Raw genomic sequence first — 113,467 nt, 5'->3', positions numbered from 1 at the left:
TGCCGCAGCTCATCAACGTGCTGTTGGGCGAGATGAGCCTGGTGGGGCCGCGCCCCCACGCCCTGGGATCGACGGCTGAGGAACAGCTATTCTGGCAGGTCGACCGGCAATATTGGCACCGCCATGCGCTGAAGCCGGGGATCACCGGCCTGGCGCAGATCCGCGGCTTTCGGGGCGCGACGGAAACGCGCCGCGACATATTGAACCGGGTGGAGGCGGACCTGGAATATCTGCATGGCTGGAGCCTGATGCGCGACATAGCGATCCTGTTGGGCACGCTCAACGTGCTGGTCCACAAGAACGCTTATTAGGGTTCAGCGTCCATCTTCCTGCTGGGGAGAGGACTGAATTGGGATGGCGAATCGGGCGAGCGCCCAACACGCAAAAGGACGAAAAAGGTTCCGGGAGAAAAATAAAATTTGCGACGAACCGTTGCTCAAAACGCTTCATCGCAAAAAAATCTGATCCAGATTAGAAATGTGGCGCTGAAACATCGTCATATGCGACGAATGGATGTCAGTACGTCGCCCTTCCCAACTATTTGTTAACCGCAAAATCGGATATTAACGTCATCACCAATCGGGCGGCGGGAATATCGACGTGGCGGAAGAATTTGCAGCAGTTGCGACGGCACCCTCATTGATCGAAACGGCGGAGGTGCGCCGTGATTTTCCTGTACGCGTAGAGGGCAAGACCTTTGCCGATCGCGCCGAAAGCGGCGTGCAGGTTCTGTCGCGTTGGGCCGGCATCCTGGCCTTTGTCGGCACTGTGGCCGCCATTGCCTGGCTGATCTTCTGACCGGACTCGCAAAGCCCAATCTTTCTCTCAGATTAACAGCGACAGGGTGCGCCGGGACTGGTCCCGCCGCGCCCTCCTTGCGATGAACCGAGCCGTTGTTTTGACGCGACAAGCTGCTTTCCGGGCAGTGGTTTTACGTAGAAATACTTCTAGCATGCCCTGATTGCTGCAATGCAATAAGGGTCGATTGATTTTGAACGAATATAATAATCCGCGATTGCGGGGCTGTATTTTTGCGCCTTTCGATCGACAGACTTCCCGGTCCCGCACCTGCTTCGCTGCGGCGCTGAGTGGTGCCGTAATGCTGGTGGCCATGCCCACAGTCTTGCGCGCGCAGGATAATGACGGATCGACTGATCCGAAGCGCGTCAATAATGCAACGGAACAGAGGCGCATCAGCGATTACGGCCTTCACCTGACGGCCGGTCTCGATCTACTTTATGACGACAATGTCTATCGTGTGGACGACCGCGTCGAAAACCCGACCGATGACCTGATCGTCACGCCATCCCTGGAGGCGACCTACGGCATGCCGGTGGGCCGGCACGACATATTGCTGCGCGGCAAGATCGGCTATGACCGTTTCGTTTCCGAAGGGCAGCGAAGCAAGCTGCGCCTCGACACGGAAGCGAAGGCCAATGTCCGCTTCGGCGCGACCTGCCTGATCACCCCGCGCGCCGCCTATCGCCAGCAGCGCGCCGATTATGGCGACATCAATTCGGCGACCGAAAATCTCCAGAAATTCGCCACCATCGGCGCGGATTTCACCTGCGAACGGCCGGGGCTGTTCCCGGTGGCGAGCTACGAGCATGACACCACGCGCAACGCCGACCAGTTCGACTATGCCGACCAGACCAGCGACTTGTTCATGGGCGGGATCGGCTATGCCATGCCCAGCCTGGGCACGCTGACCGCTTATTATGAGCGGGTGAACAGCAAGCGCGACACGCTGGGCATAGAGAACCGCATCAACAGCTATGGCCTGCGGTTCCAGCGCGCGGTGACGCCGATCACGCAGATCGACGCGGATGTCCGCTGGCTGGACGTCAGCAGCGACAGCGCGGCGGTCGGCGGCTATGACGGGCTGGGCTGGAAGGTCAGCCTGTCGACGCAGGCCATTCCGCGCCTGAAGCTGACCGCGACGACGGAGCGCGCCATCATCAACGACAGCCTGATCGCGAGCGGCTTCGCCATCGACACCAGCTACCGCATACAGGGTGAATTTTCGATCTCGGAACTCACCTCCGCGGGCCTTTATGCGGAATGGGACCGCAGAAAGTTCCGGCAGGATGCGGCGCTTCGTCCCTATTCGATCACGGCCGACCGCAATCGTCGGTTCGGCGGCCTGCTCAAAAGGAAACTTTCGGATCGTTTCGATCTTACGCTGGATGCCCAGCATTACACCCGCAGAACAGATACCAGCATATCGAACTATAGCGGCACGCAAGTAACGCTGGGCGCTGCCCTACATTTCTAGATCCTCAATATATTGGGAGCATGAGCTGTGAAAGCCGATACTCTCCTGAAATCCATCTCGACCCTGCTCATCATTGCAGGTCCGATGACTGCGACTGCCCAGACCGCCGCCGGAAACGCGGCGGCGACCGCAACCGCCGCTCCCGTCGCGCAGACGGCGAGCGCGGGCTATCAGCTCGGTCCCAATGACGAGCTGAAAATCTCCGTCTTCGGTCAGCCGGACCTGTCGACCACGACGCGCATCAAGGAGGACGGTACCGTCCTGCTCGCGCTGGTCGGCCCGGTTTCCGCCAAGGGCAAGACGACCACTCAACTCGCGCAGGACATCGCCGCGGGATACGCCAGCGGCGGTTATCTCACCAAGCCGTCCGTCAGCGTGGAGGTCAGCAACTATGTCAGCCGGTTCGTCACCGTGCTCGGCAATGTGCCGGAAGCGGGCAATTATCCGCTCGACCGGGATTATACGGTCGCGTCGATGCTCGCCAAGGCGGGCGGTTCGACCAAGGACGGCGCCAATGCCGTCATCCTGACGCCCGCCGACGGCAGCGGGCCGGTGCGCATTTCGCTGGCCGACATGGGCGCAGGCGCGATGCGGCCGTTGAAGGCAGGCGACACGCTGTTCGTGCCGCCGGCGGAGAAAGTCTATGTCTACGGCCAGGTCCAGCAGCCCGGCGCCTTTTCCTATGTGCCGGGGCAAAGCTTCCGGCAGGCATTGGCGTTGGCGGGCGGGCCGACCCTGGCGGGTTCCACGAAAAGGATAAAAGTCCGGCGGGAGGGGAAGGAAATACAGGCGAAGCTGGACGATCCAGTGAAGCCTGAAGACGTCCTCATCATCCGGGAGAAGCTGTTTTGACGACCCTCGATCAAGGCTTCGCGCAACCACGATCCGGCCAGAAATCCGGTATTTTCGATCGCTTCCTGTCCCTCGCCCGAAACGGGGAGAGGCGCAATGAGCGCACCATTCCCGACGACGTGCCGCTGCACCTCGACGTGCCGGCCTTGCCCGGCTTCCGCCATGAGGCGCCCGAAGCGCAGCCGGAGGAACCGTCGCACCGCCCGCTATCGATGAGCGCAATGGCCGCGCCGATCAAGCCGATCAGCCTGCGCCGCGACAGCATCTATGCGGCGTTCAACACCGCCATGCCGGTGACGGACCGCCACGGCCTGGCCGGGCGCAACAGCGAACTGGAAAAGCTGGTCGAGGCGATCGTCGTGCAGCGCAAGCATGCCGTGATCTTCGGCACGCGGGGATCGGGCAAGACATCGCTCGCCCGCGTGTTCGGCGACCTGGCGGACGAGGCGGGATGCGTCGCGCTCTATGCCTCCGCCAATGGGGAGGCGGATTTCGACTCCCTCTTCCGCCCCTTCCTGACGGAACTGCCGATGAGCAGCGCCGGACAGGAACGGGCGCGCAAGATGATGGGCGAGCCGCTGGACGTGTCGCGCCTCTCCGCCCTGCTGGTGGAGGAGGTGCGGGAACGGTCCATCCTGATCATCGACGAATATGACCGGGTGCAGTCCGAAACGGCCAAGCAGGATGTCGCGACGCTGCTGAAGCTGCTGACCGACATCCACTCGCCGGTCCAGGTCGTGCTGGTTGGCATTGCCAGCGACATAGACGGGCTGATCGCCGCCCACCCCTCGCTGCGCCGCCATCTGGTGCCGCAGCGGGTCGCGCCGATCCCCAAGCCGGAACTGGAGCGGCTGCTGCTGTCCTGCGCGGGCAATGCGCGGCTTTCCATCGACGAGGATGCGCTGGACGCGCTGGCGAGCGCGGCCATGGGTTCGCCCTATCATGCCCGGCTGTTCGGCATGTCGGCCGCCCTGGTGACGGAAGCGGCCGCGCGCGACCGGATGCTGCTTTCCGATGTCGAGCAGGGACTGATTTCCGCGCTGGAGGACTGGGAGGAGATGAGCGGCCAGACCCATGCGCTGTTCCGCCGCATCCTCTGGGAAGCCGGTTCGTCGCGCCGGATGATCGCTCTTGCCGCCGTGGTGGCCTCCCAAATGTCCGCCATCAGCTATGAGCGGCTGGTGAAGCTCGGCCATGAGGTGCTGGGCGGCGGGTCCATCAACGAAAGCCAGGCGCGCGACGCCATGGTGCGGCTGCAACCCGCCCTGGTGGCGACGCCCAATGGCGAACTGTGGATGTTCGAGGATACGCTGGCGCCGCAATTTCTGCTGCTGATGGCGAAGCAGCCGGTGCAGAGCGCACCGCCTGTGCAATCGCCCGCGGAGGAGATGCGCGCGCTGCTCAAGGGAGTGGACGGGCTATGACCATGAACCCGATGGATTTGCTGGCCGCGCTTCAGGCGCGCTGGCGCACGGCGGCGATGATCGGGGGCATATTGTTCCTGCTCGTCGCGATCACCGCTTTTCTGCAGCCGCGGCAATATATGGGCACGGCGTCGCTGCTGCTCGACCTTTCGCAGACCGATCCGACCGACACCAATACGGCGCAGGGGCCCAAGCCCGACACGGATTCCATCCTGGGCACGCAGACGGACATCATCCGCAGCGGCAAGGTGATGAACGCCGTGGCAAGGGAAGCGGGCTTCGTCAATGCGATGCCGACGGACATGCCCGCCGATGCACGGGTGCAGGCGGCAGCCGCCACGGTCGCGAAGAACATGACCATCACCACCGGCCGGCAGAGCAACGTGCTCCAGATCCAGTATCTGGACGCCGATCCGCAGGTCGCCGCAAAGGTCGCCAACCTGATCGCCCGGATCTACATGCGCGAACAGGTGGAACTGCGCGCCTCCCCGGCGCGCGGATCGGCCAAATGGTTCGACGAGCAGACGGAGGAAGTGCGCCGTCGCTATGAGATCGCGCAAAAGAAGCTGTCGGACTTCCAGCGGGCGCACGACATCATCGGCATCAACCGCATGGACCTTGAGGCGGAGAAGCTGAAGAACCTGTCCTATCAGCTTACCCAGGCGCAGGCGGAAGCGGCGGCCGCACGGTCCAAGGCCGGTGCGGGCAGCGTTTCCGACATCGAAGGATCGCTGATCGTCCAGAATTTGCAGGAACAGGTGGCGGCGCAGTCCGCCAGGGTATCCGAACTGCAAAAGACCCTGGGCCCCAATCATCCGACCATGGCGGCGGCGGCCGCCCAACTGTCCGAACTCCAGTCCAAGCTGGCGGCGGCGCGCGCCAGCCAGGCCGGCGCGGTCAGCGCCAACAGCGTGGCGGCCAGCCGGCGGGAGGGCGACCTCAAGTCCAACATGGCGGGGCAGGAGGATCGCATGATCCGCATGTCGGACGTTCAGGATCAGCTCATGGTCCTCCAGCGCGACGTGGATGCCGCGCGGCAGACCTATGACACGGTGCGGCAGCGCTTCAACGAGGCGGTGCTGAAGAGCCAGATATCCCAACCCAATGCCAGTCCGCTGGATGAGGCCACCGTGCCCCTGCTGCCTGCCAAGCCCAATATCATGCTGTGGCTGATCGGCGGGATCGCGCTTGGCCTGGTCGGCGGCGTGGCTGCCGTCATCCTGATGGAGATCGTCCATCCCCGCGTTCGTTCCGCGGCCGGCGTCGCCCGCGCCACCGAGGTCGATGTCATCACCGAACTGGTGCCGGTCCCTGCGCGCCAGGCCAAGTTCTTCAAGCAACAGGAGGCCGCATGAGACTGCGTTCCACGGCGGGCGCCCCGCATCAACTGGCCTCGGGCGGCAGGGCAGGCGGCGGCGCCGCGCTGCGTCCCCGCGCCCGCGACAGCCATAATTTCGCCCGACTGGCGGTGGAGCACGGTTTCCTGGCCGAAGCCGATGTGCACAAGGTCGAGGCGCATGCCCGATCCCAAGGGCTGGCGCTGCATGACGCGGCGGTTGACCTAGGGCTGCTGAACCCGGAGGATGCGGGCATGCTCGCGGCCTTGCAGGGCGGCTTCGCCCTGCTGCCGGAGGGCGACCAGCGGGTCGATCCGCTGGTGGTCGCGGCCTTCGACCCCGCCAATGCCTATGCCGCCAAGGTGCGGACGATCCGCGCCAAGATGCGCGCCGCGGCCAAGGAGGGCGATCCCGCCGCCCTGCGGCTGGCGGTGCTGGCCATAGAGGCAGGCGACGAGGCTGCGATCATGGCGGCGAACCTTGCCGTCGTGCTGGCCCAGATGGACGGGCAGACGATGTTGATCGACGTCGACATGGGCCGGCCTTCGCTCGACCGGCTGTTCCGCATCGCGAACAAGGCAGGACTGGCAGAGCAATTAATGGGCAGCGCCGCGCTGCTGCCCGCGGCCAGGACGGCGGTGGAGGGCCTGTGGCTGATGACCGCCGGTCGCGCATCCGGCAGCGCGGCGAGCCTCGTGACGCGCGGCCCGCTGGCGGAAACGGCCAATGGCTGGGGCCTGCGCGACACGTCGATGCTGTTCTACCTTGCGGAGCGGAAGGGCGACCAGACGCCCTATGGCAGCATATTGGCGGGCTTCGACGCCGTCGTGATCGTCGCGCGGCGCGGCGATACCGCCATTGCCGACATGCGCCGGGTCATCGACGATCTGGACCGGCATGGCGTACCGATCGCCGGGACGGTGATTGCATGAGCGCCGAACAAGCGCTGGCGCGTCCCCAGCCCCTTCCTTCCCCCGGCATCGGTCCGGGCATAGGGAATGAAGCCCCGGTCGCGCATGTCGGCGGCCTGCCCGTATCCACCCTGTCGCTGGATGCGCTGATCGCGAAGATGCTGGTGGAAGCGCCCCTGCGCCGTAGCCTGGAGCAGCAGCCGTCGCTGGTGTTCGACGCCAACGGCCAGGGCCTGTCGATGAACGCCACCGATCCGGACTTCCGCGCCAATCTGGCGCAGGCGGACCTGATCCATGCCGACGGACAGATCATCGTCGCGGCCTCCCGCTGGTTCGGCGGACCGCAGATCGCGGACCGTTCCAGCACGACGGACATGTTCATCGACAGCCTGAAACCGGCGGCGGATGCCCAGGTCAGCTATTATCTGCTCGGCGGAGAGGAGAAGGTGAACGCCGCCTGCGCGAAGGAGATCCTCGCGCTGGCGCCGGGTCTTCAGCTCGCCGGACGGCGCAACGGCTTCTGGAAGCCGGAGGAGGAGGATGCGGTGATCGACGCGATCAACGCGGCAGCGCCCGACGTCCTTTGGGTCGGCACCGGCAAGCCCCGCGAACAGGCCTTTTGCGTGCGCAATCGCGACCGGATCAAGGCGGGCTGGATCGTTACCTGCGGGGGCCTGTTCAACTATATCACCGGCGACTATCCGCGCGCCCCGCTCTGGATGCAGAAGTCCGGTTTCGAATGGCTGCACCGCATGGCGACGCGGCCCAAGGAACTGGCCTGGCGCTACATCACCACCAATCCGCACGCGCTTTGGCTGATCTGGAAACATCGCCATGGCTGAGGCCCAGGTGGCTGAAAATCTTCCGACGGGCCGCGTCCGGCGCCTTGGCAGCCTGTTCGGCCGCTTTGGGCTGGCGAGCCTGTCGTCGGCGATCGTCTCGGTCAGTCATCTGCTGGTCCAGCTCTTTTCCATCCATCATCTGGAAACGGCGGCCATCGGCACGCTGGCATTCCTGCTGGTGATCATCCAGTTCGGCTATGGCCTGTCCAATGCGCTGGTGTCGACGCCCTATACCATCGCGGTGAACCAGGGAGACGATGCCGATGCCCGGAGCTTCGACTTCTTCTTCCCGGTCAACCTGATGCTGGCGGCCAGCCAGGGACTGATCTGCGCCGCCATCGCCTGGGCAACCGCCTCTCCCGCCGCCGCCCTGCTGTTCGGTATGGCGGGCATGCTGTCGCTGATCCGCTGGTTCGGGCGCTCCAATGCCTATGCGCATCATGCTCCGGTAAGGGCTGCACGATCGGACCTCGCCTATGCAGGGACGATCCTCGCCGGACTGCTAATCGCGATGCGGACCGGCGCGGACATGCCCGCCATCGGCGGCATGCTGGTGGCGGCCAGCCTCGTCGGACTGCTCCCCTTCGGCCTCGCCTATCTGCGGCGGCATCTCGCCATGGCGCCCGCTTGCGCGCTGGGCGCCTATCGCCCGGTGTGGAAGGAGCAGTCGGCCTGGACGCTGGTCGGCGTGCTGTCGACGGAGGCGACCTCCAATTCGCACAGCTATATCGTGACGCTGCTCGCCGGGCCGACCGCCTTCGCGCCGATCGCCGTGGGGATGCTGTTCTTCCGCCCGGTCAATGTCTGCATCACCGCCCTCACACAGTTGGAGCGGCCCCGCATGACCCGGGCCGTGGCGCGCGGCGATCATGACGCGGCGATCAGGTCGGAACGGGTCTTCATGGCCGCGCTGGTCATGCTGTGGCTGGCGACCTGCGCCGTGGCGGCGATTGCCCTCTATGCCTTTCCAGGCCTGATCCTGAAGCCCACGCTGGACCACCGGCTGGTGATGATCGCGGTGGGCCTGTGCGCCCTCCTCTCCCTCGTCCAGTGCGTGCAGACGCCGATGAGCGTGATGACCCAGGCGCGCAAGGCCTTCCGCCCGCTCGCCGCGCAGAGCATGCGCAGCTGCGGCGTCGGGCTGGTCGCCGTGACGCTGCTGGTGCTGGGCACCGCGCCCGTCTTCTCCATCGGCGGGGTCGTGCTGTCGCAGCTCGTCATGATGCTCGGCATCTGGCAACTCGACCGCAAATGGCGGCGCGACCGGCGGGGAGCCGCCTGACCATGGCGACAAGCTGGCATCGCGGCGGTGTCGCCGTCATCCCCGCACAGACGGGCGGCGGCCAGAGCATGCGCATGATCTGGATCACCCAGATCTTCTATTTCGTCTTCCTGATGATGGTCTTCATCGGCCAGCAACCCTTCGCCTCCCGCACGCAGGACGAGCTGGTGGCGATGGCGCAGGAAAATGACGGGTCGGACCTGTTCAAGCAGATGCTGTTCATCGGCTTCGCCCTGCTGCTGACCGGCGTGCAGATCATCCGCAAGCATCCGCTGCAATATAGATTCACCTTCTGGCCGCTGGCGATCATGCTGGTCTGGTTCTTCATTTCCTGCACCTGGGGCGTGGACCCGTTCGTGTCCTTCAAGCGGGCGATGCAGCAGCTCATCGTGATCTACATCACCTTCTGCGCGCTCTCCCTGATGGGGCCGCAGCGGCTGTTCGACGCGCTGCGCGCGGCGCTGATCGTCTCGCTGATCATCTGCTGGGTGTCGCTGCCGCTGACACCCGCCGCCGTCCATCCGCCGACCGAAAGCGACAAGGCGCTGATCGGCGCATGGCGCGGTTTCTTCTTCCACAAGAATATCGCCGGGGCCGTCATGGCGCTGACCTTCATCGTCTGCGGCAATGCATGGATCGACCGGCGCAAATGGTATTATGCGCTGTTCGCGGTCATGGCCTTCGTCTTCGTGATCGGAACCAAGAGCAAGACCTCACTCGCGCTGTGCGTCGGCATGCTGGCGATCAGCAACATCTATCGGGCGCTGAGCGACAACACGCAGAAACGCGCGATATTGCTGCTGATGCTGGGGTTCGGCATGGTCGGCTTCCTGGCGCTCTACATCGCTTACCAGCCCACCATCGAGCGGCTGTTCGCCGATCCGACCAGCTTCACCGGCCGCGTGTCGATCTGGCAGGTGGTGTTCGACTATCTGGCCGATCATCCCTATCTGGGCGCGGGCTTCGGCGGCTTCTGGCAGGTCGGCGTGAACAGCCCGGCGCATGACTATCTCAACCAGCAATTCCAGATGCTGACCGCCCATTCGCATGACGGCTATCTGGAAATCCTGGTGACGACCGGGCCGCTGGGCCTCGCCATGCTGCTGGTCAGCTTTCTTGCCTTGCCCGCCTACTGGTTCCTGACCGGCTCGACCAGGGAGAACCAGGCGCTGATGGTGCCGGCCTTCGCGATCTGGGTCTTCGTCATGTACCAGAATCTGCTGGAAACCAGCTTCTTCGACAAGGATCGCCAGGTCTGGGTGATCTTCCTCGCGGCCATCGCGGCCGCGCACGCCACCTTCAAGGCCAAGCCGCGCCCGCAATGGACCCGGCGCTATCACCTCCGGCAGGAGAGCGTCCATGGCTAATATCATCGTCTGCATCGCCACCTGCAACCGTCCGCAGGGATTGCGGCGGACCCTGGAATCCCTTGCTGCGCAGCAAACGCGGCACAATCTGGAAGTGCTGGTGGCCGACAATGACGCCGCCCGGCAGGAAGGGCTGGCCGTGGTCGAGCAGCTTGCCTCCAAGGGCTATCGCTGGCCGATCGAAGCCGTGCTGGTGGCGGAGCGCGGCATTCCGCTGGTGCGCAACGCGCTCGTCGCCGCCGCGCTGGCGCGGCCCGGCGCGACCCATGTCGCCATGCTGGACGATGACGAGGCCGCCTCCCCCGGCTGGATCGACGCCATGGCCGATACGGCGCAACGCTGGGACGCGGATGTGGTCGGCGGCGCCGTGCTGCGGGAAATGGACAGCGCCGTCGCCCCCTGGGCTGCCCGCCATCCCCTGCTCGCCCCCAAGCGGCGCGGGCAGTCCGGCCCGGTCGCGCTGGTGGACAGCACAGCCAATGTGCTGATCGCCGCCACGGCCCTGCGCGCCATGGGGGAGCGCCCCTTCGACGAGCGCATGGCGCTGACCGGCGGGTCGGACAAGCAGCTTTTCACCCGCATGCAGCGTGCCGGTTTCCGCTTCGCCTGGTCGGAGGAGGCGGTCGTGACCGAACTCATCCCCGCCAGCCGCGTCACCGCCAGATGGCTGCTGATGCGCGGCTATCGCGTCGGCATGACCGACATGATGGTGGAGCGGTTCCACAAGGGCAGGCTGCGCGCCTCCCTGGGGGAGGCGCCGCGCATCGCCGCGGGCTTCCTCGTCGGATCGCTGGGCGCGGTCGCCACGCTCGACCGGGGGAAACGGGTCGAGCGGCTGGGCAAGCTGTATCGCGCGGCCGGCAAGATCGCCGGCCTCGCCGGATTCCACTATGAAGAATATCGAAAGGTGCATGGCGCATGAGCGATGCCGCGCTGGGCAAGCAACCCTTTTTCTCCGTCGTCATCCCGCTCTACAACCGGGCGGAAATCGTCGGGGACACCATCCGGTCCGTGCTGGCGCAGGACTGGCGGGATTTCGAGATCGTCGTGATCGACGACGGGTCGCGGGACAATCCCGGCCCGGTCATCGACGCGATAGGCGATCCTCGCGTCCGTTATATCCGACAGGACAATGCCGGCGGCGGCGCGGCGCGCAATGCCGGGATCATGGCGTCGGACGGGCGCTATATCGCCTTTCTGGACTCCGACGACCTGTTCCTGCCCGGCAAGCTTTCCATCATGGCGAAGGCGCTGGCGGGAGACGACGGGCGAACGGTGCTCTATTCCCGGATGAAGGTGGACCGGGGCGTCGACCGCTACTGGATCAGGCCCGACCGGGGCATTCGCGAGGGCGAGGATGTCGGGGAATATCTGTTCTGCGCCAACCAGTTCATGCAGACCAGCACCATGGTCGTGCCGACCGGCATGGCGCAGCATGTGCTGTTCGACCCGGCGCTGAAGAAGGGGCAGGATCTGGACTTCTGCGTCCGGCTCCAGGGCGCAGGCGCGCGGTTCCGGATGATCGACCAGCCGCTGACCATATGGCTCGACGCGACCGAGGCCGGGCGGACTTCCTATGTTAAGGGGTATGAGACCTCGCTCGACTGGCTGGACCGCTGCGGCCACATGCTCACCAACCGGGCGCGGCGGGGCTATCGCGCGACCGTGCTCGCCTATCACATGGCGCCGATCAGGCCGGTGGCGGCGATCAAGGATCTGGCGGTCGGCATGGTGGCGGGCGGCGTTCCTCCCCGCGTGATCGCCCGGCAGGTTCTGCGGTCCTACCTGCCCAAGCCGCTCTACCGTTCGCTGGTCAACGGCTTCGTCCTGCGCTTCGGTAAGGCCGAGCCCGCGACAAGTGGAGCCGGTTCGTGATGACCGCCTGGCAACCTCCATCCAGCCTGAAGGCGGCGGTCGCCGCGCCGCTGTTTTCCGTGGTGATCCCGACCTATCAGCGGCGCGACGCGGCGGTCGCCGCCGTCATGTCCGCCCTGGAACAGACCGTCGCGATCATCGAGGTGATCGTGGTGGTGGACGGGTCGACCGACGGGACGGAGGTTGCCCTGGGCGCGATCAACGATCCGCGCCTCAAGGTCATCGTGCAGGAAAATCGCGGCGCGGCGGCGGCGCGCAACAAGGGCATAGACCATGCCCGCGGACGCTATATCGCCTTTCTCGACTGCGACGACCGTTTCCTGCCCCATCACCTCGCCGACCTGCTGCCGCTGTTGCAGGAGAGCGAGGACGTCGTCGCCTATGGCCAGGTGCTGGCCGACCGGGGCGCGGGACGCAATTTCCTGAAGCCGCCGCGCGCCATCGCTCATGGCGAGACCATGGACCGCTATCTGATGTGCGACCGCGGCTTCATCCAGACCAGCAGCATGGCGCTCAGCCGTACGCTGGCGGGGAAGGTCCGCTACCGCGAGGATGTGAGGTTCGGCGACGATACCGATTTCGCCCTGCGCCTGTCGCTGGCCGGCGCGCGCTTCCTGATGACGGAGCGGCCCGGCACCATATGGGCGGACCGGGATGCCGACGACCGGCTTTCCCAGGTGCGCGGCAGCATCGGCAGCCTGACCTGGTTGCGGGACCTGCGCCCCCATATCAGCCCGCGCGCCTTTTCCGCCTATATGGGCTGGCACGCCGCGAAAAGCATCTGGCCGACCAGCAGGCGGCGGGCGATGCGCTATTATCTGGGCGCGGTCTGCCGGGGGGCGTTCGGGCCGCGGCTGGCGGCGACGGTGCTGTTGCAGATCGTGATGCCCGATCCGGTCTATCGCCGCATTTCCGACCGCTGGATCGACCTGTCCCACATGTTCGCCGGCAAGGGGCAGAGGCTGTGAGACGGCGCGAATTCCTGGCGGGCGCGGCGGCGCTTTCCGCATGCTCCCCCATCCAGCCGAGCGCCGCGCAGGTCGGCGGCACGGCGGGCCTTGCGGCCCATGCCCGCAAGTCGGGCCGCTATTTCGGCGCCGCGATCAAGTCGCGCCAGTTGCGCGAAGACCCCGATTTCACGGCCGCCGTCGCCCGCGAATGCGACATGGTCGTCCAGGAATATGAACTGAAGCGCGGCACGACGGAGCCGAAGCCCGGTCGATATGATTTCAGCGGCGCGGACCAGATCATCGCCTTCGCTCAGCGGCACGGCATGCGCGCAAGGGGCCATGCGCTGGTATGGTATGCCGCGCAGCCGCCCTGGCTGGAGCCGGCGCTGAAGGCCGCCGGCCGTGCCGAACGCGAAACGCTGATGACCAGCTATATCGACACCGCCATCCGCCGTTACGCGGGCAAAATCCGCGAATGGGACGTCGTCAACGAAGCCATCGAGCCGAATGACGGCCGCGCCGACGGCATGCGCGCCAAGAGCATGTGGATGGACGCGCTGGGAGAGGATTATGTCGACATCGCCTTCCACCGCGCGCGGGAGGTCGACCCCAGCCCCATGCGGTTCCTGACCGATTTCGGGATAGAGCACGACTCCCCCCGCTGCGAGCGTCGCCGCACCGCCATGCTGAAGCTGCTCGACCGGCTGATGGCGCGCAACGTGCCGGTGGACGCCATCGGCATACAGGGGCATTTGAAGCCCTATAGGGAGGGCTTCAACCAGGCCCGGTTCGCGCGCTTTCTGGATCAGCTCAGCGGCTATGGGTTGGCCCTTTCCATCACGGAATTCGACGTCGCGGACCGGGGCGGGCCGCCCAATCCGGAAAAGCGGGACAAGGAGATCGCCTCCGTCGCCAAGGCCTTTCTGGACGTGGCGCTGGACAATCCGGCCATGCGGTCGGTGCTCTGCTGGGGGCTGTCGGACCGCTATAGCTGGCTCTCCAATTTCAAGGATTACAAGTGGCCCGACGGCCAGTTGTCGCGCGGCCTGCCGCTTGACGGCGGGATGCGCCGCAAGCCGTTGTGGGACGCCATAGCCGCCGCCTTCGACGCGGCCCCCGCCATGAGGAGCGCAGGCGCATGAGAATTTCCTCGCTGACCGGCCTTCGCGGCGTGGCGGCGGTGTCGGTGCTGCTGTACCACATCCCGCACAACCCGGCGTTCGAGGCGTTTCGCCTGCCGCTTTTCTCCCGCGCCTATCTGGCGGTCGACCTGTTCTTCATCCTGAGCGGCTTCGTCATCTCCTTCGGCTATCACGACCGGGTGGTGAACCATCTGGGGCAGGCGAGCTATGTCGACTTCCTCGTCAACCGCATGGCGCGGGTATGGCCGCTGCACCTGATCGTGACGCTGGTGTTCATGGCGCGCATCGTCCTCAACATCTCCGGCAGCCAGGCGATTGCGCTCGACGCGCCGAACATCCTCACCAACCTGCTGATGGTGCAGAGCTGGGGTTGGGGAACGGAGCCGATCGCGGGCAATAGCTGGTCCGTCAGCACGGAGGTCGCGGCCTATCTCATCTATCCCTTGATCGCCATCATCGCCTTTTCGCGATGGGCATGGGCGCAGGCCTTGCTGTGCGTCGGCATTTTGGGCCTGGTGGCGCTGTCCGGCCGGGGTTCCAGCGGACCGCTGGACGTCAATGACAGCGACAGCGTGCTGACGCTGCTGCGCTGCCTCGCCGGTTTCTCGCTGGGCGTTCTCAGCTATCGCTGCGCAGAAAAGGCGTGGTGCCGCCGGCTGATCGACCGGACGGGCGCATTCGTAATGATCTGCGGGCTCATCGCGCTCGCGCTGCTGCTACCGGGAAAGGTCGACCTGCTGGTGGTCTGCCTGATGCCGGCGCTGGTGCTGAGCTGCTATTATAACGGCGCGGCGGCGCGGGCGGTGATGGCCAATCCGGTCAGCTTCCATCTGGGCCTCATCAGCTATTCCATCTATCTCTGGCATCCGCTGGTGCGGGACGTGTTCGCCCGCGGCATGGGCGTGGCGCACAGGCATGGCGTCAACGGCTTCGACGGGTTGATCGTCCTCGCCATGCTGGCGGCGACCTGGCTGCTCTGCTGGGCAAGCTATGCGCTGGTGGAGGTGCGCGGGCATCGACTCATAAAATGGCTCCAGCGCGGCGGACGCAGCCGCAAGCCGGTGGTGGAGGCCGCCGTCTGATGCCCGCGGTCTGGATCGCCATTCCCACCTTCCGCCGGCCCGATCAGCTCCGTCACCTGCTGGAGACGCTGCCGAGCGTGACCGGCCGCCATGACGTGATGGTGCTGGTGGCCGACAACGATCCCGTCAGGCAGGAGGGGGCAGCCGTGGTCCGCGCCATGCTGGCGGAGGGTTATGGCCTGCCCGTGACGCTGCTGCCGGTGGCCCAGCCGGGGCTTTGCGCGGTCCGCAATGCCATCGCCGCCGCAGCGCTGGACGATCCGGCGATGCGTTTCGTGGCGATGATCGACGATGACGAATGGCCCCAGCCCGGCTGGCTCGACGCGCTGCTGATCTGCCAGGCGCAGGTGGGCGCGGACGTGGTCGCCGGCCCGGTGGATAGCCGCTTCGTGGGGCAGCCGCCGCGATGGGCGCGCGAAACGCTGGTCTTCCGCGCCGAGGAACGGCCATGGGGCGCGACCGGCATGCTGTGGGCGAGCAACAATCTGCTGGTCAGCCGACGCGCCTTTGCCATGATCGGAGAGCCCTTCTTCGATCCGCGCTTCAACCGCAGCGGCGGGGAGGATCTGGACTTCCTGGCCCGGCTGCATGATGCGGGTGCCCGCTTCGGCTGGTCGCCCGATGCGCGGGTCGGCGAATGGGTTTCGGCTGAGCGAGCGCGCCTTTCATGGGTGCTGAAACGCATGTGGCGCATCGGCTGCACCGAGACCATGGCGCGGCGCAAGGCCCTGCCCGGCCGCATCGGCGCCGCGAAGCTGCTGGTCCGGTCTGTCGCCATATTGGGATTGCGGACGGCCGGCCTGGCGGCCCTGCTGCTGCCCGGCGCGCGTCGGGTGGACATCGCCGGGCAGTGGGTCAAGAGCTGGGGGCGCCTCTATGCCCTGGCGGGGGGCGCCCAGGATCATTATGGCGCGCTGTAGATTTTGAAGCTCTTGATGACCATGTCGCCCGACCCGTCGTCATAGGCGCCGTTGGTCTTCACCGCGACGTCCATGATCGGATAGAAGCGGAAGCCCCGGAAGGGGTTGACCGACTGATAGGTTTCCACGCCATCCACGAACCAGGTGATGTAATCCCGCTGGATGTCGACGGCGAAGCGGTGAAAGCCCTGGGAATAGCCGCTGAGGCCATAGGCCTGCTGCGTCTGGATCGTGACTCCCCGCTGATCGTAGCGGGTGCTGTTGGCGCCGATATGCAGGGTATGGGCGACATGACGGTCGAAATCCCAATAGCTCTGATAGCCGAACCCCTCGTAAATATCGATTTCGGGCGGCCAGCCGCTGGTCGACACCAGCCAGAAGGCGGGCCATGACCCGCGGCGGCTGGGCATTTTCGCTTCCCATTCATATTGGCCATAACCGATCTGCGTCGCCAGGAAATTGCGGCCGTCCAGCACCGACGAACCGTAATACCAGCTCTGGCCGTCATAGCTGATCGGCGTCTTCAGCTTCTGCGTATGCAGGACTAGCCCGTTCGCGCCCCAATAGACCGGCCCTTCGATGCCGGGGAAAATGCTGGAATCGAGGTAGAGCCCGGTTTCCCCATTGGCGACCTGCGTCCGCCCATGGGCCAGCGAAGTCGCCCAGCGGTCCCAACCGCCGTCGGGTGACCGCCTATGGGTGTCCTTGCGCAGTTCGAACTGAAGCGTGCCGGTCGCCGCGAAGCTGCGCGGGGCGCGGAACGTGCCCGTCGCCCTGGCCGTCGCCATGGCCGTGCTGCTGGCCGTGATCGTCGCGGTCGATTGCCCCTGGAGGCCACCCCAGGGCGCCTCCCGCAGCTTGACCTGGAACTGCTGCCCTTCCGTGGCGCCGATGATCGGCACCGCGACAGTCTGCACCAGCGGATCGCCGGGGCGGAAGATCACCACCGTGTCGACCGTCTGGTAATTATAGCCCGACAGCGCGCGATAGATGCCCGATCCGTTGACCGTGATGATCCGCGCGATCACCGTATTGGGCGTCGGCCGGTCCAGCGTCACGGGCACATGGGCCACGCTGCTGCCCGGACGAAAGCTGGCATTGCCCAGCGACAGAGTCGCCTTTGCCGGCAGCTTCGTCCCATTGGCGAAGTCGAAGTCGGAAAAATCGGATACTGTGCTCGTCGTCGCGGAACCGCTGGTCGTCGACGACGTTATCGTGGTCGAAGTCGTGGCGGAAACAAGCTGCGACCCGGTCGTCGTTGCGGTCGACATCGTGCTCGATGTCGACAGGCTGGTCATGATCGTTGCGGCTCCCGCCGCGAAAATACAAAGCATTCCGGCTCCAAAAATGGAGCCAGTCATTTTGACAGACATGGTTTGCGACCCCCGAAGTTATCCCCTGTAGGGTCTTCCAAGAAGGTTAACAAAAGGCTGGGGTCAACGACGACTCGTCGTATCCTTTGGGAATTTGCGACGAGTTGTGGCAAGGCGCGCCGGAACTGGCTCGACCCGGCCATGTTTTCAGAATCGATATGATCGCGAAGGGGACCGCGCCGGAAATGAAAGGGCGCCCCCGACCAAGGCCGGGAGCGCCCTGCTCAATCCCATCCCGCACGCGAGATGGGATTTGTGTCGCGGCCTACTCCGCCGCCTGCACCAGTTCCTCGATCTCCGGCGCGGCGCCGCGGCCCACGCTGACATAGACGAAGCCGGCAACCTCCGCATCGGCCGGGCGATAGATGTTGCGCAGGTCGACCAGGCCATCGCCGCTCATGATCCCCTTGAGGCGCGGCAGATCGAGCGCCCGCAGCGCGTCCCATTCCGTGACGATGACGACCGCGGCGGCTCCTTGCGCCGCGACATAGGGATTGTCGCAGAATTCCACGCCGCTCATCATGGCGCGGGCGGCGTCCATCCCCTCCGGATCATAGGCCCGCACCTGCGCGCCGCCGTCCTGCAGGGCCTGGATGATGGCGATCGACGGCGCGTCGCGCATGTCGTCGGTATTGGGCTTGAAGGTCAGGCCCAGCACGGCGATCGTCTTGCCGCGCACCGACCCGTTGCAGACCGCGACCACCTTTCGCGCCATGGCCCGCTTGCGGCTTTCGTTGATGGCCACGGTGGTTTCGATGAGGCGGATCGGCGCGCCAGCATCCTCCGCCGTCTTGACCAGCGCCAGCGTGTCCTTCGGGAAGCAGGAGCCGCCATAGCCCGGCCCGGCATGAAGGAATTTCGAACCGATGCGATTATCCAGGCCGATGCCGCGCGCCACCTGCTGGACGTCGGCGCCGACATTCTCGCACAGGTCGGCCATCTCGTTGATATAGGTGATCTTCATCGCCAGGAAGGCGTTGGCGGCATATTTGATCAGTTCGCTGGTCCGGCGGCCCGTGAACTGGATCGGCGCCTGGTTGAGATAGAGGGGACGATAAACCTCCTCCATCACCGGGCGGGCGCGTTCGTCCTCTATGCCGACCACGATGCGGTCGGGCCGCTTGAAATCCTGGATGGCCGCGCCTTCGCGCAGGAATTCGGGGTTGGAGGCGACGGCGAACTGCGCGTCGGGATTGGTTTCGCGGATGATGCGGTCGACCTCGTCTCCCGTGCCGACCGGGACGGTGGACTTGGTGACGATGACGGTGAAGCCGCTGAGGTTGGACGCGATCTCCTGCGCGGCGGCATAGACATAGCTAAGGTCGGCATGACCGTCGCCCCGCCGCGCGGGCGTGCCGACGGCGATGAACACCACATCGGCCTGGCTGACCGATCCGGCCAGGTCGGTGGTGAATGTCAGGCGCCCCGCCTTCACGTTGCGGGCGATCAGGTCGGCAAGGCCGGGCTCGTAGATCGGCACGCCGCCGCCCTGCAACAACTCGATCTTGCGCGCATCCTTGTCCACGCAGATGACATCATGGCCGAAATCCGCGAGACACGCGCCGGATACCAGGCCGACATAGCCAGAGCCGGTCATAACGATCCGCATCACTATTCTCCTTCTTCAAACGGCTTTCGACCGACAGCCAACCGATCATGAAAGGACGCGCGAATCCATTCCGGGAAACCCCGGATGCACGGACCCTCATCCCTCATCATGGGTTGGGCGCCGGGCGAGCGAGCCCGATGCCCCTTGGCCGGAACCAGCCGGCGATTGACGCAGCGCAGCATACCGCCCTGCGCGGCATGGATGCAACGCAGCCCGCCGCTCTACGGACACATATGGGCGCGGATCAGGCGCTTAGAGCATCGTGCGGCTGAAGTTTTGCGAAAGCTCCGGCACTTCACCGGGCCGTCCGACCAGGGGACCGATGTCCGTTCCCACCGACGCAATCGATGGGACCGTCTCAGATCCCTCCAGCCATCACCGGCCAGCCGCCCCGTTCCAGTCCGGCGCTCAGATCCGCAACGCAGCGATCCAGCGCCTCCGCATCGACCGAGCGGATCACGAAATTCGCGCCGGTCTTCCCCTCGCGAAAGAAGGGATAGCTGCCGATCTGGCACCCGTCATGCGCCCGCTCCGTCGCGCCGAGCAGGTCCGCAATCTCGCTTTCCGCCACCCAGCAACCGATGGTGGCTGACAGCACCGGGAGGCCGCCTTCCAGCTTTCCCGTCAGGCTGTCCAGCATTCCCGCGGTGATATGCGGCACGCCGGCCATGATGAAGACATTGCCGTGCCGCAGGCCAGGAGCGCCCGACATGCGGTTTTCGATCAGGCTCGATCCCGCAGGCGCGCGGGCCATGCGCAGCCGCGCCTCGGTCAAGCCGCCCCGCGTCTCGTAATAGGCGAGGAGCATGGCCCGCGCTTCTGGGTGGATTTCCACGGCAACGCCCAGCGCCGCGGCAATGGCGTCCACGGTGATGTCGTCATGCGTCGGCCCGATGCCGCCGGTGGTGAACAGATAGTCGTTCCGCGCCCGAAGGGCGTTCACCGCTTCTGCGATGGCGTCGCTGTCGTCCGCGACCACCCGGACTTCGCGCAGGCGGATGCCCTGCACGTTCAGCCATGTCGCAATCTGCGACACATTCCTGTCCTGCGTCCTGCCCGAAAGAATCTCGTCGCCGATCACGATCAGCGCTGCGGTCCATATGCGGGTCGGGTCGGCCATGGGCTGGCCATAGCCTCTGCCGCGCCCCCTGCCTAGCCGCCCCCTCGCATTATGCGGCATCCCCGCCTATAATCACGTCCATGACCGAATATATGACGATGACGGCGGACGCGCCGATTTCCCGCTCGACCGCGATCAAGCTCTATGACGCGGCCGGTTTCGAAGGCATGCGCAAGGCCGGGCGGCTGGCGGCGGAGATACTGGACGCCCTGGTTCCCCATGTGGTTCCGGGCGTCACCACCGGCGAGTTGGACGACATCGTCCGCCGCATGACGCTGGACGGCGGCGGCGTGCCCGCGACCCTGGGCTATCGCGGCTATACGCATAGCTGCTGCATCTCGCTCAACAATGTCATCTGCCACGGCATTCCCGGCGATCAGAAGCTCAAGGAAGGCGACATATTGAATATCGACGTGACGCCGCTGGTCGACGGCTGGCACGGCGACAGCAGCCGCATGTATATTTGCGGCGAAGCCCCGATCAAGGCGCGCCGCCTGGTCGAGGTCACCTATGAATGCCTGATGCTGGGCATAGAGCAGGCGAAGCCCGGCAACACGCTGGGCGACATCGGCCATGCCATTCAGCGGCACGCGGAAAAGCACCGCTATGGCGTCGTGCGCGATTTCTGCGGCCATGGCCTGGGCCGCGTGTTCCACGACAGCCCGGAAGTGGTCCATGTCGGCCGCCCCGGCACGGGACCGGAACTCAAGCCAGGCATGTTCTTCACCATCGAACCGATGATCAATATCGGCAAGCCCGGCGTGAAGATGCTGGAGGACGGCTGGACGGCGGTCACCCGCGACCGCACCTTGTCCGCGCAGTTCGAACACAGCATCGGCATTACCGAAACAGGCTGCGAAATCTTCACCAAAAGCCCCGCTGGCCTTGACGCGCCGCCCTATCAGCGCTGATCATCGCGGCCATGCCTAAAAAATGGGCATCGCCTCATAATACTGCCCGGAATCCGGGCAATATGGACAAAAGTTGCTGCATCGCGGAAAGCAGTTCCTGGCGATTCGCTATTTGGCACGGTAATTGATTAGGAAGAGGGGCGACGCGTGCCTTCGGGGGGCATGGTGATCGTCACTCGAGAAGGACGAAAGGCGGGATCATACCCGCCATCTGGCGCGCGTTTGAGTTGGGATAATTAGAGATGAAGAAGATCGAAGCGATCATCAAGCCGTTCAAGCTCGACGAAGTGAAGGAAGCGCTTCACGAAGTCGGCGTGTCGGGCATCACCGTCACGGAGGCCAAGGGTTTCGGCCGCCAGAAGGGCCATACCGAACTTTATCGCGGCGCCGAATATGTGGTCGACTTCCTGCCCAAGGTGAAGCTGGAGGTCGTGGTCGACGATTCGCTCGCGGAACGGGTGGTGGAGGCGATCTCTGCCGCCGCGCAGACCGGCCGCATCGGCGACGGCAAGATCTTCATTTCCAACATCGAAGGCGCGGTGCGCATCCGCACGGGCGAGCGCGACAGCGACGCCATCTGATTTTCCACCGACTTCTCGCCGGCTTGCAGGGGATCATTTCCAAAAGTCTTGGCGGCTGACCACATCAACCTACCCCTTCGGGGGGGTATCATGAAAGAAGGGCAAGGTTCACATGGCTAACACGCCTAAAGACATCCTGAAGATGATCGAGGAAAAGGAGATCGAATGGGTCGATGTCCGCTTCACCGATCCCAAGGGCAAGTGGCAGCACCTGACCATGGTGTCTTCGGTGCTGGGCGAGGATGAACTGACCCAGGGCCTGATGTTCGACGGTTCGTCCATCGAAGGTTGGAAGGCGATCAACGAATCGGACATGATCCTGAAGCCGGACCTCGATGCCGTCTATGTCGATCCGTTCAGCGCCACGCCCATGCTGATCATCTTCTGCGACATCGTCGAACCCGACACGGGCGAACTCTACAGCCGCGACCCGCGTTCGACCGCGAAGCGCGCGGAGGCCTTCGTCAAGTCGGCCGGTTTCGGCGACACCGTCTATGTCGGCCCGGAAGCCGAATTCTTCATGTTCGACGATGTCCGTTTCAATTCGGACTATAACGAGTCCTTCTTCAAGATCGACGATGTCGAGCTGCCGACCAACACCGGCAAGGAATATGAGGGCGGCAACCTGGCCCACCGTCCTCGCGCCAAGGGCGGCTATTTCCCCGTCGCGCCGGTCGATCCCTGCACCGACATCCGCGCCGAGATGGTTTCGACCATGCTCGAAATGGGCCTGCCCTGCGACAAGCACCACCATGAGGTGGCCGCCGCGCAGCACGAACTGGGCCTGACCTTCGGCACGCTGGTGCAGACCGCCGACCGCATGCAGATCTACAAATATGTCGTGCAGATGGTCGCCCAGGCCTATGGCAAGACCGCGACCTTCATGCCCAAGCCGATCGCGCAGGACAATGGTTCGGGCATGCACACCCACATGTCGATCTGGGAAGGCGGCAAGCCGCTGTTCGCGGGCGAAGGTTATGCGGGTCTCAGCGAAACCTGCCTCTACTTCATCGGCGGCGTCATCAAGCACGCCAAGGCCCTCAACGCCTTCACCAACCCGACCACCAACAGCTACAAGCGCCTGGTGCCGGGCTTCGAAGCCCCGGTCCTGCTGGCCTATTCGGCCCGCAACCGCTCGGCCTCCTGCCGCATTCCCTATGGCGCGGGCGCCAAGGCGAAGCGCGTGGAATTCCGCTTCCCCGACGCGATGGCCAACCCCTATCTGTGCTATTCGGCGCTGCTGATGGCCGGCCTCGACGGCATCGAGAACAAGATCCATCCGGGCGCCGCGATGGACAAGAACCTCTATGACCTGCCGCCGGAGGAACTGAGCCAGGTGCCGACCGTCTGCGGTTCGCTGCGTGAAGCGCTGAACTCGCTGGCCGCCGACCACGACTTCCTGCTGAAGGGCGACGTGTTCACGAAGGACCAGATCGAGGCCTATCTCGAACTCAAGTGGCCCGAAGTGTACCGCTGGGAAATGGCTCCCTCCCCGGTCGAATTCGACATGTACTACAGCGCCTGATCCGTTCGGGACTGTTGGGAAAGGGGCTCGGTCGCACTGGCGACCGGGCTCTTTTCATTTCGGGCGATAGAGATGACGGGAACGCCACCTGAACGCGGAAGCCGGATATCCAGTCCTAATCCTCCCCATTGCCCGCCTCCCGCAAAGCTCCGACAATCGTCCCATGTCGATCATCGAGTCGCTCGGCCTGTCCCATCCCATCGTCCAGGCGCCCATGGCCGGCGTCTCCACGCCCGCCATGGCGGCAGCCGTCTCCAATGCCGGGGCGCTCGGCTCCATTGCCGTAGGCGCGACCGATGCGACAGGCGCCCGCGCCATGATGGAAGCCGTCCGCGCCCGGACCGACCGCCCCTTCAACGTCAATCTCTTCACTCATGCGCCGGCCCGTGGCGACCCCGCCAGGGAAGCGGCCTGGCTGGCCACGCTGACGCCGCTGTTCCAGGCCTATGACGCCCGCCCCCCAGCCGCCCTTCACGAAATCTACCGCAGCTTCGTCGAGGACGACGCGATGCTTGCCGTCCTGGTCGAACTCGCGCCGCCGGTCGTCAGCTTCCACTTCGGACTGCCCGATCCAACCCGCATCGCGGCACTCAAGCAAGCCGGATGCCTTCTCCTCGCCACCGCCACCAATCCTGCCGAAGCGCGGGCCGCGCGGGAGGCAGGCGTCGACGCCATAGTCGCGCAAGGCCATGAGGCAGGGGGCCATAGAGGCGCCTTCGATCCCGAGGCGCCTGACGACCAGCTCGGCACCTTCGCCCTCACCCGCCTGCTCGTCGCCCAATGCGGACTGCCTGTGATCGCGGCGGGCGGCATCATGGATGGGCAAGGCGTTCGCGCCGCTCTTGCGCTCGGCGCGGTCGCAGCGCAGCTCGGCACCGCCTTCATCGCCTGCACGGAAAGCAGCGCCGACGAAGCCTATCGCGCCGCCCTCGCGGGCCCCGGCGCCCATCATACCGTGATGACGCGCGCCATTTCAGGCCGCCCGGCCCGCTGCCTTGCCAATCGCTTCACCGCCTGGGACGCCGAAGCCGCGTTGCTGCCGCCCGCCTATCCGATCGCCTATGATGCCGGCAAAGCGCTCAACGCCGCGGCGAAGGCCAAGGGCGAAGGCGGCTTCGGCGCGCAATGGGCCGGCCAGGGCGCGCCGCTGGCTCGCGCCATGCCCGCCGCCGACCTTATCCGCCTTCTGGCGAGGGAAATGCGGGAAAGCGCTTAACGCGCCTCCGGAATGGACGCCCCGAACAGCAATATCGGCTCGCCGGCAGGCGATAGCGCGATCTCGCCGCCGACGCTCGTCACCAGGGTGCGCACCATCCACGCCGCCGACGTTCGCGAAGCCAGCCCCTCCGGCGGCAAAGTCCCCGCCAGCGCGGCCCGCAGGTCAGGGTCGAGCACCAGCTTCGGCCCTTCCGCCCGCACGACGATCTCCGTCACGCCTGGCCGCTTCTCCGCCCCGATGTCAAGCTGACCGCCCCGCACCAGCGCATCGCCCGCGATCAGCGCCAGGTTCAGCAGCACCTTGACCGGCAGTTTTTCCAGCATGTCGTCCTCGACCAGCCAGCCAATCTTCACCCGGCCCGAAGCCGCGAACATGCCCTCTATCGCCACCCGCGCCTCATGGGTCGGCACGGCATCGCCGAAGCCGCCCGCCGAACCGAAGGCCAGGCGAAAGAATTTCAGCTTGTTCGCGGACGTCTTGGCGCTGTCCGCCAGCAGGTCAAGGCAGCGTTGCCGCATTTCCGGGTCCGTCTCGTCCGCCATCAGCTCAAGCCCGTTGTTGAGCGCGCCGACCGGACTGAGAAGGTCATGGCACAGGCGCGAGCAGAGCAGGCTGGCAAAATCGATGCTGTCGATCGGATTGGTCATGAAGGTTCGCTGCCGCCGCAAAAATGAACAGGAAGGAATGAACGGCTAATGCGCTGCCCCGCCGCGCGATGCAACCCTCCCTCACATGATGTCGAGCAAAGCCTCGACAAATTGCACCCGTCCGTCCTGCCCCGGCTCGGCCACCCACAGGCGGGCCGCCTCTCCCCCGACGATCAGCCATAGGCCGCCGTCGGGCGCTGCCCAGGCCGCGTCGGTTTCGGACGGCACGGCCAGGCCACCGGGGTGCGAATGATAATGACCGACGATCCGCGCCCCGCCCGCCCGCGCATCGCGATGGGCCGCGATCAGCACCGCGGGGTCCAGTTCGAAATGGCGTGCCGGATCGGGCGCGACATTGGCGGCGGGCCGAACCGCTTCGATCCGTCCCGCCTCCCCCAGAAGCAAGCCGCAGACCTCATGCCGGTCGGCCGCCGCTTCGGACATGATTTGTTCCAGCAGACCCCTTGAAATCGAAACCCTCATTCCTACCTTCCTACCCAATGGTTTCGGGGGTTTCCATCATTGAAGCGACAATCGGCGAGGCGCAGGACGGCATGCGCCTCGACAAGGCGCTTGCCGAGCTGGTTCCCGACCTGTCGCGCGAACGGCTGAAGGCGCTGATCGCGGAAGGCCAGGTGACAGGCCGCCCCGCCCATGCCGGCCGATCCCCCAATCCCTCCATGAAGGTCGCCGCAGGGCAGGCCTTCGCCATCGTCCTGCCCCCGCCGATGGAGGCGGAGGCCGTGGCGCAGGACATCCCCCTGGCCATCGTCCATGAGGACGCGGACCTGATCGTCATCGACAAGCCCGCGGGCCTGGTCGTCCACCCGGCGGCGGGCAATCTGGACGGGACGCTGGTCAATGCGCTGCTCCATCATTGCCAGGGCCGACTCTCCGGAATCGGCGGCGTGGCGCGCCCCGGCATCGTTCATCGCATCGACAAGGATACTTCTGGCCTGCTGGTCGTCGCAAAGTCCGACCGCGCGCATGAAGGGCTGGCGCAGCAGTTCAAGGCGCATTCGATCGACCGGCTCTATGCCGCCATCGTCTATGGCGTGCCGCAACCGGCGGCCGGCACGGTCGACAGTTGGATCGGCCGATCCGACGCCGATCGAAAGAAGATGGCGGTTCATCGGGAAGGGCGGGGCAAACATGCCGTGACGCATTACCGGACAATGGAAAGGCTGCGCGGCGCGGCCATGGTGGAATGCAGGCTGGAAACCGGGCGGACGCATCAGGTCCGCGTCCATATGGCGCATCTGGGACACCCCTTGATCGGAGACCCGGTTTACGGTAGAGAGAGAAAAGGTTTCAAATCGATACTGGAAACGCTGGGTTTCAACAGGCAGGCATTGCATGCGAAGAGGCTGGGGTTCATACATCCGGTAACGGGTGAGGCGCTCAGCTTCGACAGCAAACTCCCTGCCGATATGCAGGAACTGTTAAGCGAGCTTCACGTATAGTTTTGGACAAGTTTGCGACGGCGCCTTGGACGCCTCTTCTGGGTCCCGCCGCGCATGAAAGGGAAAGGTGACGACATGGCTGACAAGAGCAATGTCCCCGCGGTTCCGGCGCTGGGCGGTGAAGCCAGCCTCAACCGCTATCTGTCGGAAATCCGCAAATTTCCGATTTTGACGCCCGAGCAGGAATATATGCTCGCGAAGCGCTATGCCGAACATCAGGATTCGGAAGCTGCGGCGCAGCTCGTGACCTCGCACCTGCGACTGGTCGCGAAGATCGCCATGGGCTATCGCGGCTATGGCCTGCCGGTCAGCGAGCTGATCAGCGAAGGCAATATCGGGCTGATGCAGGGCGTCAAGAAGTTCGAGCCGGATCGCGGCTTCCGTCTGGCGACCTATGCGATGTGGTGGATTCGCGCCTCTATCCAGGAATTCATCCTGCGGTCCTGGAGCCTTGTGAAGATGGGCACCACCGCCGCGCAGAAAAAGCTGTTCTTCAACCTGCGCCGGATGAAGAACAATATCGAAGCCTTCGAGGATGGCGACCTGCACCCCGACGACGTCAAGAAGATCGCCACCGATCTGGGCGTCACGGAGGAGGACGTGATCTCCATGAACCGCCGCATGGCGATGGGCGGCGACACGTCGCTCAACGTGCCGATGCGCGAGGATGGCGAGGGCCAGTGGCAGGATTGGCTGGCCGATAGCGATCCATTGCAGGACGAACGCGTCGCCGACCGGCAGGAAAGCGAACTGCGCCACGACATGCTGGTGGAGGCGATGGACGACCTCAACGATCGCGAGAAGCATATCCTGGCGGAACGCCGCCTGGCAGAAGAACCCAAGACGCTGGAGGAACTCTCGCAGGTCTATGGCGTCAGCCGCGAACGCGTCCGTCAGATCGAGGTCCGCGCCTTCGAGAAGCTGCAAAAGGCGATGATGCGGATTGCGGGCGACAGGCTGGGCAAGATTTCCCGCCTCGCCGCCGTCTGATCGGATTTGCGGAACGCAAAGGAGCCCCGGAGTAAAATCCGGGGCTTTTTTGTATCCGCTCGCCCTTTCCCACTCGTCATTCCAGCGGAGGCCCGAATGACGAAGCATAGGCTCCCATCTTGAACCGCCGCGCAACCGCGCTACCACGGAATGATGAACGCCAAGTCCGCCGCCCCTCGCCGCCGCTCCCGATGGATCGGGATATTTCTCAAAATCGTCGGCGGCTTCGTCGCCCTGTCGCTGCTGATGGTGGTGATCTATCGCTTCGTGCCGCCGCCGGTGACGTGGACGATGCTGCTGGACCCCAACGGCATAACCAAGGATTGGATGAGCCTGGACAGGATGGACCCGGACATGGCGCGCGCCGCCATCGCGGCGGAGGATAGCCGCTTTTGCAGCCATCACGGCTTCGACGCGGTCGCCATCGCCCAGGCGATGCGCCACAATGCCAGCGGCGGCCGCATCCGGGGCGGATCGACCATCAGCCAGCAAACAGCGAAAAATGTTTTCCTGTTCCAGGGCGGCGGCTTTGTCCGCAAGGGGCTGGAGGCCTGGTTCACGCTGCTGATCGAAGCGATCTGGGGCAAGCGGCGGATCATGGAGGTTTATCTCAACGTCGCGGAAACCGGCATCGGCACCTATGGCGCGCAGGCCGGCGCGATCCGCTATTTCCGCCATGGCGCCCAGCGCCTGACCCGCGCCGAAGCCGCCCGTCTGGCCGCCGTTCTGCCCCTGCCCAAGAAACGCGCGGCGATCGATCCGCACGGCTTCACCCGCCGCTACGGCAACAGCATCGCCACCCGCATCGGCATAGTCCAGCGCGACGGGCTGGACAGCTGCCTGAAATGAGAAAGGGCACGGATTTCTCCGCGCCCTTTCCTTCTCCGCTACCAGAATGGCTGCTTAAAAAGCGAACACCACCGAACCGATGAACGTCCGCGGGGAGCCGATCTGCACGAAAGGCAGGTTGCTGGCCGCAGCGAAGCCGGCGTCAAGGCGTCCGTCAAAGCCGCCATAATAGAGCTTGTCGAACACATTGCTGACATTCAACTGCAGATAGGTCTTGTCGCCCATTCCCAGTGGAGCAAGGCTAAGACGCGCATCCAGATCGACCAGCGTATAGGCCGGCGCCTTGGCATCCATAACCTGCGCGCCGCCGCTGACCGCCACGCCGCCGATGATGGTGCCGCCCAAGGTGAACGGACGGTTGAGGTCGTTGACATAACGCGGCCCGGTGCGCTTCACCTGCACGCCCAGTTCCACCGGCCCCAGGGTCGCCTGCGCGCGACCGCCGATAGTATAGACGGGTGCGCCTGATTCCCGCTTACCGCTGGTCTGTGCATAAATCGGGTCGCCAACTGCAGCGCAGCCCGCAACGCCCCCCGAAACATTGCCGGACGTGCATTCGCCATACAGCACGTCATCCTTGATCTTCGACTTCAGGTAGGAGCCGAAAGCATAGAGGACCAGTTCCGGGATTGGACGGTAAGACAGGCTGCCGTCGATGCCATATTTGTCGACGCGGCCCAGATTACGGTACAATGTGCGATCCGTTTCCGGATCATAGGCGGACGCCAGCCGGTTCTGATAGATGGTGTACCAGAGCGATAGCTGCGCTTGAACCTTGCTGCTGCGATAGCGCACGCCCAGGTCGAAATTGTCCGTGGTTTCGGGCGACGGCTTGGCCGATGCCGTATCGGGCGCAAAGAAGAAGCTGTTGTACAGATTGTCGGTGCCTGGAACCTGCAAGCCCTTCGAATAATTGCCGAAAAGGCCAATTGCATCGGTCACGTCATAGGTCAGGCCGATGTTGGGCAGGATCTTGTCATATTTGAACACCCGCCGCTGCGGTCCCTGGATGGTCGGATTGAGCGCCGCATATTGCGCCGCGCCCGCGCTGTTCGTGCCGAAACATTCCACGAAGCCCGTAGCGCTCGACGTCGCGCAGTAATTATTGAGGTCGCGTTTGAAGAAAGGCGCGCGCACGCCGGCCGTTACGGTCAGCGCGTCGAACTTGCCGCGATATTCTCCGGCGATCTGATGCAGGATCGCCTTTGAGAAACGATCACGCTTCTGCAGGACCGAACCCGTCGCATCCCTGAGCGGATTGCCCTCCTGAGGAAAGGCATGGAGCGGTTGGCCATCATTGCGCAGGAACTCAATCTCGCCGGTCTGGCGATGCCGCGCATAATCAAGGCTGTAGGCGACACGGATCGACTGATCCTCTGAGAAATTATAGCGCAGGGAGGCGATCAGGCCGTAGCGGCGCGTATTGGTTTCGCTGGGCGCGAGCACGCGGATCGAGTCCAGCAGATCGCCATCCCCGTTGACGTCATAACCGAAATAAGGGCTGCCCCCCAGATAGCCGACTGCATTGGTGACGCCGCTGCCTGGATTTATGTCGCGAAATCCCTCGCGCGCGGTAGCCGTGCCGCCGCCATTGGCACGCACATATTGGAAACTGGGATCGACGGTCAGGATCAGATCATCGGCCAGCGTGAAGCGCGAATTGATGCGGATATTTCCGGTCTTCGAGGGATTGACGCGCTCGTCGAAGGTCGAACCGCAACTGGTCGCGGCATCGGCAACACCCGTAATCGCGGGCATCTGCGTCGTGCAATAAGGTATCACATAATCGCGCTCGTCGCGATTGTTCGGGAACCGGCTGGGCACGGCCCCCGCGCCGTCGTTGCGGAATGTCACCGAACCGAAACGGTTGTTATAGGCTTCGTTATAATGCGCCGCGATGGAGATGAAATCGCCATTATCGCCAATGGGTTGATAGATTTTGGCATTATATTGCTGCTTGCTGATTTCACCGCGATTATTGAAGATGGTATCGTTCGTTGCCTTGCTGGCGGCGAAGAAAGCCTTGGTGCCCCAGGGCGTGAATACGCCGGTATCGACCGACCCGAACATGCGGAAGAAGGAGAAATCGCCAGCGGAGCCCACGATCTTCGCGCTGAAATCATCGGTGGGATTGCGGGTGCGGTAATTGACCGTCGAGCCGGTTGCCGCAGCAGTGGGGCTGTCGACATCGGTCGTGCCGAGATTGACGTTAACTTGCTCGATCAGTTCGGAATCGAGTTGCTGGCTGGAATAGATCGAATAGCCGCCGGAATCGTTCAACGGAACGCCGTCGAAGGTCTGCGAAATTCGAGTGTTGTCGAAGCCGCGAATATACATGGTGCCGCCAGCCGAGCCGAAGGGATCGTTGTTCTGGAAACTGACGCCCGGCAGCAGGTTGATGATGTCGTTGACGGATTGCCCCGGAATCTGCCGTTCGATGATTTCCTGGTTCAGAACGCCGCGAGCCTTGCTGGTTTCGGGCAATTCAACGCCCGCCAGCCCTTTGGGCGTGGTTGCGCCGGTCACGATGATTTCATTTTCAAAGTCAATCGAGCCGGTCGACTGGGCGAAAGCTGCGGCCGGTGCGGCCACGGCAATGAGCGCGGCGCTGCACATCAGAAACTGTTTCATTGATTTGGTCCCTTTGAAAGTTTGGCGCGTCGCGCCTGCTCTATTTTGCTCTGTGGAGCTGACGCCGCCTGTGGCGGCCGATGGCGACGGGCCTGTGATGCTCTGATTGCAATTTTACTACAATATAACAGCATTCACGTGACGACCGCTCATGCAGCATAGAGATGATGCAAAGGGGGCGCTGCCAAGAGCCTATAATCTATTGATTTATATGTATTTTATGTCGACTTGCCCGCACTGTTAGACAGTGGTGCAATTTTGCAACGCAGCAAGAATTTTTACCGAAGCGCTCTTAAGACACGAAAAAGGCCAGCGAAATTCGCTGGCCCTTTCCCGATTCATGCTGTTGCGGCGCGTTACATCAGGCCGCGTCTTCGGCTCTCTTGTCCTTTTCACTGAACACGCGAATCGGCTCCTTGCTGCCGGCGACCACATCCTTGTCGACCACCACTTCGCCCACACCCTCCATCGAAGGCAGGTCGAACATGGTGTCGAGCAGGATCGCCTCCAGGATCGACCGCAGCCCGCGCGCGCCGGTCTTGCGCTCGATCGCCTTCTTGGCAATCGCAGTGAGCGCATCGTCGGTGAAGCTGAGTTCGACATTCTCCATGTCGAACAGCTTGGCATATTGCTTCACCAGCGCATTTTTCGGCTCGACCAGGATCTTCACCAGCGCGGCCACGTCCAGATCCTCCAGCGTCGCGATCACCGGCAGGCGACCGACAAACTCGGGGATCAGGCCGAATTTCAGCAGATCCTCCGGCTCGCTCTGACGCAGCAATTCGCCCGTCTTGCGCTCCTCGGGCGCGGCGACATGGGCGCCGAAGCCGATGGACTTCGCCTCCAGCCGGTCGCCGATGATCTTTTCCAGTCCCGCAAAGGCGCCGCCGCAGATGAACAGGATGTTGGTCGTGTCGACCTGGAGGAATTCCTGCTGCGGATGCTTGCGCCCGCCCTGCGGCGGAACCGAGGCGGTGGTCCCTTCCATCAGCTTCAGCAGCGCCTGCTGAACGCCCTCGCCCGACACGTCGCGCGTGATCGAGGGGTTCTCGGCCTTGCGGCTGATCTTGTCGATCTCGTCGATATAGACGATGCCGCGCTGCGCCTTCTCGACATTATAGTCGGACGCCTGGAGCAGCTTGAGGATGATGTTCTCCACATCCTCGCCCACATACCCCGCCTCGGTCAGCGTGGTCGCGTCAGCCATGGTGAAGGGCACGTCGAACGTCTTGGCCAGCGTCTGCGCCAGCAGCGTCTTGCCGCAGCCGGTGGGGCCGACCAGCAGGATATTCGACTTGGCCAGTTCCACCTCGCCCGGCTTGGTGCCGTGGTTGAGGCGCTTGTAATGGTTGTGGACCGCCACCGACAGGACGCGCTTCGCCCGGTTCTGGCCGATCACATAATCGTCCAGCACATCGCAGATTTCCTGCGGGGTCGGCACGCCGCCATCCTTCTTGCCGACGAGACCGCCCTTGGTCTCCTCCCGGATGATGTCGTTGCACAGTTCCACGCATTCGTCGCAGATGAACACGGTCGGCCCCGCGATCAGCTTACGCACCTCATGCTGCGACTTGCCGCAGAAGGAGCAGTAAAGCGTGCTTTTAGAATCGGAGCCCGTAAGCTTAGTCATTCGCCAATCTCTCTTCCCTCTTTAGAGGCGAACAGCCGCCAATGCCGAGGGATATTCTGGTCCTGGGATCATCCTAGACCGCGACGCGCCCGTTTCACAAGGGGAGAAAAGGGCGCGCGCGGTAAACATAGGTTTTAGCCCTCAGGGGTTTCCGCCATGGCCGGCCGACGGTCGAACACTTCGTCGACCAGGCCGAACGCCTTGGCTTCCTCCGCCTCCAGGAAGGTGTCGCGGTCCATGGCGCGCTCCACTTCCTCCAGCGAGCGCCCGGTATATTGGACGTAGAGGTTGTTGAGGCGGCTGCGGATGCGCAGGATTTCCTTGGCCTGGATCTCGATGTCCGACGCCATGCCCTGCGCGCCGCCCGACGGCTGGTGCACCATGATGCGGGCGTTGCTGAGCGCGATGCGCTTGCCCGGCTCGCCCGCCGCGAGCAGGAAGCTGCCCATGGAGGCGGCCTGGCCGATGCAGACGGTGCCGACCTGCGGGCGGATATATTTCATCGTGTCGTGGATCGCCATGCCCGACGTCACCACTCCGCCGGGCGAGTTGATGTACATCCAGATGTCCTTCTTCGGATTTTCCGATTCAAGGAACAGCAGCTGGGCGACGATCAGGGAGGCCATATGATCCTCCACCTGGCCGGTCACGAAGATGATCCGCTCCCGCAGCAGGCGCGAATAGATGTCAAAGCTGCGCTCGCCCCGGTTCGACTGTTCGATGACGATGGGGACCAGAGCGGCCATGGGATCGGACATGATATCGGTCATTTTGCTCTTTCAGGGTGTGTTGCTTTTGCCCGTTCTCTACATCGGCACAAAAAGCGGACTGTTCAAGGGGTCGCGTGAAACGCGGTCGGTTTGCCCGGCCGAACGAAGCGCGATCAGTCGCGCCGGGCGAAGTCGGAAGGCGCCTTGAAGGCGAGATAGGCAAGCCGGCGAACCTCCCGCCGCCCGCGCACCACGGTATCCAGTATAAGGCCGCACATGCCCGAAAGCGTGGCGAGGATCATGAGGCCGGTCACCAATATGGCGGTCGGGAAGCGCGGCACAAGCCCCGTCTTCATATAGGTGACGATCAGCGGCGCCGCCAGCACGAGCCCCGTCGCCGCAAGCAGCGCCGCGATGATCCCGAAGAACAGGATCGGCCGCTCGATGCGATAGAGCGTGAGGATCGTGCGCAGGATGCGCCAGCCGTCGCGATAGGTGCTGAGCTTGCTCACCGACCCTTCGGGCCGCGCACCATAGGCGGTGACGACCTCCGCCACCGGCATGGCGAGTTCCAGAGCGTGGACGCTGATCTCCGTCTCGATCTCGAAACCGGCGGACAGGACGGGGAAGCTCTTGACGAACCGTCGGGAAAAGACGCGGTAACCCGACAGAATATCGGTGAAGCTGCGTCCGAAAAGCTGCTTCAACAGGCCGGTGAGCGCCCAGTTGCCGAAGCGATGGCCGCGCCGATAGGCCTCCTCGATCTCGCTGCGCCTTGCGCCCACGACCATGTCGAGATTGTCCTCCAGCATCGCCGCGACCATCTTCGGCGCGGCGGCGGCTTCATAGGTCGCGTCCCCATCGGCCATGATGTAGATGTCCGCATCCACATCCGCGAACATGCGGCGAACGACATGGCCTTTTCCCTGCTGCGCGACCCGGCGGACAATCGCCCCCGCGCCCGCCGCCAGTTCGCGGCTGGCGTCGCTGCTGTTGTTGTCGAACACGTAGATTTCGGCCGACGGCAATGCGCGGCGGAAATCCTCCACCGTCCGCACGATCGCTTCCGCCTCGTTATAGCAAGGCAGGATGACCGCGATCCGCGGGCTTGCAATCCCCTCCCCGCTTTCCACCGCCGGAAATTCCTTCATCGACCCCAAAACCTTTTCCACCCCTTGCGTCGTCCCGGAAAACTGCCGCGCTCCATCGAAGGCAGGAGCGCAGCTCAGACGGGTGAACCAGGCCCACGCCTTCGCAGGAGCACCTCGCGACTTGCCCAATCGCCGCTGGAATGACGAGACGACATCATTTTGTCTGCCACGCCGAGCCCGAAATGAAAAGCGCCCGGGCTTCCTCGCGAAGCCGGGCGCTTGTCCATTCTGGCCGAGATGGCCTTATTCGGCCTTGGCGGCAGCCTTCTTGGCCGGAGCCTTCTTCGCCTTGGGCTTATCCTCGGCAACCGCTTCCTCAGCCACGGCCTCGTCCTTCTTGGCGGCCTTCTTCGCCGGCGCCTTCTTGGCGGGGGCTTCGGCCTCGCCGGCAGCAGCCGCTTCCTCAGCGTCGGCGGCCTTCTTCTTCGAAGCAGCCCTCTTCGCCTTGGGCTTCTCGCCATGATCATGATCATGGTCATGATCGCAGTCCGGACCGTGGACATGCGGCTTCAGGTCGCCATCCTCGGCCTCGATCGCCGCTTCCAGTTCCTCGCGGCTGACGGCGCGGTCGGTGATTTCCGCCTTTTCGAACAGGAAGTCGACGACCTTGTCCTCATAAAGCGGGGCGCGAAGCTGCGCGGCGGCCATCGGATCCTGACGCACATATTGCACGAAACGCTCGCGATCCTGCGGGCTGTACTGCTGGGCCGCCTGCATGATCAGGCGGTTCATTTCCTGGTCGCTGACGACCACGCCATGGGCCTGGCCGATTTCCGAAAGCAGCAGGCCCAGGCGGACCCGGCGCACGGCGATGGCGCGATAATCTTCCTTCTCCGCCTCCATCTCCTTGAGGGCCGCTTCGGGATCTTCCTCATGGCTGGCTTCATGCTGAAGCTGCGCCCAGATCTGGTTGAACTCGGCCTCCACCATGCTCGGCGGCACGTCGAAATCATGCGCGGCCGCCAGTTGGTCGAGCAGCTTGCGCTTCATATAGGTGCGGGTCAGGCCATTATGTTCCTGCTCGATCTGGCCCTTCAGCAGTTCCTTGAGCTGGTCCAGGCCTTCCAGGCCCAGCGACTTGGCGAAATCATCGTCCAGCTTGGGCTTGTCGGCGTCCAGGATCGCCTTGACGGTGATGTCGAAGGTCGCCTCCTTGCCCGCCAGGTGCGCCGCGCTATAATCTTCCGGGAAGGTGACGGTGATGGTCTTCTCGTCCCCCTTCTTGACGCCGGTCAACTGCTCCTCGAAGCCGGGGATGAACTGGCCCGAACCGATCTTCAGCTTCACGTCCTCGGCCGAACCGCCCTCGAACGCCTCGCCGTCGATCTTGCCCACGAAATCGATGGTCAGCGTGTCGCCGTCCTTCGCCTTGTGGCTTGCGGCATGCTCCTCAAGGGCGCCCTGCTGCGTCGCGATGCGGCCCGCGGCTTCATCCACCTGCGCGTCGGCGACCTCGACGGTCAGGCGCTCCAGCTTCAGCCCTTCGATGCTGGGCGCCGCGATCTCCGGCAGAACTTCCAGTTCGACCTTCACTTCGGCGTCCTTGCCGAATTCGAAGCCCTCGTCCAGTTCGACGGAGGGCTGCATGGCGGGACGCAGCTTGTTGTCGGCGATCAGCTTCTGGATGCCGTCCTGGATCGAGTTGTTGAGCGCATCGCGCTGCAACGATTCGCCGTGCATCTTCTTGACGAGGTTGGCCGGCACCTTGCCGGGGCGGAAGCCGGGCATGCGCACCTGCGGCGCGATGGCGGCGACTTCCTTTTCCACGCGGGCGTCGATGTCCTTCGACGTGATGGTCACGGTATAGGCGCGCTTCAGGCCCTCGTTCAACGTCTCGACAGTCTGCATCTCTTCTCTCAAACGCTTTCTTAAAGCTGAATTTCGTTGGCGCCTGGCGCAGTTCCACGGTCTGGCGCACTGGTGCGGGCGAAGGGACTCGAACCCCCACATCTTGCGATACCAGAACCTAAATCTGGCGCGTCTACCAATTTCGCCACGCCCGCATCGGTCGCCGGTCGGCGCGGCATAGAGAAAAGCGGCCCATGAAGCAAGGGCCAGAGGTCCGGCCTGTGGATAACCAGTGGATAAGTCCGGACGGAACCGATCCGCCTGCCCGCGCTTACCCCTTATGCACCCCACCTTATCCAGGAGAGACAGCGATGGCCACCCAACCCGACCCCGCACCAGACGGCGTGCCGCCCCCTGACAGGATCGACCCGCAATCGCCGCCCGAAACCCCCGCCCCCCTCCCGCCCGATGAGGCTCCCGCCGGGCAGCCGCCCGAAATCGTGCCGGATGCGCCCGACTTCGACCAGCCCGACCGCGCCCCGCCCGAACTTCCCCCCGCCTGATCGACATTTTGGCCACAGCAAGACGGGTTTTCCACAGAAACCCGCAATAATGCCCGCGCAAGCGCTGGACAGGCCCCTGCATCCATGATTGAACTATGACAAACAGATGAAATCGGGAGAGGCGCGGCTGACAGCAAGGGGGTCATCGTGCACGGGGTTCGCGCTAAGCTGGAATGGTTCAAGACAGTGATCCTGCCGCAGGAAGCTGCCCTAAGAGGGCGCCTGCGGAGAATCCTGCCTGCCAATCAGGAACTGGAAGACATGGTCGCGGAGGTACTTGCCCGCGCCTATGCTACTGAAAATTGGGAAAATGTAACGACGGGCCGCGCCTATCTGTTCACGATAGCGCGCAATCTGGTGATCGACACCGCCCGCCGGAACAAGGTGGTGAGTTTCGAAACCATCGCCGACCTGGAACTGTTGCAGGGCGAAAATAACGTGGAAGCGCAGCTCCACGCCCGCGAGGCGCTGCGCCAGGTGGAAACGATCGTCGATTCGCTTCCGACACAATGCCGCCGGGTCTTCATTCTCCGCCGCATCCACGAAAAATCGATGCTGGAAATAGCGGAGGAAATGTCCCTGTCCGTTTCTACAGTTGAAAAACATCTGGCCAAAGCGATCGCAATAGTTATGCGGGCCTGGGCAGAACGTGAGGAAACGGATTTCGAACGTGCAGGCGTCGGGACCAGATTCGGGCTACGAAAGCAGGGGCAAGATCGAGGCGGAAGCCGCGCGCCTGCTGGCAAGGCTTAACAGCGGCCCTCGCACCGAGGTCGAAGCCGAGATCTGCCATTGGGTCGAAGCCGACCCCCGCCATGCCGTAGCGTTCGCCCGGGCCGAAGCCGCCTGGGAAGCGGCCGAGCGACTGAAAAGCGCCGCCGCCGAAGTCAACCTGCCCCCGCTGGAAACCATCGTCAGCGAGGAGCAGCAGCGCCGCCTGTCGCGCAACATCATGATCGCCGCCGCCGTTGCGGTGATGCTGTTCATCGTCGCCGCCATCGTCACCGTCCGCACCTTCAGCGGCGTGGACCATTATGAGACGGAGATAGGGCAGATCAGCGACATCGCGCTGGACGACGGCTCCACTTTGCATCTCAACAGCGACAGCGCCGCGGAAGTCCGCTTCACCGATCACGGCCGCAAGGTCCGCATCCTGAAGGGCGAAGCCTCTTTCGACGTCGCTCATGACCGTTCCCGCCCCTTCGACGTGGAGGCCCGGTCCGCCGTCATCCGCGCCGTGGGCACCGCCTTCAACGTGCGACTGCGCCCTTCGCTGGTCGAACTGACGGTTACGCAAGGCACCGTTACCGTCCATTCCGGCAACAAGCTGGCCCAACAGATCAGCGCGGGCAGCGGCGCCGTCATCCAGCCGCGCAGCGTGTCGCTCACCCATCTCGACTCGCGCCTGATCGGCCAGCGCACCGCCTGGCGCGAGCAGATGGTGGAACTGGACGGCGAAACCATCGAACAGGCCGCCAGCGAGTTCAACCGCTACCGCGCCGCGCCGATTCTGATCGGGGACACGCGGGTTTCCTCGCTCCGCATCGGCGGCCGCTTCCGCATCACCGACAGCAAGGAATTCCTTTCCGCGCTGCGATTGAGCCTGCCGATCCGCGTGGTCGACGGACAGGACGGCTCGGTCATGCTGCTCTATCAGGATGAGCAGGAACCGGCGGGCGAATAAGATCGGGGGCTACGCGGCCCGTTCCGAACTTATGCCAGCAATTCCCTGACCAGTTCGGGCACCAGGACGCTCGCGGCTCCCATCCGGCTTTCCTCGAAATAGAAGCTCCCGGCCGACGGTTCCAGGTTCAACTCCAGCGTCCGGGCGCCGACATGGCGCGCCGTCTGCACGAAACCCGCCGCCGGATAGACCGCCCCGGACGTCCCCACCGAAACGAACAGGTCGGCCCGCCGTAACGCCTGGTCAATGGCCTCCATTTCATAGGGCATCTCGCCGAAGAACACGATGTCGGGCCGCAAAAGCGCCCTTCCGCAGCCATCGCAGACCGATCCGGGCGGCAGGGCCTCCGTCCAGGGCTTCGCCTTCCCGCATCCCGCGCAGAGCGCCGAGCGCAACTCCCCGTGCATATGGATGAGCCGTTTCGCCCCTGCCCGCTCGTGGAGATCGTCCACATTCTGCGTGACGATCAGCAATTCCCCCGGCCATTGCGCGTCCAGCGCCGCCAGCGCTTCATGCGCGGCGTTCGGCCTCACCTCCGCCAGTTTCGCCCGCCGCTCGTCATAGAAGCGGTGCACCAGCGCCGCGTCGCGCACCAAGGCCTCTGGCGTGCACACATCCTCCACCCGATGCCCTTCCCACAGCCCGTCCGGCCCGCGAAAGGTCGCCAGCCCGCTTTCGGCGGAAATCCCGGCGCCGGTCAGGATCACGATATTGCGAATGTCGTCCATTTATCTTTCCCGTCCCGTTGCGCGATAAGAGGGCCGCCCAAGTCCCTATGCCACCCATTTCCCATTGCAAGAACCGATAGCAAAAGGATGACAAGAGCCATCCATTCTGGCATCCGCCACGCGACTTTTTAAGGAATGACTGTGATGACCAGCATCGGGATTTTCGGAGCGGCCGGCCGCATGGGACGCGCCATCGCGCAGATCGTGCAGGAAGCGGGCCTGAAAATCGCCGGAGGCACCGACCGCGACGGCGAAGGCGAAATCGCCCCCGGTGTCCCGATCACCGCCGATCCCCTGGCGCTGGCGCAGCGGAGCGACGTGCTGATCGACTTTTCCGTGCCCGGCGCGCTGTCGACCCATCTGGACGCCTGCATCGCCGCGAAGAAGCCGGTCCTTATCGGCACCACCGGGCTGGAACCCGCGCATCATGCGCTGATCGATGAAGCGGCGAAGCGCATTCCGCTGCTCCAGACCGGCAACACCTCGCTCGGCGTCAATCTGCTGGCGGCGCTGGTGGAACAGGCGGCAACCCGCCTTGGCGACGACTGGGACATAGAGATCGTCGAAATGCACCACCGCCACAAGGTCGACGCCCCGTCCGGCACCGCGCTGCTGCTGGGCGAAGCCGCCGCGCAGGGACGCGGCATCGCCCTGGCCGACCATAGCGAGCGCGGCCGGGACGGCATCACCGGCGCGCGCGCCAGGGGAGCCATCGGTTTCGCCGCCCTGCGCGGCGGTTCCGTGGCGGGCGATCATCAGGTCATCTTCGCCGCCGATGGCGAGCGGATAGAGATCGGCCATCGCGCCGAAAGCCGCATCATCTTCGCTCGCGGCGCGGTGAAGGGCGCGCAATGGCTGATCGGCCAACCCGTCGGCCGCTATGACATGAAGGGCGTCCTGGGCCTCTGACCGTGAACAAGGACCGGATATTCGACTTTTTCAGCCGCCTTGCGGAGGCCAATCCGGCCCCTCGCACGGAACTGGAATATGACAATGACTATCAGCTTCTGGTGGCGGTGGTCCTGTCGGCGCAGGCCACGGACGTCGGCGTCAACAAGGCGACCCGCGCCCTGTTTCGGGAGGTCCGCACACCGCAACAGATGGTCGACCTGGGGGAAGAGGGCCTGAAAGCCCATATCAAGACGATCGGCCTGTTCAACGCCAAGGCCAAGAACGTCATCGCCCTGTCGGAAATATTGGTCCGCGATTTCGGCGGAGAAGTGCCGCAGGACCGCGACATCCTCACCACCCTGCCCGGCGTCGGGCGCAAGACCGCCAATGTCGTCATGAACACCGCCTTCGGGCAGGAGACGTTCGCGGTCGACACCCATATCTTCCGCGTCGGCAACCGCACCGGCCTGGCGCCCGGAAAGACTCCGCTGGCGGTCGAACTGAAGCTGGAAAAGCGCGTCCCCGGCCCCTTCCGCCGCGATGCGCACCACTGGCTGATCCTGCACGGCCGCTATGTCTGCAAGGCGCGCAAGCCCGAATGCTGGCGCTGCATCGTCGCCGACCTCTGCCGCTTCAAGCCCAAGACGCCCGCGCCCGGCGCCAAGCCCTGATTATTGTGCGGTTCAGGCGCCGTGCGGTAAAAGGAGCGGCAGGACGGATGATGCGTTCCCGCGACGTCATCCAGACAGTCAACAGGAGAGACGTCATGTCTGCCCCCCTTATCCGCAAACTCGCGCTGGCGGCCGCGCTCGCCTGCGCTGCCGCCCCTGCCGTCGCCAAGAAAGCGCCGGACAATCTGGTCCCTGCCGGAAAGCCGGTCGATTGCATTCAGTTGAGCGCGATCCGCTCCACCGACGTCCGCGACGACCGGACCATCGACTTCATCATGAACGGCAACAAGGTGTATCGGAACAGGCTGCCCATGAGCTGCCCCAGCCTGGGTTTCGAAAAGCGCTTCCTCTACAGGACCAGCCTGTCCCAGCTCTGTTCTGTGGACATCATCACCGTGCTCTATCAGACTGGCGGCTTGCAGCGCGGGCCGAGTTGCGGGCTGGGGAAATTCCAGCCGATGCAGAAAATGGCGAAATAACTTTGGCCTGAGACGATTTTGATGCTGGCGCGAGCGATTGGCCTTTGCTAAGCGGCCCTTCGCACTAGCGACACGCACCCATAGCTCAGCTGGATAGAGCGTTGCCCTCCGAAGGCAAAGGCCAGAGGTTCGAATCCTCTTGGGTGCGCCATTTCCCCGATGGATCTCACGGAAATCTTCTTTCCAGGCCAAGCAGATAGCGCTTGGCCTTCAGACCGCCAGCAAAGCCGGTCAGCGCGCCATCGGCGCCGACCACCCTGTGGCAGGGCGCAATGATGGAAATCGGGTTTCGTCCATTGGCGGCTCCCACGGCGCGGCAGGCGGACGGCTTGCCGATCTGGCGGGCGATGTCGGCATAGCTGCAGGTCTCCCCGAAGGGGATGGTCAGCAGGGCAGCCCAGACGCTTTTCTGGAAATCCGTGCCGCTGAAATGGAGCGGCAGGTCGAACGCTTCCCGCTGTCCGGAGAAATATTCGCCGAGTTGCCGCCCGGCTTCCTCCAGCACCGGATGATCGCCCCGCTCGATCCGCGGCCCCAGGCGCACCCGCCGGGGATCGTCATCCTGCCACAGCACCGCCGCCAACCCCGCCTCGCCCGCCACCAGCGTCAATTCGCCGACAGGGGAATCCATCGTCCGATATGCGTAGGTCATGCCTGTCCTTCCCACCCTTGGGCGGGCCGCGCTGAGGTCCCGCGCTCCAGGATTTTGTTGTCGCATCCTTTTAAGCGGATGCTCCAGAAAGGCACCATGGACCATGCCGGCATGGCTGCCTTCCCGCCGCTTGCGGCCAAAAAGTTATTTCAGGCCGCCACCCATAGCGCGATAAAGTTCAACCATGTTCGCGGCGCGGCTCAGCCTTGTCGCCAGCAGGCTCCGCTCCGCATTGTAGAGCGTCCGCTGCGCGTCCAGCGTGGTCAGGAAAGGGTCGACGCCGGCGCGGAAGCGCGCTTCGGACAGGCGATAGCTCACCCGCGCCGCATCCCGCAGCGATGCCTGCGCCTCTAGTTGCTGCGTCATCGTGCCGCGCCGGGCAAGCGCGTCGGCGACTTCGCGAAAGCCCGTCTGCACGCTTTTCTCATAGGTCGCGACCATCGCGTCATAGGTCGCCCGCGCATAGCGCAGATTGCCCCTGTTGCGGCCGAAGTCGAAGATCGGCAGGCTGGCGGAAGGCGCCACGGACCAGGTGTCGCTGCCCGACTTGAACAGATTGGATAGCCCGAGGCTCAATGTTCCGAACGCGGCGGTCAGCGAGATGTTCGGGAGGAAAGCTGCCCGCGCAGCGCCGATATTGGCGTTGGCGGCCAGCAACTGATGCTCCGCCGCCATGATGTCCGGACGGCGCAGCAAGGCCGTGGAAGGCAGGTCGGCCGGAAGGCTGGAGAGCGTGACGTCGCCTTCCGGCATCGCCGCCGGCAAGTCCTCCGCCGCCACGGTCGCGCCGGCCAGCAGGTTCAGCGCATTCTGGTCCTGCGCCACCAATGTCGTCGCCTCGGCAATGTCCGACCGCGCCTGGTCATGGCTGGTCTGCGCCTGCCGCACTTCCAGTTCCGACGCGATCCCCTTGGCGAAGCGCGCCCTGGTGAGGTCAAGCGTCTGTCCGAAGGCCTTTTCCAGATCCCGCGCTATCCTCAACCGCTCCTGATCCGCCGCCATCGTCAGCCAGGCATTGGCGACCTCCGCGATCAGCGCCGTCTGCGCCGCGTTGCGGTTCTCGACCGATGCGAAATATTGCTCCTGCGCCGCCCTGCTCAGGTTGCGCAACCGCCCGAACAGGTCGATTTCCCAGGCGGACACCCCGACCGACGCCGAATAGATGTCCGTCCGGCCCGTCCCGACCTGAGAGAAGGGCGTATCCTGATAGGTGGCGCTGCCGTTGGCGCTCAGCGCCGGGAAAATATCCGCCCGCCGCACCCGATATTGAGCCCGCGCCTGCTCCACATTGGCCAGCGCCACGCGCAGGTCGCGATTATGCGCGAGCGACGTTTCGATCACCCGCGCCAACCGGGGATCGACGAAGAAATCCCTCCAGCCCGTGTCCGCCGGGACGATCGCCTGCCCCTGCCCAGCCGGATAGGCGGGTCCCTGCGGGCTCGCCCCCGCCACCGGCAGGGCGGGCCGCACATATCGGGGCGCCATGTCGCAGGCCGCGAGCGTCAGCGCCAGGGCAGCGGCGGAGAACGGCTTGATCTTGTTCATCGTCCTCATGCCTCCTGCGGACCCGGCAAGGCGCTGCCCTGATGCCCGCTTCCCTTGCCATGATGTTCGCGGAACAGGCGCTTCACGACGGTGAAGAAGACCGGCACGAAGAAGATGGCGAGCACCGTCGCGGACAGCATGCCGCCGACCACAGCCCAGCCGATGGCGTTCTGGCCACCCGCCCCTGCACCCTTCGCCAGCGCCAGCGGCAGAACGCCGAAGACGAAGGCGAAGCTGGTCATCAGGATCGGCCGCAGGCGCAGCTTGCCCGCCTCCAGCGCCGCCCGCGCGGGCGGCAGGCCTTCGCGCATCTTCTCCTCGGCGAATTCGACGATCAGGATGGCGTTCTTGGCCGACACGCCGATGGTCGTGATCAGCCCGACCTGAAGGTAGATGTCGTTGTTCAGCCCGACCAGCATCGCCGCCAGCACCGCGCCGAACACGCCCAGCGGCACCACCAGCATGACCGCGATCGGCACCGACCAGCTTTCATACAGCGCGGCCAGGCAAAGGAACACGATCAGCATGGACAGCGCATAGAGCGCCGGCGCCTGCCCGCCGGAGGTCTGCTCCTCATAGGAAATGCCGTTCCATTCATAGCCGACGCCCGCCGGCAGCTTGGCCGCGATTTCCTCCATCGCCTTCATCGCCTCGCCGGTCGAAACCCCTGGCGCGGGCGCGCCCATGATCTGCATCGACGGCACGCCGTTGAAGCGTTCCAGCTTGGCCGGACCACGCGTCCATTCGGTCGTCGCGAAGGAGGAGATCGGCGCCATCGCGCCGCTGCTGCCCCGAACATGCAGCACGCCGATCGAATCCGGCGTGGTGCGGAACGGCGCATCGGCCTGCACATAGACGCGCTTCACCCTGTCGCGGTCGATGAAGTCGTTGATATAGCTGCTGCCCATCGCCGTGCTGATCGTATCGTTGACGTCGGACTGGGCGATGCCCAGCGCGCCCGCAGCCGCCTGATCGACGTTCAGCTTGAGCTGCGGCGTATCCTCCAGGCCGTTGGGGCGCACCTGCGCCAGCCGCTTGTCGGCCATGGCCATGCCCAGCAACTGGTTGCGCGCTTCCAGCATCCTGTCATGGCCCAGGCCGCCCACGTCGACAAGCTGGAAGTCGAAGCCGGTGGCATTGCCCAATTCCTGCACGGCGGGCGGCACGAAGGCGATCGCCATGCCCGCCGCAATCTTGCGGAAGGCGCCATTGGCGCGCAGGGCGATGGCCGACGCCCTGTTCCGGGCGCCCTCGCGCTTCGACCAATGCTTCAGCCGGACGAAGGTGATGCCGACATTCTGCCCCTGTCCCACGAAGCCGAAACCAGGGACGGTGAAGACGCCGGCGACGTTCCCCTTCTCCCCGATCATGTAATGATCGCGGACCTTGGCCAGCGTGCGTTCGGTTTCCTCCAGCGTCGATCCCGTGGGAAGCGAAACCTGGTTGATGATGACCCCCTGATCCTCATCGGGCAGGAAACCGCCGGGCAGGCGCAGGAAGATCAGCCCCATGCCGAAGACGATCAGCGCATAGACCAGCATCGTCCGCCCCCAGTGGCGTTCGACCTTCTCCACGGTCGCGCCATAACGCGCGACATTGCGGTCGAAGGTCCGGTTGAACCAGTCGAAGAAGCGGCCGAAGCGCGACCCCAAAGGGCCGGTCCAGACATGGCTTTGCCCCTTGGGCCGAAGGATCGTCGCGCAGAGCGCCGGAGTCAGGATCAACGCGATCAGCACCGACAGCACCATCGCGGACACGATCGTGATGGAGAATTGGCGGAAGATCACGCCGGTCGACCCGCCGAAGAACGCCATGGGCAGGAACACGGCCGACAGCACCAGGCCGATGCCGACCAGCGCCCCGCTGATCTCGTCCATCGACTTCCTGGCCGCCTCCCGCGGACTGAGCCCTTCCTCCTGGATGATGCGCTCCACATTTTCGACCACGACGATGGCGTCGTCGACCAGCAGGCCGATGGCCAGCACCATGCCGAACAGCGTCAGCGTGTTGATAGTGAAGCCCGCCGCATAGAGGATCGCGAGCGACCCCAGCAGCACCACCGGCACCGCGATGGTGGGGATCAGCGTGGCGCGCCAGTTCTGCAGGAACAGGAACATCACCACGAAGACCAGCAGGATCGCCTCGAACAGGGTGTGGATGACCTGCTCCACCGACAGCTTCACGAAGGTCGAATTGTCCACCGGGAAATCATATCTGACCCAGGCCGGAAAGGTTTTGGACAGTTCCTTCACCCGGCTCTTTACGCCCTCGACGGTATCCAGCGCATTGGCGCCGGGAGCCAGCTTGATGGCGAAGCCGGCGGCGGGATGGCCGTTGAACCTGGATCGGAAGCTGTAATTTTCCGCGCCCAGTTCCACCTTGGCGACGTCCGACAGATAAACGACGGACCCGTTGCCGTTGCTGCGCAAGCGGATCTGGCGGAACTCTTCGGGCGTCTTGAGCCGCGACTGCGCCGTCACGGTGGCGTTCATCGCCTGGCCGCGGGGCGATGGCGCGCCGCCGATCTGCCCAGCCGAAACCTGCGCATTCTGCGCGCGGATGGCCGATTTCACGTCGCCGGCGGTGATGCCCAGATTGGCCATCTTATAGGGGTCGAGCCAGATGCGCATCGCATATTGCGATCCGAATAGCTGGGTGTCGCCCACGCCGTCGACGCGGCTGATCGGATCCTGGAGCGAGGAGGCGATGAAGTCGCCCGCATCCAGTTGGTCGTGAATGCCGTCATCGGAATAGACCGCCATCACCATCAGGAATGTGGCGGTCGATTTGGTGACGCGCAGCCCCTGCTGCTGCACTTCCTGCGGCAGCAGGGGGGTGGCCTGGGCCAGCTTGTTCTGCACCTGGACCTGCGCGATGTTGGGGTCCGTGCCCTGCTCGAATGTCAGGGTGATGGTCAGATTGCCGGCGGAATCGCTGCTGGAAGAGAAATAGCGGAGATGGTCGAGCCCCTTGAGCTGCTGCTCGATCACCTGCGTCGTCGTGCTTTCCAGCGTTTGGGCGTTCGCGCCGGGATAGCTGGTGGACACGGTCACCGCGGGCGGCGCGATCTCCGGGAATTGCGCCACGGACAAGGACCGCAGCGCCAAGCCGCCGGCCAGCATGATGACGATGGCGATGACCCATGCGAAGATGGGCCTGTCGATGAAATAGCGCGCCATCGCTCAGTTCGCCCCGCCGGCATTCGCCTGCTTGCCGACGGCCGTCACCTGCTGCGGCGCGCCCGGCTTCACGACCGTTCCGGGCCGCAGGTTCACCAGGCCCTCGACGATCAGCCTGTCTCCCGCCTTCAGCCCCTTGGTGACGATCCACCTGTCGCCCACGGCCCGGTCGGTTTCGACCTGGCGAAGCTCCACCTTGTTGCCCGCGCCCACGATCATGGCGGTGGCCCGGCCCCGCGCGTCGCGCGCAATGCCCTGCTGCGGCGCCAGGATCGCCTGCCTGCGCTGGCCCTCGACCAGCCTGGCGCGCACATACATGCCCGGCAGCAACAGCCCGTCCGGATTGGCGAAGGTCGCCCGCAAAGTCACCGCGCCGGAACTGGGATCGACCGTCACTTCGGAAAATTGCAGGCGCCCCTCGATCGGATAGACGCTGCCGTTGGGAAGCAGCAATTGCACCCGCGCCCCATCGGCCGCACTGACGCCGCCCGCCTGCATCGCCTGCTTGAGGTCGATGATCTGCGCGGCCGACTGGGTCAGGTCGACATGGACGATGTCGGTCCGCTGGATCGTCGCCAACGGGTCCGCCTGCCCCGCCTGCACCAGCGCACCCGGCGTGAACAGCGAACGGCCGATCCGTCCGGAGATCGGCGCCCTTATGCGGGTGAAATCCTGGTTCACCTGCGCCGCCTGCACCGCCGCCCGTTGCGCCGCGACATCGGCGCGGGCCTGCTGGGCGGCGGCGGCGGCATTGTCGGCCTCCTGCCGGCTGACGGCGTTGATGCCCACCAGGCCCTGATAGCGCTGCGCCTGAAGGGCGGTCGCCCGGATCGATGCCTGCGCCCGCGCCAGGGCGCCCTGCGCCTGGGCCACAGCCGCGCGATAGGGTGCGTCCTCGATCTCGTAGAGCAATTGGCCGGCACGCACCAAGGCGCCCTCGGTAAACAGGCGACGGCGGATGACGCCATTGATCTGCGGCCGGACCTCCGCCGTTTCCACCGCCGCGATGCGACCGGGAAGCTCGGCCGTGAGAGGCGCGTTTTCCACCGAAAGTTTCACCACGCCAACCGCAGGCGGCGGCGGCGCGGGCGGCTGCTGCTCACCACAGCCGCCCAGCCCCAGCACAGACGCGCAGACGAGCAGTCCGACAAATATCCCCTTTTGCATCGGTCGGCGCTCCGTTTCCAATGATGGCATTCTTTTTGGAATGAACGTTCATTCCAGTTGCGGCGCAGGTAGGAACATGCCACAATTTGTTCAAGGGTAAAAAAGGGCCAAGGTGAATATTTTTGGTTGCATTGCAACATGAAAGCGGCGCCAGGGACCGCATATTGAATGCGGCCCGCGAGCTGTTCGCCGCCAAGGGCTTCCATCAGAGCGCGGTGGCCGAACTGGCGGCCGCGGCCCATGTGTCGATCGGCCAGATCTATCGCCTGTTCAAGGGCAAGGAAGACATCATCGAGGCGATCGTGAAAGGCGATGCGCGGGAACGGGAAGCCACGATATTGAGCTTGCGCAAGCGGCTCGACGCGGGCGAGATCAGCATAGAGCGGACCTTCGAACTGCTGCTGCTGGACGTGATGGACAATCCGCACGAAGCCCTGTCCTTCGACATCATGGCGGAGGGATTCCGCAATGCGCGGGTCGCGGACATGATTACGGACATGTGCCAGGGCTTTCGCGATTCCCTGGCCGATTTCGCCTGCGCCGCCAATCCCAGGCTGTCGGGCGAAGCGCTGAAAAGCGCGGAGGAAATGATGCTCGCCTGCCTGTTCGGCCTGGGTCATCGCAGCCTGTCCGGGCCGGTCATCAGCGCCGAGCGCACCGCCAAATGCACGGCCGTCATGATCGTCGCAGCGCTTCGGGCCATGGATTGAAGGCGCGGCCTTCGGTCCGGCTTGGCCTGGGCTCATTCTGCCGCGTTGCAACAGATATGCCGATGCAGCGCGGCAACTTTCGGCAGCCAAGAACATTCTCGCCTCCAAATCGCTTCGGGAGGCAGAAAATGAACATCGACACGGCATTCAACCGCAGCTATTTCGAGGCGCGGCTGGATCGCAATCGCAGGCTCGCGGCCCGTTCCCGCAATCCGGAGATTCGCGCGATCCACATGGAATATGTGCGCCTCTACAGCCAGCTGCTGGAACAGTCGGGACGCGCCCAGGCCCCGGCCTGAGCCTTTATTCAGCGCGAACGCCGTCGGGCAGCACGACCGCCGACCAGCTTCTGCCCGGCACCAGATATTTGGCCGCAAGCGCCTGAATATCGGCCGGCGTGACGGTCAGCATGTCCTGCGCCATGGTCTGCATCGCCTGCACATAACGCGGATCGTGGGTGGCGCCCTCCATCTGGTTCATCCAGAAGGCGTTGCCTGTCCCGGCCCGCATCAGCAACTGCCGCATCGGCGCGACCGCCCGCTGCAATTCGTCCTCGCTCACCGAGTTCGCGGCGAGGTCCGCCGCCGTGTCCTTCACCACGCCGTAGAAATAATTAACCCGATCCGGACGCACCTGACTCGTCACCAGGATGTAGCCGCCGCTCTCATAGGAGAACGGCCAGCTATTCTGGACGCTGGGCGAATAGGCCGCGCCCTCGGTCGAGCGCAGCTTGTCGAACAGCCGATCGTTGAATATCTGCGTCAGGATTTCCAGTTGCCGCGCTTCCTTCGTCAGCGCGAAACCGCCCGCCGTGGGCCAGGCCATGACCGCCGCCGCCTGTTCCTTGTCGCCCTTGTGCCGCAGGATCACCGGCCTCTCCACATGGGCGGGAAAGCGCATGAGCTTGTTCGCGGCAGGCACCGGCAGGTCGTTCCGCTGCGGCAGCGCGCCGAAGGTCGCCGCCACCGCCGCGATGGCGTCGTCCGCCTTTACCTGGCCGAAAATCTGGATTTCGATGGGGCCGGACGCCAGCAGCGGTTCCCATGTGGCGCGAAAGGCCTGCGGCGTCAGCGCGTCGATCTCTGCCCGCGACGGGGTGCGGAACCGCACGTCCTTGTCATGCAGCAACCAGTTGAGGTCGCGCGCCAGCACGGAATCCGGCGCCCGCTCCATGGCGTCATAGGCGACCCCCGCCCCCGTCTTGACCCGCGCGATCGGCGCCGGATCCCATCCGGGCGCGAACAGCTTGGTCGCGAACAGCAGCAACTGGTCCTTATAGTCCGCCGGCCGAGTCACGGCCTGCATTTCGAAGGCATCGTCGTCGATGGAGAAATCCATGCCCATGCGACGCCCATTGGTCAGGTCGTCCAGTTCCCGCTGGCCGAGCTTTCCGATCCCGCTCGCCACCAGCGCATAATCGGCCGCCCAGCCCGGCGCGGGCCGGGTCGGGGAGAAGGCCTGCTGGCCATGGCCGAAGCGGACGTTGATCCGCACCTTCTCTGTCTCTGCGTCATTGGCGAACAGGGTCAGCCTGACGCCGTTGGAAAAGGCGATGCTTTCCATCCCCGGCAGGCCGATGGGCGCGCGCGACACGACCTTGCCCGGCGCGCCTAGCTTCGGCAGGTCGGCCATGGTCACGGCCTTGTCCACCAACCGGGCATTGGTCGCCGCCTTCACCGGCGCGGCGACGGCGGCGGCCAGCTTCGCGTCCACGCCCGGCTGAACCTTGCCGCTGATCAGGTGGGCGCGGAAGACGCCGGCGGAAAAGAGCCGCCGCGTCGAATCCCATATCTTCTGCGGCGTCATGCCCGGCTTGCCGGATCGGAAAATGTCCAGCGCGGCCTGCGGGCTGACCGTGGTTTCGCGAATGTCGACCGCGCTCACCAGGTCGCTCGCCTGCTTGGCGCCCGCCTCCGTATCGGCATTTTCGACCTGGATGGCGAGCGCGGTGTCCATCTGGGCATATTCGCGGTCGATTTCGACCTGGCTGGGCGGCGCGGCCTTGGCGTCCTCTATGATCGCGCGGACGTCGCCCAGCGCCCTTTCCCAATTATCCCCCGTGGGCACGATGGTGACGAAGGTGCCGTCGGCGGACCGGCTGACGTCCTGCTGATCCACGCTGGCCTGAAGGAAACTGCCGCCGCTGCGCGCCGCCTGTTCCAGGCGGCGGCTGATGATCTGCAGCGCCAGCATGTCGGTCAGCTTGTCCTGATTGTAGACGATGGTGTCGGCACGCGGCCTCCACGGGCGCAGCCAGGCCATGGTGAGGCCTGTCGGCGCGCCCGGCTCCACCGTCACCCTGGTGGCGGGCGCGCTGGGATCTGGCTCCCCGAAATCGGGCAGCGGCGCGCCCTTTCCGGGCACTGTCCAGGAACCGAAATTATCCTTGATCAACTGTTCGGCCATAGCCGGATCGATGTCGCCCGCGATGGAGATCACCGCATTTTCCGGGCGATACCAGCGCTGGTGGAACGCCTCCATCTTCGCCGCCGTGACCGCGTTCAGCGTCGCCACCGTGCCGATGGGGCTGTGGTCCGCCAGCGGCTGGCCGGCGAAGAAATGCTGTCTGGTCGCATCGGAAATCCGCATCTGCGGCCCGTCGCTCTCCCGCTTTTCCGCCAGCACCACGGCCCTCTCGGCATTGACGGCGCCTTCGACGATATTGGGATCGGCCATCATGCCGGCCAGGATCTTCATGCTTTCGCCCAGGCTGGCCTGCGTCGCCTGCGGCAGGTCGAGCGCATAGGTGGTGCCGGTCGGCGTCGTCTGCGCATTGCTGTCGCTGCCGAAGGTGACGCCCAGCCGCTGCCAGATGCGCTTGGACTCGCCGTCCGGCACGTGGCGGGAGCCGCGGAAGGTCAGATGCTCCATGAAATGGGCATATCCCAGCTCGTCGGATTGCTCCATCAACGAGCCGGCGTCGATCCGCAGCCGGACCGACACCTGTCCGGGAGGCACGCCGTTGCGCCGCACCGCATAGCGCACGCCATTGGAGAGCGTGCCGAAACGCCAGGCCGGATCGATCGGCACATCGCTGTTCTCATAGAGCCATGGCCTGACCTGCGCCTGGCTGGAACCCGGCGTCGGGGACGCGGCAGTCGGGTCCGTCCTCGCCCCGAGGGGCGCGGGCATTCCCGAAAGCAGCAGGGCAAGGACGGACAGCGAAGCGGCGGAACGCCGGAAAGGAAAGCTCATGGCCGCGCAGCCTAAAGAGATTTTCCTGAATGGCCACTGACAAAGAGCGGACAGGCCCTGTGAAGAGAGGCCGGTGTTCCTGCGCAGGCAGGAACACATCGGATGTCATTCAACCAGCGGTCCTTTCATCCAACCCGCCGGTTTTCACCTCACCGTCCGCCGGTCTTCTGGACCGCGCCCTTGTGCGCGCCGACAGCGCTGCCGCCGCGGCGGCGGCGAAAATTCTTCCTGGCAGGGTTCGCCGCCTCGCCATCCGGCCGATGCGCCCGTTCGGCATTGCCGCGCGGCTGCTTCTGCTGGTCCTGATAGCGGCGCTGGCCCTCGGCGCGTCGCGTCTTCTGTTCCGGCGTCTGTTCCCGGCCCTTGCGCTGCGGCGCGGCCTTGGGAAGGTTGCGCACCGCCTCCACGAAATTCTCCGGCAGCGGCACGACGTCCAGCTTCACCTTGGTCGTCCGCTCGATGGCCTTCAGATAAGGCCGCTCGTCGTCCGCCACGAAGCTGATCGCGACGCCCTCCGCCCCGGCCCTCGCCGTGCGGCCGATGCGGTGGACATATTGTTCCGGCACATTGGGCAGTTCGAAATTGATGACGTGGGACACGCCCGAAACGTCGATCCCCCGCGCCGCGATGTCGGTCGCCACCAGCAGCTTCACATGGCCGTGGCGGAAAGCCTGGAGCGCCGTGGTCCGCTGCGCCTGGCTCTTGTTGCCGTGGATCGCGACGGCCTGAATCCCCGCCCCTTCCAGGAATCGCACGACCCGGTCGGCGCCATGCTTGGTCCGGGTGAAGATCAGCGCGCGGTCGATATCCTCGTTCTGGATCGTCAGGTTGAGCAGCGCCTGCTTCTCCATCTGGTTGACGAAGGTCGCCTGCTGGCGCACCCGCTCCGCCGTGGTCGACTGCGGCGCGACGCTGACCTTCACCGGATCGTGCAGGAACTGGCTGGCTAGCGCCTCGATCTCGCCCGGCATTGTGGCGGAGAAGAACAGGTTTTGCCGTTCCTTCGGCAGCAGCTTGGCGATGCGCTTCAACGGATGGATGAAGCCCATGTCCATCATCTGGTCGGCCTCGTCGAGGACGAAGATTTCGGTATCCTTGATGGTGAAGGCGCGCTGATCGATCAGGTCGAGCAGACGACCCGGCGTCGCGACGACGATGTCTACCCCGCGTCCCAGCGCCCTGATCTGCCGGTTGATCGGCACGCCGCCAAACACGACCTCGACTGACAGCTTCAGGAAGCGGCCATAGTCGCGGAAGCTCTGCGCGATCTGCGCGGCGAGTTCGCGGGTCGGCGACAGCACCAGCATGCGGCAACCCTGAAGCGGCGTCGGCTTGGGATTGCGGGCGAAATGGTCAAGGCTCGGCAGCGCGAAGGCGGCGGTCTTGCCGGTGCCGGTCTGCGCGATGCCGCACAGATCCTTGCCCTTGAGCAGCACGGGAATGGCTTGCGCCTGAATGGGCGTTGGCGAACCATATTTCTTGGCGGCGAGCGCCCTCAGGATCGGCTCGGCAAGGCCAAGGTCGGTAAATTGCATGGATGATAACTCACGAATAGGCCCCGGCGCCTTCCGGCATGGCCGGGACGCAAGGCGGGTTACGAAACGACCCGCGTGAAAAGGGAAGCCTCAAAGCTTGGCGCAGACTTTCATTGGCCGGCCCCGATGCCCGTTCGGGCCGAAGCGATCACGCTGCCAATCGCTGGAAGGGGCGTAAAGCCCGCTGCTGCGTTGCAGCGCATATGGCCGCAATGCCGGGAAAAAGCAAGGGGCGCCTTTCGCCTCTTCGCTACAGCGTCAACTCCACATGCTTGCTTCGCATTTCCTCGCGCACGTCTCCGCCGAACATCTGCCGGAACATGCCCCGCAACGACATGTCCGCGCGCCAGATTTCCGCGCGGCCAAGATCGAAGCGAAGCATCATCAGATGCGGGTCCTGCCGTCCGCCGGGGTACCAGCTCGCCACGTCACGGGTCCAATATCGGTCGATCACCGCCGGATCCGTCTCCTCGACCAGGGTGCCGTCGATGCAGGCGAACAGGAAATGCCCCTTGCCCGCGAACTGCGCCATTGCGGGTCCGCCCCTTGCCAGCCGGTTCTCCCGCGTCGTGTAGAACCAGAAACAGTGGTTCGCGCCGGGGTCGAGCTGCGCCGTCATGGGCATGCCGTGATCCGGCGACCCTTTCAACTCCACCATCAGGAACGGGCTTTGCGACAATTCCGTCCAGAAGCGGTGGCGAATGTCGGCTTCATTGTTCATCTTCTCTCTCCCTTCGATCTCAGGCGGGACTCAATCGAGGGCGCCAAGGGATTTGCGCGAGTCAATTTAGCACGAATGCTTGATCTTGCGCAGTCTTCTCTCCACATAGCGCGCATGTTGATCGAGACAGAAGCGACGCCCAATCCGGCCACCGTCAAGTTCATCCCCGGCCGCGTGGTCATGGGCATGGGCACCCGCGATTTCGCCACGCCCGAAGAGGCGGAGGCTTCGCCGCTGGCCGATGCCCTGTTCGGCCTGGGCGACGTGACCGGCGTGTTCTTCGGCGGAGACTTCATTTCCGTCACCATCGCGCCCGGCGCGCAGTGGAGCGATGTGAAGCCCGACATACTTTCCATCCTGCTCGAACATTTTTCCGCCAACATGCCGCTGTTCAGGCCCGGTTCCGCCGGTGAAATCTTCGTCCCGCAGGAGGAGGAGTTCGCCGACGACCCGGAGGATGAGGAGATCGTCGCGCAGATCCGCGAGCTGATCGACACCCGCGTCCGCCCGGCCGTGGCCAATGACGGCGGCGACATCATCTATCGCGGCTTCGACAAGGGCACCGTCTATCTGCGCATGCAGGGCGCCTGTTCGGGCTGCCCGTCCTCCACGGCGACGCTGAAGAACGGGATCGAACAACTGCTCAAGCATTATGTGCCCGAAGTGACGGAGGTTCGCGCCGTCTGAGCGGCGAACAGTTGGCCGGGAAGAATTGGCAAAGCCGTGCCGATCGATTAACCGCAGAGCCGGGCATCGCGTCGGGCGAGCGGTCTACAGGGGTTTTCTTTGCGCATATTGGTCATCGACACCGCGACACAGGCGCTGTCCGTGGCGCTGCTCGATGACGGCGCGCCCATAGGCCATTTTCATGAAATCGTCGGGCGCGGCCATGCCGAAGCGCTGCTGCCCGCCATCGCCGCCTTGCCCGACGGCGGCCGGGCGGATGCAATCGCGGTGGATGTCGGCCCCGGCAGCTTCACGGGCGTGCGCATCGGCATAGCGGCCGCGCGGGCCTTGGCGCTGGCCTGGGGCATTCCGCTGCACGGCTATGGCGCGCTCGCCATGATCGCGGCCAGGGCCATGGCCGGGAATCATGAGGGCGGGCCGGTGACCGTCACCATCACGGGCGGCCACGGCGAACTGTTCTGGCAGGTCTTCTCAGCGGAACTCGCGCCGCTCACCCCGCCCGCCTCCACGCCGATTGCGGAACTGGCGCAGCAACTCGCGCAGCCTACGCTCTACGGCACCGGCGCCGAAACGCTGGTGACGGCGCGCGGGCATGGCGCGGCGATCAGCCTCTATCCCGATGCCGCCGACTATCCGCTGGTCGCCGGGATTCCCCCGCTCCCGCCCTCCCCCATTTATTGCCGCGGCGCCGATGCGCGGCCGATGACGGAACGGTCCGCGTCATGACGCCGGGCCTGACGCTCAAGACCTATGAGGAGGGAGAGCGCAACGCGATGAGCGACGCCATGGAGATCATGGGGCGCGCCTTCGACCTGGCCTTCGGCGAAGCATGGACCCTGCCGCAGCTTGCCGGGGTGATGACGATGCCGGGAACCTGGCTCACCATCGCAAGGATCGACGCCGCGCCCGTGGGTTTCGCGCTCGTGCGGTCGGTGCTCGACGAATGCGAATTGCTGCTGCTGGCCGTCAGCCCGCTGTGGCGCGGACGGGGCATTGGGGAGGCCCTGCTGTTCGACAGCCTCAGGACGGCGCGCAGGCGGGGCATTACGTCGATGAATCTGGAAGTTCGCGCGTCGAATACGGCAATAAGGCTATATGAAAAAGCCGGGTTCGAATATGTACATCGCCGCCCTGGTTACTATCGCGGCAACGATGGACAACTTCATGATGCGCTCAGCTTTCGTATCGACATGCTCAGATGATTTAAATCCGCCCTTGCAAAACAGAAACCATCGGTATAGCTGACCTGTACCGCTCCTGAAATGATTTTCCTTGGGCGGGTCGCGCAACCAATAGCCTTCGCAGGGAAAAGAAATGGAAATCGAATCAGCGCAGAGCGAACTGCTCATTACTTTGACGTCGGATATTGTCGCGGCCCATGTCTCGAACAACAGCGTCGCCGTCTCCGACGTATCTACCTTGATCCAGAATGTCCACGCAGCGCTTTCGGGCCTGGCGACGCCGGCGGCCGCCCCGGAAGTGAAGCCCGAACCCGCCGTTTCGGTCCGTTCTTCGATCAAGCCCGACTACATCATCTGCCTGGAAGACGGCAAGAAGCTGAAGATGCTCAAGCGCCACCTGATGACTCATTATCAGATGACGCCGGAAGATTATCGGGCCAAATGGGGCCTGCCGGCGGACTATCCGATGGTTGCGCCCAACTATGCCGAACAGCGCCGCAGCCTGGCCAAGAAGATCGGCCTGGGCACCAAGCGCCGCCGCGTCCGCGCGCCCAAATAAGCGCCCCAGATACAATCAAAAGTCCATGAAAGGGGTGCGCCGGCTGCGCGCCCCTTTTATAGTGGGAGGAAAGCCGCTAGGTTCTTTCCGGTCCACATGAATTCCAGCCAAGTGAGCCTGCATGAACCGCAAGATCGACGTCGAAGCCCTTTGCCATGAAAAGGGCCTGCGCATCACCGAACAGCGCCGCGTCATCGCCCAGGTGCTGAGCGATTCCACCGATCACCCGGACGTGGAGGAACTGCACAGGCGCTCCGCGGCCATCGATCCGGGCATTTCGATCGCCACCGTGTACCGCACCGTCCGCCTGTTCGAGGAAGCAGGCATATTGGACCGGCACGATTTCGGGGACGGCCGCGCCCGTTATGAGGCGGCGCCCGAATCCCATCACGACCATCTGATCGATGTCGAAACCGGCAATGTCATCGAATTCGTCGATCCAGAACTGGAGCAGCTTCAGAAGCAGATCGCCGAAAAGCTCGGCTTCCGGCTGGTCGACCACCGGATGGAATTGTACGGCGTGGCGCTCGACCGCAAGAGCTGAGACAGCTTGGCCGCACTTCGCCGCATCATGCGCCTGGCGGCCCTGGGCGCCAGCCTGCTGCTCTGTCTGATCCCGCATCTGCTGTGGCGCGCGGCCGGCCGCCGTTCGCCCTGGCCGCCGCGCTTTCTGGCGCTGGCGGCACGTTCCGTCGGCGCCCGAGTGCGGATCGACGGCCATCCTTTTGAAGGCGACAGCTTCATCATCGCCAATCACGTCAGTTGGGTGGACATATTGGCGCTTGGGGGCGCGACCGGAGCAGCCTTCGTCGCGCATGACGGCATTGCGCGCTGGCCGGTCATCGGCTGGCTGGCCGCGCAGAACAACACGCTTTTCATCGCCCGCGACCGCCGCGGAGCGCTCTCTTCGCAGCTCGACGCCCTGCGGGCCGCCTTGGCCGGGCATCAACCCGTGGCGCTTTTTCCGGAAGGCACCACCAGCGACGGCGCCGGCGTCCTGCCGTTCAAGCCGTCCCTGCTCGCCGTCCTCCTGCCCCCTCCGCGATCGGTGCGAATCCAGCCCGTCCATATCGACTATGGCCCGGCGACCGCCGAAATCAGTTGGCACAGCGACGAACCGGCGGGCGCGAACGTGAAAAGATTGCTGGAACGCAAGGGCAGGCTGGACCTAAGGTTGCGCTTCCTGGAGCCGTTCGATCCGGCAATCTGCCCTGATCGCAAGGCTTTGGCCGCGATGAGCCGGGAAAGAATAGCCGCCAGCATCGCCGCCCACCTGCCGCCTTTTACTTGAGGCGCGCGCCTTGTATAGCTGGATCGCATGAATCGGTACGACGCCCAAAAGACTCCAGCGACATTCCACGTCAAATCCTTCGGCTGCCAGATGAACGTCTATGATGGCGAGCGCATGGCCGAAATGCTGGGCGAGCGCGGCATGACCGCCGCGGCCGACGGGGCCGAGGCGGATCTGGTCATCCTCAACACCTGCCACATCCGCGAAAAGGCGGTGGACAAGGTCTATTCCGACATCGGCCGCATGACCCGCGAGGACGGCAGCCGCCCGATGATCGCGGTCGCCGGCTGCGTCGCGCAGGCGGAGGGCGGCGAAATCCAGCGCCGCGCCCGCAATGTCGACATCGTCGTCGGACCGCAGGCCTATCACCGCCTGCCCGACCTGATCGACCGGGCGGGTCGGGGCGAGCAGGCCGTCGACACCGACATGCCGCTGGCTTCCAAGTTCGGCGCCCTGCCCTCGCGACCCCGGCAGGCGCGGCCCAGCGCCTTCCTGACGATCATGGAGGGCTGCGACAAATTCTGCACCTATTGCGTGGTGCCCTATACGCGCGGCGCGGAGATCAGCCGAAGCTGCTCCGCCATCCTGGACGAAGCGAAGGCGCTGGTCGACGGCGGCGTGGGGGAGATCACGCTGCTGGGCCAGAACGTCAACGCCTGGACCGGCGAGGACGACAAGGGCCGGATGCAGGGCATGGACGGCCTGGTCCGCGAACTGGCGAAGATCGACGCGCTCAAACGCATCCGCTACACCACCAGCCATCCCAACGACATGAGCGACGGGCTGATCGCCGCCCATGGCGACGAGGCCAAGCTGATGCCCTTCCTCCATTTGCCGGTGCAATCGGGCAACGACCGGGTGCTGAAGGCAATGAACCGCAGCCACAGCGCCGACAGCTATCTGCGCATCATCGAACGCGTGCGGGCGGCGCGGCCGGACATCGCGCTCTCCGGCGACTTCATCGTCGGCTTCCCCGGCGAGACCGACGCCGAGTTCGAGGATACGCTGAAGATCATGGAGCAGGTCCGCTACGCGCAATGCTACAGCTTCAAATACAGCCCGCGTCCCGGCACGCCCGCCGCCGACATGGACGGGCAGATCCCGGCGGAGGTCATGGACGAACGGCTTGCCCGGCTCCAGTCGCTGATCAACCGCCACCAGGCGGAATTCAACGCGGCCACCGTCGGCCGCCGCACGGACATCCTGCTGGAGCGCAAGGGCCGCCATCCCGGCCAGCTCATCGGCAAGACGCCCTGGCTCCAGTCCGTCCACGTCACCGCCCCGGAACTTTCCATCGGGGACATGGTAGAAGTCGATATCATCAGCGCCGGTCCGAACAGTCTGGCCGGCCAACCCAGCAGGAGGAAGGCCGCTTGAACCCAAACCCAGTCGTTCCCGTGGCAACGGGAACCCATCTCCGAACCTGTCCGCCAGGCTGGAAGAAGAGGAGATGGATACCCGATCACACGGGTAGGACGCATGGAAAGGGAGGCTGCTGAATGTCGAAGAAACCCCATCATAACCACCGCGCCGATGTCGCCGAACGCGCGCGGCTGGAAGTAACCTTTGACCGCCCGCACCTGCTGGGCGCGCTTTTCGGCCAATATGACCAGAATCTGGTGGCCATCGAAAACCGCCTGGGCGTCTATATCGCGGCGCGCGGCAACAAGCTGCAGATCGAGGGCGAGGCCGAAGCCGCCGCCAGGGCCCGCGACGTCATGACCGGCCTCTACAACCGCATCGTCGCAGGCCAGGAAATCGACGCCGGCGCAGTGGACGCGGTGATCGCCATGTCCGCCGAACCCACGCTGGACGGCATCATCCGCCATGACGTGGCCGAACCGCCCAAGGTCATGATCCGCACGCGCAAGAAAACCATCGTCCCGCGTTCCGCGACGCAGGTGACGTACATGGAAGCGCTGACCCGCAACGACATCATCTTCGCGCTTGGCCCGGCGGGCACCGGCAAGACCTATCTGGCCGTCGCGCAGGCGGTGAGCCAGCTCATCACCGGCAGCGTCGACCGCCTGATCCTCTCCCGCCCCGCCGTGGAAGCGGGCGAACGCCTCGGCTTCCTGCCGGGCGACATGAAGGAGAAGGTCGACCCCTATCTCCGCCCGATCTACGACGCGCTCTACGACACGCTGCCGGCCGAGCAGGTCGAACGCCGCATCGCATCGGGCGAGATAGAGATCGCTCCCCTCGCCTTCATGCGCGGCCGAACCCTGTCCAATGCCTTCATCGTGCTGGACGAGGCGCAGAACACCACCGTCGCCCAGATGAAGATGTTTCTGACCCGCTTCGGCGAGGGCAGCCGCATGGTCATTTGCGGCGACCCGCGGCAGGTCGATCTGCCGCAGCCTGGCATTTCCGGCCTGGCGGACGCCGTCGCGCGGCTGGAGGGGGTGGAAGGCATCTCCGTCGTGCCCTTCGGCATCGGCGATGTGGTGCGTCACCCGGTCGTGGGCCGCATCGTCCAGGCCTATGAAGGCCCGGATGCCTGAAATGCACGTCCGATACGAACGGAAACCGCTATAATGATCGAAGTCGCCGTCCTCCACGAACAGGGGTGGCCAGATACCGACTGGGAATTGCTGGCCCAGCGGGCCGTCGTCGCCGCGATCACGCACAGTCCCTATGCCGCGTTCGCCGCGGATGAAGCGTTGTACGAGGTCGCGGTCAAACTCACCACCGACGAGGAAGTCCACCAGCTCAACCGCGCCTATCGGGACAAGGACAAGCCGACCAACGTCCTGTCCTTCCCCATGGTGCAGTCCGACCTGCTGGAAACCACCGCCAACACCGACGATGGAGAGGTGCTGCTGGGCGACATCGTGCTGGCGGAGGGAGTCTGCGCCAGGGAAGCCGCCGAAAAGGGCGTCTCCGTTGCCGATCACGCCACGCACCTGATCGTCCATGGGACTTTTCATTTGCTGGGATATGATCATATGGAGGACGCGGAGGCGGAAGCGATGGAAGCGCTGGAGACGCAATCGCTGATCAGCCTCGGCATTTCCGATCCCTATGGGGATCGGTGACATATTGTGGCATCGCTTTTAGCGGAAGGCCGGCGCCTGCCCTTCCAGGGCATCAGGACAGGCTGCTCGACGCGATGCCCTGAACAGGGAAACAGGAAGTACGATGGCGGAAGGCAGTCCCAAGGACGGCAACGGTTCGAAGGAATCGGACAGTAGCAGCCACGAGGGCGGGTTATGGAACGGCCTCAAATCGCTGCTCTTTGGAGACGAGGAGAGCCACAGCCTCCGCCGAGAGCTGGAGGATGCGCTCGACGAATATGATGAGGAGGAGCAGGAGGAAGGCGCCAGCCCTCCCGCCAAGGGCGACCTGTCCGCCATCGAACGCCAGATGGTCCGCAACCTCCTGCATTTTTCCGAACATACGGTCGATGACGTGGCCGTTCCCCGCGCGGACATCATCGCCATAGAGGAAAATGCCAGTTTCGCCGATCTTGCCGCCTTGTTCGCGGAGGCGGGGCATAGCCGCATCCCCGTCTATCGCGAAAATCTAGACACCATCGTGGGCATGATCCACATCCGCGACGCCTTCGCCATATTGGCGGGAAAGGCGCCGGTTCCCGACAGGCTGGAGCCGCTGATCCGCCAGCCGCTCTATGTTCCCGAAAGCATGGGCGCGCTGGACCTGCTCGCGGAAATGCGCGCCAAGCGCACCCATCTCGCCATCGTGCTCGACGAATATTCGGGCACCGAAGGGCTGCTCACCTTCGAGGATCTGGTCGAGGAGATCGTCGGCGAGGTCGAGGACGAGCATGACGAGGAGCCGGAGGCGATGCTGGTTCCGCTGGATGGCGGCCTGTGGGAGGCCGACGCCCGCGCCGAACTGGAGGATGTCGCCAAGGAGATCGACGAAAAGCTGGCGGAGGTCGAGGAGGATGTCGACACGCTGGGCGGCCTGGCCTTCGTGATTGCGGGCCGCGTTCCCGAACCGGGCGAGATCGTCGAGCATGCGCAAAGCGGCTGGAAACTCGAAATCCTGGACAGCGACGGACGCCGCGTCAGCCGCCTGCGCCTGCACCCGCCCGCGGAACGGGAAATGGAGGAAGAGGGCTGATCCTGATTTGGCCCGGGGCCGAGCGGGCGGAGCCGCCAAATCGACCGGCGACCTCCACTTTCCAAAAACGCGCCCAATGCGCCTTCAACGGAAGGGCGCCGGCTCATCGCCCGGCGCGCCTGAATCCATCCGCCCGTCCACCCCTTCCTGCCGGCAGCCAGATGCCGCACAGCGCAAGCCATCCCAGCCCTTCGATCCATCCCGCCAGCACATCGCTCGGCCAATGCACGCCCAGCCAGACCCGGCTGATCCCGATCAGCGCGATCGCCAGCCCCATGCCGACATAGGCGGAGCGCCGCCCGGCCAGCATCGCCAAGGCCCCGAAGAAGATCATGTTTCCCGCCGCATGACCGCTCGGAAACCCATAGCTGCGCACAAGGTCGAGATGCGGCAGCAGATCGGGGCGAGGCGCGGCAAAGACCTGCTTGAGCGAGAGGTTGAGCAAAGTCCCGCCGACCGTCACCCACAGCAGCCAGAGGGCACGCCTGCGCGCAATGCCCCAAAGCGCGATGACGCAGGCCCCAAGCAGCGCGAAGCGGCCCGCCGTCCCTCCGACCGCCGACGCCAGTTGCATGATCCAGGTGACGGCGGTTCCAGCCCCGCTGTCCCGCGCCCGCCCGGCCATTCCCATCAGCCCGGCGTTCAGCCCGTCCAGCCATCCCTGCCGCTGGACCAGCGCAATCCCCAAAACGCAGAAAAGCGCGAGGACAAGGGCACCCGCGCCTTTCGCCACGGCTATGCGCCGATCAGATATGGAGCGCGCGCCCATAAGCCGCGAGCACGCTTTCATGCATCGATTCGGAGATGGTCGGATGCGGGAAGACGGTGTGCATCAGTTCCGCCTCGGTCGTTTCCAGCGTCTTGCCGATGGTATAGCCCTGGATCATCTCGGTCACTTCCGCGCCGATCATGTGCGCGCCCAGCAATTCGCCCGTCTTCGCGTCGAACACCGTCTTGGTGAAGCCTTCCGCTTCGCCCAGCGCGATGGCCTTGCCGTTGCCGATGAAGGGGAACATGCCGACCTTCACCTCATAGCCGGCTTCCTTCGCCTTGGCTTCGGTCAGGCCCACAGACGCGATCTGCGGATGGCAATAGGTGCAACCGGGAATATTGCGCGGGTCCATGGCATGGGGATGCTTGCCGGCAATGGCTTCGGCCGCGATCACGCCCTCATGGCTGGCCTTGTGCGCCAGCCATGGCGGCGCGGTGATGTCGCCGATGGCCCACAGGCCCTCGACATTGGTGCGGCACATTTCGTCGGTCTTCAGGAAACCGCGCTCGTCCATGGCGACGCCCAGCTCCTTGAGGCCGATATTCTCCGTATTGGGGACGATGCCGATGGCGACGATCATATGGCTGAATTCGGCGGCGCTTTCCTTGCCGGCCTTGTCCTTCAACTTGACCTTGATACCGTTGGCGCCGACCTGGATGTCGCTGACGCCGCCCCCGGTCAGGATGGTCATGCCCTGCTTCTTGAGCGCCTTTTCCAGGAACGCCGAAACATCGGCGTCCTCGACCGGCACGATGCGGTCCATCATCTCGACCACGGTGACGTCGGCGCCCATATCGTTATAGAAGCTGGCGAATTCGATGCCGATGGCGCCCGATCCGATGACCAGCAGCTTGCTCGGCATTTCGGGCGGCGTCATGGCGTGGCGGTAGGTCCAGACGCGCTTGCCGTCGGTCGGCGTGCCCGGCAGGTCGCGCGCCCGCGCCCCGGTGGCGATGATGATGTTCTTCGCCGTCAGTTCATCGGTCTTTCCGTCCTTGGTGACGCTGAGCCTGCCCTTCGCGACCAGCTTGCCCTCGCCCATATGGACGGCGATCTTGTTCTTCTTCATCAGGTGCGTGACGCCCTGATTAAGCTGCTTGGCAACGCCGCGCGAACGCTTCACCACCGCCGCGATGTCGGCGCTGATCTGGGTCGCGGCCAGGCCATAGTCCCCGGCATGCTGCATGTAATGATAGATTTCCGCCGAACGCAGCAACGCCTTGGTCGGGATGCAGCCCCAGTTGAGGCAGATGCCGCCCAGATTCTCCCGCTCGACGATGGCGGTCTTCAGGCCCAGTTGGGCGGCGCGGATTGCGGCCACATAGCCGCCGGGGCCGGAGCCCAGAACGATGACATCGTAATTCTCAGCCATGATCAAACTCGCTTTTATAGGATTTCGTCACGCCGCCGGCGCGGTGAAGGGCGGCACGGAACGGGGCTGGCGATCCTCTCCGATCGCCACGAAGGCGAAGGTCGCCTTGGTCACGCGATAGGATCTGTCGTCATGGCGGGTCCGCCGCCACGCCTCGACCTCTATCTTCATGGAGGTGCGGCCCACCGAAACCAGCTTGGCGAACACCGAAACCTCGTCGCCGACCACCACCGGGCGCAGGAAGGTCATGCCCTCGACGGCGATCGTCACCGCGCGGCCGTGGCTGTGGCGGGCGGCGACGGAACCGGCGGCCGAGTCCATCAGGCTCATCAGCCAGCCGCCGAAAATATCCCCATAGGGATTGGTGTCGGCGGGCATGGCGATGACGCGCACGGCGGGGCTGTCCACCGGCGGCTGCTCATCCACCCGGGCCATCAGGCGAGCATCCCGATCGGATTTTCGACCAGTTCCTTGAAGACCTGCATCAGGCGGGCGCCGTCCGCGCCGTCGATGGCGCGGTGGTCGAAACTGCCGGTGGCGGACATGACGGTCGCGATCTGGAGCGAGTCGTCGATGACGAAGGGCCGCTTTTCGCCAGCGCCGATGGCCAGGATCATGCCCTGGGGCGGGTTGATGACGGCCTCGAACTGCTTGATGCCGAACATGCCCATGTTGGAGAGCGAGGCGGTGCCGCCCTGATATTCCTCCGGATTTAGCTTGCCGTCCTTGGCGCGGGCGGCGAGATCCTTCATCGCGGTGGAGATGGCGGCGACGCCCTTGCTGTCCGCCTCCGTCACGATGGGGGTGATGAGGCCGCCGGGGATGGACACGGCCACCGAAATGTCCGCTCGCTGGAATTTCAGCATCTGGTCGCCAGCGAACTGGACGTTGCATTCCGGCACCTGGATCAGCGCCACGCCCAGCGCCTTGATCAGCAGGTCGTTGACCGACAGCTTGACGCCCCGCGAGGCCAGGCCCGCATTCAGTTCGCCACGCAGTTTCAGCAGCTTGTCGAGTTGCACGTCCACGGTCAGGTAGATGTGCGGCACCTGCTGCTTGGATTCGGTCAGACGGCGCGCGATGGTCTTGCGCATGCCGCTGAGCTTGATGACCTCGTGCGGGATGCCGAAATCCTGTGCGAGGGCAGGCGCGGCGGCGAGCGGAGCGGCAGGCGCGGCGGCCGGAACGGCAGTCTTGGCGACGGGCGCGGCGCCCTCCAGGTCCGCTTTCACGATGCGGCCATTGGGACCGGAGCCGGTGACGGCGGCAAGATCCAGCCCCTTGGCTTCAGCCAGACGGCGGGCGAGCGGGCTGGCCTTCACTCTGCCGTCCGTCGCCTTGGCCGGCGCGGGATCGGCCTTCGGCGCGGGCGCCGGCGCCTTGGCGGGAACCGGATCGGCCTGGGGCGCAGGGCCTGCTGCGGGGGCCGCTGCGCTGGGAGCGGCATTACCGGCGGCGGCTTGCGACAGATCCTCGCCCTCCTCCGCGATGATAGCGATGACGGTGCCCACCTTCACCCCCTCCGACCCTTCGGCCACCAGGATCTTGGCCACGGTGCCTTCGTCGACGGCTTCGAATTCCATCGTCGCCTTGTCGGTCTCGATCTCCGCCAGCAGATCGCCGGAGGAGACGGTGTCGCCCTCCTTCACCAGCCATTTCGCCAGCGTCCCTTCTTCCATCGTTGGAGAAAGGGCGGGCATCTGGATCGTTTTGCTCATGGGTGGAAGGCCTCTCATCTTATCGGGCGTGGGGGCAATGAGGTTCGTTTCGGCGCTTTGGCCGGAACGGTCAAGGCCAAGCCTTGCGCGCCCGCGCATAATCGGCCACATTTCACCACACTGGTTCACAGCGAACCATATGGGTTCAGCGCGGACTTGTGAGACCGAAGGCCAAATGGTCGTTACCCCTTAGGGATTCAGCGGATGCGGACATATCTGGTGGTCGTGGACGAATCGCCCGAGGCGGAGACGGCGCTCCGTTTCGCGGCGCGGCGCGCCGCCAAGACGGCGGGCGCAATCCGCATCCTGGCCCTCATCCCGCCCGCCGAGTTCGTCCAGTGGGGCGGCGTGCAGGCGACGATGGAGGATGAGGCGCTGCAACGCGCCGAAGCGCTGGTGACGAGCGCGGCGGGCACGTTGACCGACGAATCCGGCATCCGCCCCAGCATCACCGTGCGCCAGGGCGATCCGGTGGCGGTGGTGCGCCATACGCTGGAGGAGATGGACGACGTCGCGGCGCTGGTGCTGGGCGCGGCGGCCAGCGGGCATCCGGGGGTTCTGGTGTCACACTTCGCGGGCGCAGATGCGGGGAAGCTGCCCTGCCCGATCATGATCATTCCCGGCGGGTTGGACGCGGATGCGATCGATCGGTTGAGTTGAGATCGGGGTTAGCCGTCATTAAATCCTCCCTGCGCGAAGCGTGGGGAGGGGGACCGCCGCCGAAGGCGGTGGTGGAGGGGAAATTCGGAGGTCGCGCCCCATTCCCCTCCACCAGCTGCGGCTGGTCCCCCTCCCCATCTTTCGATGGGGAGGAATAGGATTACGCCGCCTGCGCTTATTTTTTGAGGCGATAGCCCGTCCGGAACATCCAGCCTATGATAGCCAGGCACAGGGCGAGCATGCCCGCGATGAAGAGCAGGCTGAATTCTATCCCCACGTCGCCGCGTCCGAAGAAGGTCCAGCGGAAGCCGGAGATCAGGTAGACGATGGGGTTGAACAGAGTGATCGTCCGCCAGGGTTCGGCCAGCATGTGGATCGAATAGAAGGCCCCGCCCAGGAAGGTCATCGGCATGACGATCAGCAGCGGGATCACCTGCAACTGTTCGAAACTCTGTGCCCAGATGCCCAGGATGAAGCCGAACAGGCAGAAGCTGATCGCGATCAGCAGCATGAACCCCATCATCGCCAGCGGATGGGCGACGGGCAGGTCCACGAACAGATGCGCGGTCAGGAAGATGATCGTGCCGACGATCAGCGACTTGGTGGCCGCCGCCCCGACATAGGCGATGATCGTTTCCGCAGCCGATACCGGCGCCGACAGCAGCTCATAGATGGTGCCGGTGAATTTGGGCATGTAGATGCCGAAGCTGGCGTTGAAGATGCTTTCGGTGAACATCGACATCATGATGAGGCCGGGCACGATGAAGGCGGCGTAGGGAATGCCGTCGATCTGCGTCATGCGCGAACCGATGGCGCCGCCGAACACCACGAAATAGAGCGAGGTGGTGATGACCGGCACCAGCAGGCCGGTCAGCAGCGTGCGGCGGAAGCGGTGCAGTTCGAACCTGTAGATCGACCAGATGGCGCGATAGTTAAAGCCGCTCATGCCGCCTTCTCCTGATGGACCAGGCTGACGAAGATGTCCTCCAGGCTGCTCTGCTGCGTATTGAGATCCTTGTAACCGATGCCGAGGTCGCCCAGCCTGCGCAGCAGCGACGATACGCCGGTCCGCTCCGCCTGGGTGTCGAACAGATATTCGATCTCATGGCCGTCGGCCTTCAGCGCGACCCGCCATTCGGCCAGTTCCGGCGGCACGGCGGCAAGCGGTTCGGCCAGCACGACGGTCAGCGACTTCTTGCCCAGCTTCTTCATGAGCGCGGTCTTTTCCTCGACCAGGATCAGTTCGCCCTTGTCGATGACGCCGACCCGGTCGGCCATCTCCTCCGCCTCCTCTATATAATGGGTGGTGAGGATGATGGTGACGCCGGTCTGGCGCAGTTCGCCGATCAGTTTCCACATGTCGCGGCGCAGTTCGACGTCGACCCCGGCGGTCGGTTCGTCCAGGAAGAGCACGCGCGGTTCGTGGGAGAGCGCCTTGGCGATCATCACGCGGCGCTTCATGCCGCCGGACAGTTCCAATATCTTGCTGTGGCGCTTGTCCCACAGCGACAGGTCGCGCAATATCTTCTCGATATAGGCGTCGTTGCGCGGCTTGCCGAACAGGCCACGGGAGAAGGTGACGGTGTCGATCACCCGCTCGAACGCATCGGTGTGCAGTTCCTGCGGCACCAGGCCGATGGCGGAGCGCGACCCGCGATAGTCGCGGACGATGTCATGCCCCGCCACGGTGACGCTGCCGCCGGTCGCCCTGACATTGCCGCAGATGATGGAGATCATGGTGGTCTTGCCCGCGCCGTTTGGGCCGAGCAGCGCGAAAATCTCGCCCTCCTCAATCTCCAGGTCGACGCCCTTGAGCGCCTGAAAACCCGAAGCATAGCTTTTGGTCAGGCCGGAAACGGTGATGATGGATGCCATGCGCGGCATTGCCCCCTTTTGCTGAAGCGCAAAGATAGGGCGCCGTCCGCGCCGCGCAACCGCCCTCCAGGCCGCGTGGACAAATTCAAGCCTCGCCGGACTGAGATTTGGATGGTTAGCGGACATCCCCCCTCCCGCAAGCGGGAGGGGAATGTCTTGGGATGGCCATTTCCAGGCATTTCCCGATTTGTCCCCGCGGCCTAGTCGCCTTTGCGGAAAAAGCGGAAGACGGTCGCTGGCGGGAAGTTTCGGACGGTCTGGCCGACGCGGACGACGTCCAGGTCCAGCGCATCCAATATCTCGCGGTTGACCGGCGGGCGCAGGGAATAGGTGAACTGGATGAACGCCCCGCCCGGCCGCAGCATGCGGAAGCTTTCGGACAAGATGTCGGCATGCATCTGGCGGTCCATGGCCAGCAGCGGCAGGCCGCTGATCACCGACTGATATTCGCCCGCTTCGCCCGCCGTCGCCGTGGAGACGATCTGCGCGGGGGTTTCGAGGACGGAAACATGGGGGAAATGCCGCCGCAGCCCGCGCGCGAAGGCGGGGTTGATCTCCACCACCTCCAGTTTTTCGGGGGGCAGGCCGGTGCCCAATATGGCGCGGGTGAAGACGCCCGTGCCGCCGCCCAGTTCGATAACCCGGCCATCGTCCGGCACGATATGTTCGACCATCAGGCGGGCGAGATAGCGGCTGCTGGGCACGACCGAGGCGGTCTGGCGCGGCTTCTTCACCCAGGCAGCCAGAAAGTCCAGATATTCGGTTGCCCGCGTGCGAAACTCGCTGTTGGGCAGGGCCATCGCCCGGCTGCACTTCGACTTATGCTGCATGAGCGAGATGCGACCATTTTGCTGTCATGGAGACTCCCTTAGCGGGCCGGATGGACGGCGTCGATGGGTTTTAGGAACGCTTTCCCGCCATTTGGCGAAGGGCGATCACGCTTTCAAGGTTTCGATACGTTCCTGCAACCATGTCGCCACCGCTGCGATGCGGGGCAGTTTCTTGAGGTCGCCATGGGTGACGAGCCAGAAGCTGCGCATGATCTCCACCCGGTCGGCCATTACCGGCGTCAGGGCGGGATCGCGCCCGGCGATGAAATCGGGCAGCACGCCGATGCCCGCCCCTTCCGCGATCATGCGATGCTGCATGTTGATGCTGGTCGCGCGCAGGCTGGCCTCCAGCCCCGCCTCCACCTCGTCCAGATAATCCAGTTCTGGCGAGAAGATGAATTCGGGCACATAGCCGACCAGCACATGGCCGCGCAGGTCGGCGGCGCTGCCGGGCGTGCCCGCCTGCGCCAGATAGGCGGGGGATGCGTAGAGGTGCAGGCGATAGTCGCCCATGCGCCGGACCGACAGCCGCCCCCGTTGCGGCCGGGCGAGCATGACCGCCATGTCCGCTTCCCGCTTGGACGGGTTGAGGAAGCCCGACGCGGTGATGAGGTCCAGCCGGATGCCGGGATGGCGGCGGCTGAAATCGGCCAGGCCCGGCGCCAGCACCCAGGTGCCGAAACCTTCGGCCACAGAGAGGCGCACCTGTCCGCTCAGATGATGTTCGCGGCCGGTCGCCTCCTCCATGGCGGCCAGGGCAGCGCTTTCGATGCTTTCGGCATGGTGGAGCAGCGCCTGGCCATGGGCGGTCAGGGTGCGCTCCCCTGCCCCCAGTTCGAACAGTTCGGGGCCGAGCGCGCGCTCCAGCCGGGCGAGGCGGCGGGCGATGGTGGTCGCGTCGATGCCCAGGGCGCGGGCGGCGGGAGCGATCTTGCGCGTGCGCGCCACCGCCAGAAAGACCCTGATATCGTCCCAATCGAACATCGCTCGCCGCGCCCCGTCTGCAAAATCGCTGCATCGCTATGCAGAACTGCGTTGTTGCAGGCAATTCCGCATTCTATCTAAGGGAAAGTTCAAAGCGCATGTCAGGAGAGTTTGTGGGCCAGTTCGATCTCACCGAGGACCAGTTGGCCATTCAGGAGATGGCGCGCCGGTTCACCGCCGATGCGATCACGCCCTTCGCGGCGGAGTGGGACGAAAAGCATATCTTTCCCCGCGAGACCATCCGCGCCGCGGCGGAACTGGGCTTCGGCAGCATCTATGTGTCGGAGGAAGCGGGCGGCATCGGGCTGGGGCGGCTGGAGGCCGCGCTGATCATGGAGGCGATGGCCTATGGCTGTCCGTCGACCAGCGCCTTCATCTCCATCCACAATATGGCCGCATGGATGATCGACCGGTTCGGTTCGCAGGCGGTGAAGGACAAATATCTCCCCTCCATGGTGCCGATGGAGCGGATCGGCAGCTATTGCCTGACGGAGGCGGGTTCGGGGTCCGACGCGGCGGCGCTGAAGACGCGGGCGGTGAAGGACGGCGATCATTATGTGGTCACCGGGTCCAAGCAGTTCATCTCCGGCGGCGGAGAGAATGAGATTTATGTCGTGATGGTCCGTACCGGGGACGAGGGTCCGAAGGGCATAAGCTGCCTGGTCATCGAGAAGGATATGGCGGGCGTCAGCTTCGGCGCGCAGGAGCGCAAGCTGGGCTGGCATTCGCAGCCGACCGCGCAGGTGAATTTCGACGGGGTGCGGGTGCCGGTCGAAAATCTGGTCGGGGGCGAAGGCGAGGGATTCCGCATCGCGATGATGGGGCTGGACGGCGGGCGGCTGAATATCGGGGCCTGCTCGCTGGGCGGGGCGCAGCGCTGCATCGACGAGGCGCTGAGCTACACCAGGGATCGCAAACAGTTCGGGCAGAGCATCGCCGATTTCCAGAATACGCAGTTCATGCTGGCGGACATGGAGACGGAATTGCAGGCGGCGCGGACGCTGCTCTATGCGGCGGCGGTCAAGGTGACGGAGAATGCGCCGGACAAGACGCGCTTTGCCGCCATGGCGAAGCGGCTGGCAACGGATACGGGATCTTCGGTGGTCGACCGGGCGCTGCAACTGCATGGCGGCTACGGCTATCTGATGGACTATCCGGTCGAGCGTTTCTGGCGCGACCTGCGTGTGCATTCGATCCTGGAAGGCACCAATCAGGTCATGCGGATGATCATCGCCCGCGACATGCTGCGGCAGTGAGCGGGGATTTTATGACTGATCAGGTGCTGATTTCACTCGACAATGGCGTGGGGCGGATAAGGCTGAACCGGCCCAAGGCGATCCATGCGCTGACCACCGAAATGTGCGACGCGATCATTGCGGCGCTGCTGGCCTGGCGGGAGGATGAGAGCGTCGTCGCGGTGATGCTGGACCATGCCGAGGGTCGCGGTTTTTGCGCGGGCGGCGACATCGCCATGATCGCGAACAGCGCCAGGGGGGATTGTTCGGAGGCGGAGCAGTTCTTCTTCACCGAATATCGGATGAACCATCTGCTGTTCGTCTATGAAAAGCCGATCGTGGCGTTCATCGACGGCATCGTCATGGGCGGGGGCGTGGGGATTTCCGATCCGGCGCGCTATCGCGTGGCGACGGAGCGGACGACCTATGCCATGCCGGAAACGGGCATCGGGCTGTTTCCCGACGTGGGCGGCGGCTGGTTCCTGCCCCGCTTGCCGGGGCGGACCGGGGCGTGGCTGGCGACGACGGGGGCGCGGATCAAGGGCGCGGATTGCGCGGCCATCGGCATCGCGACCCATTATATGGCTTCGGACAAGCTGGAGGCGGTGAAGGCGCGGATCGTCGCCGATCCTGACGGACTGGCCGAGATATTGGACGAGATGGCCGACGTGCCGCCGCCTTCGGCCTGGGAAGCGCATCGGGACGAGATCGACCGGCTGTTCGCTTCGGATCGGTTCGAGGATATTTTGGCGGCGCTGGAGGCTGAGGGGTCGGACTGGGCGCGGGAGCAGCTTGCCACCCTGACCACCAAGTCGCCGCAGACGATCAAGGTGGCGCTGCGACAGATGGTGGAGGGCGCCGCCTTCACCGATTTTGCCGACAATATGCGCAACGAATATCGCATCGGCCATCATGTCATTCGCCGTCCCGATTTCATCGAGGGCGTGCGGGCGGTGATCTTCGACAAGGATAATGCGCCGCGATGGAATCCGGCGCGGGCGGAGGATGTGACGGACGAACTGGTCGACAGCCTGTTCGCGCCCCTGCCCCCGGAAAAGGAATGGACGCCGCTGCCCGAATTGCGCGGCTGACAGGAAGAAGGAGTGCCTTGAGATGAGCCAGACCATCGCCTTTATCGGCCTGGGCAATATGGGCGGCGGCATGGCCGCCAATCTGTTGAAGAACGGCTTTGCCGTGCGGGCCTTCGACCTGTCGGAAGAGGCGCTGGCCAAGGCGGTCGAAGCGGGCGCGGTGCGTTGCGCCAGCGCGGCGGAGGCGGTGGCGGGCGCCGATGCGGTCGTCACCATGCTGCCTGCGGGCAAGCATGTGGAGAGCGTCTATCAGGGCGAGGTGTTCGGCGCGGCGAAGGCGGATGCGCTGTTCCTCGATTGCTCCACCATCGACGTCGCGACGGCGCGGCGGGTGGAGGAGGCCGCCGCCGCCAAGGGTTTCGAAATGGTCGACGCGCCGGTCTCCGGCGGCATCGCGGCGGCCAATGGCGGCACGCTGACCTTCATGGTCGGCGGCACGGAGCAGGCGTTCGGCCGGGCCAGGCCGATCCTGTCGGCCATGGGCAAGGCGGTGATCCATGCGGGCGGCGCGGGCAATGGGCAGGCGGCAAAGATCTGCAACAACATGCTGCTGGGCGCGACGATGGTGGCGACCTGCGAGACCTTCGCCATGGCGAAGAAGCTGGGGCTCGATCCGCAGACTTTCTACGACATTTCCAGCGTGTCGTCGGGGCAGAGCTGGTCGATGACCAGCTATTGCCCGGTGCCGGGCGTGGGGCCGCAAAGCCCGTCGGACAATGGCTATCAGGGCGGTTTCGCCGTGGGGCTGATGCTGAAGGATCTGAAGCTGGCGAGCGAAGCGGCGGCTTCGGTCGGGGCGAGCGTGCCGATGGGGAATGCGGCGGAGTCGCTTTATCAAATGCTCGCCAATCGGGGCGAGGCTGGGCGGGATTTTTCGCTGATGATCGAGATGTTGGAGGGGAAGTGAGGCTTCGTCTTCCAGTGGCTTTACGGAGGGGTAGAATACAAGCCTATCCTATTCCTCCCCATCGATAGATGGGGAGGGGGACCAGCCGAAGGCTGGTGGAGGGGAAATGGCACGACCTCCGAAATTCCCCTCCACCATTCGCTTCGCGAACGTCGAAGAGAGTCGCGCGCCTCTCTTCGACCCTCCCCACGCTTCGCGTAGGGAGGATTTAGTGTTCGCTATTATCGCGCCAAATGCTTTTCAGCGGCCCTTCCACACACCGGCACGCTTTTCGACGAAGGCTTCCATGCCTTCCTTCTTGTCTTCGGTCGCGGTCAGGATCTGGAACAGGCGGCGTTCGGTCAATATGCCCTGAGCAAGGCCTGTCTCGAACGCCAGATTGACCATTTCCTTGTTCACCATCGCGGCCATGGGCGGCATTCCGGCAATGGTCGCGGCGGTCTTGAGCGCGTCTTCCAGCAGGTCCGCCGCCGGGACGATCCGCGCCACCAGGCCGGCGCTTTCCGCTTCCTGCGCGCCCATCATGCGGCCGGTCAGGCACATTTCCATCGCCTTCGCCTTGCCGACGGCGCGGGTCAGGCGTTGCGATCCGCCCATGCCCGGCGCCACGCCCAGCTTGATTTCGGGCTGGCCGAATTTCGCGGTGTCGGCCGCCAGGATGAAGTCCGCCATCATCGCCAGTTCGCACCCGCCGCCCAGCGCGAAACCGGCGACCGCCGCGATCCACGGCTTGCGGGTGGCGACGACCTTGCTCTGCCAGCCGGAGAAGAAATCCTCCAGGAAGAAATCCGCCGCCTCCTTTTCCACCATCTCCTTGATGTCCGCGCCTGCCGCGAACGCCTTTTCACTGCCGGTCAGGACTAGGCAGCGCTGCGACGGATCGGCATCATAGGCCGCGAAGGCCGCGCCCAGATCCTTCAGCACCTGGCTGTTCAGCGCATTCAGCGCCTGCGGACGGTTGAGCGTAACCAGCGTCACCGCATCGCGCTGTTCCACCAGGAGGGTTTCATATGCCATTGCCGTCTCCCTTCATTGATCCGTGGCGATCCGCTCTATGCAGCGCGGCGGCCCTTGACCAGCCCTTGGGAGCCGCATCTTCGCAGCCGCTATCGGCACAGATGCATGAAGTCCCGGTCATAGCTGCGCAGATGCGCGCCGCCGTCAATATAGAGGATCTGCCCGGTCACGGCACCGGCGCCCGCCAGATAAAGCACGGCTTCGACGATCTGCTCAGCCTGCGGCAGACGCGCCAGCGGCATCATCGCGGCCAGCCGTTCCATCTGGCCGTCGTCATAGTCGGGCGTCGCGATGGTGAGGCCGGGCGCGACCGCATTGACCCTGATCTGCGGCGCCAAGGTGGAGGCGGACAGCCGCGTCAGCCCCGCCAGCGCCATTTTGGAGAGCGTATAGGCCAGTTGGTCGCCATGGGGATGGTCGATCCGCTGGTCCAATATGTTGACGATGCACCGATCCCCCGTGCCGGCCGGAATGGTGGCGAACGCCTTGGTCAGCAGCGTTGGCGCGGCGCAATTGACGGCATAATGGCGCATCAGGTCGTCGGCGCCGACGCTGTCAAGCCGATCCTGACCGAAGATCGCCGCGCTGTTGACGAGGACATCGGGCGGCCGGCCGAAGCGTTCCGCCACCAGCGCCACCAGTTCCTCCGCCCCTTCGGGATCGCTGAAATCGACGGTGAAGCCCTCCCATTCGGTCGCATTCTCCTCCAGCGCCAGCGCCAGATGGGAATCGAGCCGGGTATCGTGGCTGCCATGGATCGCCAGCGAATAGCCGGCCCGTGCAAAGGCGGCGGCGATGATGCCGCCCAGCCGCCGATGGCCGCCCGTCACCAGCGCCAGCCGCTTTTGCGCCAGCGGACGCGCGCCCGCCTGCTCCTCGCGCTTCCGGGGGCCTCCAAGCGGCCGATAGGCGGGGACTTCCTCTTCGTTCACGATGCTATCAGCTTCAGCACTTCTTCGCGGCTCTTTTCATCGTCGCGGAAGACGCCGAGCATGCGGCTGGTCTTCATGACGACATTGGGCGTGCGCACGCCGCGCCCGGTCATGCAGCCATGGGTCGCCTCCACCACGACGGCGACGCCCTGGGGCCTCAGATGTTCCCAGATGCAATTGGCGACCTCCGAAGTCAGCCGTTCCTGCACCTGGAGCCGATGGGCGAAGGCATGCAGCACGCGAGCCAGCTTCGATATGCCGACGACATATTGGCCGGGCAGATAGGCGATATGCACCACGCCCACAATGGGCGCCATATGATGTTCGCAATGCGACTGGAACGGAATGTCCTTCAGCAGCACGATGTCGTCATAGCCGCCGACTTCGTGAAAGATGCGCGAAAGATGATAGGCCGGATCGTCGTCATAGCCGCGGCAATATTCCTTCCACGCCCGCGCCACGCGTTCGGGCGTTTCGACCAGCCCTTCCCGTTCCGGATCGTCGCCCGACCAGCGGATCAGCGTCCGGATCGCTTCGGCCACGTCCGCCGGAACAGGAATCTTGATCGACTCGCCCGCTGTTTCGGCATCGGGATCATATTCCATGGACGTCACCACTCCTTTGTTGCTTCCGGGCATATGGCGTCAGATCGGCCGGAACGCCAGCCCCTTCGCCCCGCTGGACAGAACATGCCGGCGGTGGCACATGCGGAGGAAACCGGATCAACCGGGTCGCCTCAAATCATCATAGCGGAACCATGCGGACCGAACAGATCGCCGCCGTACTCCTTGCAGCGGGCACTTCCTCTCGTTTCGGCGAGGAGGACAAGCTGATGGCCGAATGGCGGGGCAAGCCCGTCGCGGTCCATGCGCTGGAAACCATCGCCTCCATGATCTTCGCGGAGCTGGTGGCGGTGGTGCGTCCCATTGGCCAGGCGCCGGTGCTGCATCGCCGGCTGGAGCGGCGCGGCTATTCGATCCTGGTCAACGACCGCCCGGAGGACGGCATATCGGGCAGCATCATCCGCGCCGTCGAACATGTCATGCCGATGCGGAAATGCCGCGGCATATTGATCTGCCTGGCTGACATGCCGGACGTGCCGCAGACACATTACAACCGCATATGCCTGGCGGCGGAGGACATCCGTTCCGTCGTGGCCAGCACCGACGGCTTTTCCGCATCGCCCCCCGCCTTCATCGGACGGAAGCATTTTCCCGAGCTTCTGGCGCTGCGCGGGGACCAGGGAGCGCGGGCGCTGCTCAGCCATGGCGTGCAGATCGAAACCATGGGCGCCAGCCTGCGCGACATCGACACGCCCGACGATCTGGCGGAACGGCGGCCGGAATAGCCGATCAGCTCGACCGGGTGGGATCGGTCATGGGATCGCCCATTTCCCGCGGATCGGCCGAACGGCTCAGCGGCAGCGAACCCGTCTGACGCTCCAGCATGCGATGGACGACGGGCGGATCGGGGCCGCCGTGCAAAGCGTGGATCGCCTTGCTGTTCGCCATGTCGGCAACGGTCCGCCGGCTGTTGTGGCGGACATAGTCGAGCCAGGTCGACACATGATAGCGCTCCACCCACAGCTCCGGATCGCTGAGGTCGCGCAGCAGCGACCAGCCCTGGGCGCCGTCGCGGCGGCGGATGCGGCGGCGTTCGCTCATCGCCGCGAGGAAGGGGACGACCGATCCGGGGGCTATGCGATATTCGATGGTGACGACCACGGGGCCGCTGCGAGGCTCGATCGGCACGGTCGTCTGCGGTTCCCGCCACAGATTTTGAAGATCGAGATTCTGTTCCCCCGTCTGCACCAGCGGACGCACATAGCCGATCAGCGCCGAAGCGAACTGGACGGCCGCCGCGCCATAGAGGGCGACCAGGACGCCATGATCCTCCGCCAGGGTGCCGAACAGCCATGCGCCCCCCGCCATGCCGCCGAAGGCGACCATCTGGTACAGGGCGACGGCCCGGGCCACGACCCAGCGGGGCGCGGACATCTGGACCGACACGTTGAAGGTGGAAAGCGCGATCACCCAGCCCGCGCCGGCCAGCAGCAGCCCGGCCAACGCCACGATCAGCCAGTCGCTGACCGCCATCAGCACCGTCCCGGCCGCAAGCGCCAGGGCGGCCGAGCGCACGATGGCCTCCACCGCGAAACGGCGGCGCAACTGCCCCGTCGACAGCGCCCCCAGCACCGCGCCGATGCCGAAGGCGCCGCTGAGCGCGCCGAAGGTCAACGCGCCCCCGCCCAGCAGGTCGCGCGCCACCAGCGGCATCATCGCCGAAACGGCGCTCGCCCCGATGCCGAACGCCGCGCTTCGCAACAGCACGACCTGGATGTGCGGCGACATCGCGACATAGCGGACACCCGCGCGCATCGCGTGGCCGATGCGTTCGCGCGGGAGCAACTGGGGCGGCAGTTCCGGACGCCAGCGGGCGAGCACCGCGACCAGGCCCACATAGCTGACGGCGTTGACCAGGAAGGCCGCCGCCGCGCCGGCCGCCGCGACGATGACGCCGCCCAGCGCCGGGCCAATGCTGCGCGCCATGTTGAAGCCCATGGAATTGAGCGAGACGGCATGGGGCAAGGCCGCCCTGGGCACCATATCCCCCACCGCCGCCTGCCAGGCCGGACCGTTGATCGCGGTGGCGCATCCCACCAGGAAGGTGAAGCCCAGCAAGGCCCAGGGCGTCACCCACCCCATCCAGGCGAACAGCGCCAGCAGGGCGGAAACGACGAGCATGAACAATTGGCAGGCCAGCATCACCAATCGCCGGTCGCTATTGTCCGCCACCGCGCCTGCCCAGAGCGACAGCAGCATGATCGGCAGGGTCGTCGCCGCCGGAACCAGCGCGATCATCTGGGGCGAGGCGGAAAGCGAGGTCATCATCCACTGTGCGCCCACGGACTGGATCAGCCCGCCGAAATTGGAGGCGAGGCTGGCCCACCAGATCGCGCGGAAGATCGGGATCGACAGGGGCGACGGCGCTTCGGTGGGGTCCGACTCAGACACGCTCCCCATCAAGCGGAATAAGGCGGTCGGGTCAAATCCGCGAATCATGGAAGGACGGGAATCGTCCGGGAAGCCAGACGGAATGCCAGAGGGAATGGAGGCATGCGTCGGGATGACGTTACGGCTCGGCGGTTTGACGATTGAGACTTGCACTTTACGTAAACGTAAATACATTTGCAGCGATCATCCGGCGCCCCCAACGGAGAGGAATGGACAGCCATGGAAGCCTATATCTACGATGCCGTCAGGACACCCCGGGGCCGGGGCAAGGCCGACGGCTCGCTGCACGAAATCACCCCCATCCAACTGGCGACGCAGGTGCTGGAAGCGGTGCGGGACCGGACGGAGATCGACACCGCCGATGTCGACGACGTGATCCTGGGCTGCGTCAGTCCGGTCGGGGAACAGGGCGCGGACATCGCGCGCGTCGCGGTGTTGAACGCCGATTATGACCAGACCGTGCCGGGGGTGCAGATCAACCGCTTCTGCGCTTCGGGCCTGGAGGCCGTGAACATGGCGGCCGCGAAGGTCTATTCGGGCGAAGCGGGCCTTGCCATCGGCGGCGGCGTCGAGTCGATGAGCCGCGTGCCGATGGCTTCCGACGGCGGCGCCTGGGCGATGGATCCGGCGGTGGCCTACAAGACCTATTTCGCGCCGCAGGGCATCGGCGCCGACGTGATCGCGACCAAGTTCGGGATCAGCCGCGACGATGTCGACGCCTATGCCGTCGAAAGCCAGAAGCGGGCCAAGCGGGCGTGGGACGAAGGGCGCTTCGGCAGGTCGATCGTTCCGGTGAAGGACCTCATCGGCCAGGTCGTCCTGGACCATGACGAACATATGCGGCCCGACGCGACGATGCAGTCGCTGGCCTCCCTGAAACCCAGCTTCGCCGCGATGGGCGAGGAAATGCCGGGCTTCGACGCCGTCGCCCTGCTCCGCTATCCGGAACTGGAGAAGGTCAATCACGTCCACCATGCCGGAAACAGCAGCGGCATCGTCGACGGCGCGGCCGCCGTGCTGGTCGGCAACAAGGCGATGGGCGAGAAATACGGCCTCACGCCCCGCGCGCGGATCAAGGCCATGGCCTCCATCGGGTCGGAGCCGCTGATCATGCTGACCGGGCCGGAATATGTCGCCGACAAGCTGTTGAAGCGGGCGGGCATGAGCAAGTCCGACATCGACATCTGGGAATTGAACGAGGCCTTCGCCAGCGTCGTGCTGCGCTACATACAGGCGATGGATCTCGACCATGACAGGATCAACGTCAATGGCGGCGCGATCGCCATGGGCCATCCGCTGGGCGCGACCGGGGCGATGGTGCTGGGCACCGCGCTGGACGAGCTGGAACGGTCCGGCAAGGGCACCGCGCTCATCAACCTGTGCGTCGGCGCGGGCATGGGCACCGGGATCATCATCGAGCGGGTTTGAACATTGGAGCCGTTCGTCCTGAGTAGCCATTGAGCGAAGTCGAAATGGCGTATCGAAGGATCAATGCTTCGATACGGGTCTTCGACAAGCTCAGCCCCTACTCAGCACGAACGGCGGCAGGAAAGGTTGCCCAAAATGCAGAGCATCAATTTCGACATAGACGGCGACGGCATCGCCACGCTGACCATCGACGTTCCCGGCCAGTCCATGAACGTCATCGGCCCGGATTTCATGGCCGATCTGGACGCGGCGATCACGCGCATCGCGTCCGAGGAGGCGATCAGGGGCGCGGTGATCGCGTCGGGCAAGGACAGCGGGTTCATGGCGGGCATGGACCTGAAATATTTCGGGTCGATGCTGGGCGGCGAGAGCGGGAAGCGCCCCTCCCCCGCCGCGATCTTCGACAAGGTCTTCGTGCTGAACCAGTTGCTCCGGCGGCTGGAGACATGCGGCAAGCCGGTCGCCTGCGCCATAGAGGGCACCTGCGTCGGCGGCGGGTTCGAACTGGCGCTGGCCTGTCACCGCCGCGTGGTGGGCGACAGCCCGAAGACGCAGCTTGGCCTGCCGGAAATATTGATCGGCCTGTTCCCCGGCGGCGGCGGGTCGCAGCGCCTGCCGCGCATCATGGGCGTGCAGGCGTCGCTGATGTACATGTTGCAGGGCAAGCTGTTCCGTCCCGCCGAAGCGGCGATGATGAAGGTCGTCGATGAGGTCGTGCCGCAGGGCATGGCGGTCGAAAAGGCGAAGGACTGGGTGAAGGCCAACCCCAACGCCTCCGTGCAGCCGTGGGACGTCAAGGGATTCAAGGTGCCGGGCGGCGCGGGCGGGTTCAACCCCGGCTTCGCGCAGACCATGGCGGGCGCGCTGCCGATGACGCTGAAGCAGACCCAGCGCAACATGAACGCGCCGATTGCGCTGCTGTCCGCCGTCTATGAAGGCATCACCCTGCCCATGGATCGCGCCGTCCGGATCGAGAGCAAATATTTCGCCAAGGTCGCGGCCGACCCGCAGGCGGCGAACATGGTCCGCAGCCTGTTCGTCAACAAGCAGGCGGCCGAGCGCGGGGCGCGGCGGCCCAAGGACCAGCCCAAGGCCCCGACGAAGAAGCTGGCCATGCTGGGCGCGGGCATGATGGGCGCGGGCATCGCGACCGTGGCCGCGCAGGCGGGCATGGAGGTCGTGCTGTTCGACCGCGACCAGGCCTATGCCGAAAAGGGCAAGGCCCATGTCGAGGAGGTACTGAAGAAGCGGCTGGGCAAGGGTCTGACGCCGGAGAAGATGGTGGAGACGCTGGCCCGCGTGACGCCGACCACCGACTATGCGGCGCTGGCCGGGGCGGACTTCGTGATCGAGGCGGTGTTCGAGGATGTCGCCATCAAGGCGGAAGTGACGAAGAAGGTGGAGGAAGTGCTGGGCGCGGACGTCATCTTCGGGTCCAACACCTCCACTTTGCCGATCACCAAGCTGGCCAGGGCATGGTCGAAGCCGGAGAATTTCATCGGCGTCCATTTCTTCTCTCCGGTCGAGAAGATGCCGCTGGTGGAGATCATCCTGGGCAAGGAAACCGGCCCGGCCGCCATCGCCAAGGCGCTGGATTTCGTCAGCCAGATCCGCAAGACGCCCATCGTCGTCAATGACGCGCGCGGCTTCTACACCTCGCGCTGCTTCGCCACCTATGTGCAGGAAGGCGTGGAGATGGTGGCGGAGGGGATCAACCCGGCGCTGATCGAAAATGCCGGGCGGCAACTGGGCATGCCCGTGGGGCCGCTGGCCGTGGGGGACGAGGTTTCGCTGGAGCTGGCCCACAAGATCATCGTCGCGGCGCGCAAGGAACTGGGCGACGCCTATGTCGCGCAGCCGTCCGACGCGGTGATGGAGCGGATGGTCGGACTGGGACGGCTGGGCCGGAAGAGCGCCAAGGGCTGGTATGACTATCCCGAAGGCGGGAAGAAGCATCTGTGGCCGGGCCTGGCGGAGATGTTCCCGCCCGCCGCCGTGCAGCCCGGCGTGGAGGCGGTGAAGGAGCGGCTGCTCTATCGCCAGTTGATCGAATGCGCCCGCTGTTTCGAAGAAGGCGTGCTGGAGACGCCGGAGGACGGCGACATCGGCGCAATCTTCGGCTGGGGCTTCGCGCCCTATACCGGCGGGCCGTTCAGCCATATGGACACGGTCGGCATCGGCGCTGTCGTGGCGGTGCTGGATCGGCTGGCGGCGGCGCATGGGGCGCGGTTCGCCCCCACCGCGCAGTTGCGGGAGATGGCGGCCAGCGGCGCGACCTTCTATCGGCCCGTTTCGTCCCGCGCCGCCGCATGAATGGGGTGGGAATTGTCGCCAAGCTGATCTAGTCCTGATCGGCGAAGGGCTGTAGCTTTTCTCTCCGTCATGCTGAACTCGTTTCAGCATCCATTTCGCCTTCGGCAAGACCGGAGCGTGGGGCACAATGGATGCTGAAACGAGTTCAGCATGACGGTTGAGGGAAAACAGCGGCCCTGATCTATCGGGAGACCTTCAGTTTATGAGCGACGCTTTTGCTGGCCCTCGGCCGACGGTTCTGGTCACGGGCGGGGCCGGCTATATTGGCAGCCATGCCGTGTTGGCGCTGCGCGACGCGGGTTATGGCGTCGTGGTGATCGACAATCTGGTGACGGGTTTCCGCTGGGCGGTGCCTGATGATGTGGCCTTCGTTCAGGGGGATATTTCCGACCAGCCGCTGGTGCAGCGGACTTTGCGCGACCATGGCGTGAAGGCGGTGATGCATTTCGCCGGATCGGTCGTGGTGCCGGAATCGGTCGAAAATCCGCTGAAATATTATCATAACAACAGCGCCAAGACCCGCGACCTGATCGAAAGCGTCGTGACGGTGGGCGTGCCGCATTTCATCTTTTCCTCGACGGCGGCGACCTATGGGATTCCGGAGGAAAGTCCGGTCAGGGAAACGACGCCGCAGCGGCCGATCAATCCCTATGGCATGTCGAAGCTGATGACCGAATATATGCTGCGCGACGTCAGCGCGGCGCATGCGATGAACTTCTGCGCGCTGCGTTATTTCAACGTCGCCGGGGCCGACCCGGCGGGGCGGACCGGGCAGTCGACGGCGGGCGCGACCCATCTGATCAAGGTGGCGGTGGAAGCGGCGCTGGGCAAGCGGAGCCATGTTTCGGTGTTCGGGACGGATTTCGACACGCCGGACGGGACCGGGGTGCGCGACTATATCCATGTCACCGATCTGGCGGCGGCGCATGTGCTGGCGCTGGAGGCCCTGATGGCCCGGCCGGAGCAGAATTACCTGCTCAATTGCGGCTATGGACGCGGTTTTTCGGTGCTGGAGGTGCTGGATGCCGTGGACCGGGTGACGAACCTGAAGATCGACCGGCGGATGGAGGGGCGGCGCGCGGGCGATCCGGACGCGCTGATCTCCGACAATCGGGCGATCATGGCCGAATTTCCGTGGAAGCCGCAATATGCCGATCTGGACCAGATCGTGACCCATGCCCTGGCCTGGGAGCGCAGGCTGACGGAGATCCGGGGGGAGTGACGCCATGCCGACCGAACATCTTTTCGTAGATGGGGCGCTGGCGGCGGCGGACATGGCGCGGCGGATCGCCATGATATTGGGCGACGCCATCGCGCAGCGGGGGGTGGCGGCCATCGCCCTGTCGGGCGGGCGGTCGCCGAGGCCGGTGCTGGAGGCTCTGGCGGGCGCGGCGCTGGATTGGGACAAGGTGATCGTGACGCTGGTCGATGAGCGTTGGGTCGCGCCGGACCATGCAGACAGCAATGAGCGGCTGGTGCGCGAGACCTTGTTGCAGGGGAAGGCGGCGGCGGCGCGCTTCGTGCCGATGAAGAATAAGGCGGTGGACGCCTATGCCGGGCAGGCGGAATGCGAGGCGGCCTTTGCCGCCCTGCCCTGGCCGCTGGACATCGTGCTGCTGGGCATGGGGGAGGATGGGCATACCGCTTCGCTGTTTCCGGGGGCTGCGGAACTGGCCGAGGGGCTTTCGACCGGGGCCTTGACGCTGGCGGTGACGCCGCCCGCCGCGCCGCACCAGCGCATGTCGATGAGCGCCGCGGCGATATTGGCGAGCCGTCATATATTTTTGCAGATCGGGGGGCGGCGAAGAAGGCGGTTTATGACCGGGCTTTGGCGGGAGGACCGGTGGAGGAATTGCCGGTCCGGGTGGCGCTTTGCCAGCATGGGGTGTCGGTGGAGGTGTGGATTTCGGAATAGGTTCAGTCGCGCGGCTTGTGCTTTGAGAAGAGATAGCGCCAGACGCCGACCAGGTTGATGCCGAGCAGGGCTATATTCTGAAAGCCGATGCCTTCGCTGTCTTCGGACAGGAAACCCCAGGCGATCAGGGCTATCGAGGAAGTCACGAACAGTATGAACGCCCAGCCGGTGATGCGGCGGCCCAGGTTCAGCGAGACGATGAGGGCGGCGACGGTCGCGGCGGCGGCGCCATAATATTGCAGGGCGTCGAGGATGGTTTCGTTCACCCACGTCCAACGCGGCAATTGTGACAAGGTTGCGGGGCGGGTAAGAGGCGGCGCATGGTTGCCAATATCGATCCTTTTCACGCCATCGCTATCAGCCGGGAAGCCCACAGGCTGGAGGCGGAGGGGCGGTCCATCCTGCATATGGAGTTCGGCCAGCCTTCGACCGGGGCCCCGTCCGCCGCCATTGCGGAGGCCCATGCGGTGCTGGACCGCGACCCGATGGGCTATTGGGAAAGCCCGGCGCTCAAGGAGCGGATCGCGCTGCATTATCGGGAACGCTATGGCGTGGCGGTGGAGGCGGAGCAGATATTGCTCACCTGCGGGGCTTCGCCGGGGTTGGTGCTGGCGCTGAGCGGCCTGTTCGCGCCAGGAGCGCGGGTGGCGACGGCGCGGCCGGGCTATGTCGCCTATCGCAACACGTTGAAGGCGCTCTATCTGGAGCCGGTGGAGATCGGTTGCGGGCCGGCCGAGCGGTACCAGATCGGGGCGGCGGCGCTGGAGGCGCTGGACCCGGCGCCCGATGGCGCGATCATCGCCAGCCCCGCCAATCCCACGGGAACCATCATTCCCGCAGAGGAAATGGCGCATATCGCGCAGGTTTGCCGGACGCGAAATATTCGGATCGTGTCGGACGAGATCTATCACGGGCTGAGCTATGGCGAGCCGGCGCGGTCGATGCTGGAATTCGCGCCGGACGCCGTCGTCGTGAACAGCTTTTCCAAATATTTTTCCATGGCCGGCTGGCGGCTGGGCTGGGTGGTCTTTCCGCCGGACCTGATCGAAACGGCGCGGGCGCGCATGGGCAACCTGTTCCTGACGCCGCCTTCCCTGGCGCAGCATGCGGGGTTGAAGGCGTTCGACTGCATCGATGAGCTGGAGGGGCATGTCGCCACCTACCGGCGCAACCGGGAACTGCTGCTGGCCGCCCTGCCCGCCTTGGGACTGAAGGAGATCGCGCCGCCCGACGGCGCCTTCTACATCTATGCGGATGTCGGCCATCTGACCGATGACAGCCTGGCCTTTTGCCGCAAACTGCTGCGCGAAACCGGCGTGGCCACGGCGCCGGGAATCGATTTCGATCCGGTCGACGGGCACCGGCACATCCGTTTCAGCTTCGCGGTCTCCACCGACCGGGTGGAGGATGCCATCGCCCGGATGATCCCTTGGTTCGGGCAGCAGGGCGCGACAAGCGATTGACCGGCACGATCAAGGCAGAAATCGGTCAAGCGGAAGGATGGAAAGCCGCATCAGGCAGGCCCTTCGATGCGGATGATCGAAAGGGATGGTGCGGGCGGTCGGAATCGAACCGACACTCCTTTCGGAACCGGATTTTGAGTCCGGCGCGTCTACCAGTTTCACCACGCCCGCATGTCATGGCCGTGCGCCAAATGGCAAAATCGGCGGCCAGCGTCCAGCCAAAAATCAACGCTTCCGCCCTCTCGCGGTTGCGAGATGAATGTCGCGGCGATAGCCTGCTTGCGTAACGAGGGCCGCAGGCTATAAGGGCGGCTTCGTGCAGACCTGAAAACACCAAACGGAAAAGGGGTATCCTTTGACCGAGCCGTCTGCCACGTTCCTGTTGTTCGGCGCCACCGGCGACCTGGCGCACAGGATGATCTTTCCTTCGCTCTACAATCTGCTGGCCGACGGGCTGTTGCCGGACGATTTCCTGATCATCGCGTCGGGGCGGTCGGAATTCACCGACGAAGAATTTCGCGCCGACATCGACAAGGCGCTGCGGAAATTTTTGGCGGCCGACCGTTATGATGCGGAGATTGCGGAGCGGCTGCGCGCCATCATCGTCTATCAGCCGGTGGAGGCGGGCAATGCCGCGCAGTTCAAGGCGCTGGGCGAGCGGCTGGACGGGCGGCTGGACAAGGGCGTGTCCGTCTATCTGTCGACGCCCCCTTCCCTCTTCGCGCCGACCGCGCAGGGGCTGGCCGAGGCGGGGCTGATCACGCCGAAGACGCGAATCGCGATGGAAAAGCCGATCGGCAAGGATCTGGCCTCCTCCAAAGAAGTGAATGACGGCATCGGCGCCCTGTTCGCGGAGGAGCAGATTTTCCGCGTCGACCATTATCTGGGCAAGGAAACGGTCCAGAACCTGCTGGCGCTGCGTTTCGGCAATGTGATGTTCGAACCGCTGTGGAACGCCACCGCCATCGACCATGTGCAGATCACCGTGGGAGAGACGGTGGGGCTGGAGGGCCGGGTTTCCTATTATGACGGGGTCGGCGCGCTGCGCGACATGGTGCAGAACCATGTGCTGCAAATATTGTCGATCATCGCCATGGAGCCGCCCGCCCGCATGGACCCGACGTCTGTGCGCGACGAGAAGGTGAAGGCGTTGCGTTCGCTGCGCCCGATGACGGCGGAGACGGTGAAAACCCATAGCGTGCGCGGGCAGTATACGCCCGGCGCGGTCGGCGGGCAGATCGTCACCGGCTATGCCGACGAACTGGGCAAGCCGTCCGAAACCGAAACCTTCGTGGCGCTGAAGGCCCATATCGACAATTGGCGCTGGCAGGGCGTGCCCTTCTATCTGCGGACCGGCAAGCGGCTGCCCGCGCGCCAGTCGGAGATATTGATCCAGTTCAAGCCGGTGCGCCATTCCATTTTCGGCCGCAACGGCGGGTCCGGGCTGGAGCCGAACACCCTGATCATCCGCTTGCAGCCGGAGGAATATATCCGCCTGCTGATCATGAGCAAAAGGCCGGGGCTGGAGCGCGAGGTGCATCTGGAGGAGGTGACGCTGGACGTGTCGCTGACCGCCGCCTTCGCCGGGCAGCGCCGCCGGATCGCCTATGAACGGCTGATCCTGGACCTGCTGGCGGGCGACGCCACCCTGTTCGTGCGGCGGGACGAGGTGGAGGCGCAATGGACCTGGATCGATTCGATCATCGACGGGTGGAAGGAGGCGGGCGTGAAGCCTTCGCCCTATTCTTCGGGGAACTGGGGGCCGTCCTCAGCCATTGCCCTGATCGAAAGAGACGGAGCAAGCTGGAATGACTGATCTTCATCCGGTGATCGCCAGGGTCACCGAACGCATCGTGAAGCGCAGCGCCGCCTCGCGCCTGAAATATCTGAGCCTGATCGAGCGCGGGCGGGACGCGGGCACCAACCGCGACCAGCTTTCCTGCGGGAACCTGGCGCACGGCTTCGCCGCGAGCGGCGAAGACAAGGCTGTCATCCGCGCCGGGGCAGCGATGAATTTCGGCATCGTCACCGCCTATAACGACATGCTGTCGGCGCATCAGCCCTATGGCCGCTATCCGGAGCAGATCAAGCTGGCGGCGCGGGAGGTCGGCTGCACCGCGCAGGTGGCGGGCGGCGTTCCGGCCATGTGCGACGGGGTGACGCAGGGGCAGGCGGGCATGGACCTGTCGCTCTTTTCCCGCGACACCATCGCGCTGTCGACGGCCATCGCCCTGTCCCATGCGATGTTCGAGGGCGCGCTGCTGCTGGGCATTTGCGACAAGATCGTGCCGGGGCTGCTGATCGGGGCGCTGCGCTTCGGGCATCTGCCGACCATATTGATCCCCGCCGGGCCGATGCCTTCGGGGCTGGCGAACAAGGAAAAGGTGCGCATCCGCCAGCTTTATGCCGAGGGCAAGGTGGGCCGGGAGGAATTGCTGGAGTCCGAAAGCGCCAGCTATCATGGCGCGGGCACCTGCACCTTCTACGGCACGGCGAACAGCAACCAGATGATGATGGAGATGATGGGGCTGCACATGCCCGCCGCCTCTTTCGTGCATCCGGGCACTAAGCTGCGGCAGGAATTGACGCGGGCGGCGGTGCATCAATTGTCGCGCATCGGGTGGAACGGCGACGATTACCGGCCGCTGGGCCATTGCGTCGACGAGAAGGCCATCGTCAACGCGATCATCGGCCTGATGGCGACCGGCGGGTCGACCAACCATGCGATCCACCTGCCCGCCATTGCGCGGGCGGCGGGTATCGTCATCGACTGGACCGATTTCGCGGAGATTTCCGATGTCGTGCCGTTGCTGGCGCGGGTTTACCCGAACGGATCGGGCGACGTGAACAATTTCCATGCGGCAGGCGGGATTTCCTATGTGATCCGGGAGTTGCTGGGCAACGGGTTGTTGCATGGCGACATTCCGACCGTCGCCCGCCGGGGGCTGGCCGATTATGGGCAGGAGCCGGTGCTGGAGAATGAGGCGCTGACGTGGAAGGAAGTGCCGGAATCGCGGGATGAGAGCATCCTGCGGCCCGTGGCCCGTCCGTTCAGCCCGGATGGCGGCATGAAGCTGCTGTCCGGCAATCTGGGCCGCTGCGTCATGAAGGTGAGCGCAGTCGACAGGGAGCGCTGGACCATCGAGGCTCCGGCGGCGGTGTTCCACGATCAGGACGATGTGCTGCGGGCGTTCAAGGCGGGCGAACTGGAGCGCGATGTCGTGGTGGTGGTGCGCTTCCAGGGGCCGAGGGCGAACGGCATGCCCGAACTGCACAAGCTGACCCCGGCGCTGGGCGTGTTGCAGGATCGCGGGTTCCGCGTGGCGCTGGTGACGGACGGGCGCATGTCGGGGGCTTCGGGCAAGGTGCCGGCGGCAATCCATCTGTCGCCTGAGGCTTTGGGCGGCGGTCCTATCGGCAGGCTGCGCGACGGCGACATGGTGCGGGTCTGCGCGGAGACGGGCGAGATCGCGGCGCTGGTGGACGCGGCGGAGTGGGAGGCGCGGGACGTTCCGGCGGCTCCCCCTGCCCCCTATGATACGGGGCGCGAACTGTTCGCGCTGTTCCGGCATCATAGCGATCTGGCGGAGAGCGGCGCCTCGCCCATTCTGGCGGCGATGGAAAGCGAACTGTGAGGGGTTGCGCCTGAACGAACCTGTCATTCCCGCGAAGGCGGGAATCCATCTCCAAACCTGGCGGTTGGTGCGATGGCAGGAGATGGATTCCCGCCTTCGCGGGAATGACGACTGATATATTCAAGGCACGAAATATGACCGAGATCATCGCCGCCGACATCGGCGGCACCAATGCCCGTTTCGCCCGCGCCAAACTGGATGCGCGCAATGTTCCGACTTTGGGCAAGGTGCGCAAATATAAGGTGGCCGATTATCCCAGCCTTCAGGCCTGCTGGGCCGCGTTCGTGGAAGATGAGGGGGGCAAGCTGCCCAATGCCGCCTCCATCGCCTTCGCCACCGCCATCGGGCGGGAGGTGATCAAGCTGACCAACAGCGCCTGGGTGATCCGGCCCGATGCGCTGGACGAGGAACTGGGGCTGAAGCATCTGCGGCTGGTCAATGATTTCGAGGCGGTGGCCCATGCCGTGGCGCGCCTGCCCAAGGAAAATCTGCCGCTGCTGTTCGGGGAAGACAGGCCCTTTCCGCGTGACGGCGGGGTGACGATATTGGGGCCGGGCACCGGGCTGGGCGTGGCGATGATCGCCTTCGACGATGGCGAGCCGCATGTCATCGCGACCGAGGGCGGGCATCTGGACTTCGCGCCGCTCGATCCGCTTGAGGAGAAGATACTCGCCTATCTGCGCGACAAGTTCCTGCGCGTGTCGACGGAGCGGATCGTGTCGGGGCCGGGCCTCAACAATATCTACAAGGCGATGGCGACCATCGGCCATGACCGGGTCGTGCTGATGGAGGATGCCGAATTGTGGCAGGCGGCCATCGACGGCACCGACGAATTCGCGCGGGCGGCGTTCGATCGTTTCTGCATGTCCTACGGGTCGGTCGCGGGCGATCTGGCGCTGGCGCAGGGACCGCACACGGTGGTGCTGGCGGGCGGGCTGACGCAGCGGATGCGGGCCTTGCTGCCGCAGAGCGGGTTCCATCAGCGCTTCACCGCCAAGGGGCGGTTCGAGAGCCTGATGAAGGCGGTGCCGATCCGGCTCGCTTTGCATGACGAAATCGGGCTGTACGGCGCGGCCGCCGCCTTTCGGGAGAAGAGATGATGTCGCTGAGTCTAGAAGGGGTGATGCAACTGGCGCCGGTGATCCCGGTGCTGGTGGTCGACCGGGTCGAGGATGCGCTGCCGATTGCGCGGGCGCTTGTGAAGGGCGGCCTGCCCGCGCTGGAGGTGACGTTGCGGACGCCCGCCGCGCTGGACGTGATCCGGGAGATGGCGCAGGTCGAGGGTGCGGTGGTCGGCGCGGGGACGGTGCTGAATCCCGGGCAACTGGACGCGGCGATGGCGGCCGGGGCGCGCTTCATCGTCAGCCCCGGCCTGACCGAGCCTTTGGGCAAGGCGGCGATCGCGGCGGGCATTCCGTTCCTGCCGGGCACGGCGACGGCGGGCGACATCATGCGCGGGCTGGACATGGGGCTGTCGCATTTCAAATTCTTCCCGGCAGAGACTTCGGGCGGGCTGCCAGCGTTGAAGGCGCTGGCGGCGCCCTTGCATATGGCGCGATTCTGCCCGACCGGCGGGATCACGGCGGAAAGCGCGCCCAAATGGCTGGCGGAACCCTTCGTCAAATGCGTGGGCGGCAGTTGGGTGGTGCCCAAGGGGCCGGTCGACGCGGCGAGGATCGAGGCTTTGGCGAGGGCGGCGGCGGCGTTGCCGCGCTGATCTTGCGTCCGGGCGCGCTCCATCCTAGATGCGGGCGATGATCCCGCGTCGGCTGCTTCCCTCCCTGATCCTGTTCCTGTCCGGTTGCGCCAGCACCTTTCAGGGCTATCCGTCGCTCGCCAAGCGGGCGATAGAGGATGCGCCGATTGCCGAGGCGGCGCCCGCCCCCTCCCCGGTCGCGCCGGAGCCGGAGCTGGTCCGCGATGTGGACCGGCTGAAGGCGCAGGCCGAGGCGGGCGGCGCGGCGTTCGACCAGGCCTGGCCTGCGGCGGACGGGGCTACGCGGGCGGCGGCGGGGTCGGCGGTTTCTAGCGAGGCCTGGGTGGCGGCGCAGACGGCGCTGAGCGCGCTGGAAACGGCGCGGAACGGCAGCGTGTCGGCCTTGGCCAGTCTGGACGTGCTCTATGTGGAGCGCAGCAATGCGGTGGCCGAGGGCAAGGTCAGCGGCGGGATCGACGCCATCGATGCGGCGCGGGGGGCTGCGCTGGCGATTGTCGATGGGCAGAATGACCGGCTGGATGCGCTCAAGGGGCGGTTGGCGCAGCCTTAGGCTATAGAACTTACGCGACGTGCTCCTGCGAAGGCAGGAGCACGCCGGTTTAATTCGGAAAAGTTCTCAATCCGACGACGCCGCCTTCACCGCGCCCTTATGCGCCTTTCCATTGTGGACATAATGGTCGACGCCTTCGCGCATGTCGATCAGCGCTTCGTCGGACAGGTCGCGCATATATTTGGCGGGGCGGCCCGCCCATAGCTGGCGGTGCAGCACCGTCTTGCCCGGCGAGAGCAGCGCGCCTGCGGCCAGCATGGCGTCGCTTTCCACCGTGCAGCCGCTCATGACGATGGCGCCCAGCCCGACGAAGGCGCGGTCCTTCAGCACGCAGCCATGGACCATCGCCATATGGCCGATCAGCACATCCTCGCCGATGATCGTCGGCCAGCCTTCGGATGGGCGGCCGTCTATATGGTCGCCGGGGCTGTCGCAATGGACCACCGTGCCGTCCTGGATATTGGTGCGCGCGCCGATATGGATGAAGTTCACGTCGGCGCGGATCACGCAATTATACCAGATGCTGACGTCGGGGCCGATCTCCACGTCGCCGATGATCCGGCAGCCGGGGGCGATGAAGGCGCTGGGGTGGATTTTCGGGGTCTTGCCGTTGAAGGGAATGATGGAGACATCGGGATAGTCGGTCATTTCAGGCTCCGAGCAATCGGGCAGCGTGGAGGGCGTGATAAGTGAGGACGCCTGAGCAGCCCGCCCGCTTGAACGCCAGCAGCGTTTCCAGCACCAGCGCGTCGCGGTCCCCCGCGCCTACGGCGGCGGCCGCCTCCAGCATCGCATATTCGCCCGACACCTGATAGGCGAAGACAGGGACTTCGAACCGGCCCTTCACACGGGCGATGATGTCGAGATAGGGCAGGCCCGGCTTCACCATCACGCTGTCGGCGCCTTCGGCGATGTCGAGGGCGACCTCGCGCAGCGCTTCCTGGCTGTTGGCGGGGTCCATCTGATAGCTTTTCTTGTTGCCCTTCAGCAGGCCGCCGGAGCCGACCGCGTCGCGGAACGGGCCGTAGAAGGCGCTGGCATATTTGGCGGCATAGGCCATGATCTGGACATTGGCGTGGCCTTCCTCCTCCAGCGCCTCGCGGATGGCGCCGACGCGGCCGTCCATCATGTCGCTGGGGGCGATGATGTCCGCGCCCGCCGCCGCCTGGTTGAGCGACTGGCCGATGAGGACGTCTATGGTGGCGTCGTTGACGACATAGCCGGTCTCGTCCAGCAGACCGTCCTGGCCGTGGGCGGTGTAGGGGTCGAGCGCCACGTCGGTGAGGATACCGATGTCGGGCACCGCGTCCTTGATGGCGCGGATGGCGCGGCACATGAGATTGTCGGGGTTGAGCGCCTCCGCCCCGTCGTCGCTGCGGCGGTCGGGCTGGGTGTTGGGGAAGAGGGCGAGGCAGGGAATGCCCGCCGCCTGCGCCTCCCTGGCGCGCTCGACGATCAGGTCGACCGACCAGCGGGAGACGCCGGGGAGCGACTTGATGGGTTCCTCCACCTGTCCCCCTTCGGTGACGAACAGCGGCCAGATGAAGTCGCTGGGGGTCAGGCGGTTTTCGGCGTGCATCGCCCGGCTCCAGGCCGAGGCGCGGGTGCGGCGCAGGCGAAGCGCCGGATAGGAGGCTTGGGTCATGGCCGGGGGTTTAGGCCCCTGCCCCGGCCGGATCAAGCAGCACGAAGGCTATTTGGCGAAGCGGCGGAAGAAGCTGTCCTCATTCCATTGCGGGCGGCCGGGGGCGTTTGCGACGCGCAGGGTCACGGCGGCGACATAATCGTTCAGCTTCACCGATTCGGCCGGCATCACCGGCTGGTTCGCGTCGTCCTTGGGCGAATGGTAGATGTTGGCGCGCCACGCCCTTTCCACCGTCGCCTCCGGCGTGCCCGCCTTGAAGCCATATTTGAAGAACAGCGCGGGAATACCCGCCCGGATGAAGCTGTACTGGTCGGACCGGATGAAGACATTGCGGTCCGGAAAGGGATCGGGCGTGATGGGCAGGTTCATGGCCGCGCTGACCGCTTCGGCATCCTTGCCCAGGCTGCTCTGGTCGTAACCCACGGGCGTCACGCTGGTCAGCGGGAATATCGGCAGCGCCATGTCGAAATTGAGGTCGGCCACCATCGCCTTCTGCGGCACGGTCGGCCTCCGCGCGAAATAGCTGGAGCCGAGCAGACCCTTCTCCTCGGCCGTGACGATGGCGAAGAGGATCGATCGCCTGGGCTTCACCTTGCCCTCGCGCAGGGTCCGGGCGATTTCCAGCAGGCTGGCCACGCCCGACGCATTGTCGAGAGCGCCGTTGTAGATCGCATCCCCGTTGATCGGCGTGCCCATCCCATATCCGTCCAGATGCGCGGAGAGGACGACATATTCCTTGCCGAGCAGCGGGTCCGTGCCCGGCATCACCGCGATGATGTTGGGAGAATTCAGATCGGCGCGCCTCGCCGCCACCTTCGCGTTCAGTCGCTGGGCCAGCGGAAAGGACGGCACCGGCCCGGAACTGTCGGCGGCGGCGGCGACCTGCGCGAAATCATGGCCCGACCCAGCAAAGAGCAGAGCGGATTTCGCCGGGTCGAACTGGGCGGACAGGAAGGGCGTCAGCGTCTCCCGCAGGGTTGCGTCGCGAAAGTACAGCGCCGGCTGGCTGGCCAGCGCCATGCGCCGGTCCCAGGGAATTTCCACCTGCTTGGGCGTCACGAGCTGGATCAGCCCCAACGCCCCCTGCCTTGCCAGCCACGCCGCCCGTTCCGAACGGGCGTGGGACTTGAGCGCGCCGGAGATGGTCGCGGGACCGCCCGAAACCACCACCACGATCTTGCCCTTGAGGTCGAGGCCGGCGAAATCGTCATGCCCCACCTCCGGCAGGTGCAGGCCGTAACCGGCGAAGACCAGAGGCGCGCTCACATTTTCAGGGGCCGGGCCGCCTCCCCCGGAAAAGATGATGTCGGCGGGCGCCGCCAGCGCGGTATCGCCGCCCGGCCCCGTCAGCGAAGCGCTGCTCTCCTGCGACAGGATCACCTGCTCGGTAAAGGCGACGGGCTGTTTATAGCCGTCGATCCCGGCCGGTTTCAGCCCGAGCGCCCGAAGCTGCCCGATCACATAATCGGCCGCCCTCTCATGGCCGGGCTTGCCCGTCCCGCGCCCTTCATAGCCATCGTCGGCAAGGGTGCGGACATGTTTCCACCAGGCTTCGCCCCGGTCTTCGGGCGCGGCGGGGGCCGTGGTGCTGATCAAGCCCAGGAGAAGTCCGGAAATCCATTTGCGCATCCGCCGCATGTCCCTTTTGAAAACCTGACGATCTTGCCTGATCCGGTGCGACGAACAAGGGGCTTGGAACCGCTACGGCCGACCCCTATCAGATCGACATGGCTTGGGAGATTTTCATGCCGCTGCCCCGCTCGTTCGCCCTGCTGAGCGTCATGATGCTGTCTGCCGTCCCGGCGGCGGCGGCCACGCGCGGATTCACCATCACCGGCTTCGACGCCATCCGCGTGGATGCGCCGGTGGAGGTCGTCATCACCACAGGCGCGGGCGCTTCAGCGCGGGCGGAAGGCGATCAGGCGATGCTGGACCGGCTGAAGGTGGACGTATCCGGCCGCCTGCTCGCGGTGACGTTGGAGCGGGCGCGATCGGGCGAGAAGTCGGGCGGGCGCGCGGTGCTGCGGCTGTCGACCGGCGACCTCAACCGCGTGGTGCTGACCGGCGGCGGGTCGGTGTCGGTCAGCCGGATGAAGGGCCTGCGCGGCGAGATCGTGCTGGGCGGCAATGGCGATGTCAGCGTGGCGGCGGTGGATCTGGACCAGTTCAGCCTGGGGGTGGCCGGAGCCGGCCGGGCGAACCTGTCCGGCCGGGCAGGCGTGGCGGCGATCCGCGTCACCGGCCCCGGAGCGGTGATGGCGGAAGGCCTGCGGGTGCGGCAAGCCACGGTGGCGAATGACGGCCCGGGAAATGTGGCGGTGACGGCGGAGGTCTCGGCCAGGGTTTCGGCATCCGGATCGGGCGATGTGGCGGTGGCGGGGAAAGCCGCCTGCAGCGTCGATAATCGCGGGACGGGGCGGATCAGTTGCGGCGGGGAATCCTATTAGGCCAAATCACCACGCTGCCGTGGACATCGCCGTCTGGCGGCAAACGATCAGGGTTAGGCAAGTCTTTACCTCGCCTGCGTTACGACGGCCCGGATATGGATTGCCGGATCACCTGATGCATCGCCTCCTTGCCATTCTCCTTCTCCTGCTGTCGGCAACGCCGCAGCCCGCCATGGCGCAGGTGGCGGTAGCGGACAGCGGCGACACGGCATGGATGATGCTGTGCGGCCTGCTGGTGCTGCTGGCGGCGCTGCCGGGACTCGCCTTGCGCCATGCGGGCCTGGTCCATGTGCGCAGCGCGCTGTCGATCGGCGTGCAGGGGGTGGCGGTGGCTGCAGGGGTTTCGCTGCTCTGGGGGCTTGTCGGCTATAGCCTCGCCTATGCGCCGGGAAGCGGGTGGCTGGGCGGCCGGGCGCATCTGTTGCTGGCCGATCTGGGCGCGCTGCGCGATGGGCTGACCGTGCCGGAATCGGCCTTCGTGCTGTTCCAGATGGCGCTGGCGATGCTTGCCGCGGGCCTGTTGCCGGGCGCAGTCGCGGAACGGGTGCGCCTGGGGTGGATGGCGGCCTTTGCCCTGCTGTGGCTGCTGCTGGTCTATGCGCCGGTGGTGCACTGGGTCTGGGGCGGCGGGTGGCTCGCCACCATGGGCGTCATGGATTTTGCAGGGGCGCTGGTCGTTCATCTGAGCGCCGGCTTTTCCGCGCTCGCGCTGGTGCTGGTGGTTGGCAGGCGGCGCGCCGCCTCTGCCGGACATGCGCCTGTGCTGGGCATTGCGGGCGGGCTTCTGCTGTGGATCGGCTGGGCCGGCATATTGGGCGGATGGTCCTTCGGCGCGACGGACAACGCCGCGACCGCCATTCTGAACGGCCATTTCGCCGCCTGCGCGGGCCTGTTCGGATGGATGCTGGTGGAGCGGATCGACAAGGGGCATGTCACCGCCAATGGCCTGGTTTCGGGCGCGCTCGCCGGGCTGGTGGCGATCTCCGCCTCCGGCGCTTTGGTGGGACCGGGCGGGGCGATGGCCATCGGGCTGATCGCGGCCATGGCCTGCCGACTGGCGAAGGGATTACTGGGCGACCGTATCGACGACGCGGCGGATATTTTCGTGATCCACGGACTGGGCGGGCTGACGGGCGCGCTGATGCTGTTCCCCTTCGTGCTGCCGGCGCTGGGCGGGGTCGGATTCGCGGCGGGAATCAGCCTTGCCGGCGCTTTCATCGCGCAGTGCATCGGCATCGCGGCGGTGGCGATCTGGGCGATGGCGGGAACGGCCATCATCGCGCTGATGCTGTCGGTCGTGACGCCCGCGCGGATCGGCGCGCGGGAAGAAGCCGAGGGGCTGGACCTCGCCCGCCATGGACAGCAGGGCTGGGATTTCCGCTAGGCATGGGCGTCGCGGTCGGCATATTCGCGCATCAGGAGGAACGGCGGATCGGCCCTTGCCTCGCGTCGCTGCCGCTCGAGCGCGCGGACAGCGTCTTCCATGTGCTGGTCAACGGATCGACCGACGCCACGGCAGATCGCGCGCGGAAGGCGGCCGGCGGGCGGGCGAATGTCATGGTTCACGATCTCGCCGCCGGGGGCAAGGCGCGGACCTGGAACCATTTTGTCCACCACCTGCTGACCGGCGGAGAAGATGCCGTCATCTTCATGGACGGCGATGCGGAAATCCTGCCCGGATCGATCGACGCGCTGGTGTCGGATCTCGCTGCGCAGCCAGGCGCCAATGCAGCGGCGGGGATGCCGGCAAATGGGCGATCCGCGGCAGCCTATCGCCGCAGCCTGCGCGAGGAACGGGGATTGTTCGGCGATCTCTATGCGCTGTCGGGGCGCTTCGTCGCGGCGATCCGGATGAAGGGCCTGCGGCTGCCCGAAGACCTGATCGGAGACGACGGGCTGGTCGCGGCATGGGCGCATACCGATCTGGGACGCGACGTCGACTGGCGGCGGGAGCGCATCCTGGCCTGCGAGGAAGCCGGCTTCCGCTGCGAGGCGGTCAGCCTGTTGCGGCCCTCGACCCTGCGCATGCAATATCGGCGGATGATCAACTATTCGGTTCGCTTTTATCAGAACCGGATCATTTCGGAGATCATGGGCCGGGAGGGCGTGGGCGGGCTGCCGGCACGGATGGATGCGCTTTATGGAGATTGGCTGCCGCGCTTCGCGCCGCGAGCGCTGCCCGCGGGATGGTTCGACCGGAAAGCGCTGGCGCGGATGCGGGCTTCCGCGCAGGGGAATTAGAGCTTGATGTAGCGTGGGGAAAAAGGCCCAAGAAGAAATCTCTCTCCGGTCCTCTTTCGAAGATGACGGCGGATGACGCCTTATCTATCCCGCGCCGCCAGTTCCTTGTTGATGTAGAGCGCCACCATCGTCGCCACCGCGCCCGACAACAGGTAGATGCCAGAGGCGGCCAACCCGAATTTCACGGACAGCAGCAAGGCCACCAGCGGCGCGAAACCCGCGCCGACCAGCCAGGCCAGGTCGGACGTCAGCGCCGATCCGGTATAGCGCGTTTCCGTCGCGAAATTGGACGCGACCACGCCGGACGACTGGCCGAAAGCCAGCCCCAGCAGCATGAAGCCCAGGATCATGAAGGCCACCTCGCCCAGGTCGCCGCCGTTCAGCAGCAGCGGCGCCATGACGCTGAATATCGCTATGCCTAGCGCCGACCATGCCAGCAGCGAACGACGACCGATCTGGTCCGCGATGAAGCCCGAAACGACGATCGCCAGCAGGCCGACCGACGCGCCGATCATCTCGATGATCAGGAAGCGCTCCAGCGGCTGGTTGGTGAAGAGTGCGACCCAGCTCAGCGGGAACACCGTCACCATGTGGAACAGCGCGAAGCTGGCCAGCGGGGCGAAGGCGCCGATGACGATGTTGCGTCCTTCCGCCCTGACGGTGGGCAGCACTTCGGAGGGTTGCAGGTCTTTCTGCTCGAACAGCCGCTCGAACTCATGCGTCACCACGATGCGCAGCCGGGCGAACAGCGCCACCACGTTGATCGCGAAGGCGACGAAGAAGGGATAGCGCCAGCCCCAGTCGAGGAAGTCCGCCCGCGACAGGGTCATCAGGAAGAAGGCGAACAGCCCGCTCGCCACCAGCAGGGCCAACGGCGCGCCGAGTTGCGGCACCATGGCGTACCAGCCGCGCTGATGCCGCGGCGCGTTGAGCGACAGCAGCGACGCCAGCCCGTCCCAGGTGCCGCCCAGCGCGACGCCCTGCGCGGCGCGCAAGATGATCAGGACTAACGCAGCATAATGGCCAATCGTGGCATAACCGGGCATGAACGCGATGGACGCGGTCGAACCGCCGAGCAGGAACAAGGCGACCGTCAGCTTCGTTCCGCGCCCGAAGTGGCGGTCGATCGCCATGAAGATCAACGAACCGATCGGCCGCGTAATGAAGGCGACAGCGAAGATCGCGAAGGAATAGAGCGTGCCCGTCAGCGCATCCACATAGGGGAACACCAGGCTCGGAAACACGATGACAGAGGCGATGGCGTAAACGAAGAAATCGAAGAATTCGGAGGTGCGACCAATGATCACGCCAATGGAAATATCACCCGGCGCGATCTTGTGGTCCCGCGCATTGATCAGGCGCGCATCATCCTCCAGCGAGCGGGAGGTGAAGGTCATGGCCGGTGAACTCATAGGCATCCGCTCCTTGGGCAAGCCTCCTCAAACGTCTTCTGTTCCGCCGGCGGCCATGGACAGGCAACATAGCAGAAAACCCGCAGAGTCTAAGCGGTATCCCGCAATTCATGCATTTTTTGCACCTGCGTACAATAGGACAAACTGTCCACTGTTCGACTCCTCGCGGAAGCGGTAGGCGCGGCCCATGCCACATCCCACCTCCCTGGACTGGACCCCGATTTTCCGAAGGTCCGCTCCGCTCCTGGCACTGCCGCTGACGGCCTGCGACTGGGTCGTGATGAACCCGTCGGGCGATATTGCGATGCAGCAGCGCGATCTGATCCTGATCTCGACCGCGCTGATGCTGCTGATCGTCGTTCCGGTCATGGCGCTGGTCGTCTTCTTCGCCTGGCGCTACCGCGCGGCGAACGAGGCGGCGGACAAGGATTACGATCCGGACTGGGATCATTCCACCAAGCTGGAACTGCTGATCTGGTCCGCGCCGCTGCTGATCATCATCTGCCTGGGCGCGCTGACCTGGGTCAGCACGCACAAGCTGGACCCCTACAGGCCGCTCGACCGCATCGACGCGAAGACGGCGGTCGACCCCCGTATCAAGCCGCTGACGGTCGAGGTCGTGGCGCTCGACTGGAAATGGCTGTTCATCTACCCCGAACTGGGCATCGCCACGGTCAATGAACTGGCGCTGCCGGTCAATGTGCCGGTGCGGTTCGACATCACCGCCTCGACGGTCATGAACAGCTTTTACGTGCCTGAACTGGCCGGCCAGATCTATGCCATGCCCGGCATGAAGACGCAGTTGCACGCGGTCGCCAACCGGCCTGTCGCGGGCACCGGCATTTCCGCCAATTATTCGGGCGCCGGCTTCACCCACATGCGCTTTACCTACCGTGCGCTCGACAGGGCCGGGTTCGATGCCTGGGCCGCCAGGGCGAAGGCGAGCCGCGCCCGCCTTGACCGCGACGCCTATCTGGCCCTGGCCAAGCCGAGCGAGAAGGCGCCCGTCGCCTATTTCTCCGCTTTCGACCCCAAGCTGTTCGATGCCATCGTCAATCTGTGCCCGCGGCCCGGCCAGCGCTGCATGGGCGAGCTGATGCACGTCAACATGATGGGCGGCGCGGGCAAGGAGTCGGCGCGCGACACCAAGGGTCTGCGCTACGATTTCCCCAACAGCCATGTGATCGAACAGTCGGACGAGAATAAGGGGCAGGAAACCGCACCCGACGCTCCCGCGGCTTCGAACGCCCCTCTCAATCACTCTTCCCACGGCGGCGCTGAGGCGCACGCGCAGCATCGGTAAGGCCCATGACCGGCACAATGACAACCGCACAGATGATCTTCGGTCGCCTGACATGGGACAGCTTCCCATGGCATGAGCCCATCATCGTCGCGACCTTCGTCGCGGTGGTGCTGGGCGGCGTCGCCCTGGTCGCGGCGCTCAGTTATTTCCGGCTCTGGGGCTATCTCTGGAAGGAATGGTTCACCAGCGTCGATCACAAGAAGATCGGCATCATGTACATGGTGCTGGGCCTCGTCATGTTCCTGCGCGGCTTTGCAGACGCGATCATGATGCGCATCCAGCAGGCGTGGGCCTTCAACGGTTCCGAAGGCTATCTGAACGCCCATCACTATGACCAGGTGTTCACCGCGCACGGCGTCATCATGATCTTCTTCGTGGCGATGCCGTTCATCACCGGCCTGATGAACTATATCGTCCCGCTTCAGATCGGCGCGCGCGACGTCAGCTTTCCCTTCCTCAACAATTTCAGCTTCTGGATGACGACGGGCGGCGCCGTGCTGGTCATGATGTCGCTGTTCCTGGGCGAGTTCGCGCAGACCGGCTGGCTGGCCTATCCGCCGCTGTCGGGCATCGCCTACAGCCCGGCCACGGGCGTCGATTACTATATCTGGGCGTTGCAGGTGGCGGGCGTTGGCACGACATTGTCCGGCATCAACCTGATCGCGACCATCGTGAAGATGCGCGCGCCGGGCATGTCCCTCATGAAGATGCCGGTGTTCACCTGGACCTCGCTCTGCGCCAACGTCCTGATCGTCGCCTCCTTCCCGATCCTGACCGCCACGCTCGTCCTGCTCTCGCTGGACCGCTATGCCGGCACCGCCTTCTTCACCAATGATTTCGGCGGCAATCCGATGATGTACGTCAACCTCATCTGGATCTGGGGCCATCCGGAGGTCTATATCCTCATCCTGCCGCTGTTCGGCGTCTTTTCCGAAGTGGTGTCGACCTTCTGCGGCAAGCGCCTCTTCGGCTACACCTCCATGGTCTATGCGACCTGCACCATCATGGTGCTGTCCTATCTGGTGTGGCTGCACCATTTCTTCACCATGGGTTCGGGCGCCAGCGTCAACAGCTTCTTCGGCATCACGACGATGATCATCTCGATCCCCACCGGCGCCAAGCTGTTCAACTGGCTGTTCACCATGTATCGCGGCAAGATCCGTTTCGAGCTGCCGATGATGTGGGCCGTCGCCTTCATGCTGACCTTCACGGTCGGGGGCATGACCGGCGTGCTGCTTGCGGTTCCGCCTGCGGACTTCGTGCTGCACAACTCGCTGTTCCTGATCGCGCATTTCCATAATGTGATCATCGGCGGCGTGCTGTTCGGCCTGTTCGCGGCGATCAACTACTGGTGGCCCAAGGCCTTCGGCTTCAGGCTCGACGTCTTTTGGGGCAAGGTCAGCTTCTGGTGCTGGAACATCGGTTTCTGGCTGGCCTTCGGTCCGCTCTACGTGCTCGGCCTGATGGGCGTCACGCGCCGCCTGCGCGTGCTGGACGATCCGTCGCTGCAACCCTGGTTCGTCGTCGCCGCGATCGGCGCCGCCGTCATCGCCCTGGGCATCGGCGCCATGCTGATCCAGTTCGCCCTGTCCATCTGGAAGCGCGACGAGCTTCGCGATCCGACCGGCGATCCCTGGGACGGCCGCACCCTGGAATGGGCGACCAGTTCGCCCCCGCCGGACTATAATTTCGCCTTCACTCCCGTCGTGTACGACGGCGACACCTGGGCGGACATGAAGAAGAACGGCTATCAGCGCCCGCTGAGCGGCTATCAGCCGATCCACATGCCGAGCAGCACGGGCGCGGGCGTGATCCTGGCCGGGCTGGCGACGCTGTGCGGCTTCGCGCTCATCTGGTACATCTGGTGGCTTGCGGGGCTGAGCTTCATCGGCATCGTCGCCGTCGCCATCGGCCATAGCTTCAACTACAAGCGCGACTTCCATATCCCGGCGGATGTCGTCACGCGCACCGAGGAAGATCGCACGCGCACCCTCGCGGCGTTGGGAGCCTGACACGCATGAGCAGCGCAACTGCACCTATGGAACCCAAGGCCTATCACCTGGCCGAGGAACCGCACCTCCACGAAGGCCACAGCACCATGCTGGGCTTCTGGATGTATCTGATGAGCGATTGCCTCATCTTCGCCATCCTCTTCGCCACCTATGCGGTGCTGGGCGGCAGCTATGCAGGCGGGCCGGGGCCGAAAGACCTGTTCGACCTGCCGCTGATCGCGCTCAACACCGCGATGCTGCTCTTCTCCTCCATCACCTACGGCTTCGCCATGCTGGCGATGGAGAAGAACCGGGTCCGCGCCACCCAGGGCTGGCTGTTCGTCACCCTGCTGTTCGGCGGGGCGTTCCTGTTCATCGAACTCTACGAATTCTCGCATCTCATCCATGAGGGCGCGGGGCCGTGGCGTTCCGCCTTCCTCTCCTCCTTCTTCACGCTGGTCGGCACCCACGGGCTGCACGTCACCTTCGGTTCGATCTGGCTGGTGACGCTGATGGCGCAGGTCGCGAAAAAGGGCCTGATCCCCGCCAACAAGCGCCGCCTGATGTGCCTTTCCATGTTCTGGCACTTCCTGGACGTCATCTGGATCGGCGTCTTCACCTTCGTCTATCTGATGGGAGTCCTGCGGTGAGCGACGCTGTCCATTCCCACGATCACGGCCATTATGAAGAAGGCGCGCATGGCAGCTTCGGCAGCTACATGATCGGCTTCGGCCTGTCGGCGATCCTGACGGCCATTCCATTCTGGCTGGTGATGAGCGGCGCGCTGAACGATCCGCAACTGACCGGCGTCGTCATCATGGGCTTCGCCGCGGTGCAGGTGGTGGTCCACATGATCTACTTCCTGCACATGAACACCCGCGTGGAAGGCGGCTGGTCGTTCATGGCGATGATGCTGACCGTGGTGCTGGTCGTCATCGTCCTGTCGGGATCCTTGTGGGTCATGTATCATCTGAACGCCAACATGATGCCGCACGCGCAGATGGAGATGGACATGGGTCCGACCCAGGAAATGCGCGCCATGCACAATATGAGCGAAATGCCGTGACAACGGCCCGCGACGGGAAGCGCTCCCGGCGCTCCCCGGCCTTTCCCATCGGCCCGACGCTGATCGCCCTCCTCCTTTTCGCCGGATTTTGCGCGCTGGGCGCCTGGCAGGTCCAGCGCCTCGCCTGGAAGCGCGACCTGATCGCCCGCGTCGACGCCCGCATCCACGCGCTCCCCATTCCCGCCCCCCGCTCCGCTGGCAGGGCCGACGAATATCGCCGCGTGCGGATTTCGGGCCATTTCCTCCATGACAAGGCCGCGCTGGTGCAGGCCGTGACGGTGCGCGGACCCGGTTTCTGGGTGCTGACCCCCCTCGTCACCGACCAGGGCTTCACCCTGATCGTCAATCGCGGCTTCGTGCCGCCCGACAGGCGGCGGGATTATGCAAGACCGCCGGGCGAGGTGCATGTGACGGGCCTGCTCCGCCTCAGCGAGCCGGGCGGCGGCTTCCTGCGCTCCAACGACCCGGCGGCCGACCGCTGGTATTCCCGCGACGTCGCCGCCATCGCCGCGGCGCGGGGGATCAGCGGCCCGCTCGCCGATTATTTCATCGACGCGGACGCCGCCCGCGACCCCGACAGCTTGCCCGTCGGCGGCCTTACCGTCGTCAAATTCCCCAACAGCCACCTGCAATATGCGATCACATGGTTCGTGCTGGCGGCGATGGTCGCGGGCGGGTACATATTGGTCATGCGACAGGCGCGAAAAGACCGCCGGGGATGAACCGGACCCTGCCGATCAGCACCCTCTGGCAACCCAGCCAGTGGCCCGCCGACGCCGCCGGGCGCAAGAATCTGGCGCTGCTGGTGCAATTGCGCTGGCTGGCGATCGCGGGCCAGCTCATCACCATAGTGGCGGTGCATTTCGTCATGGGCATCCGCCTGCCGCTGGCGCCGATGCTGCTGCTCGCGGGCATGGCAATGGCGATGAACGGCCTCAGCCTGGGCGTGCTGCGCAGGCGGACCGACGTGTCCCATGCCGAACTGTTCCTGTCGCTGCTGTTCGACGTGCTGCTGCTGACGGCGCAGCTTTATCTTTCCGGCGGGGCGACCAATCCCTTCATCTCCCTCTATCTGGTGCAGGTGGCGCTGGGCGCGGTGCTGCTTGATCGCTGGAGCATCTGGGGCATCGTCTTCGTCTCGGCGCTGTGCGCGGGGCTGCTGGCGCTGCATTACCGGCCGCTGGATCTCAACGGCGCGCTGGAAGGCCATCTGTTCGACCTGCATATCGTCGGCACCTGGATCTGCCTCACCATGGTCGCGGTGCTGCTGGTGTTGTTCATGCTGCCGGTGACGCGCAACCTCCAGGCGCGGGAGGCCTATCTCGCCCGGCTGCGGCAACAGGCGGCGGAGGAGGAGCATATCGTCCGCATGGGCCTGCTGGCGTCGGGCGCGGCGCATGAACTGGGCACGCCCCTCTCCCAGCTTGCGGTGGTGCTGGGCGACTGGAAGCATATGCCGGAGGTGACGGAACACGCCGCCCTGGTCGAGGAAGTGGAGGAGATGCAGGCCGCCGTGCAGCGCTGCAAGCAGATCGTCACCGGCATCCTCCTTTCCTCCGGAGAGGCGCGGGGCGAGGCGCCGGAAGTCACCAATGTGCGCGATTTCATCGAGGGCATCGCCATGGAGTGGCGCAGGGCCAATCCCGGCATGCCGCTGCGCTGCGATTTCGGGCCGCACGACTATCCCCGCATCGTCGCCGATCCGGTGATCCGCCAGGCGATCGGCAACCTGCTCGACAATGCGCGAGAGGCGGGCGCGACCTATATCGACCTGCTCGTCGGGCGCGACTGCAGCTCGCTCAACATCGCGGTCCGCGACAATGGCAGCGGCTTTTCGCAGGCGATGCTGGAGGATTTCGGCAAGCCCTATCGATCGAGCAAGGGCAAGGAAGGTCACGGCCTGGGCCTGTTCCTTGTGGTCAATGTCGTGCGCAAGCTGGGCGGCAGCGTCAGCGCGAGCAACGGCGCCGACGGCGGGGCGCTGATCCTGCTGCGGCTGCCGCTGGGCACGGTGGCGCTGGAGGAGACGACTGCATGACGGATCGCCTGCTGGTGATTGTCGAAGATGACGAGGCGTTCGCGAAGACGCTGAAGCGCTCCTTCGAACGGCGCGGCTATATGGTGCTGACGGCGGACAGCCACGCGGCGCTGGAAAGGGTGCTGGCGGGCAACAGGCCGGGCTTCGCCGTGGTCGACCTGAAGCTGGGCGCGGAGTCGGGGCTGGTGTGCGTGCGAACCCTGCATGCCCATGATCCCGCGATGGTGATCGTTGTGCTGACCGGCTTCGCCAGCATCGCGACGGCGGTGGAGGCCATCAAGCTCGGCGCGTCCAACTATCTGGCCAAGCCGTCCAACACCGACGACATAGAGGCGGCGTTCGCCCGATCGGCCGGCGATCCGTCCACGCCGCTGGCGCCGCGTCCGACATCGATCAAGACGCTGGAATGGGAACATATCCATGAAGTGCTGAAGGACAGCGACTTCAATATCTCCGAAGCGGCGCGGCGATTGGGCATGCACCGGCGAACGCTGGCAAGGAAGCTGGCGAAACGGCAGGTGGGTTGAAGGAGATTTCAGCTAGGGAGTGAACGGGCCGGAGCGCGACTCTTTCTTTTGGGTAGCGTCCTGCTCCCGCGCAGGCACTGGAGCGAGGCGCACCGCTCGCAGGAATCTGGTCTGGACGCAGTGATGCCCATTCACGGCGGGTCTGGGCTCCTGCCTTCGCAGGAGCACGGCGCGCGAAGGGAAAGAGAGCATGGCCAAGCGGAGAACCGATTCCCACCCTTGGACAGGCAGGCTCTTCCGCACGATCTTCTAAGCCCCGAATCCCACGGAGAGGAATTCCGGAACCGGCCCGTTCCAGCCGTCGTCCGGGCCATCGTCCACCTGTTCCGGCCGCCGCGGCCGGGCGCCATTGCCTTCGGGCCGCGCAGCGCGGGGTTCTTCGCGGCGGCGGTCGTCGCGCCGCTTGTCGCTCTTGCGCTCCTTGTCCGGACGGCGCGGCTCCTGCTTCTCCCTTTCGGCGGGGGCAGCGGCCGCCGGCGCGTCAATCGTCTCGATCTTCTGCTTGATCAGCTTCTGGATATTGTCGATGGCCTCGGCATCGTCCGCCGTCACGAAGGTATAGGCGACGCCCTTCGCCCCGGCGCGGCCGGTGCGGCCGATGCGGTGGACATAATCGTCCGGATGCCAGGGCGCGTCGAAGTTGAACACATGGCTGACGCCCTTGATGTCCAACCCGCGGGCCGCCACGTCCGACGCCACCAGTATGTTCACCGTCCCCGCACGGAACCGCTCCAGTTCCGCGATGCGCGCCGACTGGTCTATGTCGCCGTGGATCTCGCCCGACCTGAAGCCGTGGCGCTGAAGGCTCTTGTTGAGTTCCCGCACCGTTGTCTTGCGGTTGCAGAAGATCACCGCGCTCAGCACATCCTCCGCTTCCAGCATCGCGCGCAGCGCTTCCCGCTTCTTGCGCGAATCCACCTTCACCAACCGCTGGGTAATGTTGGTGGAGGCGGTCGCGGGCCGCGCCACCTCGATCGACTTAGGATTGCTGAGGAAGCGGTCGGCCAGCTTCTTGATCGGCGCGGGCATGGTCGCGGAAAACAGCAAAGTCTGCCGCTGGGCAGGCAGCTTGGTGCAAATTTCCTCGATGTCAGGGATGAAACCCATGTCGAGCATGCGGTCCGCTTCGTCGATCACCAGCATGCTGCAACCGTTGAGCAATATCTTGCCCCGCTGGAACAGGTCCATCAGGCGACCTGGCGTTGCGATCAGCACGTCCACGCCCTTTTCCAGGGCCTTGAGCTGGTCGCCCATCTGCACGCCGCCGATCAGCAGCGCCATGTTGAGCTTGTGATACTTCCCGTATTTCTCGAAATTCTCCGCCACCTGGGCGGCCAGTTCCCGCGTCGGCTCCAGGATCAGCGAACGCGGCATCAGCGCGCGGGCGCGGCCATGGGCAAGGATGTCGATCATCGGCAGCACGAAGCTGGCTGTCTTGCCCGTCCCGGTCTGCGCGATGCCGATGATGTCCTTCATCATCAGCACGGGGGGAATCGCCTGCGCCTGGATCGGCGTGGGCGTGTCATATCCGGCCTCGCTAACGGCCTTCAATAATTCGTCGGATAGGCCGAGATCGGCAAAGGTCATTCAGATGTCCGGGACAGGAGGCTCTCCCCCCGCGTTGGAACACGCAGGGGAAATCGGGCGCGCCTTGCGGAAATATCGGCCTCTTGTCAAGAAAATCGCGAAGAGGATGGCGCTAATCGTCGGGTTCGGCCTGCTCCAGCCGGCGAAAACTGTCGATCGCGCAACTTGCCCCGCTGCGCGCCTGCAACTCGTCCCGCCCGGAACAGAGCGAGCCATCCTCATCGGGTTCGACATAGAAGCCGGAATAGAACCCCATGCTGTTGCACCCGCGCTCCAGCCTGGCGCGGTAACGATGATTGTCCGCCAGCAGCAGGTCTATGGCATTGTCCATCAATATGCTTGCGGAGCGAATCGAGCGCAGCGCGATGCAGCGCGGCCCCTTCCTTTCCTTCCAGTCGTCCCGCGCCTGGGGGACGGGACGAGCGGGGGCGCGTCCCTTCCTTGCCATCGGAACGCGGATGATGACGCGCTGCTCTATCGTCAGTTGCGCCCATTGCACGGGCTCGGCGGCTGACGCGGTGAACAGCAGCAGGACGGAATGAAACAAGTCGAACCCCTTTTGGGACGCAGACGCTATGGGCCAAAGGTTGAACCGTCGATGAATTCCAAGGCATAGGACAGTCCCATGACAGGACAAGATGTTATCGCCCGATTCACGGCCCTGCTGGGGGAAAAGCGCGTCGTGACCGATGCGGACGACATCGCGCCGTGGCTCAGCGACTGGCGCGGACGCTATCATGGCGCGGCGTCCGCCATTCTTCAGCCCGAAACGACGGAGCAGGTCGCCGCCGCCGTCCGCCTTGCCGCCGACCTTTCCGTGCCGCTGGTGCCGCAGGGCGGCAACACGTCCATGGTGGGCGGCGCCACGCCCCCGGCGGACGGCTCCGCGCTGATCCTGTCGCTCCGCAGGATGAACCATATCCGCAGCCTGTCGCCGGACGACAATCTTGCCGTCTGCGAAGCGGGCGTGATTCTCTCCAACCTCCACGATGCCGCCGCCGCCGCCGGCCGTCGCTTTCCCCTGAGCCTCGGGGCCAAGGGTTCGGCCACCATCGGCGGCCTCATCTCCACCAATGCCGGCGGCACGCAGGTGCTACGCCACGGCACGATGCGGGCTTTGGTCGAAGGGTTGGAGGCTGTCCTGCCCGACGGCGGCATCTTCCACGGCCTGGATGCCCTCAGGAAAGACAATCGCGGCTATGACATCAAGCAGTTGCTGATCGGCGCTGAGGGGACTTTGGGGATCGTCACCGCCGCTTCGCTGCGCCTTGTCCCCGCCATTGCGGCGCGCGCGGTCGGCTGGATCGGCGTCCCCTCCCCCGCCGAGGCGCTCGCGCTGCTCCGGCTGTGCGAAGCGCATCTGGGCGACAGCGTCGAGGGGTTCGAGGTGATCGCCGACGATGGCCTCGGCCATGTCCTCTCGCACATCCCCGGCACCCGCTGCCCCATCGCGACCCGCACTCCCTGGCACGTGCTGGTCGAGGTGGACCATGGCGACCTGCGCGATCCCGGACCGGCCGAGCAATTGGAAGGCGCGCTGGCCGAGGCGCTGGAACGGGGCATCGCCGTCGACGCCGCCATCGCCGCCAATGAAGCGCAGGCGGAGGCCTTCTGGCGCATCCGCGAATCGCTGTCCGAATCCGAGCGGGCGCAGGGGCCGGCGCTGCAATATGACGTCAGCGTGCCGGTCGCCCGCATGCCCGCCTTCATGGTGGATGCGGCGGCAGCGGCGGAAAGGGCCTTCCCTGGGACCACCGCCTCCTCCTTCGGCCATCTGGGCGACGGCAACGTCCATTTCCATGTCCGCGCCCCCAAGGGCACGACCGATGGGCCGGGCTGGATCGCGGCGCATGGGCAGGCGATCAACGCCTTCGTTCATGACGCGGTGGTCGCGGCTGGCGGCTCCATCTCCGCCGAGCATGGCATCGGCCAGATGAAACGCGCCGAACTGGGCCGCCTCGCCAGTCCCGCGCGCCTCCACGCCCTGCGCGCGATCAAGGCCGCCTTCGACCCGCAGGGCATCATGAACCCCGACAAGCTGATCCCCAGGCCGGAGGAAGGCTGAAACCCGGCGCGCCCGCCGCGCCGGGCGTCGAAAGCGATTGCCTCCCGCATGCAAGGGCCTTATCCTGCCCGGCCCAGTATCATGCTCACGGCGCAAGGCAAAATGCGCCGCTTTTTGTTGGAAATGGACTAGCACATCATGGCAAGCGCGCCCGCGAACGGCCTTCCCGTCTTCTACAACGACCTCATCCCGCTGAGCAGCGTCGATCATGCCGCCTGGCGCAGCCGCACCGTCGATTCGGCACCGTTCCTGACGACTCAGCACGCCATTCCCCTGACGGTCGACGAATTCGTCGCCGCCCAGCGCTTCGTGCCGATTATCTTCTCCGCCGGGGACGAGCCGGTTCCGCTGGCGCTGATGGGCCTCAACGAAGGCGTCAACACCTTCCTCGACGACGAGGGCAAGCTGCGTGGCCCCGCCTATGTGCCCGCCTATGTCCGCCGCTATCCCTGGATGCTGGCGAAGCTGCGTTCCGACAGCGACGAACTCTCGCTCTGCTTCGATCCGACCAGCGACGCGCTCGGCACGTTCGAGGAAGGCCAGGCTCTGTTCGAGGATGGCAAGCCCAGCGAACTGACGCAGGGCGTGCTCAAATTCTGCGAGGATTTCGAGCAGGCGGCGGCGCGCACCGGCCAGTTCATGAAGGATCTGAAGGATCTCGACCTGCTGATGGACGGCGAAGTCGCCATTCAGGTGCCCGGCAATGAACAGCCCTTCGTCTATCGCGGATTCCGCATGGTGAACGAGGAAAAGCTGCGGGACATGCGCGGCGACCAGCTTCGCAAGATCAGCCAGAACGGCATGCTGCCGCTGATCCATGCGCACCTCTTCTCATTGCAGCTCATGCGTGAGCTGTTCGAGGCGCAGGTGTCCCAGGGCAAGGGGCCGATCGCGGTTCCGGCAGCGCCCCAGACAGCGGATGCTTAACCAAATTAAGCATTTATGACAGGGATTTAAGGAAAAAGGTTGCGCGGCGCCACTTGAAACTCCGCGCGGTTTTCTCTATTTACCGAACATACGGCGCACCTGCCCCCCTTTCGGGTGTGTCGTATGGGCGCCTCCCCCTTTTGGAGGCGTCTCCTCCCTGAACCTTGGCCACCCCATGCGAATCGCATGGGGTGGTTTTTTCTGGGTGGAGGGAAATTGCGCGAGTTTCCCTTGACGGCGCCGACGCGCTTTCCTAAACGCGGCCCCCTACTCGCCGCCCCACGCGGCCTGTGGCCCCTTCGTCTAGCGGTCAGGACGCGGCCCTCTCACGGCTGAAACACGGGTTCGATTCCCGTAGGGGTCACCACCTTCCTCTCTCGGAAGGTGCCATTTCATCTCGTAAATGGCTGTTTTCCGTAGGTTTTCTGTGATATACTCCGCTCATACGGAGTAGCTGTATATCACCGCATACCAACAATCCGATGGTAGATATGATGGTGTCCACCACTCCCTGATCGGGAGATACCATCATGGCACTTTCGGCGGTGGCGATCAAAGCCGCCAAGGGGCGGGAGAAGCCCTACAAGCTCACCGACGGGGACAGACCGTGCGGAGAAAGCCGCCGCTCCGCAGACGACCAAAGCCGGTCATTCATTCGGGAATGTGTGATGCTCTGAAGCGGACGCTGACGGAAAAACACCTGATTACCGTGCATCTACATCAGACTTTGCATCACAGATGATAGCGAATTCCAGATCGGCGGACACAGATGAGCCTGAACAATCGATATATCGTACTCTTTGCCGATTTTATTTAGAATGGCCGCTGCAATGCAAGTTCCAGTCGTGTTCGACGATATTCAAAAAAACTAATTGTAGATTTCGACCGTGCAAAACTCAGCCGCGCGACAGGCGAGAATCCCAACAAAATCCAGTTCCGATTGAGAACAGAAATGGTTGTTGCGGCTCTCCAATCGCGGCGTGTCTTTGCAAATCCGAAGAGTGGAGCATCGAACACCGTCCGCGCTGCCTCGATACTTCCTCCTACAGTAATTCCATTTCCAAGTTCAGCAAATGCACTCACACCTAGCCCTGCTTCTCGATAAGCGTAGCCAGGAGCGCGAGCAGACTGTCGCGACGCGAGAAAATCGATTTGCCCTAAGGCATGACTCCCGAGGGAGCGGCTAATCTGACCGTTCAAGCTCATAAAAGGTCCGTTTTGGCTTGGGTTTTGGAGATAATTGACTGATCTGAATTGAGGCTTCAGATCGACCTGCCATTGCGCTGAGATGGGCAGTTCAACGCGTAGCGCTGCTCCTAGAGCTCGCGAGTATATCTCTCGGCCATACCACCGAAACAGACCTGTTCCCGCAACGATCACTTGCGCGTTGCCAAACCGAAATTGTGGGCCGATTTCGATGCCCGCGACCTCATCATTAAAAGCCGAACGACGGTATTCCCGAGCGTTTCCGAATGCGCGGATGGACAATCCCACTGCTTCAGAGCGCCGCAACCGAAGTTCAACGTCGGCATTTGCAAAAACACCGACCCCTGATTTTTCGCGAGCATCGTTGTCCACGTTAAAGGGCAACCCGAACAAATCGACAATTCGGTCACGACCCGCTGAGTTCACGTTGGTATCCGGGGCAATTCCCCCTTCCACCGAAACACGCCATGTTCGTTGTGCCTGTATTGCGCGGCGGAAAAGTGAAATATTATGTTGCACAGACGTTGGGCTTCGCGCAGCGCTGAGCCTAAAATGATAATCTGCAGCTGCATATCGGTGCAGCAAAAAAAGTACCCGTGCAAGTTCGAGCCGGACTCTGGTGTCGTGAGGATCCCGCAATAGGAGGGTTCGGAAGCCCGCTTCAGCCAAAGACAAATTACCTTGAGCCACCGCAATGATGCCTGCGAGCAGAATTTGCTCGCGCGAGCCTTCATCATTTTGCTTGAGAGCATCGAGAATCAGGTTCGCATCGCCGATTTTGCCTGCAACCGCGAGATGCTCCCCAAGATCAAGCATCTGGCTCGCTGAAACCCCCTCAGTCGAAAGCATTGGTGCCGCTTGTTTTTCTGGCGCAGCATTGACGGCGGACGCAGATATTGCGAACGCGACCGAGAGCAAGCTGGGGAGGAAGCCAGCGTGTTTTTTGCATATGCGTGGGCGAGGCAAAATGAAACTAGTCTTTCGTAATGTTGTGATTCTGATGATGGGGCTGACGGTTGCATCTTGTGGGGGAGGCGGCAGCGGAGGTGTAGCATCGATGCCGACACCCACGCCTTCCCAGCCAGCTGCCGTCACCGCCCCCGTTTCATATCTTGCATCTTCACCTTCGGGAGGCAATCTGGACGCTCTGCCCGTTCATTACAAAACCGCGGATGCTAACAATCGCATTACCGGGACGGTAATTACGACAGCGGCGGAGGTAAGGATAACCGATATTCGCTACGATGGGTGCGCGGCGACAACTACGATGGCCGGTTGAGCGGCGACTATGATGGCCGGTAGGATCGGTTGTCTGGTCTGATCGTAGGGAGGGGCGCAGCCCCGACCGGAGAGCGGACCAGACAACCGGTGGCGATCTTTTTCCCCTTCTTTCGGGGGGCAGATCGGGGCTGTGGCGGGCGGTGGTATCGGAACACTCATCGAACAACGAGCGATGGGTTTGCGATGCCGGGCCACCACATTTCCGATCAGCAGGTATTTCTCTTCATGACCCATCGTCGCCAACACACCCAGGCCGTCGCGGCTGCCAAGGCCGGTATCAGCGAACGCAGCGCACGCCGGATCGAGAACGATCCGCAGCT

General features: G+C 64.7%; 106 protein-coding genes, 4 tRNA genes and 1 pseudogene (2 of these 111 only partly in view). 71 read left to right on the top strand and 40 right to left on the bottom strand.

All coding sequences use genetic code 11. From position 1 onward, the window contains the following. The 16 genes from SIDU_RS19965 to SIDU_RS05405 form a co-directional block, all read left to right on the top strand. Positions 1–311, top strand: the 3' end of a protein-coding gene (locus SIDU_RS19965) for a sugar transferase (RefSeq protein ID WP_025160733.1). Its footprint begins 1,081 nt before the window's first position; only the last 311 of its 1,392 coding nucleotides appear in the window; its start codon lies off the left edge, out of view; the stop codon is at positions 309–311. Between the two features lie 289 nt (positions 312–600). Beyond that, positions 601–798, top strand: a complete 198-nt coding sequence (locus SIDU_RS19230; RefSeq protein ID WP_129965396.1) for a hypothetical protein — start codon at positions 601–603, stop codon at positions 796–798. A gap of 301 nt (positions 799–1,099) precedes the next feature. After that, positions 1,100–2,275, top strand: coding sequence for a hypothetical protein (locus SIDU_RS05470; RefSeq protein ID WP_007685681.1), 1,176 nt, complete (start codon positions 1,100–1,102; stop codon positions 2,273–2,275). A gap of 27 nt (positions 2,276–2,302) precedes the next feature. After that, a complete protein-coding gene (locus tag SIDU_RS05465) occupies positions 2,303–3,127 on the top strand; it encodes a polysaccharide biosynthesis/export family protein (protein ID WP_007685679.1) in 825 nt (274 codons plus the stop codon). Then, the gene (locus SIDU_RS05460; RefSeq protein ID WP_007685677.1) at positions 3,124–4,551 is read left to right on the top strand and encodes an ATP-binding protein; all 1,428 of its coding nucleotides are present in this window, start codon (positions 3,124–3,126) and stop codon (positions 4,549–4,551) included. The genes SIDU_RS05465 and SIDU_RS05460 overlap by 4 nt, the downstream gene beginning before the upstream one ends. Further along, positions 4,548–5,906: a GNVR domain-containing protein gene (locus SIDU_RS05455; protein WP_007685675.1), complete on the top strand. Its 1,359-nt coding sequence runs from the start codon at positions 4,548–4,550 to the stop codon at positions 5,904–5,906. Before SIDU_RS05460 ends, SIDU_RS05455 begins: the two co-directional genes overlap by 4 nt. Beyond that, the gene (locus SIDU_RS05450; protein WP_037511814.1) at positions 5,903–6,820 is read left to right on the top strand and encodes a P-loop NTPase family protein; all 918 of its coding nucleotides are present in this window, start codon (positions 5,903–5,905) and stop codon (positions 6,818–6,820) included. Before SIDU_RS05455 ends, SIDU_RS05450 begins: the two co-directional genes overlap by 4 nt. Next, positions 6,817–7,641: a WecB/TagA/CpsF family glycosyltransferase gene (locus tag SIDU_RS05445; protein WP_007685663.1), complete on the top strand. Its 825-nt coding sequence runs from the start codon at positions 6,817–6,819 to the stop codon at positions 7,639–7,641. Before SIDU_RS05450 ends, SIDU_RS05445 begins: the two co-directional genes overlap by 4 nt. Further along, a complete protein-coding gene (locus SIDU_RS05440; RefSeq protein ID WP_007685661.1) occupies positions 7,634–8,923 on the top strand; it encodes a hypothetical protein in 1,290 nt (429 codons plus the stop codon). The genes SIDU_RS05445 and SIDU_RS05440 overlap by 8 nt, the downstream gene beginning before the upstream one ends. Then, a complete protein-coding gene (locus tag SIDU_RS05435; protein ID WP_007685660.1) occupies positions 8,893–10,290 on the top strand; it encodes an O-antigen ligase family protein in 1,398 nt (465 codons plus the stop codon). The genes SIDU_RS05440 and SIDU_RS05435 overlap by 31 nt, the downstream gene beginning before the upstream one ends. Then, the gene (locus SIDU_RS05430; protein WP_007685658.1) at positions 10,283–11,212 is read left to right on the top strand and encodes a glycosyltransferase family 2 protein; all 930 of its coding nucleotides are present in this window, start codon (positions 10,283–10,285) and stop codon (positions 11,210–11,212) included. The genes SIDU_RS05435 and SIDU_RS05430 overlap by 8 nt, the downstream gene beginning before the upstream one ends. Further along, entirely contained in the window at positions 11,209–12,165 is a 957-nt protein-coding gene (locus SIDU_RS05425; protein WP_007685656.1) for a glycosyltransferase family 2 protein, read from the top strand. Before SIDU_RS05430 ends, SIDU_RS05425 begins: the two co-directional genes overlap by 4 nt. Beyond that, positions 12,165–13,133 (top strand): glycosyltransferase family 2 protein, encoded by a 969-nt coding sequence (locus tag SIDU_RS05420; RefSeq protein WP_007685654.1) that lies wholly within the window; start codon positions 12,165–12,167, stop codon positions 13,131–13,133. Before SIDU_RS05425 ends, SIDU_RS05420 begins: the two co-directional genes overlap by 1 nt. Next, positions 13,130–14,257, top strand: coding sequence for an endo-1,4-beta-xylanase (locus SIDU_RS05415; RefSeq protein ID WP_007685653.1), 1,128 nt, complete (start codon positions 13,130–13,132; stop codon positions 14,255–14,257). Before SIDU_RS05420 ends, SIDU_RS05415 begins: the two co-directional genes overlap by 4 nt. Further along, positions 14,254–15,339, top strand: a complete 1,086-nt coding sequence (locus SIDU_RS05410; RefSeq protein ID WP_007685651.1) for an acyltransferase family protein — start codon at positions 14,254–14,256, stop codon at positions 15,337–15,339. Before SIDU_RS05415 ends, SIDU_RS05410 begins: the two co-directional genes overlap by 4 nt. After that, positions 15,339–16,259, top strand: coding sequence for a glycosyltransferase family 2 protein (locus tag SIDU_RS05405; protein WP_007685649.1), 921 nt, complete (start codon positions 15,339–15,341; stop codon positions 16,257–16,259). Before SIDU_RS05410 ends, SIDU_RS05405 begins: the two co-directional genes overlap by 1 nt. Here the strand turns inward: SIDU_RS05405 and SIDU_RS05400 are convergent. The 3 genes from SIDU_RS05400 to SIDU_RS05390 form a co-directional block, all read right to left on the bottom strand. Then, positions 16,244–17,593 (bottom strand): glycoside hydrolase family 16 protein, encoded by a 1,350-nt coding sequence (locus tag SIDU_RS05400; RefSeq protein ID WP_007685648.1) that lies wholly within the window; start codon positions 17,591–17,593, stop codon positions 16,244–16,246. The two genes, SIDU_RS05405 and SIDU_RS05400, sit on opposite strands and share 16 nt — an antisense overlap. Before the next feature lie 304 nt (positions 17,594–17,897). Continuing rightward, positions 17,898–19,241 carry a UDP-glucose dehydrogenase family protein gene (locus SIDU_RS05395; RefSeq protein WP_007685645.1) on the bottom strand — a complete coding sequence of 448 codons (1,344 nt, stop codon included), beginning with the start codon at positions 19,239–19,241 and terminating at the stop codon, positions 17,898–17,900. Between the two features lie 358 nt (positions 19,242–19,599). After that, positions 19,600–20,361 (bottom strand): competence/damage-inducible protein A, encoded by a 762-nt coding sequence (locus tag SIDU_RS05390; protein WP_007685089.1) that lies wholly within the window; start codon positions 20,359–20,361, stop codon positions 19,600–19,602. Between the two features lie 80 nt (positions 20,362–20,441). Between SIDU_RS05390 and map the strand changes: the two genes are divergently transcribed. From map to SIDU_RS05370, 4 genes are all read left to right on the top strand, one after another. Further along, positions 20,442–21,272 carry a type I methionyl aminopeptidase gene (map, locus tag SIDU_RS05385; protein WP_007685087.1) on the top strand — a complete coding sequence of 277 codons (831 nt, stop codon included), beginning with the start codon at positions 20,442–20,444 and terminating at the stop codon, positions 21,270–21,272. A 242-nt stretch (positions 21,273–21,514) separates the two neighbouring features. Then, the gene (locus SIDU_RS05380) at positions 21,515–21,853 is read left to right on the top strand and encodes a P-II family nitrogen regulator (RefSeq protein ID WP_007685085.1); all 339 of its coding nucleotides are present in this window, start codon (positions 21,515–21,517) and stop codon (positions 21,851–21,853) included. Positions 21,854–21,965: 112 nt separating this feature from the next. Beyond that, entirely contained in the window at positions 21,966–23,378 is a 1,413-nt protein-coding gene (gene glnA, locus SIDU_RS05375; RefSeq protein WP_007685079.1) for a type I glutamate--ammonia ligase, read from the top strand. 163 nt (positions 23,379–23,541) lie between these two features. After that, positions 23,542–24,594, top strand: a complete 1,053-nt coding sequence (locus SIDU_RS05370) for an NAD(P)H-dependent flavin oxidoreductase (RefSeq protein ID WP_007685078.1) — start codon at positions 23,542–23,544, stop codon at positions 24,592–24,594. On the opposite strand, the gene SIDU_RS05365 is transcribed toward SIDU_RS05370, so the two are convergent. Together SIDU_RS05365 and SIDU_RS05360 are read right to left on the bottom strand one after the other, a co-directional pair. Further along, complete coding sequence (locus tag SIDU_RS05365; protein ID WP_007685077.1) at positions 24,591–25,244, bottom strand: histidine phosphotransferase family protein; 654 nt, start codon at positions 25,242–25,244, stop codon at positions 24,591–24,593. The genes SIDU_RS05370 and SIDU_RS05365 overlap by 4 nt on opposite strands. Before the next feature lie 81 nt (positions 25,245–25,325). Next, on the bottom strand, positions 25,326–25,727 hold the full coding sequence (locus SIDU_RS05360; RefSeq protein WP_007685076.1) for a M67 family metallopeptidase: 402 nt from the start codon (positions 25,725–25,727) through the stop codon (positions 25,326–25,328). A 17-nt stretch (positions 25,728–25,744) separates the two neighbouring features. On the opposite strand from SIDU_RS05360, the gene SIDU_RS05355 reads away from it, so the two are divergent. The 3 genes from SIDU_RS05355 to mtgA all read left to right on the top strand — a co-directional run bounded on the left by SIDU_RS05355 (position 25,745) and on the right by mtgA (position 28,546). Continuing rightward, entirely contained in the window at positions 25,745–26,707 is a 963-nt protein-coding gene (locus SIDU_RS05355) for an RluA family pseudouridine synthase (RefSeq protein ID WP_007685075.1), read from the top strand. A 75-nt stretch (positions 26,708–26,782) separates the two neighbouring features. After that, a complete protein-coding gene (rpoH, locus tag SIDU_RS05350; protein WP_007685074.1) occupies positions 26,783–27,697 on the top strand; it encodes an RNA polymerase sigma factor RpoH in 915 nt (304 codons plus the stop codon). A gap of 150 nt (positions 27,698–27,847) precedes the next feature. Then, complete coding sequence (gene mtgA / locus SIDU_RS05345) at positions 27,848–28,546, top strand: monofunctional biosynthetic peptidoglycan transglycosylase (protein ID WP_013040244.1); 699 nt, start codon at positions 27,848–27,850, stop codon at positions 28,544–28,546. 54 nt (positions 28,547–28,600) lie between these two features. Here the strand turns inward: mtgA and SIDU_RS05340 are convergent, their stop codons facing one another. The 6 genes from SIDU_RS05340 to SIDU_RS05315 all read right to left on the bottom strand — a co-directional run bounded on the left by SIDU_RS05340 (position 28,601) and on the right by SIDU_RS05315 (position 36,671). After that, positions 28,601–31,177, bottom strand: coding sequence for a TonB-dependent receptor (locus SIDU_RS05340; protein ID WP_007685072.1), 2,577 nt, complete (start codon positions 31,175–31,177; stop codon positions 28,601–28,603). A 361-nt stretch (positions 31,178–31,538) separates the two neighbouring features. Beyond that, positions 31,539–32,807: an ATP-dependent Clp protease ATP-binding subunit ClpX gene (gene clpX, locus SIDU_RS05335; protein WP_007685071.1), complete on the bottom strand. Its 1,269-nt coding sequence runs from the start codon at positions 32,805–32,807 to the stop codon at positions 31,539–31,541. 134 nt (positions 32,808–32,941) lie between these two features. Further along, positions 32,942–33,577 carry an ATP-dependent Clp endopeptidase proteolytic subunit ClpP gene (clpP, locus tag SIDU_RS05330; RefSeq protein ID WP_007685070.1) on the bottom strand — a complete coding sequence of 212 codons (636 nt, stop codon included), beginning with the start codon at positions 33,575–33,577 and terminating at the stop codon, positions 32,942–32,944. Positions 33,578–33,690: 113 nt separating this feature from the next. Next, positions 33,691–34,668, bottom strand: a complete 978-nt coding sequence (locus SIDU_RS05325) for a glycosyltransferase family 2 protein (RefSeq protein ID WP_007685067.1) — start codon at positions 34,666–34,668, stop codon at positions 33,691–33,693. A 243-nt stretch (positions 34,669–34,911) separates the two neighbouring features. Then, the gene (gene tig, locus SIDU_RS05320; RefSeq protein ID WP_007685065.1) at positions 34,912–36,516 is read right to left on the bottom strand and encodes a trigger factor; all 1,605 of its coding nucleotides are present in this window, start codon (positions 36,514–36,516) and stop codon (positions 34,912–34,914) included. 70 nt (positions 36,517–36,586) lie between these two features. Continuing rightward, positions 36,587–36,671: transfer RNA gene (locus SIDU_RS05315), tRNA-Leu, on the bottom strand. Between the two features lie 156 nt (positions 36,672–36,827). On the opposite strand from SIDU_RS05315, the gene SIDU_RS05310 reads away from it, so the two are divergent. The 3 genes from SIDU_RS05310 (at position 36,828) to SIDU_RS05300 (ending at position 38,703) form a co-directional block, all read left to right on the top strand. After that, positions 36,828–37,019: a hypothetical protein gene (locus tag SIDU_RS05310; RefSeq protein WP_007685064.1), complete on the top strand. Its 192-nt coding sequence runs from the start codon at positions 36,828–36,830 to the stop codon at positions 37,017–37,019. A 147-nt stretch (positions 37,020–37,166) separates the two neighbouring features. Continuing rightward, positions 37,167–37,772 (top strand): sigma-70 family RNA polymerase sigma factor, encoded by a 606-nt coding sequence (locus SIDU_RS05305; RefSeq protein ID WP_013040249.1) that lies wholly within the window; start codon positions 37,167–37,169, stop codon positions 37,770–37,772. Beyond that, positions 37,690–38,703, top strand: coding sequence for a FecR family protein (locus SIDU_RS05300; protein ID WP_007685060.1), 1,014 nt, complete (start codon positions 37,690–37,692; stop codon positions 38,701–38,703). The genes SIDU_RS05305 and SIDU_RS05300 overlap by 83 nt, the downstream gene beginning before the upstream one ends. A 29-nt stretch (positions 38,704–38,732) precedes the next feature. On the opposite strand, the gene SIDU_RS05295 is transcribed toward SIDU_RS05300, so the two are convergent. After that, entirely contained in the window at positions 38,733–39,431 is a 699-nt protein-coding gene (locus tag SIDU_RS05295) for an NAD-dependent deacylase (protein WP_007685058.1), read from the bottom strand. 144 nt (positions 39,432–39,575) lie between these two features. Here SIDU_RS05295 and dapB point away from each other — a divergent pair, with 144 nt between their 5' ends. From dapB to SIDU_RS05275, 4 genes are all read left to right on the top strand, one after another. After that, positions 39,576–40,340 (top strand): 4-hydroxy-tetrahydrodipicolinate reductase, encoded by a 765-nt coding sequence (dapB, locus tag SIDU_RS05290; protein WP_007685056.1) that lies wholly within the window; start codon positions 39,576–39,578, stop codon positions 40,338–40,340. Between the two features lie 2 nt (positions 40,341–40,342). After that, on the top strand, positions 40,343–40,993 hold the full coding sequence (nth, locus tag SIDU_RS05285; protein WP_007685054.1) for an endonuclease III: 651 nt from the start codon (positions 40,343–40,345) through the stop codon (positions 40,991–40,993). A 95-nt stretch (positions 40,994–41,088) separates the two neighbouring features. Further along, positions 41,089–41,472 carry a hypothetical protein gene (locus SIDU_RS05280; RefSeq protein WP_049775068.1) on the top strand — a complete coding sequence of 128 codons (384 nt, stop codon included), beginning with the start codon at positions 41,089–41,091 and terminating at the stop codon, positions 41,470–41,472. Positions 41,473–41,546: 74 nt separating this feature from the next. After that, a tRNA-Arg gene (locus SIDU_RS05275) sits at positions 41,547–41,623 on the top strand. 15 nt (positions 41,624–41,638) lie between these two features. Here the strand turns inward: SIDU_RS05275 and SIDU_RS05270 are convergent. From SIDU_RS05270 to SIDU_RS05255, 4 genes are all read right to left on the bottom strand, one after another. Continuing rightward, a complete protein-coding gene (locus SIDU_RS05270) occupies positions 41,639–42,124 on the bottom strand; it encodes a methylated-DNA--[protein]-cysteine S-methyltransferase (protein WP_007685049.1) in 486 nt (161 codons plus the stop codon). Positions 42,125–42,268: 144 nt separating this feature from the next. After that, positions 42,269–43,669, bottom strand: a complete 1,401-nt coding sequence (locus SIDU_RS05265) for an efflux transporter outer membrane subunit (RefSeq protein ID WP_007685047.1) — start codon at positions 43,667–43,669, stop codon at positions 42,269–42,271. 5 nt (positions 43,670–43,674) lie between these two features. Beyond that, the gene (locus tag SIDU_RS05260) at positions 43,675–46,848 is read right to left on the bottom strand and encodes an efflux RND transporter permease subunit (protein ID WP_007685045.1); all 3,174 of its coding nucleotides are present in this window, start codon (positions 46,846–46,848) and stop codon (positions 43,675–43,677) included. 3 nt (positions 46,849–46,851) lie between these two features. Then, a complete protein-coding gene (locus SIDU_RS05255; RefSeq protein ID WP_007685043.1) occupies positions 46,852–48,015 on the bottom strand; it encodes an efflux RND transporter periplasmic adaptor subunit in 1,164 nt (387 codons plus the stop codon). Between the two features lie 122 nt (positions 48,016–48,137). Between SIDU_RS05255 and SIDU_RS05250 the strand changes: the two genes are divergently transcribed. Together SIDU_RS05250 and SIDU_RS19765 are read left to right on the top strand one after the other, a co-directional pair. Beyond that, positions 48,138–48,725: a TetR/AcrR family transcriptional regulator gene (locus SIDU_RS05250; RefSeq protein WP_007685040.1), complete on the top strand. Its 588-nt coding sequence runs from the start codon at positions 48,138–48,140 to the stop codon at positions 48,723–48,725. A gap of 128 nt (positions 48,726–48,853) precedes the next feature. Next, a complete protein-coding gene (locus SIDU_RS19765; RefSeq protein WP_007685038.1) occupies positions 48,854–49,024 on the top strand; it encodes a hypothetical protein in 171 nt (56 codons plus the stop codon). Between the two features lie 4 nt (positions 49,025–49,028). Here SIDU_RS19765 and SIDU_RS05245 read toward each other — a convergent pair whose 3' ends face one another. The 3 genes from SIDU_RS05245 to SIDU_RS05235 form a co-directional block, all read right to left on the bottom strand. Beyond that, complete coding sequence (locus tag SIDU_RS05245) at positions 49,029–51,920, bottom strand: M16 family metallopeptidase (RefSeq protein ID WP_007685036.1); 2,892 nt, start codon at positions 51,918–51,920, stop codon at positions 49,029–49,031. 149 nt (positions 51,921–52,069) lie between these two features. Further along, positions 52,070–53,455, bottom strand: coding sequence for a DEAD/DEAH box helicase (locus SIDU_RS05240; protein WP_007685034.1), 1,386 nt, complete (start codon positions 53,453–53,455; stop codon positions 52,070–52,072). Positions 53,456–53,705: 250 nt separating this feature from the next. After that, on the bottom strand, positions 53,706–54,176 hold the full coding sequence (locus SIDU_RS05235; protein ID WP_007685033.1) for a pyridoxamine 5'-phosphate oxidase family protein: 471 nt from the start codon (positions 54,174–54,176) through the stop codon (positions 53,706–53,708). A gap of 114 nt (positions 54,177–54,290) precedes the next feature. Here SIDU_RS05235 and SIDU_RS05230 point away from each other — a divergent pair, with 114 nt between their 5' ends. From SIDU_RS05230 to SIDU_RS05185, 10 genes are all read left to right on the top strand, one after another. Continuing rightward, positions 54,291–54,863 (top strand): NifU family protein, encoded by a 573-nt coding sequence (locus tag SIDU_RS05230; protein WP_007685030.1) that lies wholly within the window; start codon positions 54,291–54,293, stop codon positions 54,861–54,863. A gap of 99 nt (positions 54,864–54,962) precedes the next feature. Beyond that, the gene (gene tsaB / locus SIDU_RS05225) at positions 54,963–55,589 is read left to right on the top strand and encodes a tRNA (adenosine(37)-N6)-threonylcarbamoyltransferase complex dimerization subunit type 1 TsaB (RefSeq protein ID WP_007685028.1); all 627 of its coding nucleotides are present in this window, start codon (positions 54,963–54,965) and stop codon (positions 55,587–55,589) included. Next, complete coding sequence (gene rimI / locus SIDU_RS05220) at positions 55,586–56,065, top strand: ribosomal protein S18-alanine N-acetyltransferase (protein WP_007685026.1); 480 nt, start codon at positions 55,586–55,588, stop codon at positions 56,063–56,065. The genes tsaB and rimI overlap by 4 nt, the downstream gene beginning before the upstream one ends. Before the next feature lie 112 nt (positions 56,066–56,177). Continuing rightward, positions 56,178–56,603, top strand: coding sequence for a Ros/MucR family transcriptional regulator (locus SIDU_RS05215; RefSeq protein WP_007685024.1), 426 nt, complete (start codon positions 56,178–56,180; stop codon positions 56,601–56,603). A 121-nt stretch (positions 56,604–56,724) separates the two neighbouring features. Continuing rightward, on the top strand, positions 56,725–57,147 hold the full coding sequence (locus SIDU_RS05210; RefSeq protein WP_007685023.1) for a Fur family transcriptional regulator: 423 nt from the start codon (positions 56,725–56,727) through the stop codon (positions 57,145–57,147). Between the two features lie 6 nt (positions 57,148–57,153). Further along, positions 57,154–57,894 (top strand): lysophospholipid acyltransferase family protein, encoded by a 741-nt coding sequence (locus tag SIDU_RS05205; RefSeq protein WP_007685021.1) that lies wholly within the window; start codon positions 57,154–57,156, stop codon positions 57,892–57,894. Between the two features lie 27 nt (positions 57,895–57,921). Next, positions 57,922–59,271: a tRNA (N6-isopentenyl adenosine(37)-C2)-methylthiotransferase MiaB gene (miaB, locus tag SIDU_RS05200; protein ID WP_007685019.1), complete on the top strand. Its 1,350-nt coding sequence runs from the start codon at positions 57,922–57,924 to the stop codon at positions 59,269–59,271. 122 nt (positions 59,272–59,393) lie between these two features. After that, positions 59,394–60,398 (top strand): PhoH family protein, encoded by a 1,005-nt coding sequence (locus SIDU_RS05195; protein WP_007685017.1) that lies wholly within the window; start codon positions 59,394–59,396, stop codon positions 60,396–60,398. 33 nt (positions 60,399–60,431) lie between these two features. After that, complete coding sequence (ybeY, locus tag SIDU_RS05190; protein WP_007685015.1) at positions 60,432–60,932, top strand: rRNA maturation RNase YbeY; 501 nt, start codon at positions 60,432–60,434, stop codon at positions 60,930–60,932. A 103-nt stretch (positions 60,933–61,035) separates the two neighbouring features. Then, the gene (locus SIDU_RS05185; protein WP_007685013.1) at positions 61,036–61,983 is read left to right on the top strand and encodes a hemolysin family protein; all 948 of its coding nucleotides are present in this window, start codon (positions 61,036–61,038) and stop codon (positions 61,981–61,983) included. Between the two features lie 103 nt (positions 61,984–62,086). Here the strand turns inward: SIDU_RS05185 and SIDU_RS05180 are convergent, their stop codons facing one another. From SIDU_RS05180 to SIDU_RS05165, 4 genes are read right to left on the bottom strand one after another with little or no spacing between them, the layout of a single operon-like run. Beyond that, on the bottom strand, positions 62,087–62,752 hold the full coding sequence (locus tag SIDU_RS05180) for a phosphatase PAP2 family protein (RefSeq protein WP_007685011.1): 666 nt from the start codon (positions 62,750–62,752) through the stop codon (positions 62,087–62,089). Beyond that, positions 62,730–64,127: a dihydrolipoyl dehydrogenase gene (gene lpdA, locus SIDU_RS05175; RefSeq protein ID WP_007685009.1), complete on the bottom strand. Its 1,398-nt coding sequence runs from the start codon at positions 64,125–64,127 to the stop codon at positions 62,730–62,732. Before lpdA ends, SIDU_RS05180 begins: the two co-directional genes overlap by 23 nt. 27 nt (positions 64,128–64,154) lie before the next feature. After that, positions 64,155–64,562 carry an acyl-CoA thioesterase gene (locus SIDU_RS05170; protein ID WP_007685008.1) on the bottom strand — a complete coding sequence of 136 codons (408 nt, stop codon included), beginning with the start codon at positions 64,560–64,562 and terminating at the stop codon, positions 64,155–64,157. Further along, a complete protein-coding gene (locus SIDU_RS05165; protein ID WP_007685006.1) occupies positions 64,562–65,845 on the bottom strand; it encodes a pyruvate dehydrogenase complex dihydrolipoamide acetyltransferase in 1,284 nt (427 codons plus the stop codon). Before SIDU_RS05165 ends, SIDU_RS05170 begins: the two co-directional genes overlap by 1 nt. Before the next feature lie 204 nt (positions 65,846–66,049). Here SIDU_RS05165 and SIDU_RS05160 point away from each other — a divergent pair, with 204 nt between their 5' ends. Next, complete coding sequence (locus SIDU_RS05160) at positions 66,050–66,505, top strand: universal stress protein (RefSeq protein WP_007685004.1); 456 nt, start codon at positions 66,050–66,052, stop codon at positions 66,503–66,505. Between the two features lie 175 nt (positions 66,506–66,680). Here SIDU_RS05160 and SIDU_RS05155 read toward each other — a convergent pair whose 3' ends face one another. From SIDU_RS05155 to SIDU_RS05140, 4 genes are all read right to left on the bottom strand, one after another. Then, complete coding sequence (locus SIDU_RS05155; protein WP_007685002.1) at positions 66,681–67,451, bottom strand: ABC transporter permease; 771 nt, start codon at positions 67,449–67,451, stop codon at positions 66,681–66,683. After that, positions 67,448–68,380, bottom strand: coding sequence for an ABC transporter ATP-binding protein (locus tag SIDU_RS05150; protein ID WP_007685000.1), 933 nt, complete (start codon positions 68,378–68,380; stop codon positions 67,448–67,450). The genes SIDU_RS05155 and SIDU_RS05150 overlap by 4 nt, the downstream gene beginning before the upstream one ends. A gap of 200 nt (positions 68,381–68,580) precedes the next feature. Continuing rightward, complete coding sequence (locus tag SIDU_RS05145) at positions 68,581–69,210, bottom strand: class I SAM-dependent methyltransferase (RefSeq protein WP_007684998.1); 630 nt, start codon at positions 69,208–69,210, stop codon at positions 68,581–68,583. A 105-nt stretch (positions 69,211–69,315) separates the two neighbouring features. Further along, positions 69,316–70,194, bottom strand: coding sequence for a LysR family transcriptional regulator (locus SIDU_RS05140; protein ID WP_007684995.1), 879 nt, complete (start codon positions 70,192–70,194; stop codon positions 69,316–69,318). Positions 70,195–70,292: 98 nt separating this feature from the next. Here SIDU_RS05140 and SIDU_RS05135 point away from each other — a divergent pair, with 98 nt between their 5' ends. The 3 genes from SIDU_RS05135 to mmsB are packed head-to-tail and all read left to right on the top strand — an operon-like array spanning position 70,293 to position 73,427. Further along, positions 70,293–71,450 (top strand): acyl-CoA dehydrogenase family protein, encoded by a 1,158-nt coding sequence (locus SIDU_RS05135; RefSeq protein WP_037511930.1) that lies wholly within the window; start codon positions 70,293–70,295, stop codon positions 71,448–71,450. Between the two features lie 11 nt (positions 71,451–71,461). Beyond that, positions 71,462–72,520: an enoyl-CoA hydratase/isomerase family protein gene (locus SIDU_RS05130; RefSeq protein WP_007684990.1), complete on the top strand. Its 1,059-nt coding sequence runs from the start codon at positions 71,462–71,464 to the stop codon at positions 72,518–72,520. A gap of 22 nt (positions 72,521–72,542) precedes the next feature. Further along, positions 72,543–73,427, top strand: coding sequence for a 3-hydroxyisobutyrate dehydrogenase (gene mmsB / locus SIDU_RS05125; RefSeq protein WP_007684988.1), 885 nt, complete (start codon positions 72,543–72,545; stop codon positions 73,425–73,427). Between the two features lie 240 nt (positions 73,428–73,667). On the opposite strand, the gene SIDU_RS05120 is transcribed toward mmsB, so the two are convergent. The 3 genes from SIDU_RS05120 to folE form a co-directional block, all read right to left on the bottom strand. Next, a complete protein-coding gene (locus tag SIDU_RS05120; RefSeq protein ID WP_007684986.1) occupies positions 73,668–74,444 on the bottom strand; it encodes an enoyl-CoA hydratase-related protein in 777 nt (258 codons plus the stop codon). An 89-nt stretch (positions 74,445–74,533) separates the two neighbouring features. Then, positions 74,534–75,376 (bottom strand): SDR family oxidoreductase, encoded by an 843-nt coding sequence (locus SIDU_RS05115; RefSeq protein WP_007684984.1) that lies wholly within the window; start codon positions 75,374–75,376, stop codon positions 74,534–74,536. After that, positions 75,373–75,981 (bottom strand): GTP cyclohydrolase I FolE, encoded by a 609-nt coding sequence (gene folE / locus SIDU_RS05110; RefSeq protein ID WP_007684982.1) that lies wholly within the window; start codon positions 75,979–75,981, stop codon positions 75,373–75,375. The genes SIDU_RS05115 and folE overlap by 4 nt, the downstream gene beginning before the upstream one ends. Before the next feature lie 152 nt (positions 75,982–76,133). Between folE and SIDU_RS05105 the strand changes: the two genes are divergently transcribed. After that, positions 76,134–76,724: a nucleotidyltransferase family protein gene (locus tag SIDU_RS05105; protein WP_007684980.1), complete on the top strand. Its 591-nt coding sequence runs from the start codon at positions 76,134–76,136 to the stop codon at positions 76,722–76,724. 4 nt (positions 76,725–76,728) lie between these two features. Here SIDU_RS05105 and SIDU_RS05100 read toward each other — a convergent pair whose 3' ends face one another. Further along, complete coding sequence (locus SIDU_RS05100; protein ID WP_025771949.1) at positions 76,729–78,399, bottom strand: MFS transporter; 1,671 nt, start codon at positions 78,397–78,399, stop codon at positions 76,729–76,731. A gap of 210 nt (positions 78,400–78,609) precedes the next feature. Between SIDU_RS05100 and SIDU_RS05095 the strand changes: the two genes are divergently transcribed. From SIDU_RS05095 to pgl, 4 genes and pseudogenes are all read left to right on the top strand, one after another. Continuing rightward, a complete protein-coding gene (locus tag SIDU_RS05095) occupies positions 78,610–79,818 on the top strand; it encodes an acetyl-CoA C-acetyltransferase (protein WP_007684975.1) in 1,209 nt (402 codons plus the stop codon). A 135-nt stretch (positions 79,819–79,953) separates the two neighbouring features. Further along, positions 79,954–82,131 (top strand): 3-hydroxyacyl-CoA dehydrogenase NAD-binding domain-containing protein, encoded by a 2,178-nt coding sequence (locus SIDU_RS05090; protein WP_007684973.1) that lies wholly within the window; start codon positions 79,954–79,956, stop codon positions 82,129–82,131. Positions 82,132–82,333: 202 nt separating this feature from the next. Next, positions 82,334–83,353, top strand: a complete 1,020-nt coding sequence (gene galE / locus SIDU_RS05085) for a UDP-glucose 4-epimerase GalE (protein WP_007684972.1) — start codon at positions 82,334–82,336, stop codon at positions 83,351–83,353. 4 nt (positions 83,354–83,357) lie between these two features. Then, positions 83,358–84,046, top strand: a pseudogene (pgl, locus tag SIDU_RS05080) (6-phosphogluconolactonase). A 2-nt stretch (positions 84,047–84,048) separates the two neighbouring features. Here the strand turns inward: pgl and SIDU_RS05075 are convergent. Continuing rightward, the gene (locus SIDU_RS05075) at positions 84,049–84,312 is read right to left on the bottom strand and encodes a hypothetical protein (RefSeq protein ID WP_007684968.1); all 264 of its coding nucleotides are present in this window, start codon (positions 84,310–84,312) and stop codon (positions 84,049–84,051) included. A gap of 54 nt (positions 84,313–84,366) precedes the next feature. On the opposite strand from SIDU_RS05075, the gene SIDU_RS05070 reads away from it, so the two are divergent. Beyond that, entirely contained in the window at positions 84,367–85,509 is a 1,143-nt protein-coding gene (locus tag SIDU_RS05070; protein WP_007684966.1) for an aminotransferase class I/II-fold pyridoxal phosphate-dependent enzyme, read from the top strand. Between the two features lie 86 nt (positions 85,510–85,595). Here SIDU_RS05070 and SIDU_RS05065 read toward each other — a convergent pair. After that, positions 85,596–85,680, bottom strand: a tRNA-Leu gene (locus tag SIDU_RS05065). A 184-nt stretch (positions 85,681–85,864) separates the two neighbouring features. Here SIDU_RS05065 and zwf point away from each other — a divergent pair. From zwf to SIDU_RS05040, 5 genes are all read left to right on the top strand, one after another. After that, positions 85,865–87,325 (top strand): glucose-6-phosphate dehydrogenase, encoded by a 1,461-nt coding sequence (gene zwf, locus SIDU_RS05060; protein WP_007684964.1) that lies wholly within the window; start codon positions 85,865–85,867, stop codon positions 87,323–87,325. Continuing rightward, entirely contained in the window at positions 87,318–89,144 is a 1,827-nt protein-coding gene (gene edd / locus SIDU_RS05055; protein ID WP_007684962.1) for a phosphogluconate dehydratase, read from the top strand. Before zwf ends, edd begins: the two co-directional genes overlap by 8 nt. A gap of 134 nt (positions 89,145–89,278) precedes the next feature. Beyond that, positions 89,279–90,244, top strand: coding sequence for a glucokinase (gene glk / locus SIDU_RS05050; RefSeq protein WP_007684960.1), 966 nt, complete (start codon positions 89,279–89,281; stop codon positions 90,242–90,244). After that, positions 90,244–90,861: a bifunctional 4-hydroxy-2-oxoglutarate aldolase/2-dehydro-3-deoxy-phosphogluconate aldolase gene (gene eda, locus SIDU_RS05045; protein ID WP_025771945.1), complete on the top strand. Its 618-nt coding sequence runs from the start codon at positions 90,244–90,246 to the stop codon at positions 90,859–90,861. Before glk ends, eda begins: the two co-directional genes overlap by 1 nt. A gap of 37 nt (positions 90,862–90,898) precedes the next feature. Beyond that, a complete protein-coding gene (locus tag SIDU_RS05040; protein WP_007684956.1) occupies positions 90,899–91,411 on the top strand; it encodes a hypothetical protein in 513 nt (170 codons plus the stop codon). 66 nt (positions 91,412–91,477) lie between these two features. Here SIDU_RS05040 and SIDU_RS05035 read toward each other — a convergent pair whose 3' ends face one another. The 3 genes from SIDU_RS05035 to SIDU_RS05025 are packed head-to-tail and all read right to left on the bottom strand — an operon-like array spanning position 91,478 to position 94,685. Continuing rightward, positions 91,478–92,059: a gamma carbonic anhydrase family protein gene (locus SIDU_RS05035; protein WP_007684954.1), complete on the bottom strand. Its 582-nt coding sequence runs from the start codon at positions 92,057–92,059 to the stop codon at positions 91,478–91,480. Between the two features lies 1 nt (position 92,060). Continuing rightward, positions 92,061–93,056 (bottom strand): porphobilinogen synthase, encoded by a 996-nt coding sequence (gene hemB, locus SIDU_RS05030; RefSeq protein ID WP_007684952.1) that lies wholly within the window; start codon positions 93,054–93,056, stop codon positions 92,061–92,063. Positions 93,057–93,104: 48 nt separating this feature from the next. Then, entirely contained in the window at positions 93,105–94,685 is a 1,581-nt protein-coding gene (locus SIDU_RS05025) for a M28 family metallopeptidase (protein WP_013040377.1), read from the bottom strand. 116 nt (positions 94,686–94,801) lie between these two features. On the opposite strand from SIDU_RS05025, the gene SIDU_RS05020 reads away from it, so the two are divergent. The 3 genes from SIDU_RS05020 to SIDU_RS05010 all read left to right on the top strand — a co-directional run bounded on the left by SIDU_RS05020 (position 94,802) and on the right by SIDU_RS05010 (position 97,744). Further along, entirely contained in the window at positions 94,802–95,503 is a 702-nt protein-coding gene (locus SIDU_RS05020; protein WP_007684948.1) for a GIN domain-containing protein, read from the top strand. A gap of 115 nt (positions 95,504–95,618) precedes the next feature. Beyond that, complete coding sequence (locus SIDU_RS05015) at positions 95,619–96,887, top strand: ammonium transporter (RefSeq protein ID WP_007684946.1); 1,269 nt, start codon at positions 95,619–95,621, stop codon at positions 96,885–96,887. A gap of 2 nt (positions 96,888–96,889) precedes the next feature. Continuing rightward, a complete protein-coding gene (locus SIDU_RS05010; protein ID WP_007684944.1) occupies positions 96,890–97,744 on the top strand; it encodes a glycosyltransferase family 2 protein in 855 nt (284 codons plus the stop codon). Positions 97,745–97,824: 80 nt separating this feature from the next. On the opposite strand, the gene SIDU_RS05005 is transcribed toward SIDU_RS05010, so the two are convergent. Next, a complete protein-coding gene (locus SIDU_RS05005; RefSeq protein ID WP_007684942.1) occupies positions 97,825–99,156 on the bottom strand; it encodes an MFS transporter in 1,332 nt (443 codons plus the stop codon). Positions 99,157–99,343: 187 nt separating this feature from the next. Between SIDU_RS05005 and cyoA the strand changes: the two genes are divergently transcribed. From cyoA to SIDU_RS04970, 7 genes are read left to right on the top strand one after another with little or no spacing between them, the layout of a single operon-like run. Next, complete coding sequence (gene cyoA / locus SIDU_RS05000; protein WP_007684940.1) at positions 99,344–100,459, top strand: ubiquinol oxidase subunit II; 1,116 nt, start codon at positions 99,344–99,346, stop codon at positions 100,457–100,459. Between the two features lie 5 nt (positions 100,460–100,464). Beyond that, entirely contained in the window at positions 100,465–102,471 is a 2,007-nt protein-coding gene (gene cyoB / locus SIDU_RS04995) for a cytochrome o ubiquinol oxidase subunit I (RefSeq protein WP_007684938.1), read from the top strand. A 5-nt stretch (positions 102,472–102,476) separates the two neighbouring features. Continuing rightward, positions 102,477–103,100, top strand: coding sequence for a cytochrome o ubiquinol oxidase subunit III (gene cyoC, locus SIDU_RS04990; RefSeq protein WP_037510560.1), 624 nt, complete (start codon positions 102,477–102,479; stop codon positions 103,098–103,100). Continuing rightward, positions 103,097–103,516 (top strand): cytochrome o ubiquinol oxidase subunit IV, encoded by a 420-nt coding sequence (gene cyoD / locus SIDU_RS04985; RefSeq protein ID WP_007684934.1) that lies wholly within the window; start codon positions 103,097–103,099, stop codon positions 103,514–103,516. The genes cyoC and cyoD overlap by 4 nt, the downstream gene beginning before the upstream one ends. Then, positions 103,513–104,238: an SURF1 family protein gene (locus tag SIDU_RS04980; protein ID WP_007684932.1), complete on the top strand. Its 726-nt coding sequence runs from the start codon at positions 103,513–103,515 to the stop codon at positions 104,236–104,238. The genes cyoD and SIDU_RS04980 overlap by 4 nt, the downstream gene beginning before the upstream one ends. After that, positions 104,235–105,554 carry an ATP-binding protein gene (locus tag SIDU_RS04975; RefSeq protein ID WP_013040387.1) on the top strand — a complete coding sequence of 440 codons (1,320 nt, stop codon included), beginning with the start codon at positions 104,235–104,237 and terminating at the stop codon, positions 105,552–105,554. Before SIDU_RS04980 ends, SIDU_RS04975 begins: the two co-directional genes overlap by 4 nt. Further along, positions 105,551–106,081 carry a response regulator transcription factor gene (locus SIDU_RS04970; RefSeq protein WP_007687793.1) on the top strand — a complete coding sequence of 177 codons (531 nt, stop codon included), beginning with the start codon at positions 105,551–105,553 and terminating at the stop codon, positions 106,079–106,081. Before SIDU_RS04975 ends, SIDU_RS04970 begins: the two co-directional genes overlap by 4 nt. Before the next feature lie 249 nt (positions 106,082–106,330). Here the strand turns inward: SIDU_RS04970 and SIDU_RS04965 are convergent, their stop codons facing one another. After that, the gene (locus SIDU_RS04965) at positions 106,331–107,668 is read right to left on the bottom strand and encodes a DEAD/DEAH box helicase (protein WP_007687794.1); all 1,338 of its coding nucleotides are present in this window, start codon (positions 107,666–107,668) and stop codon (positions 106,331–106,333) included. A gap of 112 nt (positions 107,669–107,780) precedes the next feature. Further along, positions 107,781–108,215: a hypothetical protein gene (locus SIDU_RS04960; RefSeq protein WP_007687796.1), complete on the bottom strand. Its 435-nt coding sequence runs from the start codon at positions 108,213–108,215 to the stop codon at positions 107,781–107,783. Positions 108,216–108,293: 78 nt separating this feature from the next. Here SIDU_RS04960 and SIDU_RS04955 point away from each other — a divergent pair, with 78 nt between their 5' ends. The 3 genes from SIDU_RS04955 (at position 108,294) to SIDU_RS04945 (ending at position 111,027) form a co-directional block, all read left to right on the top strand. Next, positions 108,294–109,733, top strand: coding sequence for an FAD-binding oxidoreductase (locus SIDU_RS04955; RefSeq protein ID WP_007687798.1), 1,440 nt, complete (start codon positions 108,294–108,296; stop codon positions 109,731–109,733). A gap of 138 nt (positions 109,734–109,871) precedes the next feature. Next, a complete protein-coding gene (locus tag SIDU_RS04950) occupies positions 109,872–110,660 on the top strand; it encodes a SapC family protein (RefSeq protein WP_007687800.1) in 789 nt (262 codons plus the stop codon). 292 nt (positions 110,661–110,952) lie between these two features. Next, positions 110,953–111,027: transfer RNA gene (locus SIDU_RS04945), tRNA-Glu, on the top strand. A 446-nt stretch (positions 111,028–111,473) separates the two neighbouring features. Here SIDU_RS04945 and SIDU_RS04940 read toward each other — a convergent pair. Further along, positions 111,474–112,961: a surface lipoprotein assembly modifier gene (locus tag SIDU_RS04940; RefSeq protein WP_233431872.1), complete on the bottom strand. Its 1,488-nt coding sequence runs from the start codon at positions 112,959–112,961 to the stop codon at positions 111,474–111,476. 369 nt (positions 112,962–113,330) lie between these two features. Between SIDU_RS04940 and istA the strand changes: the two genes are divergently transcribed. Further along, positions 113,331–113,467: the beginning of an IS21 family transposase gene (gene istA, locus SIDU_RS04935; protein WP_007686498.1), read on the top strand. It continues 1,369 nt past the right edge of the window; only the first 137 of its 1,506 coding nucleotides appear in the window; its start codon is at positions 113,331–113,333; its stop codon lies beyond the right edge, outside the window.

Source organism: Sphingobium indicum B90A, assembly GCF_000264945.2.
In the GTDB taxonomy this organism is placed as follows: domain Bacteria; phylum Pseudomonadota; class Alphaproteobacteria; order Sphingomonadales; family Sphingomonadaceae; genus Sphingobium; species Sphingobium indicum.
Note: the sequence above shows the minus strand (reverse complement) of the source record. Positions and strands in the feature narration are given on the sequence as shown.

Excerpts from the sequence above, each read along its gene's own strand:
- SIDU_RS05120 (WP_007684986.1), bottom strand. The coding sequence starts at position 74,444 with ATGGCATATGAAACCCTCCTGGTGGAACAGCGCGATGCGGTGACGCTG.
- SIDU_RS05165 (WP_007685006.1), bottom strand. The coding sequence starts at position 65,845 with ATGAGCAAAACGATCCAGATGCCCGCCCTTTCTCCAACGATGGAAGAA.
- SIDU_RS05420 (WP_007685654.1), top strand. The coding sequence starts at position 12,165 with ATGACCGCCTGGCAACCTCCATCCAGCCTGAAGGCGGCGGTCGCCGCG.
- SIDU_RS05105 (WP_007684980.1), top strand. The coding sequence starts at position 76,134 with ATGCGGACCGAACAGATCGCCGCCGTACTCCTTGCAGCGGGCACTTCC.
- SIDU_RS05130 (WP_007684990.1), top strand. The coding sequence starts at position 71,462 with ATGACTGATCAGGTGCTGATTTCACTCGACAATGGCGTGGGGCGGATA.
- SIDU_RS05245 (WP_007685036.1), bottom strand. The coding sequence starts at position 51,920 with ATGAGCTTTCCTTTCCGGCGTTCCGCCGCTTCGCTGTCCGTCCTTGCC.
- SIDU_RS04975 (WP_013040387.1), top strand. The coding sequence starts at position 104,235 with ATGAACCGGACCCTGCCGATCAGCACCCTCTGGCAACCCAGCCAGTGG.
- SIDU_RS05240 (WP_007685034.1), bottom strand. The coding sequence starts at position 53,455 with ATGCAATTTACCGACCTTGGCCTTGCCGAGCCGATCCTGAGGGCGCTC.
- SIDU_RS05430 (WP_007685658.1), top strand. The coding sequence starts at position 10,283 with ATGGCTAATATCATCGTCTGCATCGCCACCTGCAACCGTCCGCAGGGA.
- SIDU_RS05390 (WP_007685089.1), bottom strand. The coding sequence starts at position 20,361 with ATGGCCGACCCGACCCGCATATGGACCGCAGCGCTGATCGTGATCGGC.
- SIDU_RS05005 (WP_007684942.1), bottom strand. The coding sequence starts at position 99,156 with ATGAGTTCACCGGCCATGACCTTCACCTCCCGCTCGCTGGAGGATGAT.
- SIDU_RS05170 (WP_007685008.1), bottom strand. The coding sequence starts at position 64,562 with ATGGCCCGGGTGGATGAGCAGCCGCCGGTGGACAGCCCCGCCGTGCGC.
- SIDU_RS05015 (WP_007684946.1), top strand. The coding sequence starts at position 95,619 with ATGCATCGCCTCCTTGCCATTCTCCTTCTCCTGCTGTCGGCAACGCCG.
- SIDU_RS05260 (WP_007685045.1), bottom strand. The coding sequence starts at position 46,848 with ATGGCGCGCTATTTCATCGACAGGCCCATCTTCGCATGGGTCATCGCC.
- SIDU_RS05235 (WP_007685033.1), bottom strand. The coding sequence starts at position 54,176 with ATGAACAATGAAGCCGACATTCGCCACCGCTTCTGGACGGAATTGTCG.
- SIDU_RS05450 (WP_037511814.1), top strand. The coding sequence starts at position 5,903 with ATGAGACTGCGTTCCACGGCGGGCGCCCCGCATCAACTGGCCTCGGGC.
- SIDU_RS05270 (WP_007685049.1), bottom strand. The coding sequence starts at position 42,124 with ATGACCTACGCATATCGGACGATGGATTCCCCTGTCGGCGAATTGACG.
- edd (WP_007684962.1), top strand. The coding sequence starts at position 87,318 with ATGACTGATCTTCATCCGGTGATCGCCAGGGTCACCGAACGCATCGTG.
- glk (WP_007684960.1), top strand. The coding sequence starts at position 89,279 with ATGACCGAGATCATCGCCGCCGACATCGGCGGCACCAATGCCCGTTTC.
- galE (WP_007684972.1), top strand. The coding sequence starts at position 82,334 with ATGAGCGACGCTTTTGCTGGCCCTCGGCCGACGGTTCTGGTCACGGGC.
- SIDU_RS05455 (WP_007685675.1), top strand. The coding sequence starts at position 4,548 with ATGACCATGAACCCGATGGATTTGCTGGCCGCGCTTCAGGCGCGCTGG.
- tig (WP_007685065.1), bottom strand. The coding sequence starts at position 36,516 with ATGCAGACTGTCGAGACGTTGAACGAGGGCCTGAAGCGCGCCTATACC.
- dapB (WP_007685056.1), top strand. The coding sequence starts at position 39,576 with ATGACCAGCATCGGGATTTTCGGAGCGGCCGGCCGCATGGGACGCGCC.
- SIDU_RS05360 (WP_007685076.1), bottom strand. The coding sequence starts at position 25,727 with ATGAGGGTTTCGATTTCAAGGGGTCTGCTGGAACAAATCATGTCCGAA.
- cyoB (WP_007684938.1), top strand. The coding sequence starts at position 100,465 with ATGACCGGCACAATGACAACCGCACAGATGATCTTCGGTCGCCTGACA.
- SIDU_RS05340 (WP_007685072.1), bottom strand. The coding sequence starts at position 31,177 with ATGAAACAGTTTCTGATGTGCAGCGCCGCGCTCATTGCCGTGGCCGCA.
- SIDU_RS04955 (WP_007687798.1), top strand. The coding sequence starts at position 108,294 with ATGACAGGACAAGATGTTATCGCCCGATTCACGGCCCTGCTGGGGGAA.
- SIDU_RS05025 (WP_013040377.1), bottom strand. The coding sequence starts at position 94,685 with ATGCGCAAATGGATTTCCGGACTTCTCCTGGGCTTGATCAGCACCACG.
- SIDU_RS04970 (WP_007687793.1), top strand. The coding sequence starts at position 105,551 with ATGACGGATCGCCTGCTGGTGATTGTCGAAGATGACGAGGCGTTCGCG.
- SIDU_RS05470 (WP_007685681.1), top strand. The coding sequence starts at position 1,100 with ATGCTGGTGGCCATGCCCACAGTCTTGCGCGCGCAGGATAATGACGGA.
- SIDU_RS05160 (WP_007685004.1), top strand. The coding sequence starts at position 66,050 with ATGCGGACATATCTGGTGGTCGTGGACGAATCGCCCGAGGCGGAGACG.
- SIDU_RS05145 (WP_007684998.1), bottom strand. The coding sequence starts at position 69,210 with ATGCAGCATAAGTCGAAGTGCAGCCGGGCGATGGCCCTGCCCAACAGC.
- SIDU_RS05070 (WP_007684966.1), top strand. The coding sequence starts at position 84,367 with ATGGTTGCCAATATCGATCCTTTTCACGCCATCGCTATCAGCCGGGAA.
- SIDU_RS05325 (WP_007685067.1), bottom strand. The coding sequence starts at position 34,668 with ATGAAGGAATTTCCGGCGGTGGAAAGCGGGGAGGGGATTGCAAGCCCG.
- SIDU_RS05195 (WP_007685017.1), top strand. The coding sequence starts at position 59,394 with ATGTCGAAGAAACCCCATCATAACCACCGCGCCGATGTCGCCGAACGC.
- glnA (WP_007685079.1), top strand. The coding sequence starts at position 21,966 with ATGGCTAACACGCCTAAAGACATCCTGAAGATGATCGAGGAAAAGGAG.
- folE (WP_007684982.1), bottom strand. The coding sequence starts at position 75,981 with ATGGAATATGATCCCGATGCCGAAACAGCGGGCGAGTCGATCAAGATT.
- map (WP_007685087.1), top strand. The coding sequence starts at position 20,442 with ATGACCGAATATATGACGATGACGGCGGACGCGCCGATTTCCCGCTCG.
- SIDU_RS05370 (WP_007685078.1), top strand. The coding sequence starts at position 23,542 with ATGTCGATCATCGAGTCGCTCGGCCTGTCCCATCCCATCGTCCAGGCG.
- SIDU_RS04965 (WP_007687794.1), bottom strand. The coding sequence starts at position 107,668 with ATGACCTTTGCCGATCTCGGCCTATCCGACGAATTATTGAAGGCCGTT.
- lpdA (WP_007685009.1), bottom strand. The coding sequence starts at position 64,127 with ATGGCTGAGAATTACGATGTCATCGTTCTGGGCTCCGGCCCCGGCGGC.
- SIDU_RS05310 (WP_007685064.1), top strand. The coding sequence starts at position 36,828 with ATGGCCACCCAACCCGACCCCGCACCAGACGGCGTGCCGCCCCCTGAC.
- clpX (WP_007685071.1), bottom strand. The coding sequence starts at position 32,807 with ATGACTAAGCTTACGGGCTCCGATTCTAAAAGCACGCTTTACTGCTCC.
- SIDU_RS05180 (WP_007685011.1), bottom strand. The coding sequence starts at position 62,752 with ATGGGCGCGCGCTCCATATCTGATCGGCGCATAGCCGTGGCGAAAGGC.
- SIDU_RS05380 (WP_007685085.1), top strand. The coding sequence starts at position 21,515 with ATGAAGAAGATCGAAGCGATCATCAAGCCGTTCAAGCTCGACGAAGTG.
- SIDU_RS05010 (WP_007684944.1), top strand. The coding sequence starts at position 96,890 with ATGGGCGTCGCGGTCGGCATATTCGCGCATCAGGAGGAACGGCGGATC.
- mtgA (WP_013040244.1), top strand. The coding sequence starts at position 27,848 with ATGATGAACGCCAAGTCCGCCGCCCCTCGCCGCCGCTCCCGATGGATC.
- clpP (WP_007685070.1), bottom strand. The coding sequence starts at position 33,577 with ATGACCGATATCATGTCCGATCCCATGGCCGCTCTGGTCCCCATCGTC.
- SIDU_RS05020 (WP_007684948.1), top strand. The coding sequence starts at position 94,802 with ATGCCGCTGCCCCGCTCGTTCGCCCTGCTGAGCGTCATGATGCTGTCT.
- SIDU_RS05090 (WP_007684973.1), top strand. The coding sequence starts at position 79,954 with ATGCAGAGCATCAATTTCGACATAGACGGCGACGGCATCGCCACGCTG.
- SIDU_RS05295 (WP_007685058.1), bottom strand. The coding sequence starts at position 39,431 with ATGGACGACATTCGCAATATCGTGATCCTGACCGGCGCCGGGATTTCC.
- SIDU_RS05035 (WP_007684954.1), bottom strand. The coding sequence starts at position 92,059 with ATGACCGACTATCCCGATGTCTCCATCATTCCCTTCAACGGCAAGACC.
- SIDU_RS05280 (WP_049775068.1), top strand. The coding sequence starts at position 41,089 with ATGTCTGCCCCCCTTATCCGCAAACTCGCGCTGGCGGCCGCGCTCGCC.
- ybeY (WP_007685015.1), top strand. The coding sequence starts at position 60,432 with ATGATCGAAGTCGCCGTCCTCCACGAACAGGGGTGGCCAGATACCGAC.
- SIDU_RS05210 (WP_007685023.1), top strand. The coding sequence starts at position 56,725 with ATGAACCGCAAGATCGACGTCGAAGCCCTTTGCCATGAAAAGGGCCTG.
- rimI (WP_007685026.1), top strand. The coding sequence starts at position 55,586 with ATGACGCCGGGCCTGACGCTCAAGACCTATGAGGAGGGAGAGCGCAAC.
- SIDU_RS05265 (WP_007685047.1), bottom strand. The coding sequence starts at position 43,669 with ATGAACAAGATCAAGCCGTTCTCCGCCGCTGCCCTGGCGCTGACGCTC.
- SIDU_RS05435 (WP_007685660.1), top strand. The coding sequence starts at position 8,893 with ATGGCGGCGCGACCGGCGGGGAGCCGCCTGACCATGGCGACAAGCTGG.
- SIDU_RS04950 (WP_007687800.1), top strand. The coding sequence starts at position 109,872 with ATGGCAAGCGCGCCCGCGAACGGCCTTCCCGTCTTCTACAACGACCTC.
- miaB (WP_007685019.1), top strand. The coding sequence starts at position 57,922 with ATGAATCGGTACGACGCCCAAAAGACTCCAGCGACATTCCACGTCAAA.
- hemB (WP_007684952.1), bottom strand. The coding sequence starts at position 93,056 with ATGACCCAAGCCTCCTATCCGGCGCTTCGCCTGCGCCGCACCCGCGCC.
- SIDU_RS05365 (WP_007685077.1), bottom strand. The coding sequence starts at position 25,244 with ATGACCAATCCGATCGACAGCATCGATTTTGCCAGCCTGCTCTGCTCG.
- SIDU_RS05230 (WP_007685030.1), top strand. The coding sequence starts at position 54,291 with ATGTTGATCGAGACAGAAGCGACGCCCAATCCGGCCACCGTCAAGTTC.
- rpoH (WP_007685074.1), top strand. The coding sequence starts at position 26,783 with ATGGCTGACAAGAGCAATGTCCCCGCGGTTCCGGCGCTGGGCGGTGAA.
- SIDU_RS05040 (WP_007684956.1), top strand. The coding sequence starts at position 90,899 with ATGATCCCGCGTCGGCTGCTTCCCTCCCTGATCCTGTTCCTGTCCGGT.
- SIDU_RS05355 (WP_007685075.1), top strand. The coding sequence starts at position 25,745 with ATGGTTTCGGGGGTTTCCATCATTGAAGCGACAATCGGCGAGGCGCAG.
- SIDU_RS05400 (WP_007685648.1), bottom strand. The coding sequence starts at position 17,593 with ATGCTTTGTATTTTCGCGGCGGGAGCCGCAACGATCATGACCAGCCTG.
- cyoC (WP_037510560.1), top strand. The coding sequence starts at position 102,477 with ATGAGCAGCGCAACTGCACCTATGGAACCCAAGGCCTATCACCTGGCC.
- SIDU_RS05440 (WP_007685661.1), top strand. The coding sequence starts at position 7,634 with ATGGCTGAGGCCCAGGTGGCTGAAAATCTTCCGACGGGCCGCGTCCGG.
- SIDU_RS19765 (WP_007685038.1), top strand. The coding sequence starts at position 48,854 with ATGAACATCGACACGGCATTCAACCGCAGCTATTTCGAGGCGCGGCTG.
- SIDU_RS05185 (WP_007685013.1), top strand. The coding sequence starts at position 61,036 with ATGGCGGAAGGCAGTCCCAAGGACGGCAACGGTTCGAAGGAATCGGAC.
- SIDU_RS05405 (WP_007685649.1), top strand. The coding sequence starts at position 15,339 with ATGCCCGCGGTCTGGATCGCCATTCCCACCTTCCGCCGGCCCGATCAG.
- SIDU_RS05155 (WP_007685002.1), bottom strand. The coding sequence starts at position 67,451 with ATGAGCGGCTTTAACTATCGCGCCATCTGGTCGATCTACAGGTTCGAA.
- eda (WP_025771945.1), top strand. The coding sequence starts at position 90,244 with ATGTCGCTGAGTCTAGAAGGGGTGATGCAACTGGCGCCGGTGATCCCG.
- SIDU_RS05140 (WP_007684995.1), bottom strand. The coding sequence starts at position 70,194 with ATGTTCGATTGGGACGATATCAGGGTCTTTCTGGCGGTGGCGCGCACG.
- SIDU_RS05445 (WP_007685663.1), top strand. The coding sequence starts at position 6,817 with ATGAGCGCCGAACAAGCGCTGGCGCGTCCCCAGCCCCTTCCTTCCCCC.
- SIDU_RS05395 (WP_007685645.1), bottom strand. The coding sequence starts at position 19,241 with ATGCGGATCGTTATGACCGGCTCTGGCTATGTCGGCCTGGTATCCGGC.
- SIDU_RS05255 (WP_007685043.1), bottom strand. The coding sequence starts at position 48,015 with ATGCAAAAGGGGATATTTGTCGGACTGCTCGTCTGCGCGTCTGTGCTG.
- SIDU_RS05215 (WP_007685024.1), top strand. The coding sequence starts at position 56,178 with ATGGAAATCGAATCAGCGCAGAGCGAACTGCTCATTACTTTGACGTCG.
- cyoA (WP_007684940.1), top strand. The coding sequence starts at position 99,344 with ATGCCACATCCCACCTCCCTGGACTGGACCCCGATTTTCCGAAGGTCC.
- SIDU_RS05095 (WP_007684975.1), top strand. The coding sequence starts at position 78,610 with ATGGAAGCCTATATCTACGATGCCGTCAGGACACCCCGGGGCCGGGGC.
- mmsB (WP_007684988.1), top strand. The coding sequence starts at position 72,543 with ATGAGCCAGACCATCGCCTTTATCGGCCTGGGCAATATGGGCGGCGGC.
- SIDU_RS05425 (WP_007685656.1), top strand. The coding sequence starts at position 11,209 with ATGAGCGATGCCGCGCTGGGCAAGCAACCCTTTTTCTCCGTCGTCATC.
- SIDU_RS05150 (WP_007685000.1), bottom strand. The coding sequence starts at position 68,380 with ATGGCATCCATCATCACCGTTTCCGGCCTGACCAAAAGCTATGCTTCG.
- SIDU_RS05410 (WP_007685651.1), top strand. The coding sequence starts at position 14,254 with ATGAGAATTTCCTCGCTGACCGGCCTTCGCGGCGTGGCGGCGGTGTCG.
- SIDU_RS05135 (WP_037511930.1), top strand. The coding sequence starts at position 70,293 with ATGTCAGGAGAGTTTGTGGGCCAGTTCGATCTCACCGAGGACCAGTTG.
- SIDU_RS05100 (WP_025771949.1), bottom strand. The coding sequence starts at position 78,399 with ATGGGGAGCGTGTCTGAGTCGGACCCCACCGAAGCGCCGTCGCCCCTG.